Consider the following 90,184-nt stretch of genomic DNA (forward strand, 5'->3'; position numbering starts at 1 on the left):
CCCCAAGCAGATCATTTGTGCGGCGATGCGAAAGCTGCTGCACTTCGTTTACGGCGTACTCAAGTCGGGCCAGCCCTACGACCCGAAACTTGCGCTTGCCCGGTGAGGTTCAAGACGGTATCTACAGCTAAACCGCATTCTCATGTAGGAGCTGCCGAAGGCTGCGATCTTTTTCGGCTTCAAGCCCGACTGGCGTGGTACAGGCTCACATGCCGAAACTCTTCGGGCTCGGCCAGATCCGGCAGGGTCATGGCTTCGAGCATTTCGATGCGCCGGTACAGCGGATGACGAAAATCCCGTACCCGTGAATCCGCCACCAGCGCTTCCCGGCCGCGACTGAGGAACTCATCGAGCAGCGGCAGATTCGCCCGGTCGTACAGCACATCAGCCACCAGGATCAGATCGAAGCGATCAGCCTCGGCGAAAAAGTCCGTCGAATAATTGAGCTGCACGTCATTGAGTTCGGCATTCGCCCGACAGGCGGCAATCGCCAGCGGGTCGAGGTCGCAGGCCACAACCTCCAGCGCCCCGGCCTTGACTGCGGCAATGCCAGCCACGCCGGAACCAGCGCCAAAATCCAGTACTCGTTTGCCTTCGACCCAGTGCCGGTTTTCGGCGAGATAACGGGCCACGGCCAACCCGCTGGCCCAGCAGAAACTCCAATAAGGCGGCTCATGCAGGATGCGCCGGGTTTCTTCCGGGCTGAAGGCGCGGTCCATGTTGTCGCCGTCGATCAGCCACAACTTCAGATCGGTCTCCGGCAACGGACAGGCAACTAACTGCGCATCGCCGAGCAGTTCACCCAAGGCCAGTTGCAGGTCGAGCGGTGCACTCATGGGGCTTTGACGAATTGCAGTTGCCCCAGCGTCTGGGTCGTTGGCTGGGTAATCAGTTGCGACGGCAGATGCAGGATCAGCTGGCCGGACTGGCTGGCGCGGCCACGCAGTTCGACGCGGGCGCCGGCCGGGAAAGACTCCGGGTTGAAGCGCAGGTGAAACGGCAACACCTGATTGGTGCCGATCAGGCTGGAACTGGCGAGCAGTTGTTGCGGGCGGTCTTTTTCATCGATCACCAGCAAGGCCAGTTCGACTTCGGCACCGGCCGGCACACCTTGCAGGGTGCCGCTCAGTTCGCGTTGATACGCCGGCAACGGGCCGAGGTTGGTCGATTCCCTGGCTTTTTTCTGCGCCTGCTCTGGCGCGGGGCCGGGCGTCGGCGGCTGGGGCTGGGGTGCATCGCTGCTGCAGGCCACCAGCAGGCTGAAAATGCTGAGCAAAACGAGCGGTCGTAACGACATTGGCAGCTCCGTAAACGTGAAATCCATGGATCGACAGATCATGCTCGTCTGTATACCGCAAACCCTATGTCTTGTCTTGCCACCGGGATGCGCTACCATGGCCCTCCCTTTTTTTGTTGCCTGCCACCATGCACTGTCCCTTCTGCGGTGCCAACGACACCAAGGTCATCGACTCGCGTCTGGTCGCCGAGGGCGAACAGGTGCGCCGCCGGCGTGAATGCCTGGCCTGCGGCGAGCGTTTCACGACGTTCGAGACCGCTGAACTGGTGTTGCCGCGCCTGATCAAAACCGACGGCAGTCGCCAGCCGTTCGACGAAGAAAAACTCCGCGCCGGCATGCAGCGTGCGCTGGAAAAGCGTCCGGTGAGCGTCGAGCGCCTCGAATCGTCGCTGGTGCACATCAAACACAAACTGCGCGCCACCGGCGAACGCGAGGTCAAATCCCTCGTGGTCGGTGAGCTGGTGATGGCCGAGCTGCAAAAGCTCGACGAAGTCGCCTATATCCGTTTCGCTTCGGTGTATCGCCGCTTCCAGGACCTCAACGAGTTCCGCGAAGAGATCGATCGCCTGGCCCGTGAACCGGTGAAAGAATGACCACGCCTGCCGAACAAGCCATCCTCGACGCCCATTTCATGGCCCGCGCGCTGGAACTGGCGCGCAAAGGTCACTACACGACGCACCCCAACCCGCGGGTCGGCTGCGTGATTGTGCGCGATGGGCAGATTGTCGGCGAAGGCTGGCATGAGCGCGCCGGTGAGCCTCACGCCGAAGTCCACGCTTTGCGCGCGGCGGGCGATCAGGCTCGTGGTGCCACTGCTTATGTGACGCTTGAGCCTTGCAGCCACCATGGCCGCACACCGCCCTGCGCCGATGCGCTGGTAGATGCCGGTGTGGCACGGGTGGTCGCGGCGATGCAGGACCCGAACCCGGAAGTCGCCGGTCGCGGACTGCAACGCCTGGAACAGGCGGGCATCGTCACCGAAAGCGGCGTGCTGGAAGGCGAGGCGCGCAAGCTCAATCAAGGCTTCCTCAAACGCATGGAACACGGCTTGCCGTTCGTGCGGGTCAAGTTGGCCATGAGCCTGGACGGCCGCACGGCGATGGAAAGCGGCGAGAGCCAGTGGATCACCGGCCCGGCAGCACGATCGGCGGTTCAGCGTTTGCGCGCTCAAGCCAGTGTGGTGCTGACCGGTGCCGATACGGTACTGGCGGATAATGCCCGGTTGACTGTGCGCGCCGACGAATTGGGTCTGGATGCCGAGCAAACCGCGCTGATCATGAGTCGCCTGCCATTGCGCGTACTGGTCGACGGCCGCTTGCGGGTGCCGCTGGATGCGCCGTTCTTCAAGGCTGGTCCGGCACTGGTCGCCACGTGCGTGGCCGTAGAAGAGCAGTACGCCACCGGCCCGGAATGCCTGATCGTGCCCGGCTACGAAGGTCAGGTCGATTTGCGCCAGTTGCTGGTCGAGCTCGCCAACCGTGGCGTCAACGAGGTGCTGGTCGAGGCAGGCCCACGGCTGGCGGGTGCTTTCGCCCAGCTCGGACTGGTCGACGAATTCCAGATTTTCATCGCCGGCAAGTTTTTGGGCTCCTCGGCGCGACCGCTGCTTGACTGGCCGCTCGCGCAAATGAAGGATGCGCCGGAGCTCAGAATCACCGAAATTCGCGCGGTTGGCGATGACTGGCGAGTCATCGCCATTCCTTCGCCAGCGGCGAGCGTATAATTTCCGGCCATCGCTATAGCGTTGGCTTTGTTCTCAAGGAGAACCCCATGTTCACCGGCATCATCGAATCCATCGGCAGTATCCGTGCACTGACCCCAAAGGGCGGTGATGTGCGGGTTCACGTCGAAACCGGCAAGCTCGACCTGGGCGACGTCAAACTGGGCGACAGCATCGCGGTCAACGGCGTGTGCCTGACTGCCGTTGAGTTGCCGGGCAACGGCTTTGCGGCGGACGTCAGCCGTGAAACCCTCGACTGCACTGCCATGAACGACCTGAAAAGCGGCAGCCCGGTCAATCTGGAAAAAGCCCTGACCCCGACCACTCGCCTCGGCGGGCATTTGGTCAGCGGTCACGTCGATGGCGTGGGCGAAGTGGTTGCCCGCACCGAGAACGCGCGTGCCGTGGAATTCCGCATCCGCGCGCCGAAAGAACTGGCCAAGTACATCGCCCACAAAGGCTCGATCACCGTCGACGGCACCAGCCTGACCGTGAACGCGGTCGATGGCGCCGAGTTCCTGCTGACCATCATTCCGCACACCCTGAGTGAAACCATCATGGCGTCGTATCAGCCGGGTCGCCGGGTGAACCTGGAAGTGGACTTGCTGGCCCGTTACCTGGAACGCCTGCTGTTGGGCGACAAGGCCGCAGAGCCCGCATCGGGCGGCACAATTACTGAAAGCTTTCTGGCCGCCAACGGCTACCTCAAATCCTGACCCAAGGGGGTGCCTTGTGGCGCTCAATAGCATCGAAGAACTGGTTGAAGACATCCGCCAAGGCAAGATGGTCATCCTCATGGATGACGAAGACCGCGAGAACGAAGGCGACCTGATCATGGCCGCCGAATGCTGCAAGCCCGAGCACATCAACTTCATGGCCAAGCACGCCCGTGGCCTGATCTGCATGCCGATGAGCCGCGAGCGCTGCGAGTTGCTCAAGCTGCCGTTGATGGCGCCGCGCAACGGTTCCGGTTTCGGCACCAAGTTCACCGTATCGATCGAAGCGGCTACTGGCGTGACCACCGGCATCTCCGCCGCCGACCGTGCGCGTACCGTGCAGGCTGCTGCCGCCCGTGATGCCAAGGCCGAAGACATCGTCAGCCCGGGCCATATCTTCCCGCTGATGGCCCAGGCCGGCGGCACCCTGGCTCGCGCCGGCCACACCGAAGCCGCCTGCGACCTGGCGCGCATGGCCGGTTTCGAGCCGAGCGGTGTGATCTGCGAAGTGATGAACGACGACGGCACCATGTCCCGTCGCGCCGAACTGGAAGCTTTCGCTGCCGAACACGACATCAAGATCGGCACCATCGCCGACCTGATTCACTACCGCATGATCCACGAACGTACCGTTCAGCGGATTGCCGAGCAGCCACTGGACAGCGAACTGGGCCAATTCAACCTGGTGACCTATCGTGATTCCGTGGAAGGTGATGTGCACATGGCACTGACCCTGGGCAATGTCTGCGCCGAAGAACCGACCCTGGTTCGCGTGCACAACATGGATCCGCTGCGCGATTTGCTGATGGTCAAGCAACCGGGTCGCTGGAGCCTGCGCGCCGCCATGGCTGCGGTTGCCGAGGCTGGCAGTGGCGTGGTGTTGCTGCTGGGTCACCCGCTGGATGGCGACGTGTTGCTGGCGCATATTCGCGAAACCGCCGACCACGCGGCCGTGAAAAAACCGACTACCTACAGCATTGTCGGTGCCGGTTCGCAGATCCTGCGTGACCTCGGCGTGCGCAAAATGCGCCTGATGTCGGCACCAATGAAATTTAATGCGATATCCGGTTTCGATCTGGAAGTTGTAGAATACGTGCCCTCCGAATAATGACCGGTTGTCCCCGGCCCTGAATTCGCGGTTCAAATATCACTGAGGGACGCGTACGAGACGCGTCCCGGCTCTTTAAGAGATCTAACGAATGACCCTGAAGACCATCGAAGGTACCTTCATCGCCCCTAAAGGCCGCTACGCTCTGGTAGTGGGCCGTTTCAACAGCTTCGTCGTTGAAAGCCTGGTTAGCGGTGCAGTTGATGCCCTGGTTCGCCATGGCGTGAGCGAAAGCGACATCACCATCATCCGTGCGCCTGGCGCCTTCGAAATCCCGCTGGTTGCGCAGAAAGTCGCTCAGAAGGGCGAGTTCGCAGCAATCATCGCCCTGGGCGCGGTCATTCGTGGCGGCACTCCGCACTTCGAATACGTGGCTGGCGAGTGCACCAAGGGCTTGGCCCAGGTGTCCATGGAGTTCGGCGTACCGGTCGCTTTCGGCGTCCTGACCGTTGATTCCATCGAGCAAGCCATTGAACGTTCCGGCACCAAGGCCGGTAACAAAGGTGCTGAAGCTGCCCTGTCCGCTCTGGAAATGGTCAGCCTGCTGGCGCAGTTGGAGGCCAAGTGATTAGCGACGAAAGCGATCGTTTCAACCCGCGCGATCCAAAGCCTGCGGATGCCGGCAAGCCATCGAAAAGCGTCAAGCGTCGTGAGGCTCGTCAGCTCGCGACCCAGGCGCTGTACCAGTGGCACATGGCCAAGCAGTCGCTGAACGAGATCGAAGCGCAGTTCCGGGTCGATAACGATTTCACCGATGTCGATGGCGCCTACTTCCGCGAAATCCTGCACGGGGTTCCGCAGTTCAAGACCGAAATCGACACCGCACTCACGCCTTGCCTCGATCTGACCATCGAAGAGCTGGACCCGGTTGAACTGGCGGTTCTGCGCCTGTCGACCTGGGAACTGCTCAAGCGCGTCGACGTGCCGTACCGCGTTGTGATCAACGAAGGTATCGAACTGGCCAAGGTCTTCGGTTCCACCGACGGCCACAAGTTCGTCAACGGTGTGCTCGACAAACTGGCGCCACGTCTGCGTGAAGCTGAAGTGAAGGCGTTCAAACGCTGATTGGCGTTTGAATCAGCAATGGGCGAGTTTGAGCTGATCCGCAATTTCTTCGCCGCCGCGCCTTGTGCGCAGGGCGGCGAAGGCGTTGCCCTCGGGATCGGCGATGACTGCGCCTTGCTGGCTATTTCTCCCGGGGAACTGTTGGCGATTTCTACCGATACGTTGGTGGCCGGCGTGCATTTCGCCCACCCCTGCGATCCGTTTCTGCTCGGTCAGCGTTCGCTGGCCGTGGCCGTCAGCGATCTGGCCGCCATGGGCGCCACTCCAATTGCCTTTACCCTTGCCCTGACTTTGCCGACGGTGACCGCCGATTGGCTGCAAGCCTATGCCCGTGGTTTGAACCTCATGGCGCAGAGCTGCGGCGTGGCATTGGTGGGCGGCGACACCACCCGTGGGCCGTTGAGCCTGACCATGACCGTGTTCGGTCGTGTGCCGGGCGGTTTGGCGTTGACCCGCAGCGGTGCGCAACCGGGCGATCTGTTGTGCGTGGGTGGTGAGCTGGGAAATGCGGCCGGCGCGTTGCCGCTGGTACTCGGCCAGCGCACCGCTGAAGCGGCGATCGCCGATCCGTTGCTGGCGCATTACTGGTCGCCGCAACCGCAGCTCGGTTTGGGTCAGGCGTTGCGTGGCAAGGCCACGTCGGCGATGGACATTTCCGATGGCCTGCTTGCGGATTGCGGGCACATCGCGCTGGCTTCGAAGGTCGGTATTCACATCGAGCGGGATCGCTTGCCGCTGTCGCCGGCATTGATTGCTTTTGTTGGTCAATCGGACGCACAAGTGGCGGCCCTGAGCGGCGGCGACGATTACGTACTGGCCTTTACACTACCGTCCGTCGAGTTGCCGCTGTTGCTGGCCGACGGCTGGCCGATCCATGTGATTGGCCGCGTCGTGGACGGGCAGGGCGTGACGCTGCTCGACGCCGATGGGCAAGACATCACCCCGCAAACCCGGGGTTATCAACATTTTCGGGAGACACCGTGACAGATCATCCCAAACAGGTCCCGGCGGAATTCGTACCGCCATCGGTCTGGCGCAATCCATGGCATTTCCTGGCGTTCGGCTTCGGCTCGGGCGCCTTGCCAAAGGCACCGGGCACCTGGGGGTCGTTAGTTGCGCTACCCTTTATTCCGTTGTGGCAGATGTTGCCCGATTGGGGTTACTGGCTGATGCTGGGCATCACCATGCTGTTCGGCTTCTGGCTGTGCGGCAAGGTGGCCGATGATTTACGCGTGCACGACCACGAAGGCATCGTCTGGGACGAGATGGTCGGGATGTGGATTACCCTGTGGCTGGTGCCGGAAGGTTGGCAGTGGTTGCTGGCGGGATTCTTGATGTTCCGCTTCTTCGATATTCTCAAGCCATGGCCGATTCGCTGGATTGATCGGCATGTGCACGGCGGCGTCGGGATCATGCTCGATGACGTTTTGGCCGGTGTGTTTGCGTGGCTGGCGATGCAGGGACTGGTGTGGATTTTCGCCTAAGGGATTAAGTGGGAGAACTAGGGATGGCTCTACGCGGGTTGATGGTGATGGTGTTCGCCTTGTTTTGCTCGCTGGCACACGCGGGTGAGGCGGCGACGACGCCGTCCGTGATTCACCTGGCCAGCGAAGAGTGGGAAGACTACACCGCCGCCGACGGTCATGGACTGGGTTGGGATGTGCTGCGGCAGGTCTTTGAGCCGGCAGGCGTCAAGCTCGATATCCGCAGCGAACCTTACGTGCGTTCGATGGGCTTGGCCGAGCGCGGCGAAGTCGACGCCTGTGTCGGTTCCTACCGCGACGAGTCGGACCAGTTGCTGTATCCACGCTGGAATTTCGATACCGATCATATTTATGCCTTGGGGTTGGCCAGCAGCCCGGTGCCGACGCCGGAAACCCTGGGTAACTATCGACTGGCATGGGTCCGTGGCTACGACTACCAGGATTACCTGCCCAACGTGCGCCGCTATGACGAAGTGATTCGGCGCACCGGCATCGTGTCGATGCTGACCCACAACCGCGCGGACTTCTACATCGATGCCCTGACCGAGGTCGATTACGTCCTCAACCGGGCGAAGGATCCGTCGCAGTTCCGCCGTACACACATTGCCGAACTGCCGCTGTATCTGTGTTTCGCCAAGACCGACTCGGCCCGCACGCTGATGGCGTTGTTTGACCAGCGCATGGAGGTGCTGGTGAAAAGCGGCGAGTTGAAGCCAATCTTCGAACGCTGGAAACAGCCGTATCCGTTTGAAGAGAACTGACCACAATATCCATGGCTGAGTCCCACAAGGAAAGTATTGTGGGGGGCGATATCAAACTTTTTGATAGTTATCGCCGATAATTCAGCCTAAGCGTCGTCTGGAACCTGCTGTTACAATGCCGGCTCTGCGAATCTTCAGACTTTTAGATCAGGAGCACACCGGTGCCTGTCGTTTTTGTCGCCGCTTCCAAGCTGCCAACGCCTTTTGCGCAATTCACCATGCACGGCTTTCTCGACGAAGCCACCGGCCGCGAGCACGTTGTGCTGAGCCTGGGTGAGATCGCCGACGGTGCCCCGGTACTCGGCCGGTTGCACTCCGAATGCCTGACGGGCGATGCCTTGTTCAGCCAGCGTTGCGACTGCGGCTCGCAACTGGAGGCTGCGTTGCAGGCCATCGCCCGTGAAGGTCGTGGCGTGTTGCTGTACCTGCGTCAGGAAGGCCGTGGCATTGGCTTGTTGAACAAGATCCGCGCCTATGAACTGCAGGATGGCGGTGCCGACACCGTTGAAGCCAACGAGCGTCTGGGCTTTGCCGCCGACCAGCGTGACTACGCGATGTGCCTGCCGATGCTGGAGCATCTGGGCGTGAAATCCCTGCGCCTGATGACCAACAATCCACGCAAGGTCAAAGCCCTGACCGACATGGGCATCGTGGTCGCCGAGCGTGTGCCGCTGCACACCGGCCACAACCCGCACAACAAACTCTACCTGGCGACCAAGGCCAGCAAACTCGACCATATGATGGGCAACGAACATCAGGGCGAGGTAGGCCGGGCGTGACCCGCGGTCAGGTGCGGCGGCGACTGTCCGTCAACTGGTGGCAGTACTTTGCACTGGCCCTGCTGCCGTTGTTCGTGATCAACGGCGTGTTCGGCGAGAGCGACGCAATCCTGCCGGTGCTGGCGATGCCGTTGTTCATCGCCGGTGTGGCCTCGATGTTTGTCAGCCTGAAATTCTTTGGCGGCTACAAACACGCGCTGATCGCCACCCAGAAAGCCCTCGATACCCCTGAAGAACCCGCCACCTGGATCAGCCTGGCAGCCAAGCGCCGCACGGCATTTCTGGCCGCGGGCCTGCCGGCGTGGATCGGTGCACTGGCCGTTTTCGTCGGCCTCGAAGCGGTGCCGCTGATGCTGTTGGCGCTGTCGACCACGGTGCTGTTCTACCTCTACCGTATTCCGCGTCAACTCGGTTGATGCGCCAACTCTGGCTGGCGGTTCTGCTGCTGGTCATCGGCGGTCCGTTGTTGGCCGCCCCGCGAGTGATCAGCCTCGCGCCATCCTTGTCTGAAATCGTCGTTGAGCTCGACTCAGCCGATCTTTTGGTGGGCGTGCTGGATGCTGGTGAGCGACCTGCTGAACTCAACGGTCTGTCCTCGGTTGGCCGCTACGGTCAGTTGGACATGGAACGCCTGCTCAGCCTCAAGCCCGATTTGCTACTGCTCTGGCCCGGCAGTGTCGGCCCGGCTCAGCGTGAGCAACTCAAGCGCTTGAACATCCCGACCTACGTTGCCGAACCGCACAATTTCGAACAGCTCACCGCACAGATCGAGGGGATTGCCGCGCAGCTTGGGCGGCCTGAACGTGGAGCTTTATTGGCCACTGAGTTGCGCCGACGGCTGGCGGAACTGCGTCAGCGCTATCGACGGGATGCGCCGTTGCGAGTGTTCTACCAAGTCTGGGATCGGCCGCTGTACACCGTGGGCGGAGGGCAGATCATCAGCTATGCGCTGGACGTCTGCGGTGCGCGCAATGTATTTGCCGACCTGACGCTGCCGGCCCCGCAAGTGAGCGTGGAAGCGGTGTTGCAGCGCAATCCCGAGGTGATTCTGGCCAGCGATCAGACCCAGCTCGATGCGTGGAAAGCCTGGCCGCACGTTGCTGCGGTGAAGCAGGGGCGATTGCTGTTGGTGACGGACAAAGGGTTGGAGCGGCCGAGTGGGCAGATGGTCGAGGCGACCGCGAAGTTGTGTCAGTTGGTCGCGCCTGAACGATGAACCGAGGTGCATTCATCGCGGGCAAGCCTTGCTCCTACAGGTTTTGTGTCGTGCTCGAAGTTCTGTTCACGCAAATCTGTAGGAGCAAAGCTTGCTCGCGATGAGGCCATTACAAGCGCCGAAAAATTCGGATCAGATCTCCGGCGTCCACGTCACCCCAAACATCCACGCCCGACCTTCCTCGCGATACCCATACTGACTGCCTTCATGGCTATACAGCGCCCGGCTGTAACCCTTGTCCAGCAGGTTATCCACCTTCAGCTCCAGCTTGATCTCACGATTGAGCGCCCAACTGCTGCGCAATCCCAGCAGCGCATAACCACCCAACGGCTGTTGATTGTTCAGGTCGTCATAGCTGCTGCTGACCGCTTGCCAACTGGCGCCGAGGCCCAAACGTTCGAACTGTCGATCCAGATCCAGGCTCAAGGTGCGCCGTGCGCGGCGGGCCAGGGTATGGCCAGTTTCGCGATCCCGCGGGTCAATGATCGCCACGCCGAGGTTGCTCTGCCAGCCGAACAGTTCCTGTTTCAACGCCGCTTCAAAGCCATTGATCCGAGCCGAAGCTACGTTCTCCGGGCGTGAGTTGCTGCCGAAGATGATCGCGTCTTCCAGGTCCGTGCGGTACAGCGAGGCTTCCAGTCGACTGCTTTCAGTCAGCTGACTACGCCATTGCAACTCATAGCTTTTCGAGGTTTCCGGCTTCAGATCGGGGTTGCTGAAATCCGGGTAGTACAGGTCGTTGAAAGTCGGTGCGCGGAAGCCTTCGCTGTAGGTCAGCAGCACGTCGTTGTCCGGATTCAGCGGCAGGGTGAAGGTGCCGCTCCAGGTGTTTTGACTGCCGAACTGTTGGTTGTCGTCGTGGCGCAGGCCCAGCTCTGTGGAGAAGCTGTCCGCCTGATAACGATGCTGGATGAACGCCGCGCGGTTCCAGCGACTGTCTTCGTCGAACGCGGTGCTGCTGTTGACCCGGTCTTCATACCAGTCGCCGCCGAGGATCAGGCTGTTGCGCTCGTTGAGTGTCAGGTCGTTCTGCCAGTTCACCGAGTCGCGGTAGGTGTTGAACACACTGCGCTCATCGCTGAGCTTGTCGAAGGTCTTCTCGCGGTTTTCGCTATGGCCGAACTCGACGCGGGTTTTCCACTGATCGTTGACCCGCGCGTCGACGTAGCTGCTGACGCTGCTCACATCGAACTCGTTGTAGGGCTGCTCCTGGACTGACTCGAAGGTAGTCAGATCGAAGCGGCCGAACGGGTTGTCGTATTCACTTTTGCCGCGGTTATCCAGCACGTTGGCGCCGATTTCGATATCATCGTTCAGGGCATGGCTGAGACTCAGGCTGAACGATTTATTGCGGTACGCGTCATGATCGCCGTCGCTGGGATACGACTCGTGAGTGCGATTGATCCCGGCGGTTTCATCGAGGCTGGTGCCGAGGTTGAAGCGGGTTTGCTCATCGCCACCGGACAAGCCGAGGCTGCGTTCCCAAGTCTGGTTACTGCCGAAGCCGACATGCATTTGCGGGCGCAAGCCCGGCTCGCTGCCACGTCGGGTGAAAATCTGGATCACCCCGCCAATCGCGTCGCTGCCATAAATCACCGAGCGGGAGCCGCGCAAAACTTCCACGCGCTCGACCTGTTCGATGTTGATGTGTTGCAGGTTGCTGTCGCCGGAGGTCGCGTTGCCGATGCGCTGGCCGTCCACCAACACCAGGCTTTGCGCCGACTGCGTGCCGCGGATGTAGATCCCCGGCAGGCTGCCGCGCCCGCCGGTTTGCGCCACCTGCACACCCGGTACGCGACGCAGCAAATCAGTGACGCTGTTCGGTTGTAGACGGTCGATGTCTTCGCGGGTGAACACGGTATTGGCAGCGCTGCTGTCGTTGCGCGCTTCGACCTGGCGGTTGGCGCTGATCAACACGTCGGGCAGTTTCAGGGCTTGATCGCGTTCGAAGGTATCGGCCAGCAGTTGCCCGGCTGGCAGCAAGGTCAGCGTCAGGGCGAAGGGGGAGAGTTTCATGGAGGATCCGGGATTTCAGATGCGACACAACTCCCCTGTAGGAGCTGCCGAAGGCAGCGATCTTTTGATTTTGATTTTTCGGATTTGGAGCTGCCGAAGGTCAAGATCAACAGATCGCAGCCTTCGGCAGCTCCTACACAGGGTGTTGCGTTTAGATGTTGAGCAGTTGCAAACGCTCGCGGATCGAGGCCTCGATTCCGGCCTCATCCAGCCCGCACTCAGCCAGCATCTGCGCAGGCTTGGCGTGTTCGACGTAGATGTCCGGCAAGCCAAGGTGCAGCACCGACTTGAGGATGTTCTCGCGAGCGAGGAACTCGCTGACCGCGCCACCAGCGCCGCCCATGATGGCGTTCTCTTCGACGGTCACCAACAGCTCATGGCTGGCGGCGATCTGCCGAACGAGTTCTTCATCCAGCGGTTTGACGAAGCGCATGTCGACCACGGTTGCATCCAGCTTCTCGGCGACTTTCAGTGCCTCGGCCAGTTGCACGCCGAATACCAGCAAGGCGACTTTGCTGCCCTGACGACGAACCACACCCTTGCCGATTTCAATCGGTTCGAGGTCTTTCTCGATGGTCGCGTTCGGTCCGTTGCCGCGTGGGTAACGCACTGCCGCCGGGCCTTCGTACAGATGCCCGGTGGTGAGCATTTTGCGCAGCTCGTTTTCGTCGCTCGGGGTCATCACCAGCATGCCGGGGATGCAGCGCAGGAACGACAGATCGAAGCTGCCCGCGTGGGTCGGACCGTCTTCGCCAACAAGGCCTGCACGGTCGATGGCGAACAGCACGTCGAGATTCTGCACGGCGACGTCATGTACCAACTGATCGTAACCGCGTTGCAGGAAGGTCGAATAGATCGCCACTACCGGTTTGGCGCCTTCGCAGGCCATACCGGCAGCGAGGGTCACGGCGTGTTGTTCGGCAATGGCCACGTCGAAATAGCGCAGCGGGAAACGCTCGCTGAAGGCGACGAGGTCCGAGCCTTCTTTCATGGCCGGGGTAATGCCAACCAGACGCGGGTCAGCCGCCGCCATGTCGCACAGCCATTCGCCGAACACACCGGAATACTTCGGCCCGCTGGCCTTCTTCGGCGCGGCGGCCGGAGCGTCCAGTGGTTCCAGTTTGGTGATGGCGTGGTAACCGATCGGGTCGACTTCCGCCGGGGCGAAGCCTTTGCCTTTCTTGGTGACGATGTGCAGGAACTGCGGGCCTTTCAGATCGCGCATGTTGCGCAGGGTGGCGATCAGGGTCGGCAGGTCGTGGCCATCGATCGGGCCGATATAGTTCCAGCCCAGCTCTTCGAACAGCGTGCCGGGGACCAGCATGCCTTTTGCGTATTCTTCGGTACGACGGGCGATTTCCCAGGCACCGGGCAGGCGCGACAGCACTTTCTTGCTGCCTTCGCGCATGCTGGCGTAGGTGCGGCTGGAAAGAATCTTCGCCAGATAGTTCGACAAGCCACCGACGTTGCGCGAAATCGACATGTCGTTGTCGTTGAGGATTACCAGCATGTTGGCGTCCACTTCCGGCGCGTGGTTCAGCGCTTCGAACGCCATGCCCGCCGTCAGGGCACCGTCGCCGATCACGGCGATGGCCTTGCGATCACTGTTTTGCAGGCGGGCGGCAATCGCCATGCCCAGCGCTGCACTGATCGAGGTGCTGGAGTGGCCGACGCCAAAGGTGTCGTACTCGCTCTCGGAACGACGCGGGAAAGCGGCAATGCCGTCCTTCTGGCGCAGGGTGCCCATGCGCTCGCGTCGACCGGTGAGGATCTTGTGCGGATAAGCCTGATGACCCACGTCCCACACCAGCCGGTCGTCCGGGGTGTCGAAAACGTAATGCAACGCGATGGTCAGCTCGATCACGCCCAGGCCGGCACCGAAATGCCCACCGGTCTGGCCGACCGTGTAGAGCAATTCCAGGCGCAACTCATCAGCCAGGGTTTCCAGCTCGGCTTCGCCTAACCGGCGCAGGCCGTCCGGCGTATTCGCGCGGTCGAGCAGGGGCGTGGTCGGGCGCTTGCGGGGAATCTCATGAAACGTCGTGGGCATCAGGCGAATCGTTATAGGTATAAAAGATGCGGCAGTTTACCTGATGCATCGGCCCGTGCCCACGCGTTGGTCTTTTTTGGCGGATACGCCGTCAGCTGCGGCGCTCGACGATATACCGGGCCAGATCGCGCAAAGGCTCGGCGGCCGCGTCAAACGGTCGCAGCGCGTGCAGGGCCAGATCGCGCAGCTCCAGCGCATAGGCCTTGGCCGCGTCGAGACCGAGCAGCGCCGGGTAGGTTGGCTTGTCGCGGGCAATGTCGGCGCCCTGGCGTTTGCCGAGGGTTTCGGTATCGCTTTCGACGTCGAGAATGTCGTCCTGGACCTGGAACGCCAGCCCGATGGCCTGTGCATAAGTCTGCAGGGATTTGAGTTCATCTTTCTCGGCACGGCCGCTGGCCAGGGCGCCGAGCTTGACGCTGACTTCGATCAACGCACCGGTCTTGTGCCGGTGCATGTATTCGAGGGCTTTCTGATCGAGTTTCAGACCGACCGAGCCGAGGTCGATGGCTTGACCGCCGACCATGCCCGCCGGGCCTGCGGCCTGCGCCAATGCGCTGACCATTTGCAGGCGAATCTCCGCGTCTGCATTGCTCAGGCGCGGGTCGAGCAGGGCGCTGAACGCCAGGCTCTGCAAACCGTCGCCGGCGAGGATCGCGCAGGCTTCATCGAATTTTTTGTGGGTAGTCGGCTGGCCGCGACGCAGGTCGTCATCGTCCATGGCCGGCAAATCGTCGTGCACCAGCGAGTAAGCGTGGATCAACTCCACCGCACAGGCCGCGCCGTTGGCTTGTTCGGCCTTGCCACCGAGCGCCTCGCACGCGGCGTAGGCCAGCAATGGACGCACGCGTTTGCCGCCGTTCATCACGCTGTAGCGCATGGCTTCGTACAGGCGCGCCAGCTCAGGGCTCGGCGCGGTGAACAAGGTGTCCAGGGCCGCATTGACCCGGGCCTGGCTGGTCGCCGAATACGCTGCAATCATTCTGGCTGGTCCGCGTCGAAGGGTTCCTCGGCCAACTCGCCATCACGCTCGAGCAGCACCTGAACCTTTTGCTCGGCCTGGGCCAGCGCCGCCTGGCAATCGCGGGTCAGACCGATGCCCTGCTCGAAAGCGGTCAGCGAGTCTTCCAGCGACAATTCACCGTTCTCCAGACGCTCGACCAGTGTTTGCAGGTCGGCGAGGGACTGTTCGAAATCCAGTGCAGCTTTTTTGCGGGCCATGGCGGCGATTTCCGGTTGACGTTAAACCGGCGCGACACTAGCAGATAGGGGGTTTATGGGCAAACTCACCGGCGACGTACACTCCTGTAGGAGCTGCCGAAGGCTGCGATCCTTTGATCTACCTCCTTGAAACAAAGATCAAAAGATCGCAGCCTTCGGCAGCTCCTACAGTGGCGAGTCATTCGGATAATTAATCTGGTATCGGGTACTGCGCCCACCACCTGGCAGTCGTTTCACGCAGCCTTTTTCCAGCAGCTCAGTCAGATGACGAGTCGCGGTGGCTTTGGATACCTTCGCCACAGCCTGATACTGCGCCGCGCTTATACCGAGCTCAAATCCACGCTCCCCGCCATCCAGCAAACGATTCAGTACCTTGGTCTGCTCGGTCGATAGTCCGGTTTCCCGGTGCGCCTGCCAAAACCGCGCTTTGGCCAGTACGAACTCGATCCGTGCCATCGCCTGCTGCAAGCTGCGCAGTAAGGTTTGCAGAAACCAATCCAGCCATTGCGTGATGTCCAGAGTGGCTTTCTGGCTGCCTTCGAGTACGCGGTAATAGCCCGATCGATCGTCGAGGATGCTCGCGGACATGGCGTAAAAGCGAATCGCCTGAGCCTCGCCCTGAGCCAACGCAAGATCGGTGATGGTGCGCGTCAGGCGTCCGTTGCCATCATCGAAGGGGTGCAGCGTTACGAACCAGAAATGCGCGACACCCGCGCGTAGCAGTGGATCGAGTCCTGCCTGATTCCGGCTGCTCTCGAACCATGTGAGAAAGGTATCGAGTTGTCGCTCAAGGCCCTGACGCGGTGGTGCTTCGAAGTGCACGGTCGGTCTGTCGAGACGGCCGGAAACCACTTGCATCGGCTCTTCTCCGCGCAATGCGCCGACACGGATACTGCGGGCAGCGAGATCGGAATCCTGCTCAGGGAATAGCCACTCATGCCAGTCCAGCAATCGATCAAGTGTCAGAGGTTCGGCGAAACGCTGCGTGGCGTCGAGCATGAGTTGCGCCAGCCCCTCACTGCGTTTGCTGACCTTGTCACCTTCATTGAGCTCCAACCCCAATCGTCGCGCCAAGGAAGAGCGAACCGAACCGACATCCAGCTGTTCGCCTTCTATCGCGGATGAGGTGACGATGTTTTGCAGCAACGCATCCAGCTCGCTCTGGGCACTGAGTGAACTGCCTACAGAGCTGGCCATTCCCATCAATCGACCTTGCGCCTGAACGCACTCGCGCAGAAGTGGCGTCAGGCGCTCTGCCTGCCAGTGGAAGTCGGGCCAATCTGGCTGTTGCCAGATCCAGTGAGGTGCCATGAATTCGCTGCTCCAGGGTGAGTGAGCCGATTAGGCGATTTATTCGGCTCACTTAATGAGCCGAATATGACGGCTATTCGGCTCATCGTCCAGCCGCCATCGTGATTCCCACCGCAAATCAGAACGCATCCGATTGTTAAAAAACGCCCCAATGGCTACCCTTCGCGCCATCGACGACCCAACCGTCACGGGTCTTTCAGACGAAACGCAGGCTGCACATCTGTAACGCGCCGAGGATCAGGCGCAAGGTTTCGTCATGCATGGCAGGAGGCGTCACATGCGTTCATTTCTTTTGCTGCTGATTGGGCTGGTCTGCGCACCTTCTCTGGCCGCGCCGAGTGCCGAGATGTCGGAACCGGTGGGCGGCTGGCGCTTTAACGGTTTGCTGGACCGCACGGAAAACCCGCAGGTCGCCTATCCCACGCCACCCATCGACCGCGGCGTGCAGCGCAATCGCACGATGATCGAAGGCCAGCTCAAGGCCATCGGCGCGCAGCGCGGTCCTCACACGCTGGCGGTCAACGGTAATCCCTTGAACCTGTACACCGACGATCAGGGTCGTTTCACCCGGCCGTACGCGTTCGGCGCCGGTTCCAACAGCGTCGAAGTACGCAGTGCCGAAGGGCAGTCGCTCAAGCGTGTGCAATTCTATGAAGCCAACAACCTGCGCACGCCCGCGCGGATTCGCGTGGTCTTGGGTTGGGATGATCCAAAGGCTGAACTCGATCTACACATCATCACGCCTGACGGCCAACATGCCTTCTGGGCTCACTCTGCGTTGACCAACGGCGGCGGCCTCGACCCGGATGGCGTCGACGGCCCCGGCCCGGAAATGTTCACCATGACCGCGCCGCTGCATGGCACCTATCTGGTTTACGTGAACTATTGGGGCAACTTCGGCAGCGGCGGCTATAACTTCGATGAGGCTGGTAACCAGAACGAGGTGATCACCTCGCAGATCAACCTGGTGCTCAACGAAAACACCGTCGACGAAAAACGCGAGACCTTCATCGTGCCCTTGCGCGCGATCGGCGACCTGCTGCTGGTCAAGACTTTCAACTATTGAGCATCCCGCACCACGGATGATTTGGGTTTTGTGAAATGAGCGAAAACACTGATTTACCAACACCAGCCCCGGCCGCTGAAACACCGAAACCGTCCCGCCGTTGGCCGGCCGTTGTGGTTGGGCTGTGCCTGGTCGTGGGCGTGGCCGCCGGTATGGGCTGGCTGATGAAAAAAAGCCCGGCGCCTGCACCGCAACTGGCGGCGGAAAAGCTCGGCATGAGCCGCCCCGATGGTTTGCTCGAAACCTACTCCTTGAGCCAATTGCCCAAGGACTTGCTGGCAGTGCCGTTCCTCAAGGAAACCCTGACCGAAGATTTCGTCTTCTATTACGAAACCCATTCCGATCGCCTCGGCCTGATCGGCAGCCTGCGGCGGATCATCTACGAACATGACCTGAAGTTGCAGGACACGTTGATCGAGCAACTGTTCGATCAACCGGCGGACGTGGCGTTATGGCGCGGCGCGGATGGTCGGCTCAAGGATTTCCTGCTGGTGATGGATCGCGGTGGCCTGGCCAAGGTGTTGGAGCCGCTGGCGAAAGTCTCACTGGATGATTCGCAGCTGAGCAAAATCGCTGACGTGAAAGTCGGCGCCGATGACGTTGCGCTTTATCAGCTCACCTACAACGCCAGCAAGGCGCTGGTGTTCGCCTCCCATGGCGACAAACTGGTGGTGCTGTCGAATCCGACCAAACTTTACGATCCGCAAAGCGGGGCGACGCAAGAGTCGGGTAGCGTTTCGACCCAAGCCATCGCCGCACTGCTCAACGGCGACAAACTGTTCCCCGAAGCCTTCGGCCTACCACCCCGTGCGCCCGAGGTGAAGCAGCGCCTGTCGGTCAATTCCAGTGTGCTGGCCATGGGTTACCAGCGTTTCATTCCGAACTTCGCCGGCCTGCGTTTCGACATGGACGACAAGGGGTGGCACAGCTTCTTCGCCATGGATGAGCTGGAAAATCAGCCGGACTTCGACTTCAAACCGGTCTGGCAAGCCATGCCCATGGGGGCGAGCGCTTGCGTGGCCCTGCCGTTGGCCGCCGAACAGCAGAAGCCATTGCTGGTAAAGCTCGGTGCCGAAGACAGTGTCGCCCAGGCATTGACCGAACACATGGCCGGCACGGCAGGGTTGTGCTGGTACGCCGATTCGCGGCTTTACACGCCGCTGCTGGTGGCCAGTCTCAAGAACGAAGACAGCGCCAAACTCGATGGCGACCTGGGCAAGCTATTCGGCTCGATGGTCGGTGCTTATGAAAGCAAGGTCGATGAACACGCGTTCCCGGTGGTTGAGAAACAGGAAGGCCAGAGCCATCAATGGCAGCGCCAGGTCAGTTCCAACTTCGGTCCCTACGCTGCCAAGGAGGCCGAGAATCCGGACGCGATCAGCGGCAAGGCGTTCATGCGCGTGAGCCTGGCGCGTCATGGTTCGACGCTGCTGTTTTCCCTCGACGACAAGTTGGTGGACAAGGCCCTCGGCACCCTCGACAAACGCTTCCCGCCGATGGCTGACGTGGTGCCCAAAGACCTGCTGATGCCGGTCTATTTCGGCCCGGACTCCATGGCGCAACTGATGCAGCAGGAAACCCTCGACAGCCTGCCGCAAGACATGGAGCCGGTGTTCTACAACGCCGCGCAAACCTACCTGATTCCGAAACTGCGCAAGCTCGGCGGCTACGGCAAGTACGCCCTGACTTTGCCGGAAGGCAGCGAGCCGGACGGTCACTGGCAATGGCTACCGCTGGAATGGAAAGCCCTGTGAACGTTTTGATCCGCAGTCTCGGTTTGCTCGCTTTGCTGTTGAGCGCGGGCGCCCGAGCCGTTGAAACACCGGCGCTGGATGTGCAGCAATCCCAGGTGTTCCGCGCCTGGTTCGTGCGCATCGCCCAAGAGCAACTGAGCCAAGGCCCGAGCCCGCGTTGGTATCAGCAGGATTGCGCCGGGCTGGTGCGTTTTGCCGCCAACGAAGCGCTGAAAGTCCACGACGACAAATGGCTGCGCAGCAATGGCCTGTCCAACCGTTACCTGCCGCCGGAGCTGCAACTGAGCGATGCCCAGCGCGGTCTTGCCCAGCAATGGCAGCAGGGCGGCGGCAAGGTCGGGCCGTACGTCAACGCGATCAAGTTGATCCAGTTCAACAGTCATCTGGTCGGTCGCGATGTCGCGCAAGCGCGGCCCGGCGACCTGATGTTTTTCGATCAGGGCGACGACCAGCACCTGATGATCTGGATGGGCCGCAACATCGCCTATCACACCGGCACTACCACACCCACCGACAACGGCATGCGTTCGGCAAGCCTGCAGCAACTCATGACATGGAAGGACACCCGATGGATACCCGATGCAGCCAACCCCAACTTCATCGGCGTTTATCGACTGAATTTTCTCTCCCAATGATCGGTGCGCGCATGCTGCGTTTTCTGTCTCTGCTGTTGGTATTGCTGCTGCCTTTGTCGACGGTCAACGCCGAAGACACCGTCGAACCGAGCGGCTATACGCCGGTGCCCGGTGAAAGTTTTTTCCTGTTGGCCGACAGCAGTTTTGCCAGCGATGAACAGGCGATGGTGCGCCTCGAAGCGCCGGGTCGTGACTACCGTCGCTTTCGCATGGAGCCTTACGGTGGCGCTGACATTCGGGTCTATCGCATCGACAAGCCGCTGGATTTCCTCAAGCGTCAGAAGAACCTGCATCGCGTGGTCAGCGACGGCCAGTTCAAGGGCGAAGGGCTGTCCAATACCCTCGCGTATCTGTGGGACAACTGGTATCGAAAATCCCGTCGGGTGATGCAGCGGGCGTTCTCCTATGAGTCGCGCAAGCAAGTCACCGAAGAAGTGCCGGAACTGAAAATGGGCAACGCGATGGCCGCGCCGACACCCTACGACGCGCAGCCACAATTCGCGCTGATTCCGGGCCTGCCGGTGGTCAGTCAGTTTCGTTATCCGCTGTGGCAGGCCAAGCCGATCCAGCCGCCCGAAGGCGTGAACCTCGCCGGCTCTTCCAGCGAGTTCGTCAGCGTCGCGCCGGGCAATGTCTATATCCCGTTGGGCAACCTGAAACCGGGGCTGTATCTGGTGGAAGCGCTGATCGGCAAGTACCGCGCGACCACCATGGTTTTCGTCTCCAACACCGTGGCGGTGAGCAAGATTGCCGGTGATGAACTGTTGGTCTGGGCTGCGCGCAAGCATGAAGGCAGTTCGGTGCCGAAGGTCAATGTGCTGTGGACCGACGGCCTCGGTGTCATGAGCAGTGGTGCCACCGATGCCGATGGTTTGCTGCGCCTGAAACACGTCAGCCCCGAGCGCTCGTTCGTGATTGGCGAGGATGAAGAGGGCGGGGTTTTCGTCTCGGAAAACTTCTACTACGACAGCGAAATCTACGACACCAAACTCTATGCGTTCACCGATCGGCCGCTGTATCGGCCGGGGGATTGGGTGTCGCTGAAAATCGTCGGTCGCGAATTCAAGAATGCCCGGAACTCCGTGCAGCCAACCGCTGCCGACGTCAACGTGACAGTGCTGGACGCGACCGGCACGGCGCTGCAAAGCCTGGACTTGAAACTTGATTCCAAGGCCGGCACCCAAGGCCGTTTCCAGTTGCCGGACAACGCCGTGGCCGGTGGTTACGAGTTGCGTTTCAGCTACAAGGATCAGGCCTACAGCAGCGCCTTCCGCGTCGCCGAATACATCAAGCCGCACTTCGAAATTTCCCTGAACCTGGCCAAGCAGGATTACCGCACCGGCGAACCGGTCAAGGGCAATCTGGTGCTGCTGTATCCAGACGGCAAACCGGTCGCCAACGCCAAATTGAGCTTGAGTCTGCGTGCCCAGCAGCTGTCGATGGTCGACAACGAGCTGCAATACCTCGGGCAATTCCCGGTGGAGCTGACCAGCACCGAACTGACCACCGACGCCAAGGGCAACGCCACCCTCGATCTGCCGGCCGCCGAGAAGCCGAGCCGTTACATGCTCACCGTATTTGCCAGCGATGGCGCGGCGTATCGGGTCAAGACCACCAAGGAAATCCTCATCGACCGAGGCGCAGCGAATTTCCGCTTGAACGCACCGCAGCGCTTCAGCGCGGTGGGCGACAAGGTTGCGTTCAGCTACGTCAACGAAAGCGAGCAGAGTGCAGCGGTCACGCCAAGCAGCTACGGCTGGGTGCGCCTGGAAGATCAAAGCACCGGCGAGGGCAAACTCACGGGCGTCGACAAAGGTTTCACCCTGGCCTTCGACCGTCCGGGCACCTACAACCTTACACTCCGGGATGACCATGGCCGAACCCTCGGCGCAACCGGGCATTCGGTCACCGGCGAAGGCGTCAAAGCCGTACCGGGCACCGTCGAAATCGTCCTCGATAAACCGGAGTACAAGGCCGGTGATGAAGCGCTGGCGCTGATCACGTTTCCCGAGCCGATCACCGATGCGCTGCTGTCACTGGAGCGCGACAAGGTCGAAGCTACCGCGCTGCTATCCAAGGGCGGCGACTGGCTGAAGATGGAAAAACTCAGCGACACCCAATACCGCGCGCGCATTCCGGTGAAGGACGGTTTCGCCCCGAACCTGACCTTCTCGGTGCTGTACACCAAGGGCGGTCAATACAGTTTCCAGAACGCCGGTATCAAGGTGATTACACCGCAGATTGACGTAGCCATCGCTACTGACAAAGAAACGTATCAACCCGGCGATACGGTGTCCGTGGACCTGACCACGCAGTTCGCCGGCAAGCCAATCCCTGCGCACCTGACGGTCAGCGTGGTCGACGAAATGGTCTACGCGCTGCAACCGGAAGTGGCCCCGACAATCGACCAATTCTTCTATCACCCGCGACGCAACAACGTGCGCACCAGTACCAGCCTGTCGTTCATCAGCTACGACGTCGCGCTGCCGGGCAGCCCCGGTGCGCCGGGCAAAGCCAACCGCAGCGAACGCGGGGTGAAAGTGCTGGAGCGGCCGCGTCGCGAAGATGTCGATACCGCCGCGTGGCAACCGGAGCTGGTGACTGATGCCGCCGGCAAAGTCCATTTCACTTTCAAGATGCCCGACTCACTGACCCGTTGGCGCATCACCGCGCGAGCGATCGCCGATGACGGTCAGGTCGGACAGAAGAAGCAGTTCGTGCGCTCGGAAAAACCGCTGTACCTGAAGTGGAGCGGGCCGAGCAAATTCCGCACGGGCGATAAACCGGATCTTGGCGTGTTCGCGTTCAGTCAGGCAGAAAACCCGGTCAAGGCTGAGCTGGTGACTCACTACGCGGGCAGCGAACAGCGTATTCCCGTCACGCTCAATAGCGGCATCAACTACATCCCGCTGCCGGCGTTCGCCTTGGCCAACGGCGAGTGGACCGCCGAACTGGTGCAGGACGGCAAAACCGCTGATGCCCTGGCCGTACGCCTGATTGCGACCGGCGAAGGCTGGCAGGTCACGCAAAGCCAAAGTCTGGACGTCGCCAGTGGTGATACGCCGCTGACCTTGCCGGCGGACGCCACAGACATTCGCCTGCGTCTGGATGACAGCCCGCAAGCGCTGTTCCGCTCGGCGCTCGATGACCTGTTGAGTTATCCGTATGGCGGCGTCGAGCAAACGGCCAGTCGATTGCTACCGCTGAGCATCGCCTATCCGACACTGTCGTCGAATCCACAAATCCGCGATCGCTTGCGCCTGATCATGCAGAACAGTCGCTTGCGTCTGGTGCAAATGGCCGGGCCGTCGGCGAGTTTCACCTGGTGGGGCATGGACGGTGAGCCGGATGCGTTCCTCACGGCCTACGCCTATTACGCCGATTGGCACGCCAGCAAGGTGCTGGAGCTGAGTCTGCCACCGGAGCATTGGCAGCGGGTGCTGGAGGTCTACGCCAAACAGGCGAAAAACACGCCGCTGTTGCAGCGGGCGCTGGTCCTGTCGTTCGCCAAACAGATGCAATTGCCGGTCAACACGTTGCTCAGCGGCTTGATGGAAGATCTGGCGAATGCGGGCGAGGGCAATGCCGCGAACCTGATGGACGACGGCGAAGACAGCATCGTCATGAGTGACCCGGATTCGGCGCTGGGGCTGGCGGCGGCTCGCGTACTGACCGCATCGCTGGCCAAGCAATCGAAGGTCGCTTTGCCGGAAGCATTCAACCGGCAATTGGCCGACGCGCAGCAGCGACTGGCCGTCAGCTCCCAACCATTTGCCGAGGCGTTGAACCTGTCGCTGCAACCGTTCGATCAGGCCCGCGCGCAGACATTGCTGCAACGTTTGTTGCCGCAGCAATCGACCCTCGAACGAGCACTGGCGCTGACCTGGCTGCAACGCAGCATCGAGCAAGCTTCGCCCACCATCGCTCTGAATCCCGGTGAAGGCTGGAAGAAAAAATACGGTGCAACAGGGGAAATGTATTGGACGTGGCAGGGCACTGCGCCGGTGCCGAACGTGCTGTCGTTGTCGGGTGTTCAGGAGCGTCCGCTGCGTGCGGCATTGAGCTTCCAGACCCGGCAACCGGCAGTCGACCCAATGGCGGTGACCATCACCCGTCGCCTGTCGCGACTGGTGCCGGGTGACGAAGCCTTCACCTTCAAACTGGAAGCGGTCGGCAACGCACCTCTGTCCAGCGACAGCCTGTATCTGGACGAAGTGATCCTCACCAGCAAGGCTGCAAAACCGCTGCGCTATGGCCTGCTTGAAGTGCCGCTGCCACCGGGCGCCGATGTCGAGCGCACCACGTGGGGCATCAAGTTGCAGGGCAAGGCGGGGACTGAACCGACAGCGCTGGAGAAGGCTCGATTCGAGCCGGGACAACTGGCCTATGCGGTGCCGGTGGATGCGCTGAGCGGCGAATTGCGTTTGCGGCATTTGGTGCGCTTCTCGCAGAAAGGCCAGTTCAACCTGCCGCCGACACGCTTCACGCAGGTCTACGCGCCACAGCATCAGGCTCAGGAACAGAAACCGGCGCTCGGTCAGGTTACGGTTCACTGACATGTTCCGGTCTCTGCTCTGTTGGCTTTTGTGTTTGATGCCTGCGCTGGCCATGGCGCAGGACGAACCTTTGCGTGTGGCATTCAAGGATGAGTTGCTGACGTTGAGCCGGACGCAGCTGCTGTCGCGCGAACCATTGCCGGACACTGTGCAGACCCCGTTGGGCAGTGTGTGGAAGCTGTTTGTCTATGGCTGGCTGGTGGACACCGGCGCCCGTGAGCCGGCGTATGAATGTGGTGGGCAGTCGAAAGAGGAAGTCTATTGCTGCACCGCAGGCGGCAAGATCGAGCGTGATCAGGCGTTGGTGAAATCCTGTGGTTTGTACTTTGAGCCTGTGCGCTTGGGGATCGACGCTGCTCAATGGCGCGCGTATTGGCAGGTTCGGCAGGCGCCGCAATGGTTGCTGGATTTGCCGTCCTTGCAGCCCGCTACCCGGGTTTCGGTGGCTGAGTTGCTCCGCGTGTTGGCCGTGATGCCGGCGCAGGATCAAGCCCGGCGCGTACTGCTCGATGTGGTGTTGAGCGCGGCGGACGGCAATGTCGTCGGTGAACTCGGCAGCCGGTTACGGGTGAAAACCTGGAGCTGGCTAGGGGACAAGGATGCTGCGACGCGGCAGGGCGGATTCGCCGGTTGGACGGCGGACGGCACACCAATCTGGGCCGGTGGACGCGGGACCAGTCAGCGGGTTCTGCGCGATTACGCCGGGGCGATCTCTGCGGTGGTGCCTGCATCCTGGCCTGCGGAGGCGGGGAAGTGTGTGGAGGTTGGGTTGTTCTCCCGCTACCCGCTTCGGCGCGTGTTGTCGGGTGATCGAGTGGCGACTTCCGGGCCGTTGCGGGGCGATTACCGTGTCGAGTTCGTCAATGGCAATCAACTCGATGTTCACAGTGATGGCGAGCTGTTTTTGCTCAAGGACAAGCTCGTCGCCCGGCTGGACCGCGAAGAGTATGTCGCCCGCGTGCTTCAGCGCGAAGCCACTCCCGAACCGGTCGAAGCCGCCAAGGCCTTGGCCGTTGCCATCCGCACCTACCTTCTGCAAAACGCCACGCGCAACGGGGAATGCCTGAGCATCGACGACAGCAGCCAGCGTCAGCGGGTCGCGCCACGTCCAGCTACCATCGAAGCGCGCAACATTGCGGCGTGGACCAGCGATCTGGTGCTGGCCGGCAGCGCCGTTACTTACCATTCTGATCAACCCGGGCCGGACAAACTGTCCTGGCAACACGCAGTCGAACAGGCCCGCTCCGGCCAGCGTTACGACACGATCCTGCTGCACGCTTATCCGCGCGCCAGCCTCAGCCGTTGGGACAACCCGGTAGCTTCCTGCGAAGCCCTGCCCGCCGCGCAAGACTGGCTGCAAAAACAACGGCGCGGCTGGCGTCCTCGTCTGGAAAGCGAAGTGGGCTACAACGAAGTCAGCACCTTTGCCGTCTGCCGGCTGAGCTTTGGCCGCCCGTACGTCGACCGCGAACGCCAGCGCATCTACGTGCGCGGCGTGCTCTCGCTGCAAGACCGCCTCGACCTGACCCACGAATACCTGCACCTGGCCTTCGAAGCACACCCCAATGGCCAGGATGAAACCTACATCGAAGGGCTCGCCCGCCACCTTTTGCTGGAATAGACCATGACATTCCGTTATCCACAGGTCTTGCTGTTGCTCTGTACGTTGTCGGTGCTACCGATGACGATGGCGCAAGGCGTAAAACTCGACACGCCTTCTGGAGGCTGGCGAACCGGCGCACCGGAGGGCGAGGGCGAAAGTTTTCGTCAGACCGTCAACTATCCCGCCTCCTCGGTAAACACCCCGGCCGGGCAGGCCAACACAGCGCGAATCAGCGGCCAGATCCACGCCACACCGAAATCCGCCGAGCCCGGTCGGCTGATCGTCAACGGCGTCAGCATGCCGCTGAAGATCGACCCCGCCGGCGGCTTCGACCGCCCGTTCTCATTTCCCAACGGCAGCAACAGCGTCGAAGTGCGCAGCCCTGACGGACAACAGCGCCACCGCACGCAGTTCCTCAATACCAGCGGCGGCGCCACCCCGGCCAAACTCCGCGTACTGCTGGCCTGGGACAGCGACGGCACCGACCTCGACCTGCACCTCATCACCCCCGACGGCGCCCACATCTGGTACGGCGACCGCGTCGCCCCTAACGGCGCGGCACTCGATGTCGACGTCACCACCGGCTACGGCCCGGAAATTTTCGCCATGCCCGCGCCGATCAAAGGACAGTACCTGGTGTATGTGAACTACTTCGGCGGCGGCTATCGCAGCGATGAAGAAGGGCAGGAGGATGCCGTACAACCGCTGACTACGGCGCAGGTGACGGTGATAACGGAAGAGGGGACGCCGAGCGAGAAGATGGAGACTTTTCTGGTGCCGATGCGGGCGGTGGGGGAGTTGACGTTGGTTAAGGGGTTTAGTTATCCGTGAGGATTCGCTCCTGTGCATCTTGGTAAGCGGCTTCACGCTCGCGCTTTCCGATGGCAATCACAAAAACCACCACTTCCTGATCGATAACCTGATAGATCAGACGATACCCGGCGCTGCGCAGTTTGAGTTTGTAGCAGTCAGGCAGTTGCCGCAGCCGATTGGCTTCAATGCGTGGGTTCTCGAGTATTTCAGCAAGTTTTTTCTTGAACTGTTGGCGTAACGTGTCGCCCAGTTTGTTCCACTCTTTCAATGCGCGCCGATCAAATTCGAGGCTATAGGTCATCCAGACTTACCTTGACTCGCTGAGGCGCGGCAAGACGTTCAGTGACCACGGCGATGAGTGCTTCATCCTCTTCGCTGAGTAATGCAGCCTTGAAAGGCAATTTGCCGCGTTCGGCGACGTATTGAAGGGTTTGGCGTAGCAACTCGGAAGGCGTGACGCCGAGCTTTTCCAGCTCAGCAAATGAACGCTGCTTCAATTCATCGTCGATTCGAATGTTGATGGAAGCCATGGTGGGACACCTGTAATGACGTTTGTCGTTACGGTAGCAATTGCTGCCCAGGCCAGACAAGACTTTGTTCGGATTTCAGATGAGAGGCCTGCTTTTCTACAGGCATTAAAAAGCCGGCTTGTGGCCGGCTTTTCTTTCGTCCGCAGCTTTTCGCCGACTTCCTTAAAGCCTAGATTTTACAGGGCTTTAAGCCTACTATCAGTCCGTGAGTGTCCGCCGTTGATCGCTGGAAACCGCGATTAGGGTGTGGGTCAAAGTGTGGGTCGGACTGAGGAGGCTTTATGGGCAAGCTGACGATCAAGGCAATCGAATCACTCGCCCGGTCTGGAGACGCAGGCAAAACCAACGACGGTGATGGTCTGTATTTCCAGATAAGCAAAGCAGGGGTGTCCAGTTGGATTTTCCGCTACAAGATTGAGGGCAAAGGCCGTGAAATGGGTCTAGGCCCTTATCCAACCATAACTCTCGCGAAGGCCCGCGAACTGGCCGCAGATCAACGCAAGGTCCTGGCTGCTGGCAGTGACCCTCTGGCCGCCCGTGATTTCGAGCGAGAAGTGAAGCGTGAAGCAGAGCGACAAGCGCAATCGCGTCATGTGACTTTTGAGTCGCTTGCGACCGAATACCGGAACGCGCATGGTTCCACTTGGTCGGAAAAGTGGCGTAAAGGCTGGCTGCGGAAACTAGAGCTGTATGCCTTCCCCGTCATCGGCAAGCTGCCTGCTGCTGAGGTTCAGACCGAGCAGGTCCTGAAAGTGCTTCGCCCCATCTGGCCAACCAAGACCCGCACCGCCGACGAAGTGCGTGGACAAATCGAGCAGGTCCTAGACGCCGCCAAGGCGCACAAGCTGCGCGATGGCGACAATCCGGCACGCTGGCGCGGGCACCTGGACAGCCTGCTGAGCAAAGTGGAAAAGAAAAAAGCCCGCCAGCGCCAGCATTTTCCTGCGATGAAGTGGAAGGATGTGCCGACGCTTATGATCAAGCTTACGATGGACGAATCTCGCGCCTCAGTAGCGGCTCGACTGCTCATCCTCACTGGTGCGCGTGCGCTCATGGTCCGATTTGCAGAATGGTCGGAGTTCGACTTGAAGGCAGGTATCTGGTCGCTGCCTGCCGAGCGGATGAAAATGCGCCAGGCCTTCAACATTCCCCTGGCTCCTGAGGTTGTCGAGCTGCTGGAAGCCCTGCCGCGCGATGAGGACAGCTCCTACCTATTTCCTGGCCAAGGCAAGACTGGCGTTATGCACGCTAACGCCGTCCGCAACTTGTTACATAGCCTTGGGCATGATGATGTGACCCGTCACGGCTTTCGGTCCAGCTTCCGTGACTGGGCAAGCGAATACACTCAGTATCCTCGTGAAGTCTGCGAACTGGCCTTGGCGCACGACGAGCGTGATCAGACCGAGGCGGCCTACTCCCGATCCGACTTCATCGAGAAGCGCCGTGCCTTGATGGCTGATTGGGCGAAATTCATTACCACGCCGCTAGCGACAAACATCATTCAATACGATTTCAATCGAGCTTAAGTACGGCTGGCGGAAAACGATGGTCAATGCCAGGGGCCAATATCTGTTAGGAGAGCAGTGAGAGATGAAGTGGGCAAAAGTTACGCGCGATGACCTTAACGCAGCATTAGCTTCCATCAAGAATGGCCATGACCCAGAAGCGGCCCAAAACCTCCATGATTACTTTCATGAGCGCATGAGCAGCGGCTATCCGTACGACAGAGATTTTCTCCACGAATACATGGCCTTGGTCTTTGCGAGAGTTGTGGAGGACAAGAGAACCGGATGCCAAGCATTCGGTTTGAAACTGTGGAGAGGTGGGTACGACCGTGAAGAAACAACGGAGCGTGATGTGACAGCGGCAGCTTGTGTGGAGTTTCTGATGCGAAAGGGTGTCCTGTGGCAGGACGCAATAGGCGACGCAGCAAATCTCATGTTCCCTGATGGTGAGGGAGAAAAGGCGGTCAAGGTAGCCCATGCCCAATACAAGTCTGAGATTGAGCACTACCCCGACGGCACCCTCTTGGAGATATTAGGGCCGCTAGTCGGCAGTTCCCTCATAAAGCGCGTTATGGCCGGTTAGAGCCTGCGTCACCTCCAGATGAAATGCCATCGTCCGCCCCAAACCGGGGTGATCCTCAAAGGTAGTGACGATGGCAGCAACCAACCAAGAATACGCCCAACAGAAAGCCACCCAGCGTCAGCAGCGCCGCATCTTGCGGCTCCCTGCTGTGAAGTCTGCAACGGGTTTGGGGCGTACCAAAATCTATGATTTGATGAAAGAGGGCCGGTTTCCGAAGACCCGCCGCATCGCCGGTGCGAATGTTGTTGGCTGGGACTCGCTGGAGATCGAAGCCTGGATTTCCGAGCAGTTGGAGTGCCAATAATGAAAAACGGCCACTCCCTGTTGTTTCTTGATGTTCTGCAAGCTGCTTATGGCCCGCTTGATTGTGTACCGGTGCCAGACGGCAAACCCCATCATTTCCATGTCCCCGGTGATGAGCCTGGCAGTCTGAGCGGCTGGTATCTGCTGTTTGTCGACCCCGTCGCTAAGGGCTGCTTCGGTAGCCTGAAGGCTGGTGGTGTGTACATCGGCGAGGTGCTCTAAATGAAAAAGAGCCGCCCCCCATACCAGCAGAGCAGCCCGTCGCGTGGCCAGTTTATCACCCTCATCCGCGCCTTGTCGGTCCTTGAGTACGCCCTCCGCCTGCCTGTGCTGCTGACGTTTGTAGCACTTCTGTATCGGCTGATCATGGAGGCAGCATGAACAAAACCGCCATCCACAACCACGGTGAACCACTCAGCGTGGTGGTTTCGCGTATGAAAGGTGTCAAGCAACACGGCGACAGCTTCATGGCTGTATGCCCCGCACATCAAGACAAGTCTCCATCCCTGAGCCTGTCGCGGGCCGGGGATGGCCGCGCACTGGTTCACTGCTTTGCCGGCTGCGATCCCCGTGACGTATTGGGCGCGGTTGGCTTGGAGATGCGAGACCTGTTCCCTGAGAACATGAGCCAAGACCAGCGCCGGGAGTTCCGACGCATCAAGCTGGAACACGAACGCGATTCTGAGCGCTTGATTATCGAGATTGCAAAGTCAGAGGCTGAGGCCGGCGCCTTGAGTGAAGAGAGCACCGCACGGCTGGCATTTGCACACGAACGAGTCGACCAGTTGGATCGTCAGCTGGTAGCGCTGGGGAATGCCGCAACACCGCCGCGCCTTGTGTTGCTGGAGGTGAAGTTGGACGACGTTATGAACGCCAGTCCGGATGCTGTGCGCTATGCCGTGACACCGTTGATGCCTCGCCGGCATGTGACGCTGTTCGGGGGGCATGGCGGCATCGGTAAATCTAGCCTCGCCTTGGTCATCTGCGCGCATGTCGCTTGCGGTCTTCCCTTCGCCGGTCTCGAAGTCGAGCAATCCCCCGTGCTGTTCGTGAGCTTGGAGGATGAAGCCAGCCTCGTGCGTCTGCGCTTGCGCAGTATCATTGAGGAATACGGGCTGCCCGCAGAGCGCGTGCTTGCCTCCTTTCGCCTGTTAGACGGCACGCAAACCATCACCGCTCTTATGACTGAGGGCGATGGCTTCAGCGCGCAACCCGTTTTCACCCAGGCATACCGGGAGCTGGAAGCGGGTTCTCATGGTGCGGGGTTGATCGTGATTGACAACGCTTCTGATGCGTTCGATGCGAACGAAAACAGCCGCCGTATGGTACGTGCTTTTGTGCGTGGCTTGGCCGACATTGCCCGCAAGCACAATGCTGCTGTGGTTCTGCTGGCGCATATCGATAAGAGCGCTGCCAAGGATGGCGCACGCGGTAACAACTATAGCGGTTCGACTGCCTGGCACAACAGCGCTCGCTCGCGTTTGGCACTGATGGAAAAGGATGGGCGCATTCTTCTCGTACATGAGAAGGCCAACCTTAGCGTGCGTGCTGAGCCTATGGCTTTTTTGTTCGTGGATGGCGTTCCTGTACCTGAGGCGGGCTCTCAAGGTAATGGCCTAACCACTGAGAGCTTCGACCAGGCTGAGATCATCCGTGTCTTTACGGCAGCTAATGACGCGGGTATCAAGGTGCCAGCCACCGTGACCCCCGGCGCGCACTCGGCAATGAAGGCGCTGCAATCACTGCCAGAATACAGCCGAATGTTCCGGGGTAAGGCGGGCGATCAGCGTGCGGCACATGCCATTACTGCGTTGATCCGCACCGGGCACGTACGGCGCATCAAATACAAGACGCCCCAGCGTAAAATCCGTGAGCTCTTTGAGCTGGTCGAACTGCCAGAGACGCCCGCTGTTCCGCTCGAAAATGTCCCAATCTTGAGTGTTTAAAGTGCGCCGCGCCACCCCCTATAACCCCCTCAGCGCATCGGCGCAGCACATGGGGGTGCTTGCGCCAGTGCGCCAATCATCAACGGCGCAGCCCGGAACACCATCGGCGCAACGGCGCAAAGTAAAACCCACCCAAGATGCCGCCTGATTTTCGGATTATGCGGCCGTGGGGGGATGTGAAAAGTTAAGACCGAGGAGTAAGCGATGAGCAAAAACCGTCTGTTCAAGAATCAGCCCAAAATCCGCCTGATTTTGTCCGTTGAGGGCGACACGGTGGAATCCATTGACGAGCTAATTGGTTATCCCCTTGGTGGCGGGCACCCGGCTAAGGGTAACCGTTCGGAGTTCGTGCGTCTGGCTATCGAAGAGAAGCTGGAGCGTGACGTGGTTCGGTTCCAGAACCGTGTTTCAGCAGTCCCCTAAGCGTATTGTTGGACTATTTTCGTAGGCACTAAAGCGTGGAAGTTTTGATGATTATTGGAGCAGTACGCGCGCGCGCGAGGGGGGTAACAAATGGGCCAAGCTACTGGAGCCGTCCATGGGTAGCGACAACTTCTTTAGCCTGATGCCCGTCGACCTAAAAGCCGGCAGCCAGTTGACCGGCATCGAGCTGGGAGAAGCCCACCGGCACGAAAACGTGAAAATGGACTGAACCATATATTCATCCATGTATCATTTTGACTACCTCAGAATTACAGCAACAAAAATAACCTCCTCAATTCGCTAAAAACCAATTATTTCAGTTCCATTGAATCCGGTTATGTGTAGCACCTGAGGTGCACCTAAAAAAACATGGCGTTTGTGGAGATGATCCATCTGATAGGGTTGCCCCAATTACCATTTCTAATATCTGACCAATGCAAGATGGTTTGTGCGAGACATACAACCGGACTCCCATTCATTATCCTGAAATGACTTCTCGCTTCCATCCAGAAAAAACGCGACTTTGAAGTGGTTCGATTTCGGAACCAATGAAGGGGTTCATCAGCCGCGCGCAAAGGAAGCTAATGACCTCCGGAAGCCTTAGGCAAGAGTTCTGTTAATTTTCGGATCAGTACGCGCGCATACAGATCACCACCAAGTGGTTTGTCCACCGAAAAGCCGATCGTTGTCGCCCGATTTGAATCAAATGAAGCACTGCCGAAGGAAACCTGAGTGAGAGGCATTAACTGGTTATCTTGATTCGGTCGCAACAGGCAGAAATCGGCCAAAAGCAGCCCTTCATTATCTGAAAGCCGTTCTCGGTAGGCGCCGTTTTGTCTTAGAAGTCGGCAATGCTTTTGCAAGTGACGTCTGGCGTCGACCTATCTACACTCGCGGATGGACCAAAAATCTGCTTTTGGTTCTTTGGAGTGTCCACCATGTCAATTCAGTATCGCAATAATGTAACCGTCATGGGCGAAGGTACGGCGACGCTGATCTTTTCCCACGGCTTTGGCTGCGATCAAACCATGTGGAGCTATCTGGTCAATCACTTCACCAGCCGCTTCAAAGTCATACTTTATGACTTGGTGGGGGCGGGCCAGTCTGACCTTGGTGCCTACGACCGAGCAAAATACAGCTCTCTCCAGGGATACGCGCAGGACTTGGTTGAAGTCATCGAGCAGTTTGCCAGCGGTCCGGTAATTCTGGTCGGGCATTCTGTTAGCGCCATGATTGGCGCGCTCGCGGATCGGCAGCTAAGCAATTCAATCGCTGCCCACGTGATGATTGGCCCCTCTCCCTGTTATATCGATTCGGAGGGTTACGTCGGTGGATTCAAACTCGAAGACATCCACTCATTACTCGATACTCTCGACAGCAACTACCTGGGCTGGTCTAGCACCATGGCACCGGTCATCATGGGGGCTCCAGGACAACCCGAGCTTGGCGACGCGCTTACTAACAGTTTTTGCCGAACCGACCCTGAAATCGCCAAACAATTTGCCCGAGTGACCTTTCTGTCGGACAACCGAAAAGATGTCACTGGTTTATCGACGCCTACCCTGATTTTGCAATCGACCGACGACATTATTGCGCCTGTCGCCGTAGGTGAGTACCTGCATAACGTTCTGCCCAACAGCACGCTTTGCCTGATCGCCAATGTTGGGCATTGTCCCCACATGAGTGCGCCCAGCGCTTGTTCCGAAGCCATGGATAATTTTCTCCTACCCTGGACAGATAATCGAAATGGCCAGTGAAATGCCGGCCACCCCCGACGCCGAGTCACTGTTCGACGGGGCGCCCTGTGGCCTGGTGGTTACTCAGGAAGATGGCACAATCCTGAAAGCAAATCTTACATTCAGCAATTGGGTCGGCATCAGTCAGCCAGACCTTGGCGGCCGGCGCTTCCAAGACCTTCTGACCATGGGTGGTCGGATTTTTCACCAGACTCACTGGGCTCCCCTGATGCGAATGCAGGGGTCTGTCGCCGAGGTGAAGCTCGATCTGGTTCATCAAGACAAACACATCGTTCCGATGTTGCTTAACGGTGTGAGGCGTGAGCACGCCACTGGTGCCTTTTATGAGTTGGCCTTGTTCTGCACCACCGACCGCGATAAATACGAGCGCGAGCTGTTGAAAGCGCGCCAAGATGCGGAGGATCTGCTGTCCAAAAAGTTGGCAGCCGATGCCGCTTTGCTTGCCGCACAAGATAAGCTCAAGGAGGCACATGAAAAGGCCCAACGCCGTGCGTTGTTCGCCGAACAAATGGTCGCGATTGTCAGTCATGATCTGAAGAATCCGCTGACCGCCATCAAAATGGCCTCAGAAATCCTTGCTCGAACTGAACAAAGAACTAAAGAAACAAATTTGCTGGGCCACATCAACAATTCGGCAGATCGAGCCCATCGAATGATTGTCGAATTGCTGGATTTCGCACTGGTCAGAGTGGGTCGAGGCATCACCGTTTCTTTCGCTATGGACGACCTGCATAGAGTCGCCGCTAAAAGCGTGGCGGAACTGCAAGTCGCCTTCCCACAGGCCAGGCTCATTCATACAACTATAGGCAGTGGCATCATCAAGATGGATGCTGACCGGGTACAACAGATCATCGGCAACCTGGTGGCCAATAGTGTGGCCTACGGCGATCTACAACAATCGATCACTATTATTTCCAGGATAGAAAACGAGACTGCGAGCATCAGCGTTCACAACGCCGGCCCCGTAATATCGGGCGCTTTGAAAGCCGCCTTATTTGAGCCGATGACCCGTGGCACCAGTCACGACACCGATTTACGCAGCGTTGGACTTGGGCTGTTCATTGTTCGAGAAATCGCCAAGGCGCATGGTGGTGATGTATCAGTGGATTCTACCTTTGAGGACGGCACCACTTTCACCGCAAGATTTCCAACTGCCTAACGTCAAAACTTTTCTTCCGTGATCAGCTGTTTTTTGTGGCAACTCAACGACCGCTATGGGTCGTTTTCTGCCCCCCCCGTGACAGGCAGAAAACGGCCAATAACGGCCGCTCACAATCGACCGCTTTCACTCATCAGACCTCTTTCTTGCGGTATGAAACCTGCCGTCTAGACTCCTACGCGTTGCTCGGGAAGGCGAGCAAATGCTGGCTATACGCCACACAAGAGTTCCTCAACTGCTCATGAATTCGACTCTGTGTCGCGGCAATTTCAAATCATGCAAGGAAGTCGACGATGACCCATGCTTTAAAAGCACTTACGTCAGCCATGGCAGTTCTGGCGTTCTGTGCCCCTACGATTCACGCCGAGGATCAAGCTCAGGTCAGTCCTGCTAGCCTTACACAGCCCACCAGCGATGTGAATATGCACCCCGAGTACGCCAAGACCATCGCACGTATGGCCTACGTCTGGGGATGGCCTATGGTGAACATGCTCAACCGCAGCCAGACCATTACCAAGGCACCTAAACCCGGTCTACTGGGCGGCATTCTGCCGGTAGCACCCTTCGGTTACGTCTCGATGTTGCATGATTACATTGTACCGTCGGAGACTTTCGTCACATGCCCGAACCAGGATGTGGCGTATGGCTTGGGCTTTTTCTCTTTGGACGAGCAACCTGTTATCGCCCAGGTGCCGGATTTCGGTGACCGCTTCTGGGTCTATGCCCTGTATGACCAGCGTACTGATCAGTTCGGTGAAGTAGGTAAGCCGTACAACACCAAACCAGGTTTCTATCTCTTGGTCGGGCCCAATTGGAAGGGTGAGAAACCTGAAGGCGTCGTGGCCATTGTTCGCAGCCCCACGGCGTTGGCCAACGTCATACCACGCGTGTTCATGGACAGCACGCCGGAAGATCGCGAGGCCATTCAGGAGAAACTAAACCAGGTTGTCTTCTACCCCCTTAGTGATTTCGACGGAAAAATGAAAACCGTTGACTGGAAGAAATCACCCACCATACCTAACCCGAATGCTGCCTCTGCCAGTGCCGGTGAAACCAAATGGGTCGTTCCTGAAAAATTCTTTGATGAGTTCCCCCAAATACTGAGGATGGTTCCGCCGTTACCGGGCGAAGAAGCGCTCTACGCTCAGTTTCGGCAGTTGATGGATGCCGCGGCCAAAGATCCTGCGATCAAGAAGGCAATCGTGGAGGTGGCCACGCAAGCCGAGCAGGAGGTGATCAAGCCGTTCTTCCAGTGGAAGCACAATGGTCGTCCTGCAGGCAATGGCTGGAACCGCTCAGCCAACAATGCCCAGTGGGGCGTGGACTACTACAATCGCACGGGTACGGCCAAGTCGAACATGTTCGACAACCGGCCCACCGAAACTCAGTATTTTTACAGTGATCTTGATGGTGCCGGTGCGCAGTTGGTTGGTAGCCATAATTACGAAGTCACCTTCGCCAAAGGGCAAGAGCCACCGGTGCAGGGCTTCTGGTCACTGACGCTCTATAACCAGCATCACCTGTTCAGCGAAAACCCGCTCAAACGTTACTCCTTGGGCACCAAAAACAAGGATCTGAAGCGTAATGCCGATGGTTCGCTGACGCTGTACATCAGTCCGGCATCGCCAGGCAAAGATAAGGAAACCAATTGGTTGCCTTCGCCGAAAGAGAACATCTCTTTGTACATCCGTGCGTATTGGGGCGAGCAGGCCATCCTCGATGGCAGCTGGAAGCCGCCAGTCATCAAGAAAGTAAAGTGATGCAGGCACGCTAGTGTCCTTCAGCCGATTCGCTAGCGAGCAAAATCAACTTTGGGCCGGGATTTTCATCGTAGTGATAGGGGCTTCCCCTTTGTTCACAGTACCGTTTACTGAGGCTATTTCATCTATTAGAAAGGAATTCGAAGAATGACTTACGCACCGAAGTCACTGTCCGCAATAGCCCTTGCACTGCTCGTCTGCATTCCCTTCGCCCAAGCCGCAGATTCCGCTCCAGCTTCACCTTTGATCAAGCAGATCAATAATGGAAACTGGCTCGATCCTAAGGAAGCAGAAAGTCTGCGCGACGAGTTGTATTACCAGCGAGCCGTGCATGCCTACATGACTATGCTGCCAGCGCTTAATGTCATAGGCATGCGCGACGGCTCGGAAAAGGCGTTCGGTAGTGGTTACAACGTGCTGCCGATCTGGAAACAACGTATGGATTCGCGTGCCATGGTGCCGACGCCGAATGCTGACGTGATTTATTCCATGAGTTATCTCGATCTAAAGAAAACCGGGCCGCTGGTGGTCAAGGCGCCGGCGAACGTCATCGGTATGTTCACCGACTTCTTTCAGCGCACGCTCACCGATGTTGGAGCGATCGGACCGGATCGTGCGCGCGGTGGCCTGTACCTGATCTTGCCGCCTGACTACAACGGACCAGTACCGGCCAGTTATTTCGTGGTCAAATCGCGAACCTATAACGTGTTTCTCTTCTTCCGCACCGTCATGGCGAAGGGCGAGGGCAAACCCGACCCGGCTCCGGCGGTCAAGGCGGCGGAAAGTACTCGTGTATACCCGTTGGCGATGACGGAGAAGGACGTCAAGCCCATGGAGTTTCCCGACGCCAGTGGTAAGGCGTTAAACATGATGTACCCAACGGACAACGAATACTGGACCAAACTCAAGGCATTCGTCGATTACGAGCCGGTGGAGGCAATTGATCCGGAGTTGCGCGGTGTGCTGGCCTCGATCGGCATCATCAAAGGCGAGCCATTCAACCCATCCGAGAATCAAAAGACGCTGCTGAAAAAAGCAGTAGAAACGGCGCCGAAAATGATACTGGCGAATCGCCAATTGGGCCGCGAGGACAAGCGCAATCTCTACTACAACGATCGCCAGTACGAAAATACCTGGGCGGGCGGCACAGCCGAGTGGATGCAGGACAGCTATCTGGACGTGAGCCAGCGCGCCAACTTTTTCCAGTTCGCCTATTCATCTGCGCCGGCGATGGTGATGCACACCACGGGTGCCGGCTCTAAGTATCCGTTCACCGGGCGCGACAAAGACGGGAAGTTTCTGGAGGGCGCAAGCACCTATAAGTTGAGGCTCCCGCCAAACGCACCAGCGGCCCTGTTTTGGGCGGTTACCGCCTACAACATCACCGACGGCACCATGCCGGAGACCAAGCAACTGATGCCATCTACCAACGGTTATTACGACATTCCCAAGCAGTCGGACGGCTCCATCGAAATCTGGTTCGGGCCTGAAAAACCCGCTGATGTGGCAGATGCCGCGTTCATTCAAACCATCCCTGGTCGTAACTTCCTCGTCGCTTTGCGTCTCTATGGCGCGGAAGACGCGTTCTATGATCAAACCTGGAAGCCGGACGATGTCGCCAAAATGAAGTAACGACCTCTCGGAAAAAATTGTACGTTGATCACAGGCATCTACGCTTTGCATTTGCTGCCCTCTGAACCTTCGCAAGGATGGATTCGATGAAGTCACTCACCACTGCTGCTGTCTTGTTGAGCGTACTGGCGACAAATATTCATGCTGCACAGACCGACGCCCAAACGCCGTTACTCAGCCTGGAGGCGGCCCGAAAACTGGAGTCGACCCTGGTCAACGAAAAGAATGTGGCTGTCACCCGAGAAAACTTCGCCTTCGCCGTACTGGATGAATCGATGCAGAACGAGGTGAAGCTGGGTGCGACGAACAAGTTCTACAACCACCGCAAACCGATGGAGCTCGACAAGCAGCCGGCGGTGTTGATGAATCGCGATACGCTGTATTCCTTCGCCATCATTGACGCCTCGCACGGCGCCACCATCCATGTGCCCAAAGGCGATGGGCGTTACGCCTCGGTTCATGTCATGCAGCACGATCATGTCACCGACAACGTCTATTACGGCGGCGGTGAATACGTTATCGACCCGAAAACTGTTACGGATTTCGTCGTGGTCAATATCCGTACTCAGGTGAACCCCAACGATCCGGAAGATGTGGCAAAGGCCAATGCCATACAGGATGAATACAAGGTCAGCTTCCCGGCGGGATATACGCCAAAAGCCTTCAAAGCCATTGACTGGAATCAGGAGCAACTCAAGCAGGTTAAAGCGCACTACGTAAAAGCGGCCGACACCCGTGGCGTGAGTAAAACCATGGGCGCGCGCGGCACGATCCAGCAGGATGACATCAACATCGGTGCCGCCGTGGCTACCGGGCTGTTGCCCGACCAGCATGCCTGGTACTCCTTCAAATCGTACAAGGTCAAGAAAGACACCTGTTACACCGCGACTTATCCAGTGCCGGGCATGACCAATCCGCAGTTGGGCTTCTATTCCATGACGATGTACGGTGACGACCTGTATTTGCACACCGAGGAGGGCTCCAGCCTTTCAAACCACGAGATCGTGCCCGACAAGGATGCCAAAACGTTCACTCTGCACTTTGGCAATCCACAAAGCTGCGGTAAGGATGCGCAAAATCTGCTGATTGCTCCGACGGACAACTGGACGTTGGCCTTCCGGGTGTACATGCCGGACAATTCCGTTCAGAACAACGAGTACAAATTGCCTGAGCCTAAACCTGTCACTCATTGATCATTGACCCAAGGGTGACGAAGTATGAGGAATTACAAGCTTTGCTGGAGCATGGGGACGAGCAGTGCTCGTCACTCTTTGGTGGGTGCCGGGTGTTCAAGCTGAGGACTCAGCGGAACTGGCCAAGAAAGCGCTCAACCCGGTCGCGGCCATGTACAGCCTGCCTGTCCAGTACAACTGGGATCAGAAAATGGGGCCGACCGGTGACGGCATGCACAGCGTTACCAATATCCAGCCTGTGCTGCCGTTTACCCTCAACGATGACTGGAACGTGATTTCCCGTACGATCCTGCCAGTCATCGATCAGCACGGCCTGGCGCCGAACGGTGCGGCGGACAAGTCCGGTGTCGGCGATATCACCCAGAGCTTTTTCTTCTCACCCAAACAACCCACGGACAGTGGCTGGATACTCGGTGTCGGCCCGGCAATATTGATTCCCACGGGCAGTGATGAACTGTTGGGCAGCGAGCAGTGGGGGATCGGCCCGACAGCAGTCGCCCTGAAACAGGAAAATGGCTGGACTCACGGCATCCTGGCCAACCACATCTGGGGGCTGGATGGCAGCCCGCCGGATGATAAGGACAAGGTCAATCAGACCTTCCTGCAGCCCTTCCTCTCCTACACCACCAGCACCCTGACTACGTGGGGTGTGAACACTGAATCGACTTACAACTGGCAATCACGTGAATGGTCGGTACCGGTCAATCTGACCGTTACGCAACTGCTGAAAATCGGCGGCCAGCCACTGACGGTGCAAGCGGGGCCACGTTATTGGCTCGATAGCCCTGACGACGGCCCACAAGGTTGGGGCTTTCGTTTTGCCGTGACCTTATTATTTCCGCGCTGAGCCAACTCGCTCAGCGTCTGCTTTTGGCCGAAAGTACTCGTTCGTGAGTGGCCGCGTTCGGCCGATAGCAGACATTCAGGCACACCATTGCCCAGTCGTCAGATTCTCACGTACAAGTGTCTGCTTTGGTCGACGGTCCACCTCATGCGCTATCCTTAGAGCTATCTCCTTTCGACGTGTTCGCCTGCTGCAGATTTTTGGTTTGCAATGGACATTCGTAGCTGACAGGTTAGCTTTGGAGGTGAATTTCAAACCCGCGCGACCACGATAGGACTGACGTGATGAACAGCGAAAATGATGTGGGCACAGATCGTCCTCAGCGACAGGATATTCAACCTAGTCATCTGGGCTTTCCAGTAGTAGGTATTGGTGCTTCCGCTGGCGGATTATTGGCTGTTCAGAGCTTTTTCGAGCACATGCCTGCTGACAGCGGAATGGCGTTCGTGGTGGTTTTGCATTTGTCTCCCGATCACCAAAGCAGCGCGGGAAAACTGATCGCTTCCCGAACTAAGATGCCGGTCATCCAATTGGTTTCCGCTTCGCCCATTGAACGCAATCATATTTATGTGATTTCTCCCGCGCAGCGCCTTTCCATGAACGACGGCTATCTTCGTGGCTTACCTCCAGAACCTAGAAGTGGACGGCATGTAACCATCGATCTCTTTTTCCGCGATTTGGCGGACGCTCATAAAGAACACGCTTTCTGTGTCGTTCTTTCCGGCACGGGATCTGATGGAGCCGTTGGCTTGTCACGTATCAAGGAGCAAGGCGGTGTCACGTTAGCCCAGCATCCCGAGGATGCCGAATTTGAAGGGATGCCGCAGGCAGCGATCAATACTCATAAAGTCGATTTCGTATTACCTGTTGTAGAAATGCCGCAGAAAATACTGAACCTATGGCAAAACGCCCAGCGCATTCAACTTCCGAATGCTGCAGATATCCAGCCGGGCACTCCACCTAAGCTAGATGAGCGAGCTGTCGAACAGGCAGAGCAAGCGTTGATTGATATCCTTACCAAGCTACGCGCAGCTACCGGCCATGACTTCAAGCACTACAAACGTGCCACGGTCTTACGCCGTATCGAACGGCGTATGCAGGTAACCGCGCAGCCTGATTTGCCTACCTATTACGTTTACATCTGTGCACACGCCGATGAGACCAAGGCGCTGCTAGATGACATGCTCATCGGAGTAACCAATTTCTTTCGCGACCGTGAATCTTTTGAATCATTGGAGCGGGAGGTGATTCCCCAGTTGTTCGCTCGTCAAAACGAATCCGATAGCGTCCCTGAGATCCGAGTCTGGTCGGCTGGTGCATCCACGGGGGAGGAAGCCTATTCACTCGCAATCCTGCTCAATGATTACAAAGCTGAAACGTCGTCTGATTTCAAAATCCAGGTGTTCGCCAGCGATATCGATGACCGTGCCATAAGCACCGGACGTACAGGACTGTACTCTGAGGCAATCATCACTGACGTCTCACCCGCACGCTTGCGGCAATACTTCATCAAAGAAGATGCCAACTATCGCGTCCGCAAGGATATTCGTGAACGAGTGCTCTTCGCCAAGCACAGCTTGTTGGCTGACCCACCTTTTTCTCAGATAGACCTGATCGTTTGCCGAAATCTGCTTATTTATCTAGATCGCGACATTCAGCGCGAAATTTTGCAAATGTTTCATTTTGCATTGCGCGCAGGTGGATATCTCTTTCTCGGCACCTCTGAATCAGCGGATGCTTGCCCTGAACTTTTCACCACCGTTGACAAGAAGAATCGCATTTTTCGTGCTCGCGGCGGCCCCAATACTCACCGCCTACCTGCCATGCCCCGTGGGGGCTATGCGCGCACCATTGCATCGTCTCTACCTAGTGATATGCGACCAGTGAAAAAGCCGTCCACGGTCGAAATCTATCAGCGTGCCGCAGAACGCTTTTCTCCACCTAGCATCATTGTTAACAGCGAAGCCGACGTGCTCTACATCAGTCAGGGCGCGGGTCGATATCTTCAGCACATGACCGGCGAGGTCAGCAATAATCTCCTATCGCTGGTGAGCGGAGATCTGCGCCTAGAACTACGCACTACCATCTACCAATCTCAACAATCCGGGCAGTCCACTCGGGCCCGCCCGATCAATCATAAACGCGACGGACAGCATTACCAGGTGCAAATCGAGGTGCACCCGTTCACGGACGCTGAAACAGAGCTGAACTGTCTTTACATCTCGTTCAGCGAGCAAGAAATAGACGCACAAAACGTCAGTTCCAACGCATCCGTACAATCTGAAAATCAGATGCTTTCCAACCTGGATCGGGAGTTGCAGCGTACCAAGCTGCAACTTCAGGACGTTATTGAGCAGTCAGAAGTCTCGAGCGAAGAACTGAAGGCCTCCAACGAGGAGATGCAGGCGATCAATGAAGAGCTCCGCTCAGCGTCCGAAGAGCTGGAAACCAGCAAGGAAGAATTGCAGTCAATCAACGAAGAACTGCTCACTGTTAACCACGAGTTGAAGATCAAAGTTGAGGAAACAGACCAAGTCAACGACTACCTGAGCAACCTGATCAGTTCCACCGACATTGCCACTGTTTTCGTTGATAGAGAGCTGCGGATCAAATGGTTTACCCCTCGAGCAACGGATATTTTTAGCATGCTGGCGGTAGACGCCGGTCGGCCCTTGCTGGATATCACTCATCGCCTCAAATACGACGGAATGGCCGAGGATGCCGTGTCAGTATTCGATACTCTCAAGGGCATCGAACGCGAAGTCGCGAGTTCCGATGACCGTTGGTACATAGTGCGAATCTTGCCATATCGCTCCAATGTGGATCAGATAGGCGGTATCGTTCTGACCTTTATTGATATCACCTCTCGGCGGGAGGCTGAGCAAGAGCTTCGTTTGAGCGAAGAAAGAATGCGTCTGGTCACCGAAAGCACCCATGACTACGCGATCATCGTGCTTAATGAGGAGGGCTTCATCACCGACTGGAACGACGGGGCGAGGAACACTTTTGGCTTCAGCCGGGACGAGGCTGAAGGTCAGCATTTTCGCTTCATCTTTTCCGCCGAGGATCAGCGATCAGGTGTTCCAGAAATGGAGCTGGAAACGGCCCGTACTAAAGGTCGTAGTGACGATGAGCGCTGGCACGCACGCAAGGATGGTAGCAAGTTTTATTGCAGCGGCGAGGTCACGGCATTGGCGAGCAAAGGCTTCCAAGGCTTTGTAAAAATCGCGCGCGATCTGACTGACCATATCAAGTTGCACGAAGAGCAACAGCGGAACCTTACGGCGTCCCTGAATTCCAGCCAGCAAAAAGATCAGTTCTTTGCGGTCATGTCGCATGAACTCAAACATCCGCTGAATCTCATTCATCTGAATGCCCAAGTGGCACGTCGGCTTCCTGTGGCAAGGAAAGACCCGACGCTACAAAAAGCGATCACCACCATCACTGATGCGGTAGCCAGCCAAGCGCGCATCATCGATGACCTGATGGACGTCGCGCGGGTACGCAATGGCAAGCTGCAGTTGCAATGCAAGCCGCTGGATCTCGTGGTGGTACTCAATGAGATTCAACAAGTTGTGCTGAAAGCAGAACCCGGATGCAAGATTCACTTCAAGACACCTGAACAGAGTCTATTCATCGATGCAGATCAGACCCGGATTGAACAGATCATTTGGAATCTGATCAGTAACGCCATTAAATTCACCCCCGCTGATGGTAAAGTGCAAGTTGTCACGACGAAGCTGGAGCAGTCGGTACGTATCGATGTGATTGATACCGGCCCGGGTATCGAGAAGGATCAATTGGAACGTATTTTCGAAATGTTCGGACAGGCCGACCATCGCCCTTCTGGCCAGCATCGAGGTGGCTTGGGAATTGGCTTGGCATTGGTCGAACAACTTGTTGAAAGCCACAATGGCAGCATCCAAGCGTATTCCGAGGGCGCGGGCAAAGGTTCACGCTTTACCGTAGAGCTGCCACTCACCGAAGCGCCAAATCAGCATGCCAGTAACGATCCTGATAACGACCAAGGTCAGTTGGCTGGGATTCGCATACTCCTCGTCGATGACTCGCCCGAGGTACTGGAAACACTTCAGTTGCTGCTCGAGTTGGAAGATGCGCACGTTCTGGCATTCGATCACCCTTCCAAAGCTCTGTCAGTGGCGCAGACGCAATGCTTCGATGTAGTTATCTCGGACATCGGACTGCCGCACATGGATGGTCATGAGCTACTTGTTGCGCTACGTAAACTGCCTGATTACACAGCGGTGCCAGCAATCGCGTTGACAGGTTACGGCGCGGCCGAAGGTGTAGGCTACCGGGGAGAAGGCCGCTTTGATGCATTTGTTGGTAAACCGGTTGTCTTAGAGGAGCTAACGTCCCTAATTTGCGAATTGGTTGAAGATCGTTGAAGGATAGTAACTAAGTGAAACGCTGCGGAAAGAGGTTGTCTTTATTGCTGCCCTTACGCGAGTGAGAAAACTGTGGTCAATTTTCGTTGCCTAGCCGTGAACGCGTCTCCTGAGCGACCGCATTTTTCTCTCAAACTCTTTTTCTTGTGAGTAAGTTAAGAGTTAACAGTAAAACAATCACCTTAATCACACTCATACACCTCTTCTGGCAGTAAATCGGCATCTGTGAAGTGTGGATTTGATCGGTCACTGCCGGTCATGTTTGCTAAGGGAAGGGTCAACCCAACGCAGATGGTTTGTTAAGTCGAATGAAAATGGATAGGCGGCTTACTGTAATTGACCGGGCACGGGAGCTGCAGAAGTAGCTGGAGCCAATCGCGAGTTCAGCTAGTCTTCCCGCATAAATTACTCAAGGAGGATAACCATGTCAGATCACTCTGAAACCAACATCGCCACGGCAGACGCACTCACACTTCTCCTGCACAACCAGCACGCCATATGTGCGGCAATTGAGGAGCTGACCAAGTGGCTTTATGAGAATGGAGTGGGGAATGTTGCCGCTAACGCAATTGCGGCTATGGAAACGCTAGACCGGAATGCTCAAGACATCACAGATGCGATCATGCGACTACGGCAGTTTTAGGTATGCCTTAGCTGATACGCGTTCATTCAAATTTATTTTTCCCTTTCTGCTTGATTAGTGACACTCATAGTGCAACAGTATTAATGGAGCACCCTAACTGATACGAGGGCACATCATGTTCATCCGCGCATATCTCCGGGCATCCACCGAAGAACAAGACGCCAGTCGCGCCCAAGCCTCGCTTGACCAGTTCACCAGCGAACATAACAAGGTCATCGCGAGCGTGTATTTGGAGAATGCCAGCGGCGCCTCCGCAGACCGACCTGAGTTGTTGCGTCTGCTCAAAGATGCGCGCAAGGGCGACGTGCTGCTGGTGGAATCGATAGACCGGCTCTCCCGCTTGCCGGTGGAGGACTGGCAGAAGCTCAAGGCCACGATTGATTCCAAGGGCCTGCGTATCGTCGCGCTCGATCTCCCGACCAGTCACCAGGGAATGCAGGATACGAAGGGTGACGAGTTCACCGGGCGGATGCTTGGCGCTATCAACTCGATGCTGGTGGAAATGATGGCAGCCATTGCGCGCAAGGACTACGAGCAACGCCGCGAGCGTCAGGCCCAAGGTATCGAGAAGGCAAAAGCTGCTGGCAAGTACCAGGGCCGGCAGATTGATGAAGATCTGCACAAGCGTGTTACGGAACTGCTCGGTGCAGGCCTTGGCATCCGCGCAACAGCCAGGCACGCCAACTGCTCAACCACCACAGTCCTCAGGATCAGGGACTTGGCCAACGCCTGAAAGTACTTTCCACGCCTGATCTGCTGCGAGTTCATCAGGTGGAACTACAGCGGTCTTTCGGTGGTATCAGCGGTTATGCGCTAACGGGCAATCGGTTACGTACATCTGCGTGACGAAACCGTAGGGATATGACGCTACAGTCCAGTCCTGCAATACGGCCTTATTTACGATAGCTGTCCACCTGGCGTGCAAGAGCATAGGCTTGCCAGTGACCGGTGTTTTATCGAAACGCTCTATCCGAATATCGGTCCTGACCCCGTCGTCAAAAGGTTCAGCGGCGTATATGTAACGCCAGCCAGTGTGGGTGGGGGTGATTTTTGGTTTGCCGTCTGCCCCCGTAATAAGTACTGCCTTGTCGTTGTGCAGTTTTTCGCTCACGACAGATTTGCCGTTAGCAGTGAGAGGGACGTCATCGATTTTGACAACCTCGTACTGGCCTTTGCCAAAGGTAGCGTCGAGGATGCCCTCAGGCGAACTGTTTCGCATGCTTTTCGCGTTTTCGGAGAGCTTGTCGTAAATCGGATCGCCTACTGGCTTCGGATACACGAATACGACGGTGTTGTAACGCGCGTTGCAGCTCGCATCTCCCGCCTGAGCCGTCTGCACAGACATGGCAGTAAGAGCAAGCAAGGATGTGCAAAGCATGTTTTTCATCAGTCCGGTTTCCATTCAAATCCCAGGTCGCGAATTACCGCCGATTACAGACCCAGCGCGTTGGTGGTGCCGCGTTCGATCAATCGCAGCCAGTCATTGACCTGCGCCATATATGCCATTTCGACCTGAGTATCGAACTCCGATTGGATTTTGGCCTTTACGATTTCAAATGCCGGGCCAAGGGTTTCACACTCCACTGCAACCGCATGTTGAAGTTGCAACATGTGCAGAAGCTTCCCACGCAGCTCCGTTGCGCTTTCGGTGGAGAGAATGCGCCTGCCTTGACGAAAATTTTCGAATGAGCCTTTCAGCTCTTTCATCTTCTCGGCGTTCACTACACGTGCGTCACGCACTTTCTTAAAATTTGAATCTGACGCAAAAGTTTCCCAAAGGTCACGATCAGCGGTGTTTATTGCTGCCATTGAAGATCCTCTTTCCGTATGCCCTTTATGCCCTAATCGGCAGAGCCGATGGATTCTTGATTGTTTACCTGTCTGGATAATTGAACAGACTTACCCCCCTTTGCATTCGGCCTGACCAATCATTTCCATCGGATTCGACCATCACACTGCGTGGCCATGACTGGGAGAGAACGGCCAAAAGCGGTCACGCCTTGCGCTAGCCAGATGGGCTCCCAAGTTTTCGAAAATCAAGTAGTCGACTGCCCGATAGAACCAAAACCTGAAAGCTGGATTTATCCTTCGGTAACGACCAACTCTTGGCCAAAGCAGCCAAATACTGAATCCAATACCGATTCCGTGCCCTGCATAAACATCTACCGTGTCCAAGAATGACGGCGTCCCCTCGCCTGATTCAGCCTATGATTGCGTGCTCGAAGCAGGCTGATAGACGTGATTGCACTTGTGAATATGCTGGTGGTTCGCGTAACACTCCTGAAGGTTTTGCGGCTCGGTTGATCTGTGATGGAAGCCACGCTCCCCCCACATGAGCCATACCAGCGTCTTGCCGGACTGCGTTAAGTAGCTGTCAAGAAGGTCACGACGCAGATAACAGAAATAGCCACTGATCTGCGAGTCATATTCTCCAACTGAACGGTACAGGGACGCCACGCCTGCAGCATCGTACAAGTCCCATTTGTTGGCACGGTACCTGAGATTCAAAGCCTCACAGATCAGTTTAGAGGGCAAACACGCACCGCTACTTTGGTTCACTACGCTGTGGTAGCCCTCCCAGTGGTACTTTTGCACTGGGATGTCGACTGCGACGCCATTGTTTGACCACCTCTCAGTGGACACCATGTAGTCGGCACGGTCGCCCTCATGCTCGTCGGCGGCAGGCATACCTGGAATCGAGGAGAAAGGCATCTCACCCGCATAGGTGTAATAGTAGCCTGGCTCCTCTGGAATGGCGCCATTGCCCGGGTATTCGAGACCCGTGAACAACGTGCATAGGCGGTCGACTTCTCCGCTGTCTACGAGTACCCCTCGGAAGAAGGTGAAGACCTGTCGGTCATCAGCGGGAGCATTCTGTTCGAGAAACCCGTTAAGAACGACCCACGGCCCCGTCATGTCATCAACCTTCGCGATTTCGAGGATACTGCGGTAGTCTGGTTGCGTACCTCTTACCAACCAGTCGCTAGCATCCGTAGGTTGATCGGTGAATAGGACTGGGAGCGACAGGTCAATGCTTGCGGCCTCAAGCGGGAATGTCGGGTCAATGTCCGCATCCGAGGGACGAGCGCTGCGCTCCTCCGCAAGAAGGCCCTGCGCGCACCTGACTCCCCACATCTCGAAGTAAGCAATCCAGCCGTATTTCTTTCCGTATCTATCGACTTTGTGCTTATCATTTCCCATACGAGGGCCGGAGTTCATTTGTCGATCAGCAGCTTCGAACTGCTCGGGGTCATAGCCAAGAACCAGCATTCGCGAAACTATTGCCGGCAGTACCCGCTGGTACTCTGGGTTGCGGTCGTCGTAGTTCGACCGACCTGGAATCAGTCTCCCCATCGTGTAATTACCGAAGTCCATTCGAATCGCCGCGCGCTTCGCACGTTCGATCACCGCAGGATCGTACTGCGGCATGTTCTCAAACGGACTGGGCAGATGGCCAAACGGTGGAAGGAGATGAGCTGCTTCGTGCTCAGACAAGCAAGCCGGATCAACCGTCCTCGCGATGGCAATGATTCCCAGACAATACAGCTGATATAGAGCATGCCAGGTAGGATGCGTCGCGCCAGGCGCGAATATCGCTTGATAAATCTCACGAGCGGCTCTCGGCAGCACCTCACGCATTTCCACAGCATTAATATCCGACCAAGTGGTCAGCACCGTACCGTAGGCCGCGGCGAACATCCGCTCGGGGACGTACGGGTCTGAAATGGCAGTTGCCTCCACCGCCAGCCGGAAAAATTCCGCAGGCCGCTTGGCGGCGAATTCGTACAGGGTCTTGGTGGCCACGTCCCGCAAGCTTCTGAACGTCGACGTCAGTGTCCACATCACCCAACGCGCCCGCCGAATCTCTCGCTCGTCTAGGCTCCCCGACTTCCACCTAGTCGACAGGAATTTGAAATCGTCTTCAACTTCCTCAGACCTCTCGCGAACCCACTCCGACCAGAAAAGATCGCGCTGCGTATTGGGCATGGCCAAGAGCACGCCGTGCAAGAAGTCCATGTCAAACGGATGCGCTCGCGCTGCCCTGGTACGCCGAAGTCTCTTGAAGGCCATCCGTGCAAACTGCTTCGACTCCTGCATTGCGCGCGCGAACCGTTCCACCGTTTCCCGCCCGATTTGCCTTGGGTCTGATTGCGCTGTCAACAACAGAGCGTTCATGACAAGGTTGTCGTCCGACAATTCTTGCCAAAGCTGGCGCCTGCCAAGGCGTTGCGGATACAGGCCAACCAGAGCCTGGAACACGTCATAGGCGAAGGTATGCGATCCAGCCTCACGGAATTGGAACTGCGCGCGTCCTTCATCGCTTTGCAGCCATTGCACCAAGGACGGCCTGGCAAGAAGGTACCGTGCCATCATATGTCCAGCCATCAGGTCGTAGGAAAACGCGATTCCTTGGCCGCCGTCTTCAGAAGTTGTTCGAACGAGGACACCTTCGGACTCCAGCGCGCGAATGACGCTGGCGTCCCAACGGCCCAAGTCTCGAACAGCCGACCGTGCAGCTTGGAACTCCACGCTTCTCGCGTTGCCCCCCCAGAGTAGACCCGCGATCGTCAGCAACGCATCTTGCACTTCCTCCTGATAGATGCGATGCGCCGCTGGTGAAAGCTCAGCAACTCGTTCGGCGACCTTGTTGAAGTGCACTTCAAACAGGCTTGCAAGCGAACCGGGTAACGCCTCCACGCCGACAATGTGCTGGCGTCGAGGGTTTGCCACCTCGCAGAAAATTCTCAGCGTCAAAGGGTGCTGCAAGAACTCAATTGGCAGATCCGCGTCGGTGGCGTCGATCTTGTAGTACTCAAAGTACTTGTCGATAGCCGTCTGCGGATCTTCCTGGAACCCGTTGTGCTCAACTTGAGGAAACTCCTCTGGCAGGCACATCTGAGTGAACTCATTGCGCAGAGTGACTACCAACAGTACGTACGGAAAGTCTTTAAGAAGCTCATCCGCCCTCCAGAGCTCCTCACTCCAATTTCTCGGGTCTTCCGCCTCATTTAGACCGTCAATGACAATAGGGATGCGCTTGCCCGCGCGCTGACCCGCCGCATCTACGGCCTCAACCAGCCGGTCGAAGCTCTCCGCCGGCCTGCCAGAAATCTTGAAGGCAGATACGAGATCGTCAAGCCCCTGGCCTGCATGGAGATTCTTGCCCAGCAGCAAGATACCACCGGGGAATTCTCCGTCCGCCTGCGTCACCTTGACAGCAAGCTCAGACTTTCCTTCGCCCGCGGCCGCGAGCACGGCGACGGCTCGAACGCCAATCGACCGCTCCAGAATGCGCAGTGCCGATGAAACTGCGTGGATGTCCGCAACCAGATTCGCAGCTAACGGAGCTCCGTTTGAACGCGCCCCACGCAGCTTCGAGAGCAGCCTGTCGTAGCGCACCGGCTGCGATGGATTCGACGCCAGTATTTGTTGTACAGCGTCGAAGTCGCCCTTGCCAAGCGCCTCGTGCAGGCTATCAAGCAGGTCAGCCAATCCGGTGGCTCTAGCCAGGAGCGATTCGACTTCGGCCTTTATTTCGGTTTTGAGTTGCCCCGTAAGAGAAGCAATGTCCGTGTAATTCCTCTTGAGGGCATTTGAGAGCTTCTTTAGTGATTCCCACGCACCCTGGCCGCCCAGATGCCTGAGTACCTTCTCCTCTGCCTCAACGACAACATGAACTTCTGGCTGGTATCGGCGCTTGAACGGAGCCGCAGCGAGCCTGTACTGCTCAGCAAGTAGCGCAGGCGTCAGAACGAGCTCGCCGAAGTAGGTTTCTCGAAGTAGCGCTCCCGGCCCAACCAAGAGGTCTTCGATGTCGGTTGCCGTCAGCAGCTCCAACTTCAACTCGGGGAAGCGGTCCTTCTCAAGCGCGAAGAACCACTCCTGGTCTCCCTTTGTCAGGGTGTGGTGTGTCCAAAGCTTCCAATCGGTCACACCTTGGACATGCTTGCGCGTCTTCTCCATGCCCTCAATGATCTTGTTGCGGCGCGTGGCTCCCAAGTCTTGTCCGTTCGCCAGCTCATACCATTTGCATTGCCAACCAATCCAGCGTGGCGGCGCTCCGAGATCACAAGACTCCGTCAGCTGGAGGTGGAATTCCACGCCTGGCTGGTTTGCGAGTTGCTTGAAGCGCCCGAAGCGCCCGTAGTGTCGGCGCACCAGAGAGCGGCAAAGCTTCTCGAAGTTTTCATCCGCTGCTCCGGGTAGCTCGTTGAATACATCCCAATTTGCTTCAGGCATCAGTGTTTTCCCTGTCAGCTGGCATCGGCGGTATCGGGCGGGTAGTCGTGCGCCGAGAAGACTTCTACCTTTGCCCCTGCCTCGATAAATATCTTCACGAACGCGGACACTTCAGCTTCATCAGTAGTGACAGTGATTTGATCGCCTTCACGTCTGAGATAATGCTCAGATACCAGCTGGCCGAGATCAGCAGGCCCCAAGGTGTTGAGGTTCAGGCTGCGCAGCAACGAGAGCATGTCATCTGAAAACCTCTGATCCTCTGGTTCACCAAAAGTGATGGAGTGGCTGTCATCTTTCGAGGCCTGAGCGCTGAGACTGTCAATGTCCTTCTCGACCTTCTCTGCGTCTTGCGCTCGCTTGAACCTCCCGATGAGAACCAGGTTCATCGAATGCTCAGACCCGTATCCGTTCCAAATCTTCATGATTGCGTCTCGCATTTGATCTCAAAGGTATTTCTGAGTCGCTTAAGCGCCGACAGAACGCCGCCGTCTCCAATCTTCGCGCCGGCAGGCGAGTAAGAACTCGCGCGAAGCATGCCGGACGCGTCAATGTGCGCATAGGCCTGAAGGCCTCGCTCATCAGGACAGGGGTCGCATGTAGGCAGTCCTGACGCACCCGCCTCACTGACCGCAAGGCGAACCTTGCCTCTGTAGTTGGAAACCCAGCCCTGAAGTGCTTGGCCGACCACTCCACCCATGCTTGCGACTGCGGTGGTTGCTTGCTGAGGAAGTAAGAGCAATTCGCTAGCTCCAACGTTTTGCGCGAGCTCGCTGATCGCGTCAAGATCTGCAACAGTGTGTTCGTTGACCACGACGTTGATCCCAAAGGGTGACAAGGTCGCAATCGACTCCATGCCTCGGAGCAGGCTGGCAAACTGCTTACCACGCTGTTCTTCATAGGTCCGACCTACCCCGTCAACGCTAACTCGTGCGAAGTGGATCGAGCCCTTGAGGCGCTCGACCAGCTGTGGCGTCAGGCGATGACCATGAGTCGTGAATGTGACCGCGAGCTGAGTCTCTCCCGCAACCCGTTTGCATATGTCGACGAAATCAGAATGCAGCGTGGGTTCGCCGCCACCAAATCCGATACCGAGGCACCCCCCAGTATCCAGCTCCTTCAACCAGCCGAGCACTTGATCAGTATTCAGCGACGCTTTGTGCTTTGGCGCGTAACAGTATGCGCAGTGAAGGTCGCAAACATTGGTTAGTGCAATGGATACTTGTCGGGGGGACGTTGACCAATCCGCCTCTTTTGGGCGCAACTCGTCTAGAAGGACATTCAGACCTGAAAGTCGATCGAAAAGATGCACTCCGTTTGGGCCGATCCTGGACTTCATAAGGCATTGTCACCTAAAGCATCTAACTCAAACGGGTATTCTAGCGTGTGGTTGTTCTCGAGGCAGCCGTCGGTGCGCTCGCCTGGTAAGCGCCTAACTGTCGGTCAGCTGCTCGCAGCCCATTTTCTGCCGATACCGGGACGCCACTCTCACATCATCACTGATTGATCACCGAGAATTCGTCCAAGGCGATCTGCACTGTGCGAAGAATGCAGCGACCGAGCCGGGTCTGGGGCGTAGTGGTATCACGATTTCCGCTTTCTTAGCGACAGCGGCCGTTGCGTCGCTAACCGCGATTGGCTGTATTCGCTCATAACAGCCGCTCGAAGACAGACTTCGAGTGACTGCAATGGGCCGATTCTGTTGAAAAAGTCGGCTATGGTTTCCACGGCAGAAAAATACGTTTCTGAGATTGAAGTCTTTAGTTTTGGCCATCCGGGCTAAGAGTTCACGTAGCAGAGTGTAAAAATGGCGTTTTCATCAGTCAATATTGAAGCCATTTGGGCGGACCGACTGTTTTCAACAGATTCGGTCGTTCACTGCCGTTCGTGGCTACGAAGCATGATGGCTAAATCTGTCGTAAATGATTGGTTAGTTCGATTGCAAACGGGTGCCCGAGCGGCTGCTTCTGGCCGAGGCTGTTTAAAACCGGTTTAGAGGAGGTCTGGCGGTCGCATCCAGAACGAAAATCGCGTTCCCACGCAAACTTTAGGTTCGCAGATACACCGATCATTGGCTGATTTTAAATGGCGACGCAGACTTCAAAGCAGTGCTTGCGTTTTTATACAGCCTCGGCCGATTGCATAGCTCCGATGCCACGGCGAGGTAACCGGTTTCGATGCGCCGTGCGTTCACACCCTATACGTGGACAAACCCATGAAAGGGCACAACCTCATGCAGGCGATTGCCCGGGTCAACCGTGTGTTCAAGGACAAGCAGGGCGGCTTGGTGGTGGACTACATCTGTATCGCCAATGAGTTGAAAGCAGCGCTCAAGGAGTACACCGGTAGCAAGGGCAAAGGGCGGCCGACCGTAGATGCCCATGAAGCCTATGCGGTATTGGAGGAAAAGCTCGACGTTTTGCGCAGCCTGCTGCATGGCTTCGACTGCAGCGATTTTCTCACCGGTGGGCACAAACTGCTCGCTGGGGCCGCCAACCAAGTGTTGGGCTTGGAAGACGGTAAGAAGCGCTATGCGGATACTGCGCTGGCCATGAGCAAGGCCTTCACGCTGTGCTGCACTTTGGATGAAGCCAAAGCCGTCCGCGAGGAAGTGGCGTTCTTCCAGGCGATCAAGGTGATCTTGATCAAGCGTGAAGTCAGCCAACAGAAAAAGACCGACGAAGAGCGTGAGTTGGCCATCCGTCAGATCATCGGCAATGCCGTGGTCTCCGGCGAGGTGGTCGACATTTTCCAGGCCGTGGGCCTGGAAAAGCCCAATATCGGCCTGCTCGATGACGCGTTCCTCACCGAGGTGCGCAACCTGCCCGAGAAGAACCTCGCGGTCGAGCTCTTGGAGCGCTTGCTGGAAGGCGAGATCAAGAGGCGGTACAGCACCAACCTGGCCCAAGAGAAGAAGTTCTCCGAGCTACTGGCCAATGTAATCAAGCGCTACCAAAACCGCTCTATCGAAACTGCTCAGGTTATTGATGAGCTGATCGAAATGGCCAAGAAATTCGCTGCGGCTAGCCAGCGCGGCGATGCGCTTGGGCTCAACGATGACGAGCTGGCGTTTTACGGTGCTTTGGCCACCAACGAGGCCTCGGTACGCGAACTGGGCGACGAGATCCTTGCCAAAACTGCCCATGAACTGACCGCCAGCCTGCGAGCCAACGTCAGTGTCGATTGGAGCAGCCGTGAAAGCGTGCGGGCCAAATTGCGCATCCTGGTGCGTCGAATTCTACGCAAGTACAAGTACCCGCCGGATCAAGCCGAGGAAGCGGCCCAGTTGATACTCAATCAGGCGGAGACGCTCTGTGAGGCGTGGTTGTAGGCGTGAGCCATGAGACGACACAGATCGTTGATACCAGAATCGAGTCGATGGAGCCGGCTAACCAAGTGTTTGGGTGTGGGTCAAAGTGTGGGTCAAAGATGGCGTTTTGTATCCGGCCCGCATTCTACATAGCTTTCAGGCATTAAAAAGCCGGCTTGTGGCCGGCTTCTCGGGGACTGGCTTGGATCATTTTTGGTAAACCGCGCCAGCCTTCAAAACGTACACCCGGATCTTGCGTCCGGCTGTGGGACTCGGCGAGAAAGTCATCTGCCTTGTCGGTGCGATCAGAGCCGCTTGGCGGGTTGATGCGCAAATGTGGGGCGCAGCATACTGATTTTTTTGGGAAATTCCCAGCTTGGAGTGCGTTATAGAGCTATCGCACTGACGTGTAGCAGCTGCCGAAGGCTGCGTCCGGCTTCACAGCAGTCGTCTACCCGCCACCTACGGTTTATTTGAAACACCGCAGTAACCGATTTTACGTCTGCTGCGCAGCCGGACGCAGGCTTCGCCAGCTGCTACAAAAAGCTGGGTATTACAGGAACGGCACCTCCGGCCTGCGCTTGTTGAGTGTCGACCACCAGAACACCCAGCCCAATACCCGAATATTTTGTTCTTCGATTTGTGCGGCCCTGAAGATTTCGTCCGGGTATTGCGCGCTGTTGTGGCTGCGCATGCGTATGGCATTGCCCGGAACACGATGCAGGTATTTGATACGCAGCATGCCGTCATGTTCGATCGCGTAGATTTCGCCATCGACAATCTGGGTCAAGCCTCGGTCAATCGCCAGGGTCGAGCCGTCTTCAATTTTCTCGGCCATGCTGTTACCGATCATGTGGGCGCAGATGGCGTCGGCGTGGTTGATTTCCAGTGAGTCGAGGTGGCCGCGGGGCAGGCGTATGGACTGGCTGGGGTCTTCGACGACGTGGTTTTTTTTGGAGCCTGGCGCCGTGGCGGTTTCTTTGAAAAGGGGGAGTTCGACGTCTGTGGGCTCGATGACCGTGTAGACACCGCGAATGGCCTGAGCGTCGAAGGTGTTGCCCGTTTCGTCGAGCAGGCGCAGGTGTCTGGCATCTTTCTGACCCTCACCGGTTTTCAGCCATTCACTGTTCACGGAGAGTCGCATGGCGACTTCTTCCATGCAGTGGGCGGGTACACCGCGGGTGTACCAGTTATGGACGTTTTGCGGGGCCGTGTTCAAAAACTCGGCAAATCCGGAAGTCGTGATGCTGGCAAGTCGTAGGAGCGCTCGAAAGCGTGGGCCGCTAGTGTTCTTTTTCATAAACACGAGTCTACGGAGGCGGAATAAGGCTTTGAATAAACGAACTGTTCAAATTCGAGGGAAATTTAAGACTTGATGTAAGACGTCGCTGGCGAAAATTAAACAAGAAAAAACCAAATCAGAGGCGCTTTAAACAAGGTGTTTAAGCGGCGCTTTTCAAACGCCCACAAAAAACCCCGGATCAACCGGGGTTCTTCTTCAAGCTTGAATCTCGCAGCTGCGCTTAGCCTTTGTAAGCGGCAACCGACTTGGTGATCGCTTCGCGGGCGGCGTCTGCGCCGGCCCAGCCTTCGATCTTCACCCATTTGCCTTTTTCGAGATCTTTGTAGTTCGCGAAGAAGTGCTCGATCTGTTGGATCAGCAGTGCTGGCAGGTCGGTGTATTCCTTCACGTCGACGTACAGCTGGGACAGCTTGTCGTGTGGAACTGCGATCACTTTGGCATCGCCGCCGCCGTCGTCGGTCATGTTCAGAATGCCGACCGGACGAGCGCGGATCACGGAACCTGGAGCAACCGGGTAAGGGGTCACGACCAGCACGTCGAGGGGATCACCGTCGTCAGCCAGGGTGTTCGGGATGTAACCGTAGTTGGCCGGGTAGAACATTGGGGTGGCCATGAAACGGTCAACGAACAGGCAATCGCTGTCTTTGTCGATTTCGTATTTGATCGGCGCGTGGTTGGCCGGAATCTCGATCGCGACGTAGATGTCGTTCGGCAGGTCTTTGCCAGCCGGAATCTTGCTGTAGCTCATTGGGCGTTGCCCCCGTTAGTTGACCAAAAACACTTGGCCGGATTGACCAAAAAGTGGCGGCGATTATAGGCATATTCTTACGCCGGCGCCATGGACCAGAGGTCGTGTAGACCTTAGTCGTGTGGCTGATAGACCGGATCGTGCGCCTGAAGTTGCTTCAATCTTCCGAGCGGGTCCTGGCGGTAGAACAGCTTCAACTGCTCGTACACCTGTGGATAAGCCTCATGCAGCAAATCCGGGGCGCTGAAGAAGTATTCGCTGGTGACGGCGAAGAACTCGGCCGGGTTTTCCGCGGCATAGGGGTCGATGGCGGTCTCGGCGTCGGGGTTGCGCTCCAGTTGCCGGTCGAGGTCGTCGTAGGCTTCCTGCATGACTTTGGCCCAGTCGCTGACCCGCATGTCGGGGTGCAGCGGCGGCAGGCCGTTGGCGTTGCCGTTGAGCATGTCGAGTTTGTGCGCCAGCTCGTGGATCACCAGGTTATAGCCTTCCCAGCCGCCACTGGCCATGACGCCGGGCCAGGCGAGGATGACCGGCCCTTGCTGCCAGGCTTCACCGCTGTGCTCGCCGTCCCACTCGTGCTCGACGCCACTGGCGTCGCGATGGCGCTGGGGGCTGAGGAAGTCGTCGGGATAGAGAATGATTTCGTGAAAACCCTGATACCAGTTCAGATCGCCCAGGTGCAGCAACGGCAACTGCGCCTGGGCAGCGAGCAGCAGGCGCTGCTCCTGATGCAGTTCGACGCCGGGCAGCGCGGTCAGGTGTTTGTCTTCGAGGAATAGAACGCAGGCTTCACGCAGCCAGTGATCTTCGGCAGCGCTGATGCCATCAAGAAAGCTAAGCTGATGTCGCACCCGTTGCCACATCTCGTCGGCTATCGGGTGCTTGGCCAAGGTGCGCCGGCGTCGCCATGCGCCAAGGGACCACATCGTGTCAGTGCGGAGCGGTTTTGGAGTTCGAGCCGCCAAAACGGCTGCGGACCACGCCGATGATCATTGGTACCAGCGACAGCAGGATGATGCCCACCACCAGCAGCGACAGGTTCGACTTGATGAACGGTACGTTGCCGAAGAAGTAACCGAGAGTGACCAGTCCACCGACCCACAGGATGGTGCCGAGGACGCTGAAGGCGAAGAAGCGCGGGTACGGCATTCTTGCTACGCCGGCGACGAACGGGGCAAAGGTGCGAATGATCGGCAGGAAACGCGCCAACGTCACGGTTTTGCCGCCATGCTTTTCATAGAAATCGTGGGTTTGCTGCAGGTAGTCGCGACGGAAGATCTTTGAGTTCGGGTTGCTGAACAAGCGTTCGCCGGCCGTTCGTCCGATGACGTAGTTGGTACTGTCGCCGAGAATCGCCGCGAGCATCAGCAAACCGCCCAGCAACACCGGATCCATGCCGCCACCGGCTGCGACCGCGCCGGCGATGAACAGCAGCGAATCACCCGGCAGGAAGGGCATCACCACCAGTCCGGTTTCACAGAAGATCACCAGAAACAGAATCGCGTAGATCCATGGCCCGTAGTTGGTGACCAGCAAGTCGAGGTACACATCGAGATGCAGGACGAGATCGAGCGGGTTGAAATCCATGGAAAGCACCTGTGATAACGGACCGGGTCGGCGGGCCTGTGCGGATGACTTCGCGAAAGCCTACAGACGAGTGTAGTTTTTCTTACAAGCCGGAAAGGTCGGCATTATACGAACTGGAGGGTGAAAAGCGCGTCGAGATTGTAGCGGGGCATGTCGGCAGGGCGTCCGGAAGTCTGGTGACAATTAATAACCCTCGCAGCGAGTGAGGTCAGGCTCCCTGGTCACGGAAGCCGCCTCGCTTTGGAGAGCTTACAACTCGTCGCTGATCGGCAACACGTAGTTCTTGAACTCGGTGTCTTCCTTGAACCCGATGGATTCGTAGGTTTTCTGCGCGACTTCATTATTGCTGCTGGTGGAAACCCGCATGCGCACGGCATTGGTTTCCTTGGCCATTTTCTTCGCGGTACGGATCAGATGGTCGGCCACCAGTTGGCGACGGGCGTCCTCGGCGACGTAGATGTCGTTGAGAATCCAGACGCGCTTGAGTGAAAGCGAAGAAAAACTCGGGTAGAGCTGACAGAAACCCATCAGTTTGTCGTCATCATCGGCCAAAGCCAGGTAAATCACCGACTCCTTGCGACGCAGGCGTTTTTCGAGGAACGCCCGGGACGAGTCCGGATACGGCAGGGAACCATAAAACTCGCGATATTTGACGAACAACGGGGTCAGCAAATCCAGGTGTTCGAGGGTCGCTTGAATAATCCGCATGGTAGGTCTCGTCTTCAAGTGGCTGTCTTGCGTGCTTGGACGGCGACGGGAAACCCTGGCAGCCGTGCGTCGATCCTGCCTGAAACTGGAACGAATGTGCAATGCGGAAGCGGTTCAGGCTTCCGGCGGGCTCAGTAGGAAATTACCTTTCATGTCCGCACCGGCGTCTGACTCCAGCGTCTGAACCTGCGCTTCGTCCTTCAGATTGACCCCCGACAGCTGCCGCCGACAGGCTTCGCGCATCAGATACAGCAAACGGTGTGCCGCCATGCCGTAGCTCAAACCTTCAAGACGCACATTGGAGATGCAGTTGCGGTAGGCGTCCGTCAGGCCGACCTTGGGATTGTAGGTGAAATATAACCCCAGGCTGTCGGGCGAGCTGAGGCCGGGACGTTCGCCAATGAGGATCACGGTCATTTTTGCGCCCAGCAACTCGCCGACTTCATCGGCGACGGCGACGCGCCCCTGTTCCACCAGAACGACCGGGGCGACGGTCCAGTTTTCAGCGCGCACCTGTTCTTCCAGTCGCGCCAGAAATGGCAGTGTATGACGGTGAACCGCCAAAGCTGACAGGCCATCGGCGACCACGATGACCAGATCGACCCCACCAGGATTAGCCGAGGCGTAATCGCGCAACACCTGAGCCGACTCGATGCTCAATTTACGCCCCAGATCGGGGCGTTGCAGATAGCTGTTTCGGTCAATTGCCGCGCTATGCAGCAAAACGCTTTCATGCCCGCGTTCGGCCAGTTGCGAGCGCAGGGCAGAATGGTCGAAGGGCAAATGCACTGCGTCCCGCGCCTGGGCATGGGCGTATTGGAAGTCCAATTGCGCACGGGTGGGCATGCTGGTGCCGGTGCGACCCAGGGCAATTCGCGCTGGTGTCAGGCGTCGCAGCTCTAGCCATGGGTTGTGCGGATCGTAGGGTGGTTTTTCCATATCAGCACTCATCCCAGTTGCGCCAAGGCCTGGCGGAAGGCCGGCGGCAGGCTGTTGCCGAAGAGAACCCGGCCGTCCGCCTGGGTGAAGATGCCCATTTTCGCCAGCCATTGTTCAAATTCCGGTGCAGGCTTGAGCCCCAGCGTCTGCCGGGCATAGAGCGCATCGTGGAACGACGTGGTCTGGTAATTGAGCATGATGTCGTCGGAGCCGGGGATGCCCATGATGAAGTTGATCCCGGCCACGCCCAGCAGGGTCAGCAGGGTGTCCATGTCATCCTGGTCGGCCTCGGCGTGGTTGGTGTAACAGATGTCACAGCCCATCGGCACGCCGAGCAACTTGCCGCAGAAGTGGTCTTCGAGGCCGGCGCGGATGATTTGCTTGCCGTTGTAGAGGTATTCCGGGCCGATGAAGCCTACGACGGTGTTCACCAGAAACGGGTTGAAATGTCGCGCTACTGCGTAGGCTCGGGTTTCGCAGGTCTGTTGATCGACGCCATGGTGGGCGTTGGCCGACAGGGCACTGCCCTGGCCGGTTTCGAAATACATCAGGTTTTTCCCGAGCGTACCGCGATTGAGGCTCAACCCGGCGTCGTAACCTTCCTTCAGCACATTCAGATTGATGCCGAAACTGGCGTTGGCCGCTTCGGTGCCGGCGATCGACTGGAACACCAGGTCCAGTGGCACACCGCGATTGACCGCTTCGATCGATGTGGTGACGTGGGTCAGCACGCAAGCCTGGGTCGGAATCTCGTAGCGCTGGATGATCGCGTCGAGCATCTCCAGCATGGCGCAGATCGAGGCGATGCTGTCGGTGGCCGGGTTGATGCCGATCATGGCATCGCCGTTGCCATGCAACAGGCCGTCGAGGATGCTCGCGGCGATGCCGGCCGGTTCGTCGGTGGGATGGTTGGGTTGCAGGCGGGTGGACAGTCGTCCGCGCAGGCCGAGGGTGCCGCGAAACTGCGTGAATACACGGATTTTTTGCGCGACCAGCACCAGATCCTGCACGCGCATGATCTTGGAGACGGCAGCCACCATTTCCGGGGTCAGGCCGGGGGCGAGGGCGCGTAGCACCTGTTCGTCAGCAGCATCGCTGAGCAGCCAGTCGCGAAAACCGCCGACGGTGAGATGGCTGACGACCGCAAAGGCGTGTTTGTCATGGGTGTCGATGATCAGTCGGGTGACTTCATCGTCTTCGTAGGGAATCAGGACTTCCTGCAGGAAGTGGCTCAGCGGAATGTCGGCCAACGCCATCTGCGCCGCGACGCGCTCGCCATCGTTGAGCGCGGCGACACCGGCCAGAAAATCCCCGGACCGCGCCGGGCTGGCCTTGGCCATCACATCCTTGAGGCTGTCGAAGCGATAGGTCTGGGCGCCGACGGAATGGGCATATACGGCCATGGGGCGGTGTCCTCCTGATTATAAATAGCTCAAATTAACCACCAATCCCTGTAGGAGCTGTCGAGTGCAACGAGGCTGCGATCTTTAAAGGCAAGATCAAAAGATCGCAGCCTCGTTGCACTCGACAGCTCCTACAGGGGGAGTGCACTTCAATAACTCAGGCGTCGGTGCAATTCATATACCTTCGAGCATAGCGTCCGCCGGTGCTTCGGAGCGTTGCCGAGCGGTCAGCTGGAAATACAGGTAACCGGCGACCATGAAGCCGAGGAATACCAGACCGATCAGCGTGTTGAACCAGGCCATCGCCACCAGGCACACCACCGCCAGGAACAGCGCGATCCCTGGCACGATCGGGTAGCCCGGCGCGCGGAAGGTGCGTTCCAGGTTCGGCTCGGTTTTACGCAGCTTGAACAGGCTCAGCATACTGATGATGTACATCACGATGGCACCGAATACCGACATGGTGATCATCGCTGCCGTCAGGGTCATGCCTTGCAGGTTGACCAGGCCATCGCTGTAGATCGCCGCGATGCCGATCACGCCGCCGGCCAGAATCGCCCGGTGCGGCGTCTGGAAGCGCGAAAGTTTGGCCAGGCTGCGAGGCAGGTAGCCGGCGCGGGCCAGGGCGAAGAACTGCCGCGAGTAGCCGAGGATAATCCCGTGGAAGCTCGCTACCAGGCCGAACAGGCCGATCCACACCAGCATGTGCATCCAGGTCGAATTGTTGCCAACCACGGCTTTCATCGCCTGCGGCAACGGATCGTTGATATTCGACAGTTGCCGCCAGTCGCCGACGCCACCCGCCATGATCATCACGCCAATGGCCAGGAATACCAGGGTCAGAATGCCGCTGACGTAGGCCCGGGGAATCGTGCGTTTCGGGTCCTTGGCTTCTTCGGCAGCCATGGCCGCGCCTTCAATGGCGAGAAAAAACCAGATCGCGAAGGGAATGGCCGCGAAAATGCCGGGGATCGAGGCCATCGTGAATTCGTTGGAGCCTGACCAGCCATTGAGCACGAAATTACTGAAGCTGAAGCCCGGCGCAACCACGCCCATGAACACCAGCAGTTCGGCGACGGCCAGCACGGTAACCACCAGCTCGAAGGTGGCGGCGATACTGACGCCGAGAATATTCAGGCCCATAAATACGAAATAGGCGCCAACGGCGGCGAGTTTCGGGTCGAGTTCCGGATACTGCACGTTGAGATAGGCGCCGATGGCCATGGCGATTGCCGGGGGCGCAAAGACAAATTCGATCAACGTGGCAATGCCGGCGATCAATCCGCCTTTCTCGCCGAAGGCTCGACGGCTGTAGGCAAACGGCCCGCCGGCGTGGGGAATTGCGGTAGTCAATTCGGTGAAACTGAAGATGAAGCAGGTGTACATCGTCGCCACCATCAATGCGGTGACGAGAAAACCCAATGTCCCTGCGGTGCCCCAGCCGTAACTCCAGCCGAAGTACTCGCCGGAAATCACCAGACCGACGGCAATGCCCCATAAATGCAGGGTGCCGAGTGTGGGTTTGAGCTGTGTGGAAGAAGTAGTCATAAGTCCTCTCTATTTTTTATTGTTCGATCTTTTGGACTTTCGGGTACGACGGGTTGAGTGCAAATCCTGAATGACGGGTACGCAAGGCCCGTGCCAGAGCGGCCAGGTCTTTTGTGTTGTGTCATTGAGGACGCTATCGTCGGAACGCCGCCCGGAGCAAGCTCGCTCCTACAGGGATCTCACTGTAGGAGCGAGCCTGCTCGCGATGGCTGCTTGAAGGGCGACACAGAAACCCTGCATCGCCCCCGATTTTTAGAAGAACCCCAGCGGATTGATGTCGTAGCTCACCAGCAGGTTTTTGGTCTGCTGATAATGATCGAGCATCATCTTGTGGGTTTCACGGCCGACGCCGGATTTCTTGTAGCCGCCGAACGCGGCGTGCGCCGGGTACAGGTGGTAGCAATTGGTCCAGACACGACCGGCCTTGATGGCGCGGCCCATGCGGTAGGCGCGGTTGATGTCGCGGGTCCAGAGGCCGGCGCCCAGGCCGAACTCGGTGTCGTTGGCGATGGCCAGGGCTTCGGCTTCGTCCTTGAAGGTGGTGATGCTCACCACCGGACCAAAGATTTCTTCCTGGAACACGCGCATTTTGTTGGTGCCCTTGAGCAGGGTCGGCTGGATGTAGTACCCGCTCGCCAGGTTGCCCTCGAGTTTTTCCACCTTGCCGCCGGTCAGCAGCTCGGCGCCTTCGCCCTTGGCGATTTCCAGGTACGAAAGGATCTTGTCGAATTGTTGCTCGGACGCCTGGGCGCCGACCATGGTGTCGGTGTCCAGCGGGTCGCCACGTTTGATCGACAGGACTTTTTTCATCACTTCTTTCATGAAGTCGTCGTAGATCGACTCTTGCACCAGCGCCCGGGACGGGCAGGTGCAGACTTCGCCCTGGTTGAAGAACGCCAGCACCAGGCCTTCAGCGGCTTTTTCGATGAAGGAAGGCTCAGCCTTCATGATGTCTTCGAAGAAGATGTTCGGCGATTTGCCACCCAGCTCCACGGTGGACGGAATGATGTTTTCGGCGGCGCATTTCATGATGTGCGAGCCGACCGGGGTCGAGCCGGTGAAGGCGATTTTGGCGATGCGCTTGCTGGTGGCCAGCGCCTCACCGGCTTCCTTGCCGAAGCCTTGCACGATGTTCAGCACGCCGGGCGGCAGCAGGTCACCGATCAATTCGATCAGTACGGTAATGCCCAGCGGCGTCTGCTCGGCAGGCTTGAGCACCACGCAGTTACCGGCAGCCAGGGCCGGGGCGAGTTTCCAGGCGGCCATCAGGATCGGAAAGTTCCACGGGATGATCTGCCCGACCACGCCCAGCGGTTCATGGATGTGATAGGCCACGGTGTTGCCGTCGATTTCGGCAGCGCTGCCTTCCTGAGCGCGGATGCAACCGGCGAAGTAGCGGAAGTGGTCGGCGGCCAGCGGGATGTCGGCGTTGAGGGTTTCACGCACGGCTTTACCGTTGTCCCAGGACTCGGTGATCGCCAGCAGTTCCAGGTTCTGTTCGATGCGGTCGGCGATTTTCAGCAGCACCAGCGAGCGCGCCTGGACGGACGTGGCGCCCCAGGCATCGGCCGCCGCGTGGGCAGCGTCCAGGGCCTTGTCGATGTCTTCGGCCGTGGAACGAGGGAATTCGGCAATCGGTTGGCCATTCACTGGCGAGGTATTGGTGAAGTACTGACCTTTGACAGGCGCGACGAACTCGCCGCCGATGTAGTTACCGTATTTGGCCTTGAACGAAACGATAGCGCCTTCAGTACCGGGGTGAGCGTAACGCATGATGTTTTCTCCTTGGCTTTTTTGTATTTGTAAGGAAGAGCGCATGTGCGCTTGCTTTAAGCGTAGAGCAAAGGTCGGGCCACCGCCCTGCAGGTCAGGCAAATCAAGGCGTTGCGCGATTTCTGTCGGACGGGCGGGTGGCGGCTGTGACGCTATCGGTACAGCCCCCGTGACACTTTGTACCGTTTATGGCACAGGCTGTGACCGGGTGGTCTTGCCAGCATTGCAATGCAGGCCAGGCTGGAGGATGCTCGGACGACCGCTGCTGAGACACCCTGTAGGAGCTGCCGAAGGCTGCGATCTTTTGATCTTGAACACTGCACGTCGAAAGATCGCAGCCTTCGGCAGCTCCTACAGAGTTGCGTAGGACCTTCGGGGGAGAACAATAAGAAATGCACGACAACCATTTGAGTCGCCATGCCCGACAAGTGCTGACCGTGACGCAGGGCAAAGCCCATGTACACGGTCCCGGCAGTGATCCGTCCATCGCCCGTTCCTGGCTGCGCTGTCTTGAGGACTATCACCTCGACCCGGCCTTGACCATGGCGCCGACGGTGCTGGAGCATGGGCGCGTCCTCGAAAGCCGCGAACGCTTGCAGCAAGTGCTGCACATCGCCGGTAACGAAATGACCAGCCTGCATCAGCAACTCTCCGGCGCCGGCCATGCCGTGCTGCTGACCGATGCGCGGGGGGTAATCCTCAACTGCGTGACCGCCCCCGCTGAACGGAAGATATTCGAGCGCGCCGGCCTTTGGCTCGGTGCTGACTGGAGCGAGGCCTGCGAAGGCACCAACGGTATCGGCACGTGCCTGGTCGAGCGTCAGGCGCTGACCATTCACCAGGACGAACATTTTCGCGGCCGCCATACCGGCCTGACCTGTTCGGCAAGCCCGGTGTTCGATCCTCATGGCGAACTGCTGGCGGTGCTCGACGTGTCCTCGGCGCGGCACGATGTCTCGCGCCAGAGTCAGTTCCACACCATGGCCCTGGTCAATCTTTCGGCGAAGATGATCGAGAGCTGCTACTTCCTGCGTTATTTCGACAATCAATGGTTGCTGCGTTTTCACCTGCAAGCGGAGTCTGTCGGCTTGTTCAGCGAAGGGCTGCTGGCGTTCGACGGAGAAGGGCGGATCTGCGCGGTCAATCAGAGCGCACTCAACCTGCTGGGCCATGTTCGCGGCGGCTTGCTCGGCAAACCGGTGGAGGCATTCTTCGATTGTTCGCTGGATGAGCTGCTCGGCCGAGCCAGCGTCAATGCCAGCGCCAGTTGGCCGCTGCGCACTCGCGACGGACGCAGCCTGTTCGCCTTGTTGCGCGGCCAGCCGCGACGCGTGCCGGTGCCGTTGGTGCCCAGTCCTGTCGTTGAGAGCCGGGAGCCGTTGTCTGGCATTTGCCTGGGCGATGCCGGTTTGCAGACCGATTTCCGCAAGGCCTTGCGTGTGTACGAGCGGGACGTGCCGCTGCTGATCAACGGCGAAACCGGATCGGGCAAAGAGGCCTTCGCCAAAGCCGTTCACCAGGCCAGTCAGCGTGGCGAGAAAGCCTTCGTTGCGCTGAACTGCGCAGCCATCCCGGAAAGCCTGATCGAGAGCGAGCTGTTCGGCTATCGCGGCGGCAGTTTCACCGGCGCACGCAAGGAAGGCATGCGCGGCAAGTTGCAACAGGCCGATGGCGGGACGTTGTTCCTCGATGAGATCGGCGACATGCCGCTGGCCTTGCAGACGCGGCTGTTGCGGGTGCTGGAAGACCGGCAAGTGGTGCCGATTGGTGGCGAGCCGGAATCAGTCAACGTGCGGATCATCAGCGCCACGCACCGCAATCTGCTGGAGCGGGTGCAGGACGGCAGCTTCCGCGAGGATTTGTATTACCGCCTCAATGGGCTGGAAGTCGCGCTGCCGGCGTTGCGCGATCGCAGTGACAAATCGCAGTTGCTCGACTTTTTGCTGGCCGAAGAAGCCAACGGAGAAACGGTATTGATCGACGCGCCGGCGCGCGAGGCATTGTTGGGGTTTGCCTGGCCTGGCAACGTGCGGCAGTTGCGTAATGTGCTGAGGACGTTGGCGGCATTGTGCGAGGAAGGTCGAGTCGGGCTGGAGGACTTGCCGGTGATGATTCGTCAGGCGCGGCCTATTGCGCAGCCGAGCGCAGAAGTCTCGGAGCATCCGCTGGAGGATGCCGAGCGGTTGGCGTTGTTGAATGCTCTGGAGCAGACGCGGTGGCATATGACCAATACCGCCGAGCAGCTTGGTGTGAGCCGCAATACCCTTTATCGCAAGCTCCGTAAGCACGGTATCGCCCGCTGAGCGCGCCACAACCCTGCAGGAGCAAGGCTTGCCCGCGATTGGCGTCACGCGACCTTCCTGAAAATGCGCGTTATCGTTCATCGCGGGCAAGCCTTGCTCCTACAGGTTCGGCGTTGATCCTCAAACACTGAGTGCGAATTTTCCCACCCTAAGCTAACCTGCGGCCATGTTTTACGAGGTCGACTATGCACATTCATATTCTTGGTATCTGCGGCACTTTCATGGGTTCGATGGCGGTTCTGGCCAAAGAGCTGGGCCATCACGTAACCGGCTCCGATGCCAACGTCTACCCGCCGATGAGCACTCAGCTTGAGGCACAGGGCATCGAGCTGACCCAAGGCTACGACCCGGCGCAACTCGACCCGGCCCCTGACCTGGTGGTGATCGGCAATGCCATGTCCCGCGGTAACCCGGCAGTCGAATACGTGTTGAACAAAGGCCTGCCATACGTCTCCGGCCCGCAATGGCTGGCCGACCATGTGTTGCAAGGTCGCTGGGTTCTGGCGGTTGCCGGGACTCATGGCAAGACCACCACCAGCAGCATGCTCGCCTGGGTGCTGGAGCATGCCGGCATGAGCCCGGGCTTCCTGATCGGTGGCGTGCCACAGAATTTCTCGGTGTCGGCGCGTCTGGGCGGCACACCGTTTTTCGTAATCGAAGCCGACGAATATGACAGCGCCTTTTTCGACAAGCGCTCGAAGTTCGTTCACTACCGTCCGCGCACGGCGATCCTGAACAACCTGGAATTCGACCACGCCGATATCTTCCCCGATCTGCCGGCCATCGAGCGCCAGTTCCACCATTTGGTGCGGACCATCCCGAGCGAAGGCCTGGTGATTCACCCGACGACCGAGCCTGCGTTGCAACGCGTCATCGAGATGGGCTGCTGGACCCCGGTGCAAACCACCGGTGCCGGTGGTCAGTGGCAGGTCAAGTTGCTCAGCGAAGACGGTTCGGCCTTCGAAGTGATGTTCGAAGGTGTTTCCCAGGGCGTGGTCGAGTGGGACATGACCGGCCAGCACAACGTTGCCAACGCATTGGCCACGTTGGCAGCCGCGCGCCACGTTGGCGTGGTGCCGTCCATGGGTATCGCTGCATTGAGCGCGTTCAAAAGCGTCAAGCGCCGCATGGAAAAAGTCGGCGAAGTGCGTGGCATCACCATCTACGACGACTTCGCTCACCATCCGACCGCCATCGCTACCACGCTCGACGGCCTGCGCAAACGCATTGGCGACGCGCCATTGATCGCGATCATCGAGCCGCGTTCCAACTCGATGAAGCTCGGCGCGCACCGTGACGGCTTGCCGGAAAGCGTGGTCGATGCCGATCAGGTGATCTGGTACGCACCGGCCAATCTCGGCTGGGACCTGGCGGCCACCGCGTCGCTGTGCACGGTGCCGTCGATTGTCAGCGATTCGCTCGAAGGCATCATCGAACGGGTGAAAAGCCAGGCACAGCCGGGCACGCACGTGGTGATCATGAGCAACGGCGGCTTCGGCGGCCTGCACGGCAAACTCGCCGAGGCGCTCAAATGAACAACGGCCCGGACCGCATCACGCTGGCGATGACCGGCGCTTCCGGCGCCCAGTACGGCTTGCGCCTGCTCGACTGCCTGGTGCGTGAAGACCGAGAAGTGCACTTCCTGATCTCCAAGGCCGCGCAATTGGTGATGGCCACCGAAACCGACGTCACGCTGCCGGCCAAGCCGCAAATGATGCAAGCCTTCCTCACCGAATACACCGGCGCTGCCGCCGGGCAGATTCGCGTGTACGGCAAGGAAGACTGGATGTCGCCGGTAGCCTCGGGCTCCGGTTCACCGGCGGCGATGGTGGTGGTGCCTTGCTCGACTGGCACGCTGTCGGCCATCGCCACCGGCGCTTGCAACAACCTGATTGAACGCGCGGCCGATGTGACACTGAAAGAGCGTCGGCAGCTGATTGTGGTGCCGCGTGAAGCGCCGTATTCAAGCATTCATCTGGAGAACATGCTCAAGTTGTCGAACATGGGCGTGACGATCCTGCCAGCCTCGCCAGGCTTCTATCACCAGCCGCAAACCATCGACGACCTGATCGATTTCGTCGTGGCACGGATTCTCAACCTGCTGAACATCCCCCAGGACATGTTGCCGCGTTGGGGCGAGCACCATCTGACCAGCGATGAATAAGCTGCTGGTGATGGTGCTGGCGCTGCAATTGGCCGGATGCGCTACGGCGCGCACGCTGGATGCCGCCAAGCCGGGCGCGCCGGTGGTGTACTCCGGGACGCGGCTGGATTTGTATGCGTTGAATGGCGGTTGTTGCGCAAAGGATCGTTTCGGCGCGGAGGCACCGAGTTATCCGGGTGTGGATCTGCCGGCCAGTGCGTTGCTCGACACGCTGCTGTTGCCGCTGTCGTTGTTAACGGTGATTGGCGTGAGTTTTCAGGCGACCGGGGGATTGTAAAAAAGCAAAAGATCGCAGCCTTCGGCAGCTCCTGCAAGAGATGGTATTCCCATGTAGGAGCCGCCGAAGGCTGCGATCTTTCGATCTTATTTGCCCAACTTCCTCAACTCATCCGACTCGACAATCCGCACCCCGTCCTGCTCCTCCAGCGCCAGGCGCCACATCGCCCGGGCCAGTTGGCAGGCTTCGATGCCGTGGTATTTGCCGGGGATCAGCCGGGACAGCGGCCCGGCGACTTTCTCGCCCAGGCGCGGTTCGATGCGTTCGCCCAACAGCAGCGATGGCCGGCAAATGGTCAGTTGCGGCCAATCCTGCGCGCGCAACGCGTGCTCCATCTCGCCTTTAACCTTGTTGTAGAAAATCGAGGATCTGCGATCGGCGCCCAAGGCGCTGATCACGATCAGGTGCCGCGCGCCCATCTCGCGGGCGCGTTTGGCGAAGGCCACAACCATGTCCAGGTCTACCGCGCGGAACGCCTCTTCCGAGCCCGCCTGCTTGATGGTGGTGCCCAGGCAGCAGTAGGCGATGTCGACACGGCCGTTCAACTGCGACAGAAATACCGCCGGGTCGCCGACCGGATTTTCAAGGTGGGGATGCTTGGCCAGAGGTCGGCGTGAAGGCGCCAGCACCCGCGAAATCGTTGGCTCATTGAGCAGGCGATCAAGCAAATGTTCACCGGTCAACCCGGTGGCTCCGGCAAGCAATACGTGCTGAGGCGTCAAGTACATAGTGTTTCTCCCTTGATACTGTCAGCTTAGTTGTTCTTTGCATCCTTGCTGTCAATTGAGACACTTTGCAGCGCTTTTCGTGCCTGCTGTTTGCGTAGCAACTGCCAGTGCGACAGCACGGTTTTCGGTGCCCAGATCTGCGGTTCGGAAGCTTCGTAGTTGTCGGCCAGTTCACGCTCGGCGACGGTGGCCTTGGCCAGCTTGAAGGCTTGCTCAAGATCATCGGTCTGGTTCAGCGCCTGGGCAAACAGGGCGTCGCCGAAGTAGGTGAAGTTGGCTTCTTCCGAGCAGCCGAAGGATACGCGATCGGCCCGCGAAGCGGTCATGATCAGCGTGCGCTCATCTTTAAGGGCAGGAATGAAACCGCCGGAGTAGCAAGATGAAATCACGATGATCTTGTCGCGGTTTTTAAGTGGCGCGAGGACGGCGGCCAGTTCGTCGGCTGGCAGGTCGGCCAGTTCCATGCGTGGCTGGTCGAGCACCAGTTCGTGTTCGGCGGTGCCGTGGCTGGTCAGGTAGATGAAAATCAAGTCTTCCGGGCCGCTGCGTTCGGCCAGGGTCAGGGCCGCGCGACGCAGGTTTTCCCGGGTGGCCATTGGGCGGTCGCCAAGGTGATCGCGATGGTTCACCAGGCGAATCTGACCGAAGGCGCCGAAGCGGCTGGTGAGCATGTTGGCGACGTAGTCGGATTCGCGCAGGAACACGCTCTGCTTACCGTCGCCGCCGAGGGTCAGGGTGTACAGCTCAACCGCCGGGGTCGAGGCTGGCACGTTGCTCAGCGCCTCTTCTAACAGACGCCCTTGGGCCAACAGGCCGAGTTCGAGGGTGTCGGGCAGCAACTTGCCATCGGCGTCACGCACACGCTGGCCATTGATCCAGATGCCGATGAGCACGGAACCATCGGTCAGCACCAGAGTGCCGCGACCCGAATACGCGTCGCTATCGAACTGGCCAACGTAGAAGCTGCCGTCAGCGAGGTTCAAGCGGCCTTGGCCACTGAAGCGCCAGTCGTTGAAGTGACCGATGTAATGGCTGCCGTCGGCACCTATCAGCTCGCCCTTGCCATTGAGCGAACCTTCCTTGAATTGCCCCAGCCAGACATCGCCGTCAGCGTTTTCGTAGCGGCCCTTGCCGTGCAGTTGATTGTTCTTGAAGCCGCCGACGTAGATGTCGCCGTCCGCACTGTTGAATGTCCCGTTGCCTTCCAGCTGACCGTCGACGAAGCGTCCGGTGAACTGATTGCCGTTGCCGTCGCCGCGCTGACCTTCGCCATTGGGCTTGCCGTGGGCGAACTGGCCCTGGTAGGCGCTGCCGTCTTCAAGTTCCAGATGGCCGAGCCCTGAATACTGATCGGCCTTGAACTCGCCGCGGTAGGTCATGCCGTTTTCTTTGAGGGTACCTTCGCCGTCGCGCCGACCGAGCTTGAAGCCACCGGTGTAGCTGCTGCCGCTGGTGGTCAGGCTGCCCTGGCCGTCGAACAGGCCTTGATTGAACAGCCCGCGGTAGACCTCGCCATTGCTGCCGTGCCATTCGCCCTGGCCATGCCATTGGCCCTTGTCGAACTCCCCGGCGTACCAGCTGCCGTTCGGGTAGTCGATACGGCCCTGGCCTTGCAGCAAGCCATCGACCAGATCACCGCGATAGCGTCCGCCGTCCGGCAGGCGTGCGTCTGGCGGCAAAGGGGATTCGCCGTCGCCGCAAGCGGTGAGCATCAGGGTCAAGGCGAGGAGGGCAAGTGAGCGCATAGCGGGTTCCGGGCAATTAGGCGACCGAGTATGCCGCAGCTATGTGTCCATATACAGCCGGTAGAAATGCAGCGGGCGCGAAACAGCATGAGCTGCTTCGCATCCGGGAAGGTTTACACGAAGCAGAGCGACAGCGGTTCAGCGATATACGCCGGTTTGTCCGAGCCTTCGATTTCCAGGGTGGCGGTGGCTTTGAGCAGCCATTGGCCGGGTTTTTTCTCGGTGACTTCGGTCAGGTCGACCTTCAGGCGCACTTTCGAATTGACCTTGACCGGCTGAATGAACCGCACGCTGTCCAGGCCATAATTGACCACCATCTTCAGGCCTTCGGGAAGGATGAGGATGTCTTCCATCAGTTTCGGGATCAGCGACAGCGACAGGAATCCGTGGGCAATGGTGCTGCCGAAAGGTGTTTGCGCGGCCTTGACCGGATCGACATGGATGAACTGATAGTCCCCTGTGGCTTCGGCGAACAGGTTGATGCGGTCCTGATCGATGGTGAGCCATTCGGAACGTCCAAGTTCCTTGCCGACATAATCATTGAGCTCTGCAACTGGAACATAGGGCATTGAGACTCTCCTTGGGTTCATCGGTTTTATAGTTTTGAGTTGGGGGGGTGACCTCCCGGATTACCACTTTAGATCAACATGGCAAATTGCTCCGGTCAACTGACCATGCTTTTGGCGAATGCCGATCCATAGCGCAGGCATGCTTATAATGCCCGGGCCAATGCGGGTGACGGATTTTTGCGGGAGATTTTTGATGTTGTTACGTGGCCTGACCTGGCTGGTGCTGTTCCAATTGCTCGGCACCGCGATCAATCATTTGTTTTTACCGGTCCTGCCGGGGCCGATTGTCGGCCTGCTGCTGTTGCTGGTGTTTCTGATCAGCCGTGGCCAGGTCGGTGAACCGCTGAACCTGGCGGCCAGCAGCCTGTTGCGTTACCTGCCATTGCTGCTGGTGCCGCCAGCCGTGGGCGTGATGGTGTACGCCGCCGATATCGCGGCGGACTTCTGGGCCATTGTCGGCGCGCTGGTCCTGTCCCTGTTGCTGTCGATGGCGTTTGCCGGCGTGCTGATGCAGCGCATGGTCAAGCGCCACACACACACTGAGGACAACCAATGATCATCGACTGGCACGGCGCCTGGACGTCGGTAATTCATCATCCATTGTTCGGCATCGGCATTACCCTCGGCGCCTATCAGCTGGTGCTGGCAGCGTTCGAGAAAACCCGCTGGATCTTTTTGCAACCGGTGCTGGTCTCCATGTTGCTGGTGATCGGTGTGCTGGTAGGTTGCGGGCTGACTTATGCCGAATACCGCAAGAGCACCGAGATCCTCAGTATTCTGCTCGGCCCGGCCACGGTCGCCCTGGCCGTGCCGCTTTACCTCAACCTGCGGCGGATTCGGCAGTTGTTCTGGCCGATTTTTACTACGCTGGTGATAGGCGGGGTGGTTGCCACGGGCATGGGCGTGTTGTTGGGCTGGTGGTTCGGGGCGGAACACATGATCCTGATGACCATGGCGCCGAAGTCGGTGACCTCGCCAATTGCCATGTTGGTGGCCGAGCAAATTGGTGGCGTCGCGGCGCTGGCGGCGGTGTTTGTGTTGATCACCGGTGTGATTGGCGCGATCTTCGGCCCGAGCCTGTTGACCCGTCTCGGCGTCCACAGTCCCGAGGCCCGCGGCATGGCGCTGGGCATGACGGCTCACGCGGTCGGCACGGCGGTGGCCATGCAGGAAAATGAAGAGTGCGGTGCCTTCGCGGCGCTCGCGATGAGTCTGATGGGCGTGGCCACGGCGGTGTTGCTGCCGTTGGCGGTGTCGATGGTGGTGTGAAGGAAATGTCTATGAGCCTGCCGCTTTTCCCGTTGAACACGGTGCTGTTTCCCGGTTGCATCCTCGACCTGCAGATTTTCGAGGCGCGCTATCTGGACATGATCGGCCGCTGCATGAAACAGGGCGGCGGCTTCGGCGTGGTGTGCATTCTTGATGGTGAAGAAGTCGGTATCGCCCCAGAAGGTTACGCATTGGTCGGCTGTGAAGCGCTGATCACCGATTTCAAACAGCAAGACAACGGACTGTTGGGGATTCGTGTTCAGGGTGGACGTCGTTTCAACGTACTGCGTACTGAAGTTCAGCGCGATCAATTGACCGTCGCTGATATTGAGTGGCTGGAGGACGAACCGGAGCAGCCGTTGCAGGACGAAGACGCCGATCTGGTGGCCCTGCTCAAGGCTCTGGCCGAACACCCGATGGTCGAAGCGCTGAACATGGGCACCGAAGCGACCGGGCAACAGTCGCTGGCCAATCAGTTGGCGTACCTGTTGCCGTTTGCCGAACTGGACAAGATCGACCTGCTGCAACTCGACGACCCGCAGCAACGACTGGATGCGATTCAGGCGTTGCTGGATGAGTTGCAGGGCGAGTTGTTTGCCTAAGGCCGCTGAAAAGATCGCAGCCTTCGGCAGCTCCTGCATAAGCAAGACGTATATCTGTAGGAGCTGCCGAAGGCTGCGATCTTTTGATCTTTAGTAGGCGTATCGCAGCATAGTGTGCGGCAAGTGCCGCAACACGAAGAACCCGAACAGCGCCACCAGCGACGGCAGCACCAGCCACCAGACCTTGGGCGGCATTGCGTTGAGCGAAGTCCGGCGCTGACTCAGCCACAGGCTCGCGGCACACACGCACGCTGCCAGCATCGCCCCCGCCAGGACATCCGTCGGCCAATGTGCGCCGAGGTAAACCCGCGACAGGGAAATCGCCAGGGCCGGAAGGCAACCCACGAGTAACCAGGTCAGGCGCATGCGCGGTGGTTGTCCGCGACCGGCCAGCACCGCCAGGGTCAGGAACAGCGCAAAGGAACCTGAGGCATGACCGCTGGGCATGCTGTAGCTGGTCAGCGGGTCGCTCAGCACTTCCGGACGCACCCGGGCGAAGAAGTTTTTGGTCAGCGTATTGGCCAGCGCTGTGCAGAGCAACGTGCTGCACGCGAAGATCATCTGGCGCCATTGCCGGGTGATCACCAACAGCACGACCAGCAAGGCACTGAACAGCAGCATGTTGCGGAATTCGCCGATCAGCGTGAGGACCACGGCCACTTCATCCAGCGCCGGCTTACGATGTTCCTGGACCAGGGTCATCACGCCCTGATCCAGCGCGGTCAGATGTGGATAGCCGATAAACAGCCCGGCCAGTATCAACAGACTCATCCCGCTGATGAACACCGTGGCGTTGCGGTGTCGACGCAAGCTGCTGGTCGCACTCAACCCGACCATGACGGCGATGGCGCCGGCAACGATTCCGGCCTCAGGCCAAAAACCCTCAGGCAACGGCAAACGAATCGCCGCGCCAGTGGCCCAGCCCGGTAGCAGATACGCCACCGACCAGCCCGCGCCAGCCAGCAGGCTGACGGCGAAGAAGCGCGGAAACGGCATGTCGAACATACCGGCTACCATCGGCAGCATGGGGCGCAGCGGGCCGATGAAGCGCCCGACCAGCAGACTGGCGATGCCATAACGCTGGAAGTACGACTCCGCCCCGGTGATCCATTCCGGGTGATGGCGCAAGCCTGGCAGGCGCCGGATGTTCTGATGGAAGTGGCGTCCGAGGAAGTACGAAACCACATCGCCCAACACGCCCGCGACGAAGCCCAGCAGCAGTGTTTCACTTAACGACAACGCGCCACTGCCGGCCAGTACCGCTACGGCGAACAACAACACCGTACCGGGCACGATCAACCCGGCGATCGCCAGGCATTCCACAAACGCCACAATGAACACCGCCGCCGCCAGCCATTGCGGGTTGACCGTCAACCAACCGGTCACGCTATCGAGCCATTGGCCCATAAAAACCACTCCATTTCCATTGTTTGTCGCTGTAGGAGCTGCCGCAGGCTGCGATCTTTTGATCATGATTTTTGAAGGGCAAAAGATCGCAGCCTGCGGCAACTCCTACAGGGTGTGTGTTCACAGCAGCATGTAATCGCGACCTTCGACCTGGCCCCGTCGTAGCGGGTTCCGCGTGCAATAAGCCGCATAGGCAGCATCGACAAAACGGTACATCAGGTGTTCGTCGCGCCCATCGGGGATGCCCAGGCGCGTGGTCTGGATGATGTGGGCGGGCGTCTGGCCGACGTCTTCCACCAGCAGCACCTCATGGTCGAAGCGCTTGGCGTCCCACACCGGCACTTTCAAACCCAGCGACTTGCACAGCAACGTCTGCCCGGCGCAGAGCTTTTGCGATGGGCGAGGGCGACCTTGTGCGTCGGGATTGTTCAATAACATCTGCGCCAGGCTCGCCGGCCCGCTGAGTTCGTCGACCCAAGGGTAGGCGGATTTGATCAGCACCGCGTTGCCCGGCCCCTGGGCGCTGAAGTTAAGTGAATCACCGCCACGGGCGTAATACATATAGATGTGGCCGCCATCCAGAAACAAAGCCTTACGCTTTTCTGTGTAGCCGAGGGACGCGTGGCTGCCTTTTTCGGCGCAGTAATAGGCTTCGGTCTCAATGATCCGGGCGCTGAGCCACAGATCGCCGACCCGATGGCGGATGACTTTGCCCAGTAGATCACGGGCCAGAATTTGCGCATCGCGGTCGAAAAACGCGTCTGCAAGGCCCGTGGGCAGGCTCGTGGCGGACGCTCGAACAGTCAGGTTGGACATGATGAACGGCGTTTATCAGGGCTGATTGAGTCGTGATGATAACAATTTGCAGCTTAATCCCGGCTGAACGTCAGCAAATTGCCCTCCATTTCGACCATCCGCCCGTCACCGCTGTTAGTCGAGAGACGCGACAGCTATAATCTGCCGCTTTACTCTTTACCAAGCCCTAATCAAAGACCACGCCAGACCATGACTGAGTCCGTTCTTGACTACATGACCCGCCTGGGTCGCGCTGCCCGCGAGGCTTCCCGCGTCATCGGCCGTGCCAGCACTGCGCAGAAGAACCGCGCCTTGCAGGCTGCTGCCAATGCGCTGGACGCTGCCCGCGCCGAGCTGACGGCTGCCAATGAGCGGGATCTGGTGGCTGGCCGCACCAATGGTCTGGAACCAGCCCTGCTTGAGCGTCTGGCGCTGACCCCGGCGCGTATCGACGGCATGATCGTCGGCTTGCGCCAGGTCGCGGCTCTGCCGGACCCGGTCGGTGCAATCCGCGACATGAGCTTCCGTCCGTCGGGCATCCAGGTCGGCAAGATGCGTGTTCCGTTGGGCGTGATAGGGATTATTTACGAATCCCGGCCGAACGTGACCATCGATGCCGCCAGCCTGTGCCTGAAGTCCGGCAACGCGACCATCCTGCGTGGCGGTTCTGAAGCGATTCATTCCAACCGTGCCATCGCTGCCTGCATTCAACGCGGCCTGGCCGAAGCCGATCTGCCGGCTGCCGTGGTGCAAGTGGTCGAAACCACCGACCGTGCCGCCGTTGGCGCGCTGATCACCATGCCTGAGTACGTCGATGTCATCGTGCCGCGCGGCGGTCGTGGCCTGATCGAGCGTGTCAGCCGTGACGCCCGCGTTCCGGTGATCAAGCATCTGGACGGTATCTGCCACGTTTATGTCAGCGAGCACGCTGATCTGGCGAAAGCCCAGCGCATCGCGTTCAACGCCAAAACCTACCGTTATGGCATCTGCGGCGCGATGGAAACGTTGCTGGTCGATCAAACCGTTGCCAAAGATTTCCTGCCGGCGATGGCTGCCCAGTTCCGCGAAAAAGGCGTCGAGCTGCGCGGCTGCGAACGCACTCGGGCAATTATCGATGCGGTGCCGGCTACTGAAGAAGACTGGAGCACCGAGTACCTGGACGCCATTCTGTCGATCCGAGTAGTCGACGGGCTGGACCAGGCCATCGAGCACATCAACCATTACGGCTCTCACCACACCGATTCGATCGTCAGCGAACACCAGGGCGACACCCGGCGTTTCGTGGCTGAAGTCGACTCTTCGTCGGTGATGATCAACACCCCGACCTGCTTCGCCGATGGCTTCGAATACGGATTGGGTGCCGAGATCGGCATTTCTACTGATAAGCTGCACGCCCGCGGCCCGGTCGGCCTCGAAGGCCTGACCTGCGAGAAGTACATCGTGGTCGGTGATGGCCAGTTGCGCGGACAGGAGCCGGTCTGACTTGGGCGACCTGAACCCGTCAGCCCCGCTGACCGCCAGCGAGCCACTACCTCGGCGCATTGGCGTACTGGGTGGAACGTTCGACCCGGTGCACATCGGCCATTTGCGTGGTGCGCTGGAAGTTGCCGAAACCCTGGCGCTCGATGAGCTGCGTCTGACACCCAGTGCCAGGCCGCCCCATCGGGATACGCCGCAGGTGTCGGCGCAAGACCGTCTGGCGATGGTCGAGTGCGCGGTGGCCGGTGTGGCGCCGTTGGTGGTGGACGCCCGCGAATTGCAGCGGGACAAACCGTCCTACACCATCGATACCCTGGAGTTGATGCGTGCCGAAATGGCCGCCGAGACCCAGGTTTTTCTGCTTTTGGGCTGGGACGCATTTTGCGGCCTGCCCACTTGGCACCGCTGGGAAGAGTTGCTCCAGCATTGCCATATCCTGGTGTTGCAACGCCCGGATGCCGACAGCGAACCGCCGGATGCCTTGCGCAACCTGCTGGCAGCGCGCTCGGTGAGCGACCCGCTGGCCCTCAAAGGGCCGAGCGGACAGATTGCATTCGTCTGGCAGACGCCGCTCGCGGTATCCGCCACCCAGATCCGTCAACTGCTGGCCAGCGGTAAGTCGGTACGTTTCCTGGTGCCCGACGCGGTCCTGGCCTACATCGATGCGCACGGTCTCTACCGTGCGTCGAACTGAATAGGAGTGCTTCAAGGCACGTGGCAACAACGTGTACCGAAGCCCCGAACATACGAGCAAAACGAGTTTTATATGACGAGCAACAACGAAAGCAAAGTAAAACGCAAAGGCACGTTCAAGAGCGCTCCGCTGCCTGAGAAAGTCCTCGCTGCCGAGCCACCTAAAGGCGACGAGCTGGTCAAGATCGCTGTAGCCGCTCTGGAAGACGTCAAGGCCCAGGACGTTCTGGTCATCGACGTTCGCGACAAGCAGAGCATCACCGACTTCATGATCATCGCCACCGGTACCTCCAACCGCCAGATCGGCGCGATGCTGGACAAGGTTCGCGAAGCCGTCAAAGCCCTGGGCATCAAGCCGCTGGGTGAAGAAGGCAAGGGCGACAGCGACTGGGTCCTGCTGGACATGGATGACGTGATCGTCCACATGATGACGTCCAACGCCCGTCAGTTCTACGACCTGGAGCGCCTGTGGAAAGGTGCCGAGCAGAGTCGTGCTGCCGATGGCAAACACCACAGCCCTGAAGTTGGTCACGAGCATTTCACCAAGCTCAACAAAGACCAGGAATAAGGAACGGCTGTGCGACTGCGACTGATCGCCGTCGGTTCTCGCATGCCCAAGTGGGTGGAAGAAGGCTGGCATGAATATGCCAAGCGTCTTCCGTCCGAGCTGGCGCTGGAACTGGTGGAAATACCGCTCAATACCCGTGGCAAGAACGCTGACGTGGCACGCTTCATCCGTCAGGAAGGCGAAGCCATGCTGGCCAAGGTCGGGCCGAACGAGCGCGTTGTCACCCTCGAAGTCCACGGCAAGCCCTGGAGTACCGAGCAACTGGCGGTCGAACTCGATCGCTGGCGGCTGGACTCGCGCACGGTCAACTTCATGGTCGGCGGCCCCGAAGGGCTGGCGCCGGAAGTCTGTGCCCGTGCCGATCAGCGCTGGTCGCTCTCGCCGTTGACGTTGCCGCACCCGCTGGTGCGGATTCTGATCGGCGAACAGCTGTATCGTGCCTGGACAGTTCTGTCCGGCCACCCTTACCACAAGTAGTTCTGCCCTCATGTCCCAGCCGATCCGCATCAAGGACCACGAAAAAGACGCCCGTCTGGTGCGTGGCCGCGTCGTGTTCGGGGCAATTGCAGTGGTGGCGCTGATCGGCGTACTGATCGCGCGCTTGTATTTCCTGCAGGTGATCCAGTACGAGTACCACTCGACACTCTCGGAAAACAACCGTGTCCACGTGCAGCCGATTCCGCCGCCCCGTGGGCTGATTTTCGACCGCAACGGTGTCGTCATTGCCGACAACCGGCCCAGCTTCAGCCTGAGCATGACCCGCGAGCGCTCTGGCGATTGGCAGCAAGTGCTCGATGTGATCGTCCAGGTGTTGGAGCTGACGCCTGAAGATCGGGTGATTTTCGAGAAGCGCATGCGCCAGGGTCGCCGGCCGTTCGAGCCGGTGCCGATCCTGTTCGAGTTGACCGAAGAGCAGATCGCGCGAATCGCCGTGAACCAGTTCCGCCTGCCAGGCGTGGAAGTGGTCGCGCAATTGGTCCGTCATTATCCGCAGGGTGCGCATTTTGCGCACTCGGTGGGCTACATGGGGCGGATCAACGAGAAAGAACTGAAGACTCTGGATCCGGTGAGTTACAGCGGCACCCATCAAATTGGCAAAACCGGCATCGAGCGTTTCTACGAGCCGGAATTGCATGGTCAGGTGGGCTACGAAGAAGTCGAGACCAACGCTCGGGGCCGCGTATTGCGCGTGCTCAAGCGTACCGATCCGATTCCCGGCAAGGACATCGTCCTGAGCCTGGACATCAAATTGCAGGAAGCCGCCGAAGCCGCGCTCGGCGGGCGTCGCGGTGCGGTGGTAGCGCTGGACCCGAAAACCGGTGAAGTCCTGGCGATGGTCAGCCAGCCGAGTTTCGACCCGAACCTGTTCGTCACTGGCATCAGCTTCAAGGCTTATTCCGAGCTGCGCGACTCCATCGACCGGCCGTTGTTCAACCGCGTGCTGCGTGGTCTGTATCCGCCGGGCTCGACGATCAAACCGGCGGTGGCGATTGCCGGCCTGGACGCGGGTGTGGTGACGGCTTCGACCCGGGTGTTCGACCCCGGCTACTACATGCTGCCCAACTACGATCACAAATACCGCAACTGGAACCGCACCGGTGACGGCTTCGTCGATCTAGATACCGCGATCATGCGTTCCAACGACACCTATTTCTATGATCTGGCCCACAAGCTGGGGATTGATCGGTTGTCGGCATACATGACCAAGTTCGGCATCGGCCAGAAAGTCTCCCTGGACATGTTCGAAGAATCCCCGGGGTTGATGCCGACCCGAGAATGGAAGCGAGCGACCCGCCGTCAGGCCTGGTTCCCGGGGGAAACGCTGATTCTCGGGATCGGTCAGGGCTACATGCAATCGACCCCGTTGCAACTGGCCCAGGCCACCGCGCTGGTGGCCAACAAAGGCATCTGGAACCGGCCGCACCTGGCCAAGACCATCGAAGGCGAGAAGCCGGTGGACGAGAATCCGATGCCGGACATCATCCTGCGCGACCCGTCCGACTGGAACAAGGTCAACCACGGGATGCAACAGGTTATGCACGGTGCTCGCGGTACGGCACGCAAAGCCTCGATCGGTGCGCAGTACCGGATTGCTGGCAAGTCGGGTACGGCCCAGGTGGTCGCGATCAAACAGGGCGAGAAGTACGACCGCTCCAAGGTTCAGGAGCGCCACCGCGACCACGCCTTGTTCGTCGGCTTCGCGCCGGCCGACGACCCGAAAATCGTGGTCTCGGTGATGGTCGAGAACGGTGAATCCGGCTCCGGCGTCGCAGCGCCTGTGGTGCGTCAAGTCATGGACGCCTGGCTGCTCGACGAGAGCGGTCATCTCAAGGCGGAATACGCCAGCCCTAACACCGCAGAGGCTACCGCCCGTGATGAATAATTTCGATCGCATGCTCTCCAGTGAGGATGTGATGCGCCGCCGTGCCACGCTGTTGCAGCGCATGCACATCGATGGCGTGCTGTTGATCCTGCTGCTGACACTTGCCGCCGGCAGCCTGTTTGTCTTGTATTCAGCCAGTGGCAAGAGCTGGGACCTGCTGGCCAAACAGGCCACTTCGTTCGGCATCGGCCTGGTGTCGATGATCGTCATTGCCCAATTCGAGCCGCGCTTCATGGCGCGCTGGGTGCCGGTTGGCTACGTGGTCGGTGTGCTGTTGCTGGTGGTGGTGGATGTCATGGGGCACAACGCCATGGGTGCCACGCGCTGGATCAACATCCCCGGAGTGATCCGCTTCCAGCCATCGGAATTCATGAAGATCCTGATGCCGGCGACCATTGCGTGGTACTTGTCCAAGCGCACCTTGCCGCCGCAACTCAAGCACGTCGGCATCAGCCTGATGTTGATCGGCGTGCCGTTCATTCTGATTGTGCGGCAACCGGACCTCGGCACCTCGCTGCTGATCCTGGCCGGCGGTGCGTTCGTGCTGTTCATGGGTGGCCTGCGCTGGCGCTGGATCCTCAGCGTGCTCGCGGCTGCCGTGCCCGTGGCCATCGCCATGTGGTTCTTCATCATGCACGACTACCAGAAGCAGCGGATCCTGACGTTCCTCGATCCGGAGAGCGATCCGCTGGGCACCGGCTGGAACATCATTCAATCGAAGGCCGCCATCGGTTCCGGCGGCGTGTTCGGCAAGGGCTGGCTGTTGGGCACCCAGTCGCACCTGGACTTCCTCCCGGAAAGCCATACCGACTTCATTATTGCGGTGATGGGCGAAGAGTTCGGTCTGGTCGGTATCTGCGCGCTGCTGTTGATCTACCTGCTGTTGATCGGCCGTGGTCTGGTGATTACCGCGCAGGCCCAGACGCTGTTCGGCAAGTTGCTGGCGGGCGCCTTGACCATGACGTTTTTTGTATATGTTTTCGTCAACATCGGTATGGTCAGTGGCCTGTTGCCGGTGGTGGGGGTGCCGTTGCCGTTCATTAGCTACGGAGGAACTTCGCTGGTGACGCTGCTGTCAGCGTTTGGGGTTTTGATGTCGATCCATACCCATCGCAAGTGGATCGCACAGGTTTGAATAAGGTGAAGAGTTCAATGCAAGTAATGCGTGGCTGGGCGACTCGATACGCTCCGTGGGTCGGCCTGGTAAGCATCCTTGGCAGCGCGCAGGAAGCGTTGGCCGGCGATTACGAAGGCTCACCGCAGGTGGCCGAATTCGTCGGTGAGATGACCCGCGACTACGGTTTCGCCGGTGAGCAGTTGATGGGCGTGTTCCGCGAAGCCGAGCGCAAACAGTCGATTCTGGACGCCATTTCGAAACCCGCCGAGCGGGTCAAGCAGTGGAACGAATATCGCCCGATGTTCATCACCGATGCGCGAATCGCCCGTGGTGTGGATTTCTGGCGTCAGCATGAGGCCGTGCTGGCCCGTGCCGAGCAGGAATACGGCGTGCCGGCCCAGGTTATCGTCGCGATCATCGGCGTTGAGACCTTTTTCGGTCGCAATACCGGTAATTTCCGGGTAATTGATGCCTTGTCGACGCTGGGTTTCGACTATCCTCCCCGTGCCGAATTTTTCCGCAAGGAATTGCGTGAGTTCCTGTTATTGGCGAGGGAAGAGCAGGTCGATCCATTGACCCTCAAAGGTTCCTACGCCGGTGCCATGGGCCTGCCGCAGTTCATGCCGAGCAGCTTTCGCGCCTACGCGGTGGACTTCGACGGTGACGGCCACATCAATATCTGGAACAACCCGGACGATGCCATCGGCAGCGTCGCCAGTTATTTCAAGCGTCACGGCTGGGTCGCCGGCGAACCGGTGGTCAGCCGCGCCGATGTGCGGGGCGATCAGGTCGACGAAGGTTTGACCACGGGCATCGAGCCGACTAAAACCGTCGGAGAGTTGCGGGCCTTGGGCTGGTCAAGTCATGATGCGCTGCGCGATGATATGCCGGTTACCGCATTCCGACTGGAAGGCGACAATGGCCCTGAATACTGGATGGGCCTGAAAAATTTTTACGCGATCACGCGTTATAACCGCAGCGTGATGTACGCCATGGCCGTACATCAACTGTCTGAACAGCTGGTCCAAGCACGGGGCGTCAAGTAATGCGGGCATTGCCTATGAATAAACCCCTGAAGCTGATGGCATTTGCCGCGCTGGCCGTGCTGGTCGCCAGTTGTTCGACCAGCCGCGCACCGGCGCAGAAGTCCTCCACCGGCGTGCGTTCCGCACCGGGGCTGGACATCAACCGCGCTCACAAGGATGGCGCGCCGTGGTGGGACGTCGATGTGTCGCGAATCCCGGACGCCACGCCGACCCTGCACACCGGCCCGTACAAGGCAGCCCCGTACTCGGTACTGGGCAAAACCTACTTTCCGCTGCAAGAGTCCAAGACCTACGTGCAGTCGGGTACGGCGTCCTGGTACGGCACCAAATTCCATGGTCAGAACACCGCCAATGGCGAAGTCTATGACCTGTACGGCATGAGTGCCGCACACAAGACCTTGCCGCTGCCGAGTTACGTTCGGGTGACCAACCTGGACAACAACAAGACCGTGATCCTGCGGGTCAACGACCGTGGGCCGTTCTACTCGGACCGCATCATCGATTTGTCATACGCTGCCGCGAAAAAACTCGGTTACGCCGAAACCGGCACCGCACGGGTCAAGGTCGAAGGCATCGATCCGCAGCAATGGTGGGCCGCCAAGGGCCGTCCGGCGCCTTTAATGCTCAACGAGCCGCAAGTCGCGCAGAATAGCGCCCCGGTCATTACGGCTTCGGCCGGCACCGTCGAGCAATGGACACCTCCGCCGCAGCAACATGCCGCCGCCGTCGTCCCTGTTCAACTTGCCGACGCAAAAAAAAACGCTTCTGCAACAGCCTCTGGCCAGTATCTGCAGGTGGGCGCGTTCGCCAACCCGGACGCTGCAGAACTGCTGAGGTCGAAGCTCAGCGGGATGGTGAGCGCTCCGGTGTTCATCAGCTCGATCGTGCGCAATCAGCAGACCCTGCACCGGGTGCGCATGGGGCCGATCGGTTCGCCGGGTGAAATCCAGCAAGTACAGAACAGTGTGCGCATGGCCAATCTCGGCTCGCCAAGCGTAGTGACTGAGTAATACGTAGAACTTGATTGACGGTTCATCTGCGGTATTGGGGGGTGAACCAGGTTGTTGGCTCGTCGAAGAACAAAAGCCCGGCAAAGGGTGGCTGGAGTGAGCAACTGAACACGCGATAACCCGTTAGAAGGTTATTTGATTAGTTTTGCCTTCGGGCAGTTTCCATTAGCGATTTCGAGAGACGGATGAACATCACCACCTTTGCCAAACGCCTGTGCCTTCTAGTCCCGCTGCTTCTCTCACCTGCCGCGTTCGCGGTCGAGATGATGCCGTCGCCACCGCAACTGGCCGCCAAGGCCTATGTGCTCATGGACGCCAGCAGCGGCAACGTGCTGGTCGAAAACAATGGTGACCAGCGTCTGCCGCCCGCCAGCCTGACCAAGCTGATGACCGCGTACATTGCGACGCTGGAGATCCGTCGTGGCCAGATCGGCGAAAATGATCCGGTGACCGTCAGCGAGAACGCCTGGCGTACCGGCGGTTCGCGGATGTTCATCAAGGTCGGCTCGCAGGTGACTGTCAGCGACCTGCTGCACGGCATCATCATCCAGTCGGGCAACGACGCCAGTGTTGCGCTCTCCGAGCACATCGCCGGCAGCGAAGACGCCTTCGCCGACATGATGAACAAAACCGTCGGCGACCTGGGCATGACCAACAGCCACTTCATGAACCCGACCGGCCTGCCGAACCCTGAGCACTATTCGTCGGCTCACGACATGGCGGTGCTGGCTCGCGCGATCATCCACGAAGACCCGGCTCACTATGCGATCTACTCGCAGAAAGAGTTCTTCTGGAACGGCATCAAGCAACCTAACCGCAACCTGCTGCTGTGGCGCGACAAGACCGTCGACGGTCTGAAAACCGGTCACACCGATGAAGCGGGCTACTGCATGGTGTCTTCGGCCGTGCGTGATGGCATGCGTCTGATCGCCGTGGTCTTCGGTACCAACAGCGAAGTGGCTCGCGCCGCCGAGACCCAGAAGCTGCTGACCTACGGTTTCCGCTTCTTCGAAACCCAGACCTTCTATCAGAAGGGCGCCGAGCTGGCTCAGGCTCCTGTCTGGAAAGGCGCCACCAATCAGGTCAAGGCCGGTCTGGCTGAAGACCTGACCATGACCCTGCCTAAAGGCCAGCTGAAAAAGCTCGCCGCCAGCATGACCATGAATCCGCAACTGGTTGCGCCAATCGCCAAGGGCGACGTGATCGGCAAGGTCGAAGTCAAACTGGACGACAAGGTAGTGCACAGCGCCGACCTGATCGCTCTGGACGGCGTCGAAGAGGGTGGTATCTTCCGTCGCATGTGGGATAGCATCCGTCTATTCTTCTACGGCTTGTTCAACTGATAGTGTGCTCCTGCAAGGCCCCGTGCTGATCCGGCGCGGGGCTTTGCCGTCGCCACGGCTTACGCTTACGAGGCCGTTACGCCATGACCGATACCGAAGTAAAGGCGCCTAAGATCGAATTCCCTGCCACCGATTACCCGGTTAAGGTGATCAGCGACACGGGTGTGGGCAACAAGGACAAGATCATCGACATCGTCCGCAAGCACGCCACGATCAACGATGAGCGTGTGGACGAGCGTCAAAGCAGCAACGGCAAATACACCACTATTCAGTTGCACATCGTCGCGACCGACCAGGATCAGCTGTACAACATCAACAGCGAACTGCGGGCTACCGGTTTCGTGCACATGGTGCTGTGATGTCCGGCACGCTGGGCTTTCGCGAGCTCGGCCAGATGGCGTACGAGCCGGTCTGGCATGCCATGCAACGCTTCACCAACGAACGCGGCAGCGATGCGCCCGACGAGATCTGGCTGGTCGAACACCCGCCGGTCTTCACTCAGGGGCAGGCCGGCAAGGCCGAGCACTTGTTGCTGCCGGGAGATATCCCGGTGGTGCAGGTCGATCGCGGTGGCCAGGTGACGTATCACGGGCCTGGGCAACTGGTGGCGTATCTGTTGCTGGACGTGCGCAAGCTGGGTTTCGGCGTACGCGACCTGGTGAGCCGGATGGAGTCTTGCCTGATCGAGCTGCTCGCCAGTTACGGCGTGACCGCGGCGGCCAAGCCGGATGCACCGGGTGTTTATGTCGACGGTGCGAAAATCGCTTCCCTGGGTCTGCGGATCCGCCACGGTTGTTCCTTTCATGGCCTGGCCCTGAACGTGGACATGAACCTGGAACCGTTTCGACGGATTAATCCCTGCGGCTACGCCGGGCTGGCGATGACCCAGCTGAGCGACCATGCAGGATCGATTGAATTTGCCGAGGTAAGTGCCCGGCTGCGCGCGCAGCTCGTCAAACACCTCGACTATGCTGAGCAGACGACCCTAACGGGCGGAATCGACTGATATGACTACTGATGCAGTGCAAACCATGATCCCGACGCTGGATGTCACCGAGCGTCCGGCCCCGCGTGCCAAGGTTGAAGCCGGCGTTAAGCTGCGCGGCGCCGAGAAGGTTGCACGCATCCCGGTAAAGATCATTCCGACCACTGAACTGCCGAAAAAGCCTGACTGGATTCGCGTACGTATCCCGGTGTCTCCGGAAGTCGACCGCATCAAGGCCCTGTTGCGCAAACACAAGCTGCACAGCGTGTGCGAAGAAGCCTCCTGCCCGAACCTGGGCGAGTGCTTCTCCGGTGGCACCGCGACCTTCATGATCATGGGTGACATCTGCACCCGTCGCTGCCCGTTCTGCGACGTGGGTCACGGCCGGCCGAAGCCACTGGACGTCAACGAGCCGGAAAGCCTGGCCATCGCCATCGCTGACCTGAAACTGAAATACGTCGTGATCACCTCGGTGGATCGCGACGACCTGCGTGACGGCGGTGCCCAGCACTTTGCCGACTGCATCCGCGAAATCCGCAAGCTGTCGCCGAACGTGCAGCTCGAAACCCTGGTCCCGGACTACCGTGGCCGCATGGACATCGCGCTGCAAATCACCGCTGCCGAGCCGCCGGATGTGTTCAACCACAACCTGGAAACCGTGCCGCGCCTGTACAAGGCTGCGCGTCCGGGTTCGGACTACCAGTGGTCGCTGACCCTGCTGCAACGCTTCAAGCAAATGATGCCGCACATTCCGACCAAGTCCGGCCTGATGCTGGGTCTGGGCGAGACCGACGAAGAAGTCATCGAAGTCATGAAGCGCATGCGCGAGCACGACATCGACATGCTGACCCTGGGCCAATACCTGCAGCCATCGCGCAGTCACTTGCCGGTACAGCGTTTCGTGCACCCGGACACCTTCGCCTGGTTCGCCGAGGAAGGTTACAAGATGGGCTTCAAGAACGTCGCTTCCGGTCCGCTGGTTCGCTCCTCGTACCACGCCGACGAGCAGGCGAAGCTGGTCAAGGCTGAGCTGATGTCGTCCTGATAGCGAATGATCGCACTCCTCTGTAGGAGCTGCCGCAGGCTGCGATCTTTTGATCTTGTTTTTAAAACCATCAAAAGATCGCAGCCTCGTTGCACTCGACAGCTCCTACAGGGAGCGTGGTCAATCGTGGGAGATTCAAGGTGACCGCTCGCCCCGACCACACCCTTTGTCCTAACACCCCGGTCCCGGCCTTGCCGTCGGAAGGGCTGATCGCTGTCATTGCGCCTGCCGGGCCTGCACCGCTGGACACCGACAAAGCCGTGCAATGGATGCGCGCCCGTGGCTATTCACTGAAGATTTTCCCCGGCGTCTACGAGAAGGACGGCTACCTGGCCGGCAGCGATGAAGTGCGGCTCAATGACTTGCATGGGGCATTCGCCGATGACGAAGTCGACGCCATCATTTGCCTGCGTGGGGGATACGGCACACCGAGGTTGCTCGATCGCATTGATTTCGAATTGCTGCGCAACAACGCCAAGCCGTTCATCGGCTACAGCGACATCACAGCGCTGCATCTGGCGATCAGTCGTTATGCCGGCTTCGTGACGTTCCATGGCCCACTGCTCAATGCCGACCTGCTGGGCGACAGGCAAAAGCCCACCGAACCATCATTTTTCAACATGCTGCGCGGGCAGGTGAAGGCGGGCAGCGTAATGGCGCATCCCGTGGCTTATCCGTTGACGACAATCGAGCCAGGCATCGCCCACGGGCGTTTGCTGGGCGGCAATCTGTCGATGATTGCCGCGACCATGGGTACGCCTTATGAGATCGATGCCGAGGGTGTCATTCTCTTCATTGAGGACATCAACGAGCCGCTATACCGCATCGACCGGATGTTGACGCACCTGCGGCTGGCCGGCGTTTTGGGCAAGTTGCGCGGCGTGCTGGTGGGGGATGTGGCGGGTGTCGAGGTGCCTGCGCTGGAGCGGTTGCTCAAGCAGACGTTCGAGCCTTTGCGAATACCGGTGTTGTCGGGGTGGCGAAGCGGGCACTGTGATCCGAATCTGACATTGCCGATGGGGGCGTTGGTCAGGCTGGATGCGGGGAACAAGGAATTGGTGTTGGAGCAGGATGTGGTGGTCAGGAAGTCATAAATATTACGAAAAGATCGCAGCCTGCGGCAGCTCCTTGTATCTCGACTATCGCTCCATCAGGAGCGATAGTTCTCGACTGATCATCGAGGGAGGGATCTGGAAGCCGTGCAGCTCCTTAGGCTTTTTGCCTGTGACGTAGATTGTGCTCCAG

Annotated in this window: 82 protein-coding genes and 2 pseudogenes; 56 read left to right on the plus strand and 28 right to left on the minus strand. The window is 58.7% G+C overall.

Going from position 1 to position 90,184, the window contains the following annotated elements; translation table 11 throughout:
* Positions 1 to 106 (plus strand): annotated as a pseudogene (locus tag ACM110_RS26655) (IS110 family transposase); the annotation flags it as partial.
* A 73-nt stretch (positions 107 to 179) separates the two neighbouring features.
* Here ACM110_RS26655 and ACM110_RS26660 read toward each other — a convergent pair.
* Both ACM110_RS26660 and ACM110_RS26665 read right to left on the minus strand, forming a co-directional pair.
* Positions 180 to 836 carry a class I SAM-dependent methyltransferase gene (locus tag ACM110_RS26660; RefSeq protein WP_416130107.1) on the minus strand — a complete coding sequence of 219 codons (657 nt, stop codon included), beginning with the start codon at positions 834 to 836 and terminating at the stop codon, positions 180 to 182.
* The gene (locus tag ACM110_RS26665; RefSeq protein WP_416130108.1) at positions 833 to 1,297 is read right to left on the minus strand and encodes a YbaY family lipoprotein; all 465 of its coding nucleotides are present in this window, start codon (positions 1,295 to 1,297) and stop codon (positions 833 to 835) included. Before ACM110_RS26665 ends, ACM110_RS26660 begins: the two co-directional genes overlap by 4 nt.
* Before the next feature lie 128 nt (positions 1,298 to 1,425).
* Here ACM110_RS26665 and nrdR point away from each other — a divergent pair, with 128 nt between their 5' ends.
* From nrdR to ACM110_RS26725, 12 genes are all read left to right on the plus strand, one after another.
* Positions 1,426 to 1,890: a transcriptional regulator NrdR gene (nrdR, locus tag ACM110_RS26670; protein ID WP_003228656.1), complete on the plus strand. Its 465-nt coding sequence runs from the start codon at positions 1,426 to 1,428 to the stop codon at positions 1,888 to 1,890.
* Positions 1,887 to 3,020, plus strand: a complete 1,134-nt coding sequence (gene ribD, locus ACM110_RS26675; RefSeq protein ID WP_416130109.1) for a bifunctional diaminohydroxyphosphoribosylaminopyrimidine deaminase/5-amino-6-(5-phosphoribosylamino)uracil reductase RibD — start codon at positions 1,887 to 1,889, stop codon at positions 3,018 to 3,020. The genes nrdR and ribD overlap by 4 nt, the downstream gene beginning before the upstream one ends.
* A gap of 47 nt (positions 3,021 to 3,067) precedes the next feature.
* Positions 3,068 to 3,733: a riboflavin synthase gene (locus ACM110_RS26680; protein WP_416130110.1), complete on the plus strand. Its 666-nt coding sequence runs from the start codon at positions 3,068 to 3,070 to the stop codon at positions 3,731 to 3,733.
* Positions 3,734 to 3,749: 16 nt separating this feature from the next.
* Complete coding sequence (ribBA, locus tag ACM110_RS26685) at positions 3,750 to 4,841, plus strand: bifunctional 3,4-dihydroxy-2-butanone-4-phosphate synthase/GTP cyclohydrolase II (protein ID WP_090325554.1); 1,092 nt, start codon at positions 3,750 to 3,752, stop codon at positions 4,839 to 4,841.
* Positions 4,842 to 4,932: 91 nt separating this feature from the next.
* Entirely contained in the window at positions 4,933 to 5,409 is a 477-nt protein-coding gene (gene ribE, locus ACM110_RS26690; protein WP_003228649.1) for a 6,7-dimethyl-8-ribityllumazine synthase, read from the plus strand.
* Positions 5,406 to 5,906, plus strand: a complete 501-nt coding sequence (gene nusB / locus ACM110_RS26695; protein WP_008053839.1) for a transcription antitermination factor NusB — start codon at positions 5,406 to 5,408, stop codon at positions 5,904 to 5,906. Before ribE ends, nusB begins: the two co-directional genes overlap by 4 nt.
* An 18-nt stretch (positions 5,907 to 5,924) precedes the next feature.
* Positions 5,925 to 6,890: a thiamine-phosphate kinase gene (thiL, locus tag ACM110_RS26700; protein WP_416130111.1), complete on the plus strand. Its 966-nt coding sequence runs from the start codon at positions 5,925 to 5,927 to the stop codon at positions 6,888 to 6,890.
* Positions 6,887 to 7,390 (plus strand): phosphatidylglycerophosphatase A, encoded by a 504-nt coding sequence (locus ACM110_RS26705; RefSeq protein WP_416130112.1) that lies wholly within the window; start codon positions 6,887 to 6,889, stop codon positions 7,388 to 7,390. Before thiL ends, ACM110_RS26705 begins: the two co-directional genes overlap by 4 nt.
* 23 nt (positions 7,391 to 7,413) lie before the next feature.
* Positions 7,414 to 8,151, plus strand: a complete 738-nt coding sequence (locus ACM110_RS26710; protein WP_416130113.1) for a substrate-binding periplasmic protein — start codon at positions 7,414 to 7,416, stop codon at positions 8,149 to 8,151.
* Positions 8,152 to 8,312: 161 nt separating this feature from the next.
* Positions 8,313 to 8,930, plus strand: a complete 618-nt coding sequence (ribA, locus tag ACM110_RS26715) for a GTP cyclohydrolase II (RefSeq protein ID WP_034148042.1) — start codon at positions 8,313 to 8,315, stop codon at positions 8,928 to 8,930.
* Complete coding sequence (locus ACM110_RS26720; RefSeq protein ID WP_416130114.1) at positions 8,927 to 9,346, plus strand: MFS transporter; 420 nt, start codon at positions 8,927 to 8,929, stop codon at positions 9,344 to 9,346. Before ribA ends, ACM110_RS26720 begins: the two co-directional genes overlap by 4 nt.
* Entirely contained in the window at positions 9,346 to 10,146 is an 801-nt protein-coding gene (locus tag ACM110_RS26725; protein ID WP_416130115.1) for a cobalamin-binding protein, read from the plus strand. The genes ACM110_RS26720 and ACM110_RS26725 overlap by 1 nt, the downstream gene beginning before the upstream one ends.
* Positions 10,147 to 10,278: 132 nt before the next feature.
* On the opposite strand, the gene ACM110_RS26730 is transcribed toward ACM110_RS26725, so the two are convergent.
* The 5 genes from ACM110_RS26730 to ACM110_RS26750 all read right to left on the minus strand — a co-directional run bounded on the left by ACM110_RS26730 (position 10,279) and on the right by ACM110_RS26750 (position 16,741).
* Entirely contained in the window at positions 10,279 to 12,162 is a 1,884-nt protein-coding gene (locus ACM110_RS26730) for a TonB-dependent receptor domain-containing protein (RefSeq protein ID WP_416130116.1), read from the minus strand.
* 151 nt (positions 12,163 to 12,313) lie between these two features.
* Entirely contained in the window at positions 12,314 to 14,212 is a 1,899-nt protein-coding gene (gene dxs / locus ACM110_RS26735; protein WP_416130117.1) for a 1-deoxy-D-xylulose-5-phosphate synthase, read from the minus strand.
* Positions 14,213 to 14,303: 91 nt separating this feature from the next.
* On the minus strand, positions 14,304 to 15,191 hold the full coding sequence (ispA, locus tag ACM110_RS26740) for a (2E,6E)-farnesyl diphosphate synthase (protein ID WP_416130118.1): 888 nt from the start codon (positions 15,189 to 15,191) through the stop codon (positions 14,304 to 14,306).
* Positions 15,188 to 15,430, minus strand: coding sequence for an exodeoxyribonuclease VII small subunit (locus tag ACM110_RS26745; protein ID WP_007894317.1), 243 nt, complete (start codon positions 15,428 to 15,430; stop codon positions 15,188 to 15,190). Before ACM110_RS26745 ends, ispA begins: the two co-directional genes overlap by 4 nt.
* A 165-nt stretch (positions 15,431 to 15,595) precedes the next feature.
* Complete coding sequence (locus ACM110_RS26750) at positions 15,596 to 16,741, minus strand: Fic family protein (RefSeq protein ID WP_416130119.1); 1,146 nt, start codon at positions 16,739 to 16,741, stop codon at positions 15,596 to 15,598.
* 277 nt (positions 16,742 to 17,018) lie between these two features.
* Between ACM110_RS26750 and ACM110_RS26755 the strand changes: the two genes are divergently transcribed.
* From ACM110_RS26755 to ACM110_RS26780, 6 genes are read left to right on the plus strand one after another with little or no spacing between them, the layout of a single operon-like run.
* Positions 17,019 to 17,807, plus strand: a complete 789-nt coding sequence (locus ACM110_RS26755; protein WP_416130120.1) for a YfaP family protein — start codon at positions 17,019 to 17,021, stop codon at positions 17,805 to 17,807.
* Between the two features lie 35 nt (positions 17,808 to 17,842).
* Complete coding sequence (locus ACM110_RS26760) at positions 17,843 to 19,561, plus strand: DUF2138 domain-containing protein (protein ID WP_416130121.1); 1,719 nt, start codon at positions 17,843 to 17,845, stop codon at positions 19,559 to 19,561.
* Positions 19,546 to 20,196: a DUF1175 domain-containing protein gene (locus ACM110_RS26765; RefSeq protein ID WP_416130122.1), complete on the plus strand. Its 651-nt coding sequence runs from the start codon at positions 19,546 to 19,548 to the stop codon at positions 20,194 to 20,196. Before ACM110_RS26760 ends, ACM110_RS26765 begins: the two co-directional genes overlap by 16 nt.
* A complete protein-coding gene (locus ACM110_RS26770; RefSeq protein ID WP_416130123.1) occupies positions 20,193 to 24,752 on the plus strand; it encodes an alpha-2-macroglobulin family protein in 4,560 nt (1,519 codons plus the stop codon). The genes ACM110_RS26765 and ACM110_RS26770 overlap by 4 nt, the downstream gene beginning before the upstream one ends.
* Position 24,753: 1 nt before the next feature.
* On the plus strand, positions 24,754 to 26,373 hold the full coding sequence (locus ACM110_RS26775) for a DUF2300 domain-containing protein (protein WP_416130124.1): 1,620 nt from the start codon (positions 24,754 to 24,756) through the stop codon (positions 26,371 to 26,373).
* 3 nt (positions 26,374 to 26,376) lie between these two features.
* Positions 26,377 to 27,186 carry a YfaP family protein gene (locus ACM110_RS26780; RefSeq protein ID WP_416130125.1) on the plus strand — a complete coding sequence of 270 codons (810 nt, stop codon included), beginning with the start codon at positions 26,377 to 26,379 and terminating at the stop codon, positions 27,184 to 27,186.
* Here the strand turns inward: ACM110_RS26780 and ACM110_RS26785 are convergent.
* Both ACM110_RS26785 and ACM110_RS26790 read right to left on the minus strand, forming a co-directional pair.
* A complete protein-coding gene (locus ACM110_RS26785) occupies positions 27,173 to 27,469 on the minus strand; it encodes a type II toxin-antitoxin system RelE family toxin (protein WP_416130126.1) in 297 nt (98 codons plus the stop codon). The two genes, ACM110_RS26780 and ACM110_RS26785, sit on opposite strands and share 14 nt — an antisense overlap.
* On the minus strand, positions 27,459 to 27,698 hold the full coding sequence (locus ACM110_RS26790) for a type II toxin-antitoxin system RelB/DinJ family antitoxin (protein WP_095197216.1): 240 nt from the start codon (positions 27,696 to 27,698) through the stop codon (positions 27,459 to 27,461). The genes ACM110_RS26785 and ACM110_RS26790 overlap by 11 nt, the downstream gene beginning before the upstream one ends.
* 281 nt (positions 27,699 to 27,979) lie before the next feature.
* Here ACM110_RS26790 and ACM110_RS26795 point away from each other — a divergent pair, with 281 nt between their 5' ends.
* The 16 genes from ACM110_RS26795 to ACM110_RS26870 all read left to right on the plus strand — a co-directional run bounded on the left by ACM110_RS26795 (position 27,980) and on the right by ACM110_RS26870 (position 46,588).
* Positions 27,980 to 29,224: a tyrosine-type recombinase/integrase gene (locus ACM110_RS26795; RefSeq protein ID WP_416130127.1), complete on the plus strand. Its 1,245-nt coding sequence runs from the start codon at positions 27,980 to 27,982 to the stop codon at positions 29,222 to 29,224.
* 64 nt (positions 29,225 to 29,288) lie between these two features.
* Positions 29,289 to 29,786, plus strand: a complete 498-nt coding sequence (locus ACM110_RS26800; protein WP_416130128.1) for a hypothetical protein — start codon at positions 29,289 to 29,291, stop codon at positions 29,784 to 29,786.
* 70 nt (positions 29,787 to 29,856) lie between these two features.
* Entirely contained in the window at positions 29,857 to 30,090 is a 234-nt protein-coding gene (locus ACM110_RS26805) for an AlpA family phage regulatory protein (RefSeq protein WP_416130129.1), read from the plus strand.
* Positions 30,090 to 30,311 carry a hypothetical protein gene (locus tag ACM110_RS26810; protein ID WP_416130130.1) on the plus strand — a complete coding sequence of 74 codons (222 nt, stop codon included), beginning with the start codon at positions 30,090 to 30,092 and terminating at the stop codon, positions 30,309 to 30,311. Before ACM110_RS26805 ends, ACM110_RS26810 begins: the two co-directional genes overlap by 1 nt.
* Positions 30,312 to 30,470, plus strand: coding sequence for a hypothetical protein (locus tag ACM110_RS26815; protein WP_416130131.1), 159 nt, complete (start codon positions 30,312 to 30,314; stop codon positions 30,468 to 30,470).
* Positions 30,467 to 32,035 carry an AAA family ATPase gene (locus ACM110_RS26820; protein WP_416130132.1) on the plus strand — a complete coding sequence of 523 codons (1,569 nt, stop codon included), beginning with the start codon at positions 30,467 to 30,469 and terminating at the stop codon, positions 32,033 to 32,035. The genes ACM110_RS26815 and ACM110_RS26820 overlap by 4 nt, the downstream gene beginning before the upstream one ends.
* Before the next feature lie 204 nt (positions 32,036 to 32,239).
* On the plus strand, positions 32,240 to 32,458 hold the full coding sequence (locus ACM110_RS26825) for a hypothetical protein (protein WP_416130133.1): 219 nt from the start codon (positions 32,240 to 32,242) through the stop codon (positions 32,456 to 32,458).
* Positions 32,459 to 33,396: 938 nt separating this feature from the next.
* A complete protein-coding gene (locus tag ACM110_RS26830; RefSeq protein WP_416130134.1) occupies positions 33,397 to 34,215 on the plus strand; it encodes an alpha/beta fold hydrolase in 819 nt (272 codons plus the stop codon).
* Positions 34,205 to 35,374 (plus strand): ATP-binding protein, encoded by a 1,170-nt coding sequence (locus ACM110_RS26835; RefSeq protein ID WP_416130135.1) that lies wholly within the window; start codon positions 34,205 to 34,207, stop codon positions 35,372 to 35,374. Before ACM110_RS26830 ends, ACM110_RS26835 begins: the two co-directional genes overlap by 11 nt.
* A 293-nt stretch (positions 35,375 to 35,667) precedes the next feature.
* The gene (locus ACM110_RS26840; protein ID WP_416130136.1) at positions 35,668 to 37,134 is read left to right on the plus strand and encodes a DUF1254 domain-containing protein; all 1,467 of its coding nucleotides are present in this window, start codon (positions 35,668 to 35,670) and stop codon (positions 37,132 to 37,134) included.
* Between the two features lie 147 nt (positions 37,135 to 37,281).
* Positions 37,282 to 38,766: a DUF1254 domain-containing protein gene (locus ACM110_RS26845; protein WP_416130137.1), complete on the plus strand. Its 1,485-nt coding sequence runs from the start codon at positions 37,282 to 37,284 to the stop codon at positions 38,764 to 38,766.
* Between the two features lie 86 nt (positions 38,767 to 38,852).
* Complete coding sequence (locus ACM110_RS26850; protein ID WP_416130138.1) at positions 38,853 to 39,959, plus strand: DUF1254 domain-containing protein; 1,107 nt, start codon at positions 38,853 to 38,855, stop codon at positions 39,957 to 39,959.
* A gap of 64 nt (positions 39,960 to 40,023) precedes the next feature.
* A complete protein-coding gene (locus tag ACM110_RS26855) occupies positions 40,024 to 40,806 on the plus strand; it encodes a transporter (protein WP_416130139.1) in 783 nt (260 codons plus the stop codon).
* Positions 40,807 to 41,087: 281 nt separating this feature from the next.
* The gene (locus ACM110_RS26860) at positions 41,088 to 45,212 is read left to right on the plus strand and encodes a CheR family methyltransferase (RefSeq protein WP_416130140.1); all 4,125 of its coding nucleotides are present in this window, start codon (positions 41,088 to 41,090) and stop codon (positions 45,210 to 45,212) included.
* 424 nt (positions 45,213 to 45,636) lie between these two features.
* Complete coding sequence (locus ACM110_RS26865; protein WP_416130141.1) at positions 45,637 to 45,855, plus strand: hypothetical protein; 219 nt, start codon at positions 45,637 to 45,639, stop codon at positions 45,853 to 45,855.
* 115 nt (positions 45,856 to 45,970) lie between these two features.
* Positions 45,971 to 46,588 (plus strand): recombinase family protein, encoded by a 618-nt coding sequence (locus ACM110_RS26870; protein WP_416130142.1) that lies wholly within the window; start codon positions 45,971 to 45,973, stop codon positions 46,586 to 46,588.
* A 66-nt stretch (positions 46,589 to 46,654) separates the two neighbouring features.
* Here the strand turns inward: ACM110_RS26870 and ACM110_RS26875 are convergent, their stop codons facing one another.
* The 5 genes from ACM110_RS26875 to ACM110_RS26895 all read right to left on the minus strand — a co-directional run bounded on the left by ACM110_RS26875 (position 46,655) and on the right by ACM110_RS26895 (position 53,431).
* The gene (locus ACM110_RS26875) at positions 46,655 to 47,242 is read right to left on the minus strand and encodes a hypothetical protein (protein WP_416130143.1); all 588 of its coding nucleotides are present in this window, start codon (positions 47,240 to 47,242) and stop codon (positions 46,655 to 46,657) included.
* A 44-nt stretch (positions 47,243 to 47,286) separates the two neighbouring features.
* The gene (locus ACM110_RS26880; RefSeq protein ID WP_416130144.1) at positions 47,287 to 47,664 is read right to left on the minus strand and encodes a hypothetical protein; all 378 of its coding nucleotides are present in this window, start codon (positions 47,662 to 47,664) and stop codon (positions 47,287 to 47,289) included.
* 396 nt (positions 47,665 to 48,060) lie between these two features.
* Positions 48,061 to 52,095 (minus strand): hypothetical protein, encoded by a 4,035-nt coding sequence (locus ACM110_RS26885; protein WP_416130145.1) that lies wholly within the window; start codon positions 52,093 to 52,095, stop codon positions 48,061 to 48,063.
* Positions 52,096 to 52,109: 14 nt separating this feature from the next.
* Entirely contained in the window at positions 52,110 to 52,481 is a 372-nt protein-coding gene (locus tag ACM110_RS26890; protein ID WP_416130146.1) for a DUF6375 family protein, read from the minus strand.
* 32 nt (positions 52,482 to 52,513) lie between these two features.
* Positions 52,514 to 53,431, minus strand: coding sequence for a radical SAM protein (locus ACM110_RS26895; RefSeq protein WP_416130147.1), 918 nt, complete (start codon positions 53,429 to 53,431; stop codon positions 52,514 to 52,516).
* An 825-nt stretch (positions 53,432 to 54,256) separates the two neighbouring features.
* Between ACM110_RS26895 and ACM110_RS26900 the strand changes: the two are divergent.
* A pseudogene (locus ACM110_RS26900) lies at positions 54,257 to 55,423 on the plus strand (type I restriction enzyme endonuclease domain-containing protein); the annotation flags it as partial.
* A gap of 532 nt (positions 55,424 to 55,955) precedes the next feature.
* On the opposite strand, the gene ACM110_RS26905 reads toward ACM110_RS26900, so the two are convergent.
* The 9 genes from ACM110_RS26905 to ACM110_RS26945 form a co-directional block, all read right to left on the minus strand.
* A complete protein-coding gene (locus tag ACM110_RS26905; RefSeq protein WP_416130148.1) occupies positions 55,956 to 56,702 on the minus strand; it encodes a LexA family transcriptional regulator in 747 nt (248 codons plus the stop codon).
* Between the two features lie 223 nt (positions 56,703 to 56,925).
* A complete protein-coding gene (gene ppa, locus ACM110_RS26910) occupies positions 56,926 to 57,453 on the minus strand; it encodes an inorganic diphosphatase (protein WP_007990564.1) in 528 nt (175 codons plus the stop codon).
* Between the two features lie 113 nt (positions 57,454 to 57,566).
* Positions 57,567 to 58,379, minus strand: coding sequence for a zinc-dependent peptidase (locus tag ACM110_RS26915; protein ID WP_416130149.1), 813 nt, complete (start codon positions 58,377 to 58,379; stop codon positions 57,567 to 57,569).
* 4 nt (positions 58,380 to 58,383) lie between these two features.
* Entirely contained in the window at positions 58,384 to 59,040 is a 657-nt protein-coding gene (locus tag ACM110_RS26920) for a DedA family protein (RefSeq protein WP_338583329.1), read from the minus strand.
* Positions 59,041 to 59,289: 249 nt separating this feature from the next.
* A complete protein-coding gene (locus tag ACM110_RS26925) occupies positions 59,290 to 59,748 on the minus strand; it encodes a GNAT family N-acetyltransferase (protein ID WP_338583327.1) in 459 nt (152 codons plus the stop codon).
* Between the two features lie 114 nt (positions 59,749 to 59,862).
* Entirely contained in the window at positions 59,863 to 60,687 is an 825-nt protein-coding gene (gene eutC, locus ACM110_RS26930) for an ethanolamine ammonia-lyase subunit EutC (protein WP_416130150.1), read from the minus strand.
* A gap of 8 nt (positions 60,688 to 60,695) precedes the next feature.
* Positions 60,696 to 62,090 carry an ethanolamine ammonia-lyase subunit EutB gene (locus ACM110_RS26935; RefSeq protein WP_416130151.1) on the minus strand — a complete coding sequence of 465 codons (1,395 nt, stop codon included), beginning with the start codon at positions 62,088 to 62,090 and terminating at the stop codon, positions 60,696 to 60,698.
* 174 nt (positions 62,091 to 62,264) lie between these two features.
* Positions 62,265 to 63,638: an ethanolamine permease gene (gene eat / locus ACM110_RS26940; RefSeq protein WP_416130152.1), complete on the minus strand. Its 1,374-nt coding sequence runs from the start codon at positions 63,636 to 63,638 to the stop codon at positions 62,265 to 62,267.
* 252 nt (positions 63,639 to 63,890) lie between these two features.
* Complete coding sequence (locus ACM110_RS26945) at positions 63,891 to 65,411, minus strand: aldehyde dehydrogenase family protein (RefSeq protein ID WP_416130153.1); 1,521 nt, start codon at positions 65,409 to 65,411, stop codon at positions 63,891 to 63,893.
* A 392-nt stretch (positions 65,412 to 65,803) separates the two neighbouring features.
* On the opposite strand from ACM110_RS26945, the gene ACM110_RS26950 reads away from it, so the two are divergent.
* From ACM110_RS26950 to ACM110_RS26965, 4 genes are all read left to right on the plus strand, one after another.
* Positions 65,804 to 67,714, plus strand: a complete 1,911-nt coding sequence (locus tag ACM110_RS26950; protein ID WP_416130154.1) for a sigma-54-dependent Fis family transcriptional regulator — start codon at positions 65,804 to 65,806, stop codon at positions 67,712 to 67,714.
* 185 nt (positions 67,715 to 67,899) lie between these two features.
* Complete coding sequence (gene mpl, locus ACM110_RS26955) at positions 67,900 to 69,249, plus strand: UDP-N-acetylmuramate:L-alanyl-gamma-D-glutamyl-meso-diaminopimelate ligase (RefSeq protein ID WP_338583321.1); 1,350 nt, start codon at positions 67,900 to 67,902, stop codon at positions 69,247 to 69,249.
* The gene (gene ubiX / locus ACM110_RS26960; protein ID WP_338583320.1) at positions 69,246 to 69,878 is read left to right on the plus strand and encodes a flavin prenyltransferase UbiX; all 633 of its coding nucleotides are present in this window, start codon (positions 69,246 to 69,248) and stop codon (positions 69,876 to 69,878) included. The genes mpl and ubiX overlap by 4 nt, the downstream gene beginning before the upstream one ends.
* The gene (locus ACM110_RS26965) at positions 69,871 to 70,155 is read left to right on the plus strand and encodes a YceK/YidQ family lipoprotein (RefSeq protein ID WP_338583318.1); all 285 of its coding nucleotides are present in this window, start codon (positions 69,871 to 69,873) and stop codon (positions 70,153 to 70,155) included. The genes ubiX and ACM110_RS26965 overlap by 8 nt, the downstream gene beginning before the upstream one ends.
* Positions 70,156 to 70,241: 86 nt before the next feature.
* On the opposite strand, the gene ACM110_RS26970 is transcribed toward ACM110_RS26965, so the two are convergent.
* The 3 genes from ACM110_RS26970 to ACM110_RS26980 form a co-directional block, all read right to left on the minus strand.
* Complete coding sequence (locus ACM110_RS26970; RefSeq protein ID WP_416130155.1) at positions 70,242 to 70,883, minus strand: oxidoreductase; 642 nt, start codon at positions 70,881 to 70,883, stop codon at positions 70,242 to 70,244.
* 26 nt (positions 70,884 to 70,909) lie between these two features.
* The gene (locus tag ACM110_RS26975; protein WP_416130156.1) at positions 70,910 to 72,628 is read right to left on the minus strand and encodes a C13 family peptidase; all 1,719 of its coding nucleotides are present in this window, start codon (positions 72,626 to 72,628) and stop codon (positions 70,910 to 70,912) included.
* A 113-nt stretch (positions 72,629 to 72,741) separates the two neighbouring features.
* Positions 72,742 to 73,197, minus strand: coding sequence for a MaoC family dehydratase (locus ACM110_RS26980; protein WP_338583315.1), 456 nt, complete (start codon positions 73,195 to 73,197; stop codon positions 72,742 to 72,744).
* A 193-nt stretch (positions 73,198 to 73,390) separates the two neighbouring features.
* Between ACM110_RS26980 and ACM110_RS26985 the strand changes: the two genes are divergently transcribed.
* Genes ACM110_RS26985 through ACM110_RS26995 form a run of 3 tightly spaced genes read left to right on the plus strand, consistent with a single transcriptional unit; the run spans position 73,391 to position 75,068 of the window.
* Positions 73,391 to 73,753: a CidA/LrgA family protein gene (locus tag ACM110_RS26985; RefSeq protein WP_416130157.1), complete on the plus strand. Its 363-nt coding sequence runs from the start codon at positions 73,391 to 73,393 to the stop codon at positions 73,751 to 73,753.
* Positions 73,754 to 73,755: 2 nt separating this feature from the next.
* Positions 73,756 to 74,466 carry an LrgB family protein gene (locus ACM110_RS26990; RefSeq protein WP_416130166.1) on the plus strand — a complete coding sequence of 237 codons (711 nt, stop codon included), beginning with the start codon at positions 73,756 to 73,758 and terminating at the stop codon, positions 74,464 to 74,466.
* A gap of 11 nt (positions 74,467 to 74,477) precedes the next feature.
* The gene (locus tag ACM110_RS26995; RefSeq protein ID WP_338583312.1) at positions 74,478 to 75,068 is read left to right on the plus strand and encodes an LON peptidase substrate-binding domain-containing protein; all 591 of its coding nucleotides are present in this window, start codon (positions 74,478 to 74,480) and stop codon (positions 75,066 to 75,068) included.
* 90 nt (positions 75,069 to 75,158) lie between these two features.
* Here the strand turns inward: ACM110_RS26995 and ACM110_RS27000 are convergent, their stop codons facing one another.
* On the minus strand, positions 75,159 to 76,475 hold the full coding sequence (locus ACM110_RS27000) for a bifunctional DedA family/phosphatase PAP2 family protein (RefSeq protein ID WP_416130158.1): 1,317 nt from the start codon (positions 76,473 to 76,475) through the stop codon (positions 75,159 to 75,161).
* 120 nt (positions 76,476 to 76,595) lie between these two features.
* Positions 76,596 to 77,291, minus strand: a complete 696-nt coding sequence (locus tag ACM110_RS27005) for a DNA-3-methyladenine glycosylase (RefSeq protein ID WP_416130159.1) — start codon at positions 77,289 to 77,291, stop codon at positions 76,596 to 76,598.
* A gap of 189 nt (positions 77,292 to 77,480) precedes the next feature.
* Here ACM110_RS27005 and ACM110_RS27010 point away from each other — a divergent pair, with 189 nt between their 5' ends.
* The 13 genes from ACM110_RS27010 to ACM110_RS27070 all read left to right on the plus strand — a co-directional run bounded on the left by ACM110_RS27010 (position 77,481) and on the right by ACM110_RS27070 (position 90,033).
* Positions 77,481 to 78,752 (plus strand): glutamate-5-semialdehyde dehydrogenase, encoded by a 1,272-nt coding sequence (locus ACM110_RS27010; protein WP_416130160.1) that lies wholly within the window; start codon positions 77,481 to 77,483, stop codon positions 78,750 to 78,752.
* 1 nt (position 78,753) lies between these two features.
* A complete protein-coding gene (gene nadD, locus ACM110_RS27015; protein ID WP_416130161.1) occupies positions 78,754 to 79,443 on the plus strand; it encodes a nicotinate-nucleotide adenylyltransferase in 690 nt (229 codons plus the stop codon).
* A gap of 72 nt (positions 79,444 to 79,515) precedes the next feature.
* Positions 79,516 to 80,010, plus strand: a complete 495-nt coding sequence (gene rsfS, locus ACM110_RS27020; protein ID WP_075949060.1) for a ribosome silencing factor — start codon at positions 79,516 to 79,518, stop codon at positions 80,008 to 80,010.
* 9 nt (positions 80,011 to 80,019) lie between these two features.
* Positions 80,020 to 80,487: a 23S rRNA (pseudouridine(1915)-N(3))-methyltransferase RlmH gene (rlmH, locus tag ACM110_RS27025; RefSeq protein WP_007937439.1), complete on the plus strand. Its 468-nt coding sequence runs from the start codon at positions 80,020 to 80,022 to the stop codon at positions 80,485 to 80,487.
* 10 nt (positions 80,488 to 80,497) lie between these two features.
* Positions 80,498 to 82,393: a penicillin-binding protein 2 gene (mrdA, locus tag ACM110_RS27030; protein WP_338583303.1), complete on the plus strand. Its 1,896-nt coding sequence runs from the start codon at positions 80,498 to 80,500 to the stop codon at positions 82,391 to 82,393.
* Positions 82,394 to 82,424: 31 nt separating this feature from the next.
* A complete protein-coding gene (gene rodA, locus ACM110_RS27035) occupies positions 82,425 to 83,528 on the plus strand; it encodes a rod shape-determining protein RodA (protein ID WP_338586592.1) in 1,104 nt (367 codons plus the stop codon).
* A 17-nt stretch (positions 83,529 to 83,545) separates the two neighbouring features.
* Positions 83,546 to 84,556 carry a lytic murein transglycosylase B gene (gene mltB, locus ACM110_RS27040; RefSeq protein WP_416130162.1) on the plus strand — a complete coding sequence of 337 codons (1,011 nt, stop codon included), beginning with the start codon at positions 83,546 to 83,548 and terminating at the stop codon, positions 84,554 to 84,556.
* On the plus strand, positions 84,556 to 85,566 hold the full coding sequence (locus ACM110_RS27045; RefSeq protein ID WP_416130163.1) for a septal ring lytic transglycosylase RlpA family protein: 1,011 nt from the start codon (positions 84,556 to 84,558) through the stop codon (positions 85,564 to 85,566). The genes mltB and ACM110_RS27045 overlap by 1 nt, the downstream gene beginning before the upstream one ends.
* Positions 85,567 to 85,751: 185 nt before the next feature.
* Positions 85,752 to 86,909 (plus strand): D-alanyl-D-alanine carboxypeptidase family protein, encoded by a 1,158-nt coding sequence (locus tag ACM110_RS27050; RefSeq protein ID WP_034148128.1) that lies wholly within the window; start codon positions 85,752 to 85,754, stop codon positions 86,907 to 86,909.
* 83 nt (positions 86,910 to 86,992) lie between these two features.
* A complete protein-coding gene (locus ACM110_RS27055) occupies positions 86,993 to 87,268 on the plus strand; it encodes a DUF493 domain-containing protein (RefSeq protein WP_338583298.1) in 276 nt (91 codons plus the stop codon).
* The gene (gene lipB / locus ACM110_RS27060; protein WP_150701599.1) at positions 87,268 to 87,915 is read left to right on the plus strand and encodes a lipoyl(octanoyl) transferase LipB; all 648 of its coding nucleotides are present in this window, start codon (positions 87,268 to 87,270) and stop codon (positions 87,913 to 87,915) included. Before ACM110_RS27055 ends, lipB begins: the two co-directional genes overlap by 1 nt.
* Before the next feature lies 1 nt (position 87,916).
* Positions 87,917 to 88,939, plus strand: a complete 1,023-nt coding sequence (gene lipA / locus ACM110_RS27065; RefSeq protein ID WP_416130164.1) for a lipoyl synthase — start codon at positions 87,917 to 87,919, stop codon at positions 88,937 to 88,939.
* A 140-nt stretch (positions 88,940 to 89,079) separates the two neighbouring features.
* Positions 89,080 to 90,033, plus strand: a complete 954-nt coding sequence (locus tag ACM110_RS27070) for a S66 peptidase family protein (protein ID WP_416130165.1) — start codon at positions 89,080 to 89,082, stop codon at positions 90,031 to 90,033.
* Positions 90,034 to 90,184 lie beyond the last annotated feature (151 nt).

It is taken from the genome of Pseudomonas sp. NFX98, assembly GCF_047784845.1.
In the GTDB taxonomy this organism is placed as follows: Bacteria; Pseudomonadota; Gammaproteobacteria; order Pseudomonadales; family Pseudomonadaceae; genus Aquipseudomonas.

Excerpts from the sequence above, each read along its gene's own strand:
- ACM110_RS26660 (WP_416130107.1), bottom strand. The coding sequence starts at position 836 with ATGAGTGCACCGCTCGACCTGCAACTGGCCTTGGGTGAACTGCTCGGC.
- ribD (WP_416130109.1), top strand. The coding sequence starts at position 1,887 with ATGACCACGCCTGCCGAACAAGCCATCCTCGACGCCCATTTCATGGCC.
- mrdA (WP_338583303.1), top strand. The coding sequence starts at position 80,498 with ATGTCCCAGCCGATCCGCATCAAGGACCACGAAAAAGACGCCCGTCTG.
- ACM110_RS26725 (WP_416130115.1), top strand. The coding sequence starts at position 9,346 with ATGCGCCAACTCTGGCTGGCGGTTCTGCTGCTGGTCATCGGCGGTCCG.
- ACM110_RS26750 (WP_416130119.1), bottom strand. The coding sequence starts at position 16,741 with ATGGCACCTCACTGGATCTGGCAACAGCCAGATTGGCCCGACTTCCAC.
- ribE (WP_003228649.1), top strand. The coding sequence starts at position 4,933 with ATGACCCTGAAGACCATCGAAGGTACCTTCATCGCCCCTAAAGGCCGC.
- ACM110_RS26710 (WP_416130113.1), top strand. The coding sequence starts at position 7,414 with ATGGCTCTACGCGGGTTGATGGTGATGGTGTTCGCCTTGTTTTGCTCG.
- ACM110_RS26965 (WP_338583318.1), top strand. The coding sequence starts at position 69,871 with ATGAATAAGCTGCTGGTGATGGTGCTGGCGCTGCAATTGGCCGGATGC.
- ACM110_RS26865 (WP_416130141.1), top strand. The coding sequence starts at position 45,637 with ATGTCAGATCACTCTGAAACCAACATCGCCACGGCAGACGCACTCACA.
- ACM110_RS26795 (WP_416130127.1), top strand. The coding sequence starts at position 27,980 with ATGGGCAAGCTGACGATCAAGGCAATCGAATCACTCGCCCGGTCTGGA.
- ACM110_RS26815 (WP_416130131.1), top strand. The coding sequence starts at position 30,312 with ATGAAAAAGAGCCGCCCCCCATACCAGCAGAGCAGCCCGTCGCGTGGC.
- ACM110_RS26890 (WP_416130146.1), bottom strand. The coding sequence starts at position 52,481 with ATGAACCTGGTTCTCATCGGGAGGTTCAAGCGAGCGCAAGACGCAGAG.
- ACM110_RS26860 (WP_416130140.1), top strand. The coding sequence starts at position 41,088 with ATGAACAGCGAAAATGATGTGGGCACAGATCGTCCTCAGCGACAGGAT.
- ACM110_RS27050 (WP_034148128.1), top strand. The coding sequence starts at position 85,752 with ATGAACATCACCACCTTTGCCAAACGCCTGTGCCTTCTAGTCCCGCTG.
- ACM110_RS26840 (WP_416130136.1), top strand. The coding sequence starts at position 35,668 with ATGACCCATGCTTTAAAAGCACTTACGTCAGCCATGGCAGTTCTGGCG.
- ACM110_RS26885 (WP_416130145.1), bottom strand. The coding sequence starts at position 52,095 with ATGCCTGAAGCAAATTGGGATGTATTCAACGAGCTACCCGGAGCAGCG.
- mpl (WP_338583321.1), top strand. The coding sequence starts at position 67,900 with ATGCACATTCATATTCTTGGTATCTGCGGCACTTTCATGGGTTCGATG.
- eat (WP_416130152.1), bottom strand. The coding sequence starts at position 63,638 with ATGACTACTTCTTCCACACAGCTCAAACCCACACTCGGCACCCTGCAT.
- eutC (WP_416130150.1), bottom strand. The coding sequence starts at position 60,687 with ATGGAAAAACCACCCTACGATCCGCACAACCCATGGCTAGAGCTGCGA.
- ACM110_RS26935 (WP_416130151.1), bottom strand. The coding sequence starts at position 62,090 with ATGGCCGTATATGCCCATTCCGTCGGCGCCCAGACCTATCGCTTCGAC.
- ACM110_RS26875 (WP_416130143.1), bottom strand. The coding sequence starts at position 47,242 with ATGAAAAACATGCTTTGCACATCCTTGCTTGCTCTTACTGCCATGTCT.
- ACM110_RS26950 (WP_416130154.1), top strand. The coding sequence starts at position 65,804 with ATGCACGACAACCATTTGAGTCGCCATGCCCGACAAGTGCTGACCGTG.
- ACM110_RS26805 (WP_416130129.1), top strand. The coding sequence starts at position 29,857 with ATGGCAGCAACCAACCAAGAATACGCCCAACAGAAAGCCACCCAGCGT.
- ACM110_RS27045 (WP_416130163.1), top strand. The coding sequence starts at position 84,556 with ATGCGGGCATTGCCTATGAATAAACCCCTGAAGCTGATGGCATTTGCC.
- ACM110_RS26975 (WP_416130156.1), bottom strand. The coding sequence starts at position 72,628 with ATGCGCTCACTTGCCCTCCTCGCCTTGACCCTGATGCTCACCGCTTGC.
- ACM110_RS26730 (WP_416130116.1), bottom strand. The coding sequence starts at position 12,162 with ATGAAACTCTCCCCCTTCGCCCTGACGCTGACCTTGCTGCCAGCCGGG.
- ACM110_RS26835 (WP_416130135.1), top strand. The coding sequence starts at position 34,205 with ATGGCCAGTGAAATGCCGGCCACCCCCGACGCCGAGTCACTGTTCGAC.
- ACM110_RS26755 (WP_416130120.1), top strand. The coding sequence starts at position 17,019 with ATGCGTTCATTTCTTTTGCTGCTGATTGGGCTGGTCTGCGCACCTTCT.
- ACM110_RS26820 (WP_416130132.1), top strand. The coding sequence starts at position 30,467 with ATGAACAAAACCGCCATCCACAACCACGGTGAACCACTCAGCGTGGTG.
- rodA (WP_338586592.1), top strand. The coding sequence starts at position 82,425 with ATGCGCCGCCGTGCCACGCTGTTGCAGCGCATGCACATCGATGGCGTG.
- ACM110_RS26970 (WP_416130155.1), bottom strand. The coding sequence starts at position 70,883 with ATGTACTTGACGCCTCAGCACGTATTGCTTGCCGGAGCCACCGGGTTG.
- ppa (WP_007990564.1), bottom strand. The coding sequence starts at position 57,453 with ATGAGCTACAGCAAGATTCCGGCTGGCAAAGACCTGCCGAACGACATC.
- ACM110_RS27000 (WP_416130158.1), bottom strand. The coding sequence starts at position 76,475 with ATGGGCCAATGGCTCGATAGCGTGACCGGTTGGTTGACGGTCAACCCG.
- ACM110_RS26870 (WP_416130142.1), top strand. The coding sequence starts at position 45,971 with ATGTTCATCCGCGCATATCTCCGGGCATCCACCGAAGAACAAGACGCC.
- ACM110_RS27010 (WP_416130160.1), top strand. The coding sequence starts at position 77,481 with ATGACTGAGTCCGTTCTTGACTACATGACCCGCCTGGGTCGCGCTGCC.
- ACM110_RS26925 (WP_338583327.1), bottom strand. The coding sequence starts at position 59,748 with ATGCGGATTATTCAAGCGACCCTCGAACACCTGGATTTGCTGACCCCG.
- ACM110_RS26780 (WP_416130125.1), top strand. The coding sequence starts at position 26,377 with ATGACATTCCGTTATCCACAGGTCTTGCTGTTGCTCTGTACGTTGTCG.
- ACM110_RS26920 (WP_338583329.1), bottom strand. The coding sequence starts at position 59,040 with ATGGATTTCAACCCGCTCGATCTCGTCCTGCATCTCGATGTGTACCTC.
- ACM110_RS26770 (WP_416130123.1), top strand. The coding sequence starts at position 20,193 with ATGATCGGTGCGCGCATGCTGCGTTTTCTGTCTCTGCTGTTGGTATTG.
- lipB (WP_150701599.1), top strand. The coding sequence starts at position 87,268 with ATGTCCGGCACGCTGGGCTTTCGCGAGCTCGGCCAGATGGCGTACGAG.
- ACM110_RS26830 (WP_416130134.1), top strand. The coding sequence starts at position 33,397 with ATGTCAATTCAGTATCGCAATAATGTAACCGTCATGGGCGAAGGTACG.
- ACM110_RS26665 (WP_416130108.1), bottom strand. The coding sequence starts at position 1,297 with ATGTCGTTACGACCGCTCGTTTTGCTCAGCATTTTCAGCCTGCTGGTG.
- ACM110_RS26915 (WP_416130149.1), bottom strand. The coding sequence starts at position 58,379 with ATGTGGTCCCTTGGCGCATGGCGACGCCGGCGCACCTTGGCCAAGCAC.
- lipA (WP_416130164.1), top strand. The coding sequence starts at position 87,917 with ATGACTACTGATGCAGTGCAAACCATGATCCCGACGCTGGATGTCACC.
- ACM110_RS26995 (WP_338583312.1), top strand. The coding sequence starts at position 74,478 with ATGAGCCTGCCGCTTTTCCCGTTGAACACGGTGCTGTTTCCCGGTTGC.
- ACM110_RS27055 (WP_338583298.1), top strand. The coding sequence starts at position 86,993 with ATGACCGATACCGAAGTAAAGGCGCCTAAGATCGAATTCCCTGCCACC.
- ACM110_RS26845 (WP_416130137.1), top strand. The coding sequence starts at position 37,282 with ATGACTTACGCACCGAAGTCACTGTCCGCAATAGCCCTTGCACTGCTC.
- thiL (WP_416130111.1), top strand. The coding sequence starts at position 5,925 with ATGGGCGAGTTTGAGCTGATCCGCAATTTCTTCGCCGCCGCGCCTTGT.
- dxs (WP_416130117.1), bottom strand. The coding sequence starts at position 14,212 with ATGCCCACGACGTTTCATGAGATTCCCCGCAAGCGCCCGACCACGCCC.
- ACM110_RS26905 (WP_416130148.1), bottom strand. The coding sequence starts at position 56,702 with ATGAAAAAGAACACTAGCGGCCCACGCTTTCGAGCGCTCCTACGACTT.
- ACM110_RS26790 (WP_095197216.1), bottom strand. The coding sequence starts at position 27,698 with ATGGCTTCCATCAACATTCGAATCGACGATGAATTGAAGCAGCGTTCA.
- ACM110_RS26765 (WP_416130122.1), top strand. The coding sequence starts at position 19,546 with ATGGAAAGCCCTGTGAACGTTTTGATCCGCAGTCTCGGTTTGCTCGCT.
- ACM110_RS27005 (WP_416130159.1), bottom strand. The coding sequence starts at position 77,291 with ATGTCCAACCTGACTGTTCGAGCGTCCGCCACGAGCCTGCCCACGGGC.
- ACM110_RS26775 (WP_416130124.1), top strand. The coding sequence starts at position 24,754 with ATGTTCCGGTCTCTGCTCTGTTGGCTTTTGTGTTTGATGCCTGCGCTG.
- ACM110_RS26850 (WP_416130138.1), top strand. The coding sequence starts at position 38,853 with ATGAAGTCACTCACCACTGCTGCTGTCTTGTTGAGCGTACTGGCGACA.
- ACM110_RS26880 (WP_416130144.1), bottom strand. The coding sequence starts at position 47,664 with ATGGCAGCAATAAACACCGCTGATCGTGACCTTTGGGAAACTTTTGCG.
- ACM110_RS26980 (WP_338583315.1), bottom strand. The coding sequence starts at position 73,197 with ATGCCCTATGTTCCAGTTGCAGAGCTCAATGATTATGTCGGCAAGGAA.
- ubiX (WP_338583320.1), top strand. The coding sequence starts at position 69,246 with ATGAACAACGGCCCGGACCGCATCACGCTGGCGATGACCGGCGCTTCC.
- ispA (WP_416130118.1), bottom strand. The coding sequence starts at position 15,191 with ATGATTGCAGCGTATTCGGCGACCAGCCAGGCCCGGGTCAATGCGGCC.
- ACM110_RS26825 (WP_416130133.1), top strand. The coding sequence starts at position 32,240 with ATGAGCAAAAACCGTCTGTTCAAGAATCAGCCCAAAATCCGCCTGATT.
- mltB (WP_416130162.1), top strand. The coding sequence starts at position 83,546 with ATGCAAGTAATGCGTGGCTGGGCGACTCGATACGCTCCGTGGGTCGGC.
- ACM110_RS26800 (WP_416130128.1), top strand. The coding sequence starts at position 29,289 with ATGAAGTGGGCAAAAGTTACGCGCGATGACCTTAACGCAGCATTAGCT.
- ACM110_RS26745 (WP_007894317.1), bottom strand. The coding sequence starts at position 15,430 with ATGGCCCGCAAAAAAGCTGCACTGGATTTCGAACAGTCCCTCGCCGAC.
- ACM110_RS26785 (WP_416130126.1), bottom strand. The coding sequence starts at position 27,469 with ATGACCTATAGCCTCGAATTTGATCGGCGCGCATTGAAAGAGTGGAAC.
- ACM110_RS26985 (WP_416130157.1), top strand. The coding sequence starts at position 73,391 with ATGTTGTTACGTGGCCTGACCTGGCTGGTGCTGTTCCAATTGCTCGGC.
- ACM110_RS26680 (WP_416130110.1), top strand. The coding sequence starts at position 3,068 with ATGTTCACCGGCATCATCGAATCCATCGGCAGTATCCGTGCACTGACC.
- ACM110_RS26760 (WP_416130121.1), top strand. The coding sequence starts at position 17,843 with ATGAGCGAAAACACTGATTTACCAACACCAGCCCCGGCCGCTGAAACA.
- rsfS (WP_075949060.1), top strand. The coding sequence starts at position 79,516 with ATGACGAGCAACAACGAAAGCAAAGTAAAACGCAAAGGCACGTTCAAG.
- ACM110_RS26945 (WP_416130153.1), bottom strand. The coding sequence starts at position 65,411 with ATGCGTTACGCTCACCCCGGTACTGAAGGCGCTATCGTTTCGTTCAAG.
- ACM110_RS26810 (WP_416130130.1), top strand. The coding sequence starts at position 30,090 with ATGAAAAACGGCCACTCCCTGTTGTTTCTTGATGTTCTGCAAGCTGCT.
- nrdR (WP_003228656.1), top strand. The coding sequence starts at position 1,426 with ATGCACTGTCCCTTCTGCGGTGCCAACGACACCAAGGTCATCGACTCG.
- ACM110_RS26895 (WP_416130147.1), bottom strand. The coding sequence starts at position 53,431 with ATGAAGTCCAGGATCGGCCCAAACGGAGTGCATCTTTTCGATCGACTT.